The organism is Thioclava electrotropha, from assembly GCF_002085925.2.
GTDB lineage: Bacteria > Pseudomonadota > Alphaproteobacteria > Rhodobacterales > Rhodobacteraceae > Thioclava > Thioclava electrotropha.
In genome coordinates this window covers 3,685,834-3,798,863 of sequence record NZ_CP053562.1, presented here as the reverse complement: position 1 = coordinate 3,798,863, position 113,030 = coordinate 3,685,834, and the positions used below count along the sequence as shown (strand labels likewise).

Genomic DNA, 113,030 nt, shown 5'->3' with positions numbered 1-113,030 from the left:
GAGCTGGAGACGCGGCTGTTCGAGACCTACGATCTCAAGCTTTGCGAAGTCGCGCCGGATATCGGGGAAGAGGGCTTGCCGCTGCGCGCATTGGCACTGGCGGGCGCGGCCTATCTCAAGCGTCAGTTCGAAGCGGGCGAGCATTCGATTATCGGGCTGGGACATGGCCGGACTTTGGCCGAAGTGACCCGGCAATTGCCGCGCACCGATGCCAAGGGGCTGCATTTCGTCTCGCTGCTGGGCGGGCTGACCCGCAATTTCGCGGCCAACCCGCATGACGTGATGCATCGCATCGCGGAGAAAACCGGCGCGCGCGCCTATGTGATGCCGGTGCCGTTCTTCGCCAATACCGTCGAGGACCGCGAGGTGCTGCTATCGCAGCGCGGCGTCGATGAGGTCTTCCGCATGGCGCAATCCGCGACGCTCAAGATCGTCGGTATCGGTACTGCCACGGCGGATGCGCAGCTGGTCTCGTCGGGGATGATCGAACCGGGTGAGATCGAGGCGATTGCAGCGGCGGGCGCGCAGGGCGAGATGCTGGGCGATTTCTTCGACGCCTCCGGCAATGTTGTAGAAACCACGCTTTCGGCCCGAACGCTCGCAGTGGGCTACGATCCCGAGCGCGAAGAGGATATCGTCGCCATCGCGGGCGGGCCGGACAAGGTCGAAGCGATCCGGGCGGTTCTGCGGTCTGGCAGAGTGGCCGGGCTGATCACCGACGAGCGGACCGCGCGCGCGCTACTGAGCTGACGGCACGCAAAGGACGACCCTGATGAAACGAGACGACCGGAGGCAGAGCATCCTCGACGCACTGGTACGCGACGGGGCGGTGCAGCTCGACGAGTTGGCCGAACGGTTCGGCGTCTCGAAAATGACGATCCACCGCGATCTCGACGATCTCGAAACAGAGGGTCTGCTGCGCAAGATCCGGGGCGGCGCCACGATCGAGCCCGGTTCGCAATTCGAAAGCGATTTCCGGTTCCGTCAGTTGCAGGGGCACGACCTCAAGGAGCGGATGGCCCGCGCCGCGCTCGAATGGGTGGAGCCGGGAATGACCGTGATGGTCAACGATGGCTCGACCGCGTCCGTGTTGGGCAGCCTGTTGCCCGAGAAGCGCCCGCTGACGGTTATCACCAACAATGACGCGGTGATGGAGGCGCTGAAAGCCGAGCCGGGGATCACCGTCATCGCGCTGGGCGGACGCTATTCGGCGAAATACAACGCATGGATCGGTCGGGTCACGGAAGGCGCGCTGGCCACGCTGCGCGCCGATCTGGCCTTCATCTCGACGCCGGCGGCGGGGGATGGGCGCGTCTATCACATGGACGACGATATCACGCGCGCGAAACGCGGGATGATGGACGCCGCGGCGCAATCCGTGCTGCTGATCAACCATCTGCGTTTCGACCGGACGGCGCTGCACGTTCTGGCTGACTTCTCGGAATTCGCGGCGGTCATCACCGATGCCGAACCGTCGGAGGCAGCCCAAACGCAGATCGAGGCCACGGGGGCCGCGCTTAAAGTGGCGAAAAGCGGGTAGGGCACCGCTTTTTCCGACCTTTGTCACGACAGCAGGTCGGTTGCGCCATCGGCAAAGCGCAGTGAATTGAAGCAACGCTTCACAGGGTTTGCATCTGCTATTAAACATCATGGAAAGACTTGCCGCGATGCCGGGCTGCGTCCGTGACCGCTTTCGCCACACGACTTGCGCGCAATCGCATCCGGCACGGTCGTATTTCCAAGGCGCAGGACATGCTCAAAGACATCAATCTAAACGCGATGAACCACTTCGAGGCCGTCGCTCGGCTCGGCGGCATATCGAAGGCGGCCGAGGAGCTGGGCGTGTCGCCTTCCGCCGTCAGCCAGCAGATCCGGCAGTTCGAGCAGCAAATGGGTGTGCGCCTGTTCAAACGCGAGAAACGGCGGCTGTCGCTGACGCTGGATGGCGAGCGGCTGTTCCAGACGACGACGCAGGCATTCCGGATGATGCGCGACGTGCGCTCCGCGATCCAGCGCCAGCGCGAGACGCGCCATTTCATCCTGCGGGTGTCGCCCTCTTTCGCGGTGCGCTGGCTGTCTCCGCGGCTCAAGTCGTTTCTCGAGCTTGCGCCGAACTGGGACATGCGGATCGATGCCGCGCCCGATTTCTCCGACTTCGAGACGGAGGTCGTCGATCTGGACCTGCGCTATGGCGAAGGCGGCTGGACCGGCCTGCATGAAGAAGCCGTTGTCCATGACCTCGTGTTGCCGATGTGCTCGCCCGGCTATCTGGAAGAGTTGCACACCCTGTCAGACGATCCCATCGGACAGTTGCGACAAGCGCGGCTGATCGATTCGGTGAAGACGCATTACCGCTGGGATTTCTGGCTGGCGCGGCATGGCATCATGGGAGAGCGGATGATCTACCCGATGCGGTTCGACCGCTCGTCGATGGCGATTCAGCTGGCGACCGACGGGGCAGGGGTCGTTCTGGAAAGTACGACGCTCGCCCTGAACGAGCTGGAGCGCGGGGCCCTCGTCCCGCTGTCGACCGCGTTCGAGGCGATCCGTTTTCCTGCCTACTGGCTCGTCTCTCCGGCGCGCCATACCAGCCGTCGGATCGTGCGGATCTTCTCGGACTGGATGCGAGAGGAGGGCGCCGCCCATGATGCGCGCGCCTCGGCGCTGATCACTGGCTTGGGCTGTCGCATCCGCGAGCAGCGCGGGCGACAGCTACCGGGGGAAGAGTACCTGCCCGAATGAAATTCGCGCGCCCTGTCGCCAAGGCGCGCGCAATGGATGCGGAAGCTGGATCCGGGTCAGTAGATCGTCAGCGCCGGTACGTAGGAGATCAGCGCCAGCACGAGGATTGCCACGAGGTAGAAGGGCGCCAGCGAGCGCACCACCTCCATCACGCCAACCCGTGCGATCGCGGCTGAGATGAACAACGTCGTTCCTACCGGTGGCGTATAAAGACCGATCGACAGGTTCACGACCATCATCAGGCCAAGCTGCACCGGATCGAGACCGATCGTATGCCCGATCGTCACGAAGAGCGGGCCAAGCAGCAGCACCGCTGCGGGCAGATCGAGGAACGCGCCCACGATCAACATCACCACGTTAAGTGCAAGGATCACCAGCCAGCGCTCCTGAATGGTCGCAGCCACCCATGCGGCGAGCTCTTGCGGCACGCGCTCTGCGGTCAGCAGCCACTGGATCGTGGAGGATGCCATGATGATGAACATGACCGCGCCGGTCATCATCGCCGTGTCGACCACCGCCTCCCACAGGGATTTGGGATTGAGATCACGGTAGATGACGCCGCTGACCAGAAGGGCATAGGCGACGGCCATTACGCTGACCTCGGTCGGGGTCGCCACGCCGAAGCGCAGGGTGCCGATCACGAAGACGGGCATCAGCAGGGCGGGGATCGCGCTGAAGATCTGGCTGCGGAAGGCGGTGAAGCCTCCTTCCAGCGGCGAGCGCGGCAGATTGCGGCGGCGCGCCACGATCGCGACGGCAATGAACATGCCCACGCCCAGCATCACCCCCGGCAGGATGCCCGCGACGAAGAGGTTGATGATCGAGGTTCCCGAGACCAGCCCATACAGAATGAGCGGGATCGACGGCGGGATCAGGACCGAGACGGTCGAGGAGGCAGAGTTGATCGCCCCCGAGAAACCGCCCGGATAGCCTTCGGCTTTCTGCACCGGGATCAGCGCGTTGCCCATCGCGGTCGCATCGGCCACGGCAGACCCCGAAACACCGCCGAACATCACCGATCCGAGGATCGAGACCTGTCCCAGGCCGCCCTTGAAGTTCCCCACGACGAGGCGCGCGATATTCACCAGATAGGTGCCGAACCGCCCCGCCATCATCAGGTTGCCGGCAAGGATGAAGAACGGCACCGCCAGCATCGGAAAGCTCTGCGTCGGCGTGTAGAGACGCTGCACGATCACCGCCAGCGGCTTGTGGTCGAGCCACAGCGCGGCGGCGACGCCGCCCAGCATCGCATGTGCCACCGGTACGGCAAGCGCGAGCAGCACGAAGAAGACGAAGATCATGACACCGGCCATTGCGGGTCTCCTCAGCTCAGGCTTGCATGGGCGGGATCGTCATCCATCACGGACTTGCCCCCCAGCAGCAACACGATGTCGAGCGCGGCGATGATGGCCATCGCTCCGAATGAATAGACCATGCTGGAATAGCCCCAGATCGCCTTGACCCCGAGCGTGGACAGCGTCTGGAAGGTCGAGGCGCGCAGGATCGGCTGGCTTGACCAGAGGACCGAGATGGAAATCACGATGATCGCGGCTTCGACAAACAGCATGAAGGCGCGCCGAACCCGGGCTCCGGCCAACTCCGGCAGCAGGGTGATCGCGATGTTGCGCGAGCGCGCGGTGGCGATGACGATGCCGCCAGCCACGAGCCACGGCAGCAGGATCGCATGGATTTCATAGGCCCACGGGATGCCCTTGCCGGCCCCGTAGCGCAGGATCACGTTTGTCAAAAGCGCCACGAACAGCACCGAAAGCGTGCCCGCAGCGATCAGCTTTCCCGACCATTCCAGCAGGTCGATCACGCCTTGCGCGAGGCGCAGGAAGGGGCGCATACGCCCCCTCCCTTCGCCTGATCCCGCGGCGTCGCTGCGGTCAGAGTCGATCATTCCAGCCCCGCAGCCTTTTTGAGTTCGGCGACCGTATCGGGGTAATCCTTGGCGTATTTGTCATAGACCGACTTGGTTGCCTCGATATAGGCCGCGCGGTCCGCCTCAGCGAACTTGGCGCCGTCTGCCTCCATCTTCGGCATCAACTCCTTGTCTGCCTTGAGCGACATGTCACGCTCCATCGCGCCCGCTTCCGAGGTCGCCTTGAGCGCGCAATCCTGCGTCGCCTTATCAAGGCCTTCCCACCACGACAGGCTGGCCACGACCGGGGTGCTTTCATACTTGTGCCCGGTCATCGTGATGTAGGGCGTGATCTCCTGCAGCTTGGCCGAGTTGATGTTGGTCAGCGGGTTTTCCTGGCCGTCGAACACGCCCGATTGCAGCGCCGAGGGCAGTTCGGACCACGCCAGCGGCGCGGGCGATGCGCCGAGCGCGTCGAAGATGTCGATCGTCATCTGATCCGGCGGGGTGCGGATTTTCAGGCCCTTGAGGTCGGCAGGCTCTTTGACGAACTTGTTGACCGTGGTGATGTTGCGAATGCCGTTATCCCAGAAGCCGAGGATCTTGAGCCCGGCTTTCTGTGCGTCGGCATCAAGCGAGTCGCCCACCGGCCCATCGAGCACTTTCCATGCCGTCGGCAGATCCTTGAACAGGAAGGGCAGGCCCAGTAGACCGATCTGCGGCACGATCTGCGCCATCGGCCCCTGGCTGTTGGCCGTGACCTGAATCACGCCTGCCGCGGTCGAGGTCAGCATCTCAGAGTCGTCGCCCATCGTGGCGGAGGCCGCGACGTTCACCGTATCCTTGCCGTCGGTGCATTGGCTAAAGATTTCAGCCCATTTTTCCGCCGCGATGTAGCGCGGATTTCCAGGGTTCGCGCCATGCGCGAAGATCACCTCGTCAGCCTGCGCCGAAGAGGCCCCTGCAAGGGCCGTCGCGCCGAGAAGTGCGATGGTCAACATAGATTTCATTGGTCTCTCTCCCGATTGGTTCGGACGGTCTCCTCACCGTCCCGCCGGATTGGCTCCGGCTTCATCCGGCCCACCTCACTGCGGGCCGGAGATTAGTTGCCTTGCGGTCAGGCACAACCGCGAACAGGCGTTATTCGGTCGGCCTAGTGAATGAGCGAGCCGCCATTCACGTCGACTTCGGTGCCGGTGCAGTAGGCCGAAAGGTCAGAGGCAAGGAACAGCGCGCAACCAGCCACATCCTCGGCCGTGCCCGCGCGTCCCATCGGAATTCCGGCGAGGACTTGCGTGCGCATCTCTTCGGTCAGCTTGCCTGCGGTGATGTCGGTGGCGATGAAGCCCGGGCAAAGCGCGTTCACGCGCACGCCGTCGGGGGCAAGCTCGCGCGCCGAGGCCTTGGTCAGCCCCAGCACGCCCGCCTTCGCGGCCGAATAGTGCGGGCCACCGAAGATGCCACCGCCGCGCTGCGCGGAAACCGAGGACAGGTTCACGATCGAACCGGTCTTGCGCTCGCGGAAATGCGGCGTCAGCGCCTGCGTCATGTAGAGCGTGCCACGCAGGCTCACATCGGTCACCGCGTCGTAATTCTCCGGCATGATGTCCATGAGCTTGAGCGGCTGGGTGATGCCCGCGTTGTTCACGAGGATATCCACCGCGCCCCATTTCGCGATCAGCTCGTCCGCGGCGGCCTGACAGGCAGCCTTGTCGACGACGTTACACGCGAGGCCAACATGTCCCTCGCCGGGCAGATCGGCGGCAGCGGCAGCGGCCTGATCCGCGTCGAGGTCGAGGATCGCCACGGTCGCGCCATGCTGCGCGAAAAGCGTCGCCGTCGCCTTGCCGAGCCCGCGGGGGCTGGCCGCCCCGGTCACGATGGCAAATTTACCGTCCAGAAGTCCCATTGTATTCCTTTCTTCGTGTCGTTGGCGCGGCGCTCAAAGCCAGCCGCGGATCTGTTGGGCGACCTTCGCGGTGCTCAGGCCATAGAGGTCATGAAGCGTGGGCAGCGCGCCCGCTTCGAGAAATTGGTCGGGCAGCGCGATCTGGCGGAAAGACGGCGTCACACCTGCGCGCAGGAGCGAGCGGGCAACCGCTTCGCCCAGCCCGCCGACTTCGGAGTGGTTCTCGGCGGTGACGAGGAGCCGGCCCTTGCCAGCCTCGGCAAGGATGGTCTCGGTATCGAGCGGTTTGATCGTCGGGCAGTGCAGAACGGCGACGTCGATCCCGTCCTTGGCCAGCAACTCCGCCGCGTCGAGCGCGCGCATGGTCATGATCCCCGAGGAGACCACCAAAACGTCGCGCCCCTCGCGGATCATCTGCGCGCGGCCCAGCTTGAACTGGTAGTCGGGCCGATAGCGGGTGAGCACCTCCGGCACCTTGCCCCGCAGAAGCCGGGCATAAACCGGTCCGTCATGAGCGATCATCGCAGGCACCATCTGCGCGACGTCGGTCGCGTCACAGGGATCGAGAATGGTCAGGTTGGGCAAACCGCGGAAGATCGCGAGATCCTCGGTCGCCTGATGGCTGGGCCCGTAGCCCGTGGTCAGGCCCGGCAAGCCGCAGACGATCTTGACCGGCAGGTTCTCCTCCGCGATCGCCATGCAGATGAAGTCATAGGCCCGGCGCGAGGCGAAGACCGAGTAGGTCGTCGCAAAGGGAATGAACCCCTCATGCGCCATCCCTGCCGCCGCCGACATCAGAAGCTGCTCGGCCATACCCATTTGATAGAACCGGTCGGGATAGGCCTGCGCGAAGACATGCAGATCGGTATATTTCGCCAGATCCGCAGTCAGCCCCACGATGCGGGCGTTATCCTTCGCGGCCTCGACCAAGGCATGACCGAAGGGGGCCGCGACGGTGTCATAGCCTTCCGCCGCCAGCGAAGCGATCATCGCGCTTGTCGCGACCTTCGTCTCGGGCACGCGGCGGGGTTCGTATTTGCGGGCGCGGGCTGCGGCGGTCATGCGGGCACCTCTGCGTCTAGAATATCCAGTGCGCGCGTCCACTCATCGGGCTCGACGCGGACGAAATGGGTGATCTCGCGCTCTTCAAGAAACGGAACGCCCTTGCACATCTTGGTATTGCAGATGATCACGCGGGGCTTTTGCTCGGGGCAGGTGCGGGCAGCGTCAAAGGCCGCGACCAGCGCATCGAGGTCATTGCCGTCGACTTCCTGCGCGTGCCAGCCAAAGGCCTCCCATTTCGGTGCCTCGGCCCCGACGGCGAGCGCGTCACGGGTCGGGCCATCGGCCTGCTGATTGTTGAAATCGACGATGCAGATCAGGTTGCTCAGACGGTGCTGGGTGGCCGACATCACAGCCTCCCAGGACGAACCTTCGCCCAGTTCGCCATCGGACATCAGGTTGTAGACGAACTGACCGCCGCCCTTCGCCTTCAGCCCGAGCGCCATGCCGACCGCGATGCCCAGCCCATGGCCGAGGCTGCCGCCGGTGATCTCCATCCCCGGCGTGTAAGAGGCCATGCCCGACATCGGCATCCGCGAGTCGTCCATCCCGTAAGTGCCGATCTCGTCCTCGGGCAGGATGCCCGCCTCGATCAGCGCGGCATAAAGCGCGATCGCATAGTGGCCGATCGACAGCAGGAAGCGGTCGCGCCCTTCCCATTCGGGATCGTCGGCGCGCAGATTCAATGCGTGGAAATAAGAGGTCGCCAGAACGTCAGCCACACCAAGCGCCTGACCGACATAGCCCTGTCCCTGGACTTCGCCCATCTGGAGCGCTTTGCGACGGATGCCCCAGGCGCGGCGCGCCAACGAGACGTTCGACCGCAGATTTGCGGTAAGTTCTGGCATGGTTCCTCCCCTGCGGCGATCCTCCATCAGCCGCATCCTGCTCAGAACACTGCCGCGAGGAGCGCTCCAAAAAAAGAAAGGAAACTTAAACTCGTTGTTAGTATTTCTTCACAACTTCCCGGCTGGTTTTGATGTCCGAGCGGTGGTTTCCCCGCTACTCCTGTTGGGGAAGCTCTGCGCGCTACACTGAGGAGGTCGTGTGCAGAGCATGACTACGGGAGGACATCATGAAACTGGGTTTGGGCAGTTACGCCTATCGCTGGTCCATCGGGATCAAGGATCAGATCCCCTCTAAGCCACTGACTGCATTCGACCTTCTGGATCGTGCGGAAGCGCTCGGACTTGAAGTCGTGCAATATGCGGACAATATGCCGCTGGATCGTTACACTGCGGACGATCATCACAAGCTCTACGAGATCGCCCAACAAAAGGGCCTTCAACTCGAGCTGGGGACGCAATGTTTCGATGCCGATGAAGTCGACCGCTATATCGAGATCGGCCAGCGCCTTCACTCAAAGATCATGCGTGTCGCGCTCGATGCCGAGGACAGCCACATGCCGGTGGCCGCGCTGGCCGAGCAGTTGCGCCCGCGGGTCGATCGTGCGCGTGCCGCGGGCATGAAGATCGCGATCGAGAACCACTTCAACTATCCCAGCCCGCGCATGGTCGAGCTGCTGGAGGCGGTCGGCGACGATCACCTCGGGGTCTGTCTGGACGTGGCGAATTCGATCTGTGCAAACGAGTGGCCCGAAGAGACGATCAGTCTCTTGGCGCCGTGGACGATCAACCTGCACCTGAAGGATTACGAGATCACGCCCGATCCCTATGGCGTCGGCTTCCGCATTCATGGCGTGCCCTTGGGCACGGGCCGCGCGCCGATCGCGTGGACCCTTGACCAGTTGGCGCATTGCCCCGCCGACATGAGCGTGATCCTCGAACATTGGCTGATGCTGGAGAGCGACGGCCTCGAGGCGGCGATTGCCAAGGAACAGCCGTGGATCGAACAGACCACCGCAGCCGCGAAAACTTTTACGAAGGGGCGTTGAGATGACCGACGACATTCGCACCAAGAAACTGATGAACGCGCCCGAGGACATTATCCCCGAGGCGATCGAAGGAATGCTTTCCGCCCATCCCGACCTGCTGACCGTCGAAGGCGCCACGCGCCGCGCTATCGTGGCCAAGGACGGCCCGCGCGACGGCAAGGTCGGGATTATCATCGGCGGCGGCTCCGGGCACGAACCGGCCTTTGCGGGCTACGTTGGGCGCGGCCTGGCGGATGCGGCGGCGGTCGGCAACGTCTTTGCCTCGCCCTCGCCCGAGCACATCATGGATGCTGCGCGCGCGGTCGAGGGGGGCGCGGGGGTGATGTTCCTCTATGGGAATTACACCGGCGACGTGATGAATTTCGACATGGCCGCCGAGGAATGCGAAGGGATGGGTATTCCCGCCCGCTCGGTTCAGGTGACCGATGACGTGGCCTCGGCCCCCAAGGGCCGCGAAAAAGAAAGACGCGGCATCGCCGGGGATTTCTTCGTCTTCAAAATCGCGGGCGCTGCCGCCGAGGCCGGTCGCGATCTCGAAGCCTGCTACGCAGCCGCACAGCACGCCAATGACAATTGCCGCTCGATGGGCGTCGCGCTGAGCGCATGCTCCTTGCCCCAGACCGGCAAGCTGAATTTCGACCTTGGCCCGCGCGAGATGGAAATCGGCATGGGTATCCATGGTGAACCGGGCATGCGTCGCGGTCATCTCGAAAGCGCCGATGCGGTCAGCGACGAGCTGATGCAGGCCATCCTGACCGACATGGAACTGGGCAAGGGGGACGAGGTCGCGGTGCTGGTCAACGGGCTGGGCGCAACCGGGCCGCTGGAGCTTTACATCCTGCACCGCCGGATCGCGCAGATTCTCGGCGAGCGCGACGTGAAAATCCACCATAGCTGGGTCGGGGAATACTGCACCTCTCTGGAAATGGCCGGGGCTTCGGTCACGCTCCTCAAGCTCGACGACGACCTCAAGACGCTGCTCGATATGCCCTGCCGGACACCTGCGCTCACGGTCGCCGGAAGTCTTGAGCCGGTGGGCAAGCGCACCCGCCGCACTCATGCCGCCGCCTCCAGCACGAGCGGGATCGAGCGGTCTGACCTTGCTATCGACGGCCCCGTCACGCCTGTGCGTTTCCGCCAGATGATGTTGGCGATTGCAGATGCGATCCACGCGAACCGCGACTGGCTGTCGGAGCTCGACGGGGTCATCGGGGATGGCGATCACGGCGTCACGATGGATATCGGCTGGACCGCTGTGCGCAAGGAGCTGAAAGACCCGACGGATGAAACCGTGTCCGAGACCTGCGCGCGCATGGCCAAGGCGTTTCTCGACGCGGTCGGGGCGTCTTCTGGGCCGCTTTATGCGACGGCTTTCCGCAAGGCAGGCGAGGCAGTGTCCGATCGGCTCAACCTCGATGCCGGCGCGATGGTCGCGTGGATCGAAGGAATCTGCGCCGGCATCCAGTCGCGCGGCGGTGCACAGGTCGGCGACAAGACGATGATCGACGCATGGGTTCCGGCGGTGGCGAAAGCGCGCGAGACCCTGCAATCGGGCGGTGACGTGATCGCCTGCCTCGACGCGGCTTGCGCCGGCGCAAAAAACGGCCGCGACTACACCGCGGAAATCGAAAGCCGCCGGGGCCGGTCGGCCAAACTGGGAGAGCGCTCTGTCGGGCACATGGACCCGGGCGCGGCCTCGGCCCATGTCATGCTGGTCGCGATGACCGAGGCCCTGCGCGAGTGATCATGATCGGGGCGCCCTTAAGGGCGCCCCGCCCGTCATCGCGTTGAATGTCCGAGCGTCTGGCTTCAGTTGGTCCCGTTTGTGAGGATCACATCATCTCCTATGATCTCGTCGGCGAGGTTGTCGCAACCAGCGGCGCGGAGCGCGCTTTCCCGTAAAGACCGTCTGCGATCATGGCGAAGCAATCCGCTATGATCGCGGCGTTTTCCGCCTCATTCCAGTCCGCTGCTGCTACGGCGCTAGGCTACGATTGGGTATCTGAAATGTCAGCCGGAAAACCCGGAAACCGGGGTTGGTTCTGGAAACCAACCTGCAATGCAGTGTTCCGAATTTCGGCTGAATTGTGGAGGCGAGTACCGGACCCGCTACCATTTTTCTAAGCCACTGGAAGGCTTGAACAATCGAGTGCGAGGTTGAGGTCTGTGTCGCACTTCGTGTCACACCTATGCGGGAGGGCAGCCTGTGTTGTCAATCTCGTCGGACCGGTCAGTCCCATTTTCAGCGGCTGGACTTAAGTTGGCGCGTCGTTCTTTCTCCCTCTATGAACGAGGCATTAAGACTTGGCGGCCTGACACGGTAGCAAAGGCTGGTGGAGGGGTATGGGGGGAGAACGGATGACGGGGTATGTAGATAGGGCCACGAAAAAATGTGCCGTGATTTTACGATGACCGACAAACCCGAGTTGCTAGAAGCATTCCTGACCGAGGCTCAGATTGCAGAGTTGCCAGATCAGCGGGGTATGCGGTCATGGGCCTTTGAACCGTACCTTGAGTTGCACGACAGAGAAGCGAATGCCGCGCTTGATACCGTGCTGGAGTACTTGCTCGCCCACTGGATGAACGGCCTGCAACGGAAGCCCAATCGGGAGCGGCAGAGCAACTTCGCAGGTTGCCTGCGTGTGATCCTGCTGAACCTCATGCGGGTCCGAACGGTGGATGCCAAGCTGACGGTGGGCATTCCCAGTGGGAAGGGACGGCTGGACAAGGAGAAGCGATACTGCCCCGGCTTCATGACGGTGCACTACCACCTCAACGCCCTCAAGCTGCTGCAAGCGGGCGGTCTGGTGTCAATGGTGAAGGCCGGGCATCAACAGGAAGACTATGCCGAAACGGCCCGCTACGCGCTGACGGAAGCTGCGCGCACGGTGTTGCCCTTGTCGCGCCTTACGGTCCGAGATTTCACCATCGGCAGGCGGGATGAAGTCATCAGGCTGAAAGATGCCGAAGGTCACCTAACCCGATACCTGGACACGCCGGAAACCGAGGCAATGCGTGCCAATCTGCGCCGCCTGAACGATCTCTTGGAAGGCACTGACATAGCCTTGGCGCGACCGGCCAATCCGTTAGCCGACTTCGATGATGAATACAGTGGGCAGAAAATCGACCTCTACCGTGTCTTCAACAAAGGCAGTTTCGCACAAGGAGGGCGTTTCTATGGTGGCTGGTGGCAGCACGCCAAGAAGTACCTGCGGCCCTTCATCACCATCGACGGGCAGTCCACCATCGAAGCTGACTTCAAGGGGCTGCATCCGGCGATCCTGTTCGCCAAGGCAGGACTGGATATTCCGCCCGACCCCTACAGCCTTGTGCCCGGCATCACGGATAACGAGACGCTGCGCGATTATGCCAAAACTACCTTCCTTGCCCTGCTGAATGCAGACAACACCACCAAGGAGCCGCGCAACTTCGACAGCGTTGTCCATGGTATGACAGCGGAGGCGTTTCGTCGGCGCGTCAAGGATGCCTTCCCGATGTTGCCGGGCGTCTTCGGCACCGGCATCGGGCGTTACCTGCAACGCGAAGATAGCGACATGGCAGAACAGATCATGCTGCACTTTGCGGACAAGGGCGTGCCGGTCCTGCCCGTGCACGACAGCTTCATCATTGCAGCCGATCACAAGGATGAACTGGTCCGGGTCATGCAGGCGGTGTTCCATGACCGATACGATCAGATGCCCAACATAACGCTGAAAACATCGGCCTGACGGTGATGCAGTGGAGCATCCCGATCCATGATCCGGGTATCCCCGTACCTTGGCTTCCCCACTACCGGGTAAAATAAGGACCGGGGTGGATTGTCGTCACACGATCAGGCACATATCGGGCAACAAGACCAATCAACGGGGGGCGAGGCCATGCAGAACCTGCTGGACGATCTGACGGAACTCTTGCAGGCCGATCAAGCCTTTATCTCCGATGGTGCGATCCTCAAGAACGCGGTGATCGAGGCTGCGTTGAACATGGAGCCGCGCCTGTTGGAGCTGTTGATGCAGTCCGACGCGATCAAGGCGCACTTCTTCACCGAGGTGGCTGGGGTGCTGGTCTTCGACAAGGTACGGTTTCAGGACTTCGTGTCGAACAAGGCGTTCCTGCCCGACAGCTATACCGCCTTCAAGAACCGCATCGGCCTGACGGACGGACGCGGCAACTACCTGAGCCAGTCGCACGACGTGGTGCTGGCGTGGCCCTACAAGGATTGCGTGCTGGAAGGCGGCATGACGAAGGAGGACCGGGGGGAGGACGAAGTGTTCTGGAACACGACGCTGGCGCCGGACGACATCACGCGGCTTTTTGAACCCAAGGTACTGACCGGCTGGGAGCGCTGGGATGCGGAGACTGTAGCGGCAGGCAAGGCCAAGCCAGTGGGTAAGGTGTCGGAGGACGACAACCTGCTCATCAAAGGCAACAACCTGCTGGCGCTGCACTCGCTGAAAGCGCGCTATGCGGGCAAGGTGAAGCTGATCTATATCGACCCGCCGTATAACACTGGCAATGACGGCTTTTCTTACAACGACAGTTTCAACCATTCTGCTTGGCTGTCATTCATGCGAAGCCGACTTGAAGCTGCGCGGGAGATGCTCACTAGAGACGGTGCGATCTTTATTACCTTGGATGACACAGAAATCAGCTACTGCAAGGTGATGGCAGACGAGGTATTCGGCAGGACCAACTTCGTGGCGCATATAGCTTGGCAGAAACGTACATCACCCGATGATCGAGTGGTGCTTGGGAATGGCTTTGACAACATACTCGTTTACGGGCGCGAATTAGGCACGACGAAGCGTGCAAATGGCACAGTCAAAACGCTGTTTGAGGAAGTCGCCAATCGGCTTCCCCTAACCGAAAAACAAAAGGCCGAGTATAAGAACCATGACGGAGATGATCGTGGCCCGTGGGTACATCGAGACTTTACTGCGCCGAACAAGAAAAAGGGCGGCAAAGTAGGTAGGCAGAACCAACTCTATTGGATCGTTACGCCGTCAGGTGCGAAGTACTACCCCGACGACGGTTATTGCTGGAAAAAGACCTACCCTGAGTATCGCGCACTCAGAAAAGACAATCGCTTCTGGTACGGTGAAGACAAGTCCAACAAGCCCCGGCGCAAGATGTTCCTGCGCGAGAAAGAGGGCATACAGTCGTGGACATGGTGGCCGCACTCTGACGCTGGAACGAACGAGGAAGCGACAAAGGAGCTGATCGCTTTGGTGGGCGCAGAGTTGGCCAATGACTTTACGCCTAAACCAGAGAGGCTAATCGAGCGCATTATTCATCTGGCGACAAATAAGAACGAACTCGTTCTGGATTTCTTCGCAGGGTCGGGGACTACAGCGGCTGTGGCGCACAAGATGGGGCGCAGGTGGATAGCTGTCGAACAGATGGACTACATTGAAGACTTGACGGCGAAGCGCCTGAAAAAAGTCATCGAAGGCGAACAGGGCGGCATTTCCAAAGCCGTCGAGTGGCAGGGCGGCGGATCGTTTGTCTATGCCGAACTCGCGGCCTCCAACTCGGCCTTCGCCGACCGGATAGATGCGGCCCCGGACGTGACCACGCTGGAAACTATCCATGCGGACATGCAAGCCACCGGCTATCTGCGCCATGACGTGGATCTGCGCGCCTTTGCCTCCGAGGACTTCTCAGCACTTCCGCTGGACGACGCCAAGCGAGTGTTAATGGTCTGCCTTGATGCCAACCACCTCTATGTCAATCTCGGCTCCCTTGGTGATGCGGACTTTGACATCTCCGACGAAGATGCCAGTGCGACCCGCTCTTTCTATGAGCTGGACCAATGAGCCAGACGCTAAACGACAAGCTGAACGGGGCGGTTGAACTCGGGCTGCTCAAGAAGGACATCCCGGACCACATAACAGGCAACATAGCGGGCAAAATCAGGTTGCGGCCCTATCAGGTCACGGCGCTGGAGCGCTGGCTTTACTACATCGAAGACTTCCCGCAGCGCCCGACCAATCCGCACCTGCTGTTCCATATGGCTACGGGCAGCGGCAAGACGGTGCTGATGGCCGCGTTGATACTTGACCTCTACCGGCGCGGCTACCGCAACTTCCTATTCTTCGTGAACTCCGCTCAGATTATCGAGAAGACCAAGGACAACTTCCTGAACCCGGCATCCGCCAAGCATCTGTTTGCGCCTACGGTGCGGATTGACGACAAGACGGTGGACATCCGTGCAGTCGATACGTTCGACGCGGTGAGCGGAGATGCGATCAACATCCACTTCACCACCATTCAGAGGCTTCACACCCGCATGCAAGCCCCGAAAGAGAACGCCGTCACCATCGAGGACTTCCGCGAATACAAGGTGGTGATGATCTCGGACGAAGCGCACCACCTGAACGCCGAGACCAAGAAGACGCTGACTAAGAGCGAGGCGGAGGAGAAGGCTAGTTGGGAAGGCACGGTGAGTGAGATTTTCGGCCAGCACCCTGAGAACATGCTGTTGGAGTTTACTGCAACCGTGGACCTCAGCCACGAGGCGATCCGCTCGAAGTATCACGACAAAATTCTGTACGATTATTCCCTCCGGCAATTCCGAGAAGACGGCTATTCCAAGGACATCGAGTTGCGACAGGCCGACTTGCCGCCCGACGATCGGATGATGCAGGCGATGGTGCTGAGCCAATATCGCCGCAAAGTGGCTGAAGCGCACGGGCTGCACTGCAAGCCCGTTATCCTGATGAAGTCGAAGACGATCAAGGAAAGCGCTGACAACGAAGCGGCCTTCGGCGCGATGGTGGCGGGATTGTCCGGTGATGCACTGGACGCGCTCAGGGCGGCCTGTGGCGGCGATGAGACGCTTTCACGGGCCTTTGCCTATATCATGGATGAAAGGGGCCTCAGCGGCCCGGATTTCGCCCGTGAGCTACAGGGCGACTTTGGTCGTGAGAAGGCGGTGAACGTCAACAATCCGACTGATCTCGAAAGAAGACAGATACAGTTGAACGCGCTTGAAGACCGGGACAACGAGATACGGGTGATTTTTGCCGTCGATAAGCTGAATGAGGGCTGGGATGTTCTGAACCTATTCGACATCGTGCGGCTTTACGACACCCGTGACGGCAAGGCGAACAAGGTCGGCAAGACCACCATGGCTGAGGCACAGTTGATCGGGCGCGGGGCGCGATATTTCCCCTTCATGGCACCGGATCAGCCCGAGGCGGAGCGAGAGAAGCGCAAGTACGACAACGCGATGGACAACCCCTGCGCATATTGGAGGAACTGCACTATCACTGTTCCCACAACCCCAAGTACATCCAAGACATCCGCAACGCTCTGCGCGAAACCGGCATGCTGGACGAAACCGCCCGCACGGTGCGGCTACGGTTGAAGGACAGTTTCAAGCAGACTTCCCTGTATGCCGGGGAATATGTCTGGATGAACGACCGGAAGAAGAACACGCGCGATGGGGTGGCCGGACTGGATGCCTACAAAATCGAAGGTAGCTTCACCTATCCCAGCTTGATGACGGGTCGGGTAACGGAAGCCTCAGCCTTCGGCGGTGGCCAGTTGACGTTGAAGCCGTCGAACAAGGAGCCTGTGGCGCGCGACTTCAAGCTGGGGACTTCGGCAGGGCGATACTGAGCTTTGCAATGGACGCGAACGACTTCTTTCATTTCACCAGTCTGAAAACATACTTCCCACAACTTGCCAGCGCATCGCAGTTTGTGACCTCTGACGCCTATTTGGGCGGCGTGACGGTAAACGTGCGCGGCTTGCTGGATGACTTGGCCCACCTTACCGCAAGACAAAAGCTAGATATCACGCAGTACGTGCTGCACGAGATCGAAAGCGGTGTGAAACGCGAAAGCGTCGAATACATCGGCACCAAAGACTTCAAGCCGTACCCCATTAAGGACCGTTTCACCGACAAGATACTGAAACTGCGGATCGAAGGCGAAACCGGTCTAAGCTGGACCGAAAGCAACGTGCCCGGACTGGATCAGATCGACTTGAGCGGCAAGGACTGGCACGCCTATGAAGACAGCTACGGCACCGATCAGGAAAAGCACTTCATCAAGTATATGCACGATCAGGAAGCCCGGTTGCGCGGTATCTATGACGACTTCTACCTGTTGAGGAACGAGAAAGCGGTGAAGCTGTACGACTTCGAGAAAGGGCGTGCTTTCGAGCCGGACTTCGTTCTATTTCTGAGGAAGAAGGAGCAAGACGCCGGCACGATATTGCAGCTGTTCATCGAGCCAAAAGGTGAGAAGTGGCACAAGGACGACAAGTGGAAACAGGACTTCCTTGCACAAGTGAAAAACAAGGCCAGGCTTGAGACGGTGTTCCAAGGCCGAGACTATACCGTTCTTGGACTGCCCTTCTTCAATGAAGCAGGGCAAACTAATACCGACTTCAAAGCGGCGTTCGAGACTGAGGCGCTGGGCGCATAGCCCGGTTCCATCTGTCACCTGTCTAAATGTGTGGGATGGGTGGTCTAAAGAAAGGCCCGCCCGCCCCCACTACCGGGGCAAATAAGCGGGTTCAGTTTGGCTCTCAGTCCGACATCTTGGTCAACCTGTCCACGATCTCTGTCGGATCGAAACCCAGTACTTCACCCAGCTTGACCAGTTCCACGACATCCACGCGACGCTGACCGCTTTCTAGCCGTGCGATGAAGGACTGATAGACCTTCATCCGCTCCGCAAGTTCCACCTGCTTCAAGCCTGCCTCGCTCCGCTTCTCGATGAGATAGCGGATAAGAGCATCATGCCTTTGATCTCCGAGAGTTTTAGGCATGAACGCCCCATGCAGTTGCACTGGGCGCGTTGACTATATCCAAAATCCGGGTATCTAAAAATCAGATATGTGGTGCGTACTCCTGCGCACCTTCGGGGCGGTGCGTGGCGTCTCGGTAGGAATGGGACGTGCCAATGCGACCTAACGAGAAGTCACCCGATCATCATGTTGCCTGCGGTGCCGCGACGGAGGGCTTTGCCGCTGCAAGCGCCAGCCTTGCAGTTGTGGGGCGCTACTGGTGGAACATGCAGATGCGCCTGCTGATTGCTACGGGCATGATGCGGCTTTTCAGGGCGCAGTGGTGGCTCTTCATCGTGGTCGGTTTCGCCCTGTTGGCCTTCGTGTTTCCGCTCGGGGTCGCCTTCGTCGTGAGCGCCTTCTGTGCAGGGCCGATGAACCCAAAGGCCGAGAGCGACTATCTTGTGCCGCTAAAGCGTGATGATATTGCTGCATCGGTTGATGCCACGGTAGAACAATCTGCGGGTTTGGGCGATCCTGATCTGTCGGATGTCCTTGAGGCTGTGACAAGCGCCGCCAGCCTGCATCATATAGGCTTCTTGCGCGCCCTTGGTCGGGACGTGGACGATGCCGAGTTTGCAGCCGCTGCGCTTGGGGCGCTTGACGGGACCTTGCAGGCTCACAAGGCCAAGGTGCCAAATCCCGACATGCAGGCCATGGGGGTCGCATTCATAGCAAGCCAACTCAAAGACCTTGGTCGAATGGAGAAATTCGACCCGGAGCGTACCGCCGACCTTGCTTTGACGGCAATGTCATCCGAAGCATTGGAAGGTATCCGCATTGAGGCGGGTCGCTTCTCCTATGGAATGGAGGGGCTGTGGAGCGGCGCCATGCGGACCGGCCCCGCCGCTGTCTGAGGATCGGGCCAGTTACCTCAGTCGATGGCGAAGCGGTCAATGGCGTCCTTGAGTTGAGGCAGGGTATACCCCTCGCGGAAATAGACCTCTTGAGTGACGCCAGACCGGGCATGGCCCACGATGCACTGGATGATCGGTTCCGGCACGTTTGCTTGGCCCAGTCGCGTCACAACCGTGTGCCGCAGGCTGTGAAAGACCAGCCCCGATTGCTTGATGCCCAGCTTCGGCAAGAAGCTCTCATTGCACCATCGGCCCAAGTTGCGGCCATAGCCGCCGTTGGCATGGTAGCTGTAATCTGGGAACAGGCGCGCGCTGCCCCGGCGGCTGTCCACGAAGTCGAGAAAGCCAAGACGGATCAATTCAGCGTGCAGTGGCACCTTCCGCCTACCAGCCTGTGATTTCACGCTCTTGGTATCGTTGCCTTCGTCCGTGATATTCAGAAACCACAGCCCGCCGTCCTGCTGAACATCGCCAATGTCGAGTTGGCAAATCTCGTTCAAGCGCGCCCCGCTGAACATACCCAGAAGCATGCCCCACTTGTGGCTGTCATTGCGCACCAGCCCGGACGGGTTGTCCGTCAACTCGGTGTAGAGGTGGCGTGTCTGTTCGTGTGAGAAGGGCTTGCGCTCGGTGTCGCTGTTCTTGGCTTTGGCCACCTTCATCTTGTCGAACAGGACGTGCGGTGCATACCCGTGCCGTTCCGCCCAGTCGAAGAACATCTTGAACATCTGGATATGGCTGTTGATCGTCTTGGGGGAGATTTTCGGGTGTCCCGGTTCCTTGGTGACCTGCATCAGCGGCATGGCCTTCAACTTGGGCTTGGTGTTCCGGCTTGCCGGAAGGGCCTGCAACACCTTTTTCACCTCGTTCGCATCCTGTTTCGTGATCGTGGCAAGCAGCCGGTCTCGTCCAAAGTATTCGATGAGGATGTTCAGGTAAGCCCGGTTTTGACCGGTGGTCTTGTCAGCCCACTGGCGGGAATGCTCGGTGATGAAGTCATCCACCGCCGTGCCCAGCGATGATGAAGCCAACAAGGCGGCTGGAGGGGCCGCAGGAGGGGCTGGAGCATCGTCGTAGGAGTAGCGCTCAAGGCGCTCAGCGGCTTCCAGAACGCGCCTGAGCATATCCCGGCGGCCCTTCCTTAGCTCCGTCGCAATCCGGGGCAGGCTGGCGTCCCAATCGGCATCAGATACGTCCATCTTCGTCTTGAAGCGCGCGACCGGAAGCCAGATGGGGTGTGCGCTGTCTATGTCCATGAAACTCTCATGGTCCAGCACTTCTTCTCGGGCGGCTGCCAAGGCGTTCTGCGACAGGCCGCGCCGGTCCAGCCAGTCAAGGTACTGATCTAGTTGCGCCTTGAAGTAGGCTTGCACCTTTTCGCGTATCTCGCTTTGCCTTAGTCCCGCCAATGCCGTGCTCTCGCTTAGAATGCGTCCGCAGGATGCAAGGTGACGTGCTATGTCGCCAGCTCGATCCGGGCATCTCGTTCTAAGGGAGATGCGAACGGTAGTTCTTTTTCCTTCTATGAATGAAGGAATAGGCCAGCGGAAGTAGTAAATCCCGTGTCTTGAACGGCTTAGATAGGATGACAGCATCATAGGGTGTGTGTCCCACTTTGTGTCACACTCGACTGCTAAGCCGATAACCCTATGATTTAGAAAGAAATGGAGGCGAGTACCGGAATCGAACCGGTGTACACGGATTTGCAATCCGGGAAGAAAACGTTGCTTTTCAATGGGTAAGTGTTTCAAAAAGTCACGGACAGATCGTGAACCATTCGTGAAAGTTTCAAACGCAAAATTGGCGCCACTGACGCCTTCAGAGCGGAAGAAGACGCACCCGTGCCTTGTTCGGAGTAGCCGCATCCAGACACTTTCTATTGCGTGTCTTTAGGCACGACGTGGTCTTTTGCTTAGCTTCGCTTGGTTTTCTAGAACTTAAATGCTCGAGCTGCGCACAGCGGTTACGAAGACGTTGCGCTTCGCCGTCCTCGCCTCAACGACCCTGACGGCCGATTACACGTTAAGTGGCGGATAGACGCATTCCGCAAGCGAACTGCGGTTGCGATCGGCAATGAAGGCGGTCTCGGCAGCGGCCCGGCGCGCCTTGAGGCGGCAGTGCGGCGCCAATGTGCAGGCGGCGCTCCCGGACAGGAAACACTCGACCAGAGCCTGGTCTGCCTCGAGATAGGCGACGACGTCGCCCAGAAGGATCTCTTCAGGCCGCCGCGCGAGCACCGCACCGCCGCCGCCGCCGCGTCGCGTTTCCAGATAGCCAGCAGCCGACAGTGACGAGATCACCTTTGCCAGATGATTGCGTGAAATACGGAACTCTTCCGCCAGCTCCGCGGTGGTGAACGGTCGATCAGGGGTGCTGGCCATCCCCATGAGGACGCGTAGTCCGAAGTCGGTGAAGGAGGTGAGACGCAAATGCAGCTTCGCGATTTGGTATTTGCAATGCGCATTAAGTGAGTGTAATGCGTAATCCAAATACTAATTACCTAGAGAATCCGCAATCTAGAAAGCCTAGCCATGATTTCCGCTCGCGGAAAATCTCGACGAAAGCAGCAGCCTCGAGAACGAGGGGCTCTTTTCACGGATCGAGGCGGCCATGCACTCGCTGGGACAAAAAACGGCAAGACGATGATCCACTCACTCCCTTCCATCATTTTCGCCCGGCCTTCCCGGCTCGGATCGCCTGCGCGCGCCACTAGAAAGCTCCAGTCATGAGCGCGGGCGACGACACACTCCCGCGCGCTGCCGACCCAGGCACGTCCGTGCTCGCTCGCCTCTCATGCTTGATCGTGCAACCCGTCCTGACCCGCGTGGTCAGGCGCGTCGCCAAACAGCATCCGTCGCTTTTCTCGCGGCTCGGTCCACATCAGGGGACCGATTTCGTAATCGATCCGGTGGAACTGCCCTTTGCCCTGCACCTGCGACCAGATCCGCAAGCGCTGGTGTTCCGGGCCGTCGCGCGCAATGCGGCGCCCGAAGCGGGAGCCACAATTCGGGGGAAGTTCATGCTGCTTCTGGAGTTGGTCGATTCCGAAGAGGATGGAGATGCCGCTTTCTTCTCCCGCGACCTGGAAGTCACGGGCGACACCGAAGCTGTCGTGCGGCTTCGCAATGCACTCGACGATGTCGATGGATCCATCGCCGAGGAAACCGCTGGAATGTTCGGCCCTGCTGGCCGCGCCATTCTGGCAAGGCTACGCCGCGCCTATCCAACGTGAAGAAAGGACCCCTCTTCCCATGAGCCTCGCCGAACTGATCTGCCCGGCCGGCACGCCCGCCGCCCTGCGCACCGCCGTCGATGCCGGCGCCGATGCGGTTTACTGCGGCTTTCAGGATGCCACCAACGCACGCAACTTTCCCGGACTGAATTTCACCCCGGACGAACTGGCCGCTTCGGTCGCCTACGCGCATGACAAGGGCACCAAGGTGTTGCTCGCTTTGAACACCTACCCGCCTGCGGGCAAGGTCGATCTGTGGCGACAAGCCGCTGATACAGGCGCGCTGCTTGGGGTCGATGCTTTCATCGTCGCGGATATGGGCGTGGCAGACTATATCGCGCGCACCCATCCCGGTGTTCGTCTGCACCTGTCAGTTCAGGCCGCCGCCTCCAGTCCCGAGGCGATCCGGTATTATTGCGAGAATTTCGCGGTGAAACGCGTCGTGCTGCCGCGCATCCTGACGATCCCCGAGATCCGTGAAATCCGCAAGGAAATTCCCTGTGAGATCGAGACCTTCATCTTCGGTAATCACGGGCTGATGGTCGAAGGACGGTGCAGCCTGACCAACTACCTCACCGGGCAATCGACCAACATGGACGGGGTGTGCTCTCCGGCCTCGGACGTGGAATACAAGCGCCACACGGATGACTCTATGTCCTCGCAACTCGCGGGTTTCACTATCGACTGCTTCGGGGCAGACGAAAAGGCAGGCTACCCGACAATCTGCAAGGGGCGCTATACGGCGCCGCACCGCTCCGAGCCATATTATGCCTTCGAGGTGCCGATCAGCCTGAACCTTTCCCGGCTGCTTCCCGACCTGATCGACGCCGGTGTTCACGCCTTTAAGATCGAAGGTCGCCAGCGATCGAAGAGTTATGTCCGAGGTGTGGTGTCGGCCTTCCGGCAGGCCGTTGATGACATCCGCGCGGGTCGAGAGGCGAATATCGCCGATCTGGTCGCCCTGACCGAGGGCCAGAAACAGACCCAGGGCGCGTTCGAGACAAAGAAATGGCGGTAAACGACATGACGAATCTGACCCTGGGCCCCATCGCCTATCACTGGTCCACCCAGACGCGGCGCGACTTCTACGCTCGTGTCGCCGACGAGGCGCCGATTGACGAGGTCTATCTGGGCGAGGTCATCTGCTCGAAGCGCGCGCCGTTTCACGAGGCCGACCTGCCTGCCACGATCGAACGGCTGGAACGCGGTGGCAAGACGGTGATCCTGTCGTCGCTGGCCGAGGTGATGTTGAGACGCGAACGCAAGGCGACAGCCGATCTGGCCGCCATGGAAGCGCCAGAGATCGAGATCAATAACGCGGCGGGCCTGTTTGCACGAGGCAAGCGCCCGCACCGCATCGGTCCGTTCATGAACGCCTATAATGAGGCGACCATCGCCTGGATGGCGGGCCGGGGTGCGACGCATGTCTGCCTGCCGACCGAAATGCCTGCCCCGGCGATTGCTGCGGCCGCTGCGGCGGCGCGCGAGCTTGGGCTGGGGGTGGAAGTGCAGGTGTTTGGCCGTGCTTCGCTTGCGGTGTCTGCACGATGCTATCATGCGCGCGCCCATGGCCGGACCAAGGATAACTGCCAATTCGTGTGCGAAGAGGACGCGGACGGCATGCCCTTACGCACCACAGACGACCGCCCGATCCTTCGCGTGAACGGTATTCAGACCCAGTCGGAAAGCTACATCGGCCTGTTGCCCGAAGCTGGACAGATGATCGTAAACGACGTCACCCATTTTCGGCTGATGCCACAGGCGGTGGATATGGTTGCGGTGGCTACGACGTTCCGCAACGTTCTGGATGGCACCCACAGCTTGATCGACGGTGAACAAGCGTTGCGCAAACTTTGCGACGGGATTTCGTTCTCCAACGGGTTCTATCACGGTCAAGCGGGGTATCGGCGCATTGCTGCTGCCGCGGCAAACTAATCGCGACAAGGGCGCGATAGCTAATTTCGGACTTTCGAGATTCAGGGACCTGGCCGTAGACCTTTGCATTTCTAAACTCGCCGCGGCGACGAAGGGAACGCTTTCTTACGCCTTGCTTTACGGTAGTGAACCGGCATCGCCGAGATCAGTTGGTTCGAGTTCTCCCGGGTCCGGCGCAGCGCGCGACTTCACTGGTTTTGGTGGAGGCGCCTGCCATGCTTTTAGATTTGCTCCCACAAGATCGTAAAACTCTGGAACGATACGCTCAATGTCTTCGATAACAGTCCTTCGGCCTCCGAAACGCTTTCCGAGCCCTTCGATCATCAATATCTCAAATCCATGGGGAACGAGGTCCAAATTGTCGGTCTGAATTAGTTCCGGTTCTTCGCGTAGGAGCGAAATGGGCTTCATGGTTGGAGGGCAACGGCCCGGCCAAAGAGCGCGAACAAAAATCCGCTCGTCATTTTGGGGAAGCATCCTCAGCAGCCAATTGAGCCGCGCCTTTGTTGACTTTCGATCAGTCGGCGCTTTGACAGTCATCGAAACTGACACGGTTTTGCGCGCAATATCTGCACAGAGGTCGATATCTGATGCGCAATCTGGAACCCGGAGCTTCGAGGTCAGCATATGCGTTTCGACGATCGAGCTTATTTGCTCCTTCAATCTTGCTGCAGGATCTTCCCGGAGTTTGCGTTCAACGATGCTGTCAACGCGTGTCCCTACATGGCTCGACATGTGTAGGCATAGGTCGCGTTCTTCGGCGATCCAACTCGCGGCAGACGCTTCAACCTCAGAAGACGATTTCTTCAGCTTTTCGTCATTCGCGACCGATTGGACGATGTCTTTCCATTGAGCTGCCATTTGTGTGAAGCGTTCAACGCCAGTAGCTGGATGAGCCAAGAAGTCATTGAGCTGCGCCAAGAGATAGGACTGTTCAGTATCATCGACAGCGTTCTGATAACCGAGAATTTCGCAGATCGTGGCAAGCCAGGTCCAGGACCAGTGAAAAAGTGAAACCCTGCGCAGAAGTGTCTTCGGGAGATTCACAGGGGAATGATCCGCCCGAGATACAAACTGATTTGAGACGGTAATAACCGCGTCGATCCCTTGGGCCCGAGCAATCTCGACGTAACGTTGCACCTGCTCGACATCGAGATCGTTTTTGCCGATTTTCGCCTCGATCAAAGCAGACCATCGCGTGCGTCCGGTGTCGATTACAATCAATCCGTCGGGCCGGCAGTTCGCAAAATCTTTTTCCCGAAAAACTACCTCCGTGAAGGCTTGAACCTTGGTGCGTTTCCCAACGCGCACGCCGGTTGAAGCTAAGACTTCCTGCGCCAGCGCGGGGATTTGCGTCATCACAGCGAGGAATATCGAGGCCACACGTTTTTCCTTACTCGTTTCGGCAAGGACCGGGAATAAACGTGCCTCATCACCGCTTGAGAGGAAATCAGGTAATTCTTTCATCACTAGCTCTCCGAGAAATGTATTCAAAGGCTAGCAACTCGAAATCGAACCGTCTACTTTCCTGATTTTCAGGCAGTGGGCTGGCGATTGTGGGCTTTCCAAACTGTTCTAGATTAGAATTTCGGATCGAGGAGTGGCCATCCGCTGCACACGGCAGCGATGGCGACTATCTGCTGTGAGCAGCCTCTGGGGCAATAGGGGCGGATTCCGGTCGTTCGCTGCAGACGCAAACCGCTTTAGCCGCCAGATCGAAAGAGGATGTTCAACTCGAACCATTTCCCGAAATTGCGCCGCGCCGCGGCAAGGCGGCTTCGGGCCCGGAGCTCCATCCCAGCCATTTCAAGTCAGAGATTTGATGGGCAGCCCTGCTTGATCGCACAGGCCGGGAAAATTCAGCCGAGCCAGCCAAAATCTGTAAACACGCTGTCATAAAATAGACTTCGATGCGCGGAACACTCTTCGCGCATAGACCCGCGAGAGCAGATCAAAAGCTCAACACTCGCCTGGAACGCCACTGGTCAAGCCGAGCATCGTCGCATGCCACGCAGCCTCCGCCCGCGAGGAAATGCCGAGTTTCTTGTAAATGGACTTGATGTGGGTGGCGACCGTATTGCCGGACAAGCCCAACAGGGCCGAAACATCGGAATTGCGCATGCCACGCCCAATGAGGGCAAGAACCTCTCTTTCTCGTGCCGTCAAGACTTCCTCGTCGCCGACAGCTGGGCCCGTGCGTCGAAAATGCTCAATGATGCGACGTGCAACCGGCGGCGAAAGCGCCGGAATGCCCTGAGACAGTTGCGACAGCTGGAGGATGACCAGCTCGGCGGGTTGTTCCTTGAGAATGTAGCCATCCGCCCCCGCAGAGAGCGCTGCAACGATGTTTTCGTCACCTCCCAGAACGGTGGTGACCACATAGAGCCCCCGCGTGGACCGGGTCCGCAGGGCGCGCAACACGTCAATGCCGCTCCCGTCGGGCAGCTTCAGGTCGATCAGGGCCAAATCATAGTCATTCTGACCTGCCGCCGATAACCCCGCCTGGCAGGTTGCGGCCAGGTCGATCTGAAGCGGGCCGGGAAAGGAGGCCTGTGCGATGTCGTGCAGCCACGTCCGCGCTTCCGCCAAATCTTCAAGGATCAAGGCGCGCATCATTCAAATTTCCCCCAGAAGTTCGAGCTGCCCCGAGGCCTTGAGCCCCGGCGCCGCATCCTCGAAAGCAATATGCCCCCCCAGGGCCAGGATTCGAGCGTTGATATTGGCAAGCCCGTGGCCCTGATCTGGCGCCTCGGCCGGCAGGCCGACACCATCATCGCGCACCGTGAACCGAAGTGTGCCGTTCCGATACGTAAGCCGCACATCGAGGCTGCGGCCCTTCGAATGGCGTAGGGCATTGCTCACCAACTCCCGCAGAACAGACCGAAAGCCATGCGCCGCACCGGAGGCGACGAAGGCGGCCTCGTCGTCACAGGTCGTGTCCCATGTCAGCCGGATATTGGCAAATTCCAGACGCTCGGAGGTTTCCAGCCGCAGATCCGCGAGCAGATCCCCGATGCTCAGGCCGCCGCGCGCCGCGTTCTTCACGATGTCGCGCATGTCGGCAATCGTGTCTCGAATAAGCGTGTCCTTGCGCTGGTCCGTCTTGCTGTGTAGCGCCGAAAGCAATTGCGCCCCGAGATTGTCGTGCAAGTCGCGCGCGATGCGGATGCGTTCGTCCTGCATTCCGCTGCTATAGGCATTCCGGCTGCTGATCGCATGGGCCAGCATGGTGTGGATTTCGGTGGCGAAACGCTGGTCTTCCAGATTAAAAAGGGCGCGTCCAGTCCTTGCATAGGACAGGCGCAGCGGATCAAGCTCGGACACCCCAGGAATGATCAGCGAGACGCCTTCATTGACCAGCCGCGGATGCGATTGTTCGGAGCCGGTATCGATGGCGATTTCAAGCGGTTCAAAGCAGTCACGTAGCACCTGTTGCCATTTTCCCTGCCGCAACTCGTGGGGCGCGAGCGCCACGTCCACGATCCTGTTGAAGATTGCATCGCGCGGCATCCGGCTTTTTGGCGTAAGCCAGACTGCGAGCCTTTCGCGCAACGGTAGATAGATCCACGCAATCGCCGCCAGCGACAGCGCGAAGGCCGCCGGACGGCTAAGCGAGACAACGTAGATCAGCACCGCATCAATCATCACCAAAAGCGCCACGGCACCGAAATAGAACACCAACCGAAACGTCACGCGATCGAGATCGAAAAGCTGATACCGGGCCACGCCTGCCGCGACGCCCATAAATAGAAGCGCGAAGAGGGCAAAGGCATAACCTTGCGACAAGACCGGTTCGGCGGAGAACAGGGGCGGCACGAGAATAAACAGGACGAAGCCCCCCGCCCCCGCTCCGACCGACAGCGCGAACCAACGCACGGCAGCCCTCGCGGCCGGGTCTCCGGCGGTCTTTACGAATTGAGCGATGCCCGCCAGCACGATGGCCAGCATCAGCAGAACCGCCGGAAGATGAAAAAGTTCTGCTGGTCCAAGCGGGAGGGCGCGTGCCGTCTCCACCACCCAGACCCCGGCGAAGAAGACGGTAAGCCCCCACAACAGCCGCATGGACACCAGCCTGACCGGGTAGACGAGCAGCAAAGACAGCATCGCAACCCCGAACATCAGGGCCCCGGCGTGGTTGAGGGCGCCAAGCCACCGGAACAGGGCCCCCGGAAGGGCCAGTTCCCGTGTCGAATAAAGCGCCGCCGCAAAGGCGGACAGCATGACCCCGCCCCCCGCGATGGCAAGCAGCCGCGCGGGCAACTGGCCCCGGCGCAGGCTCAGCACCCAGACCCCGATCATCGCGCTGACCATGCCCGACAGGATCTGCACCCAGAACACGGGCGGAAGGCTGGTGATCGGGCGGCTTGACCGGGGCACGACGGTGAAACGCGCCGCATCGTCTCCGCCGGTTTCAAGAATGACCTGCGGTGCGCGGATAAGCGTGTTCAGCTTCTGCTGGCGGTCGAGGAACATCCGCATCGCGACGAAGTCCTCCGCCACGTCCGGCTCCTCGACCATGTCGAAGGCAACCAGTGGCATGCCCGAAAGCGCCACGAGGGGCGCCCCGACGAGACTTGGTGGAAGAACCTGTGACGCCGGTCCGTCCGGGGCGATGGCCCGGATCATCACCGCACGCGCCTCGGCTCCCGTTTCCGGCTCAGCTGAAAGGCGCAGGCCCATCCATGGCTGCGCCAGAGCCACGAAAACCGTGAGCGCCGCGATCAAAGCGCACAGAACCGCAGTGCCGATCAAAATCCTGACCGGCGTAAATCGTCGTGCCAAGTCGTTCTCCGCCGTCCGCGCCTCATGAAGTTGCACTTGAAAAAGACAAGCTCGCCAGAGGCTTCTCACCTGTTCAAGTGATACCCACACCAACCAAACAAACTTAGTGTCGCCTTAGCAAGGGATTTGAATACGGGACGAAATAAAATGACAACCATCGGTAAACGGCGCCGGTTCATGGGGACTTCGGCGCTTCTGTCCGTGTGTCTTCCTTTCTGCAATCCGGCGTTTGCAGACGTGAACACGCAACTCGAAACCATCACCCCGGCGGAGGATACGCGCGCCTACTACGGGGACACGCCTGATCCACGGGACGAGAACTACAGCTACAGGTTGACCCACGAGGCCGTCGTGGGCGGGATGACAGCGGACGGCAACGCGTTCGTGGGAACCGTTTACCGCAACTACTCGAACGCCATCTACGCCGGGTTCGAATGGACCGAGACGGGCGGCGTCGGGCCTGCGGGAAATGCCGCCGCCACGACCCCCTCCGAGGCCTATTACTACTTCACGGCGAACGACATTTCGGCAGACGGATCCGTTATCGTCGGCAAGGCCGCAGGCGGCATTTCAAATCATCCAGGGGTTCAGCGCGCCTATCGATGGACGGCTGCGGAAGGGTATCAGGATCTTGGCACCGTGGATCGGACGGCCACGTTCGGCCAGTCCGATGCCCGCGCCGTTTCCGGCGACGGCCGCACCGTCGTCGGCTATGACCGCGCGCTAAATGGCAGCGAAACGGCGTTTCGATGGACGCAAGAAACCGGCATGGTCAGCCTTGGTTTTCTACCCGGACGCACCTCTTCCGGAAATGACTGGGCGCGTGGCGCGTCTTGGGATGGCAGCGTGATTGTCGGACAGGCAACCGGCGCCCCCGAGGGCTCCTTTGGCGCCAGCGCCCTGAAACCGTTCCGCTGGACCGAGGCAACGGGGATGGAACAGTTGTCGATCCCGGCAGGCAACAACCCCTACGCGCTCGATACAGGTTACGCCAGCGACGTGTCGTGGGACGGGCGCGTGATCGTCGGCGCGATGCAGCCGGGCGGCGTCTATGGTCATCGCGCCGTGCGCTGGACCGACGGCACCATGGCCTTGCTGGGCACGCTGCCCGAGGTAGAGGCGGCCCAGGCGGCGGACATCTCCGAAGCGCTCGGTGTGTCCGGCAATGGCGACGTCATCGTCGGCTTGGTGAATGGCTTCGACAGCCGCACCCATGGCTTCCGCTGGACCGAAGACGGCGGGATGCAGACTGTCGAGGACTGGCTACGCGACAGTGGCGCGACGATTGACGCATCAGTTCCCGGCAGCTCCGAAATCACGCTGACGGCAGTCTCGACCAATGCGGACGGATCGGTCGTCGTCGGGATCACCCGCGACAGCGAGACCTATATCGCCCGTGGTAACGGAACAGGCTCTGCCGCCCTGCCCGGCTCTGGCGACACCGGCGGAGGTGACACCGGCGGAGGCGATACCGGCGGAGGCGACACCGGCGGAGGTGGCACCGGCGGCGGCGACACCGGCGGCGGCGACACCGGCGGAGGTGACACCGGCGGAGGCAATACCGGCGGAGGCGACACCGGCGGAGGTGGCACCGGCGGCGGCGACACCGGGGGCGGCGACACTGGCGGAGGCGATACCGGCGGAGGCAATACCGGCGGCGGCGTGGGCATCATTACGGTTTCCAGCCTGGGTTCCAGCCTCGCGACGACCGGTGCCGCAAATACGACGACGACCCGCAGCCTCGGTGTCATCGTCAATGGCGCAGGCTCGCGTCCGCTTGACCGACGTGTCGAACAGGGGCGCTCCATCTTCTGGACGGGCGGCGATTGGGGAACGGACCAGATCGACGGCAAGGACGGTCGCTTTGGTCTTGGTGAGGTCGGCTTTGGCCATAACTTCGGCGCGTTTCAGCTGAACGGCGTGGTCGGCACGATTGCCAATCATCAAGACGCGATCCTTGGCGGGAAAACCGAAACCCGCGCCACCTATGTCAAGCTCGAAGCTCTGCGCCAGTTGAGCGGCACGGACGACCGCGGGCTTTGGGCCGCGTTCACGGCCTCGGGTCTGTGGGGCACGGCCGAGCTTACGCGCGGCTATCTCGTGGGCGGCGGCGCGCTCGACACGTCTCGAGGCAAAACGGATGTCGAAGCCTACGGGATCCGCGCTCGCCTCCAATACGAGAACATCGTGCCGATGATCTCTCCCTATGGCGAGCTTTCGCACTCCAAGTCATGTCTTGACGCATATAGCGAAAGCGGGGGCGCATTCCCGGCCGCCTTCGACCGGCTCTGCGACGAGGCAACGGAACTTCGGCTCGGTTTCGATGCGGAAGTGCCTTTGTCCAGCAGGATCAACCTGCTCGGCACGCTTGAAGGGGTTCACCGTTTTCAGGACAGCGGCTCTAGCGTGACGGGCGAAGTGATCGGCATCGGCGCCTTCGACCTGGGTGCGCCGGATTACCAACAGGACTGGCTGCGCGCCGGCCTGGGTATTTCTGCGGATCTTGGTGGATCGAAACTCAGCATCATTGCTAACGGCACCACCAAAGGTGAAGCGGCAGATGCGTGGATCGCCGCGAACTGGAGCATCAAGTTCTGAGACACGATAGCACAGTCGGCCAGACACCTTTGCGCCGACTGTGCGTCCCTCTAATGGCATGTGTGAATGCGTTTTCATCGGCTATGAGCCGTCGAACGGCTCTGTGCGCACAGCATCGTTACGCCGAACCTGATGTCGTGCGAGCTGCGAATTGCAGGAAGGTCCGACTTGTGGCGCTATCCAACCCAAAAATGCGGCAAGACGCACGAACGACGTCTTCTGGCCGTCCTCGCCAGATGATCGCCTCGCCCAGGTGGGCTGATCCCCGCAGCGCTCTATGACCGGTTCGAGCCCCTTTTGACCGTGATCCAATACGCGGATAAAGGGAGGTAACGAAAATGCATTCGACTGGCTGCGGGGCGTGCCTGTCGGGAGGTGTGTGAATGGACGACAATCCAGCCATCGGACAATGCCTGTGCGGCGCCGTGAAATTCCGCATATCGGGAAAGTTCGAGAGCTTTTTCCTGTGCCACTGCGCCCGTTGCCGCAAGGACAGCGGGTCGGCCCACTCGGCAAACCTGTTTTCGTCCACGGCCAAAATTACATGGATATCAGGTGAGGAAAACATCAAGACGTTCCGGCTCCCCGGTTCACGCCACGTGAAGAGCTTTTGCTCCGACTGCGGGGCCGCGCTGCCTGTTTCCCAACCGGAGGTTGATTTGCTTGTGGTGCCAGCAGGATCGCTTGACAGCCGGATCGACATGCGACCCAATGCGCATATCTACTGTTCCAGTCGCGCGATTTGGGACAACGACCTGGCCTCCATTGAGAGTATCGACGGGCTTCCCGGCTGAACGGTCGCGCCGATAATGCATCTCGGACAACAACCAGACGACAAGGGCGCGACCGTCGGCTTCGTCTCGCACACCGACGTTTTAATCGAAAAGTGCTGCTCGGCACGTGAACGGCTGCCTCGAGGGGCCGCACCGCAGCATTCGGACCGCGATGCCAGGGTCGGCTCAGGGCCGAGAGCGTCGATACGGTCGGGCGAGTCTCACGACAGGTTTGCCGCGACGCCGCATGGCCGCTTCGAGCCCAAAGTTGCTGCAATTTTCATGGCGGGTTAGCCTACGAGCGGACCAATATCCGCCTTTGGGAGACACAACCAGTGAATTGGAAACCTGTAGATTACCCTTCAATGAGCCCCTATTTGATTTGCGCTGATGGGGATGAAATGATTACTTTCGTGGAGCAAGTCTTCGGAGGAAAGCTTCAGCGACGCTTCAATCGACCGGATGGATCATTGATGCATGCGGAAGTCCGGATTGACGACAGCATTTTGATGATCGGCGGAGGAGCAACCTCAGCCCAGCAAGTCGCGCCGCACATCCATGTTTATGTTCCAGATGCCTGCGAAGTTTTTGACCGAGCCGTTGCCGCGGGAGCAACTATCGTTCAGGAACCTCAGAGAAAGCGGGACGATGATGACCTACGGGGAGGCGTCCAGGACGCCTCCGGGACGACGTGGTGGATCGCGTCTCAATAGCCACGTCGGTAGAAATTTGTCTTAGCGCAACAATCGCTTCTCTGCGAGGCGGCCGAACTTTCAGCAATTTTGCGTGAGCCTGAACGGCAGCTTCGTCCGCATTGCCGACCTTGGCACGCCAAACCATGCCGCATGAGGCACCGATGGCCGGTTTGGGGAAGCTGCGCCGCGGCAAAGCCGAACCTAGCGAAGGTCGGGATTGGGCCGAATGCAATTGACTAGCCGTTGGAGCTCATTTCGATTAATTTGAGACCCTGTCAAAGTCACCCACGAAGAAAGCGTTCGCCGGACTGTCAACCGGAGTAAAGCTAGAGGAATACGCAGGGTCAATCCTCAAGCAAGTTTTGGCGATGGGCGAAGGGGTTCACACCACAAAACTAGGCCAAGAACGTTTGCATATCGGCGTTGAGCCGATGCTCTTGGCCTTGGCTATGGAGTTTGCGCTCAAGGCCTGGTTTGTATGGGATCATGGCCGGGTAAAGACGCCCATGAGGAGCAGCAAACCGCCCGCTAGTTCGATAAGCCTGCGACCCTTCGGGACTGAAGCGAGCTCAAGGGCATTCATAGGGCCTGAAGGGAAATCGACGTATTTCGCAGTGCCATGTTGGAGAAGGGAGGGCGCCGACATGACGCGCAGGGTGGACAGGAGCTACGGTTGCCAAGGTTGAAGAAACTTCATGGGGTCCTCGTAGCCTATTTAAGTTTGCGCATGCGGTCTTCGATCATAGCGAGCCATGCGCGCCGCTTTTCCAGCGATCTCGATTTGACGTTGCTCAGCGAAATCCACCGCCTGTTCTTGACGCCGATCTTCCAGAAGGTTCCGCGCAGCAGGGCCTTTGGAACCGCGTTGCCGAAGATCAGCCGGTAGGCCCAGGAGGGGGTGTTCATCGTGGTGATGACCGTGACGCCGCGCAACTTCTCCATGTAGCTGACCATGCCGGTGCGGCCTTTCTCGGTGTAGCCATAGGTCAGCCCCGGGAAGATCACCTTGTCCACGAAGCCCTTCATCCGGGCTGGCATGAGCTCCCACCAGATGGGGAAGACAAAGACGATGTGCTCGGCCGCCAGCAGGCGGTCGCGATAGGCCAGCACCTCCGGATCAACCAGGGCCGCGGCCGCATCGGGATCATTGCGCCCGAGAGCAAAGGCCCGGAGGTCCTTGTCGCGCATGACGGGGTCGAAGTCATCCCGATCGAGGTGAATGAGGTCGAGCTCGTGTCCGCCCGCGGCGAGGCCGGTGCGGATTTGTTCGAGAATGGCGGCGCAATAGCTGCCTTCGTAGGGATGGTTGAAGATAACCAGAATTTTCATGGTCTTGTATCCTTTGGAGGAGGTCTCGGGCGAAGGTCAATTGGCCGCGGGTGCCACGCGGGACGTGAAACGTTCGATCGCAGCGGCGCGGCCACAGGTCGCGATCTCGCCGATGTAGCCGTCCGGCCGGATAAGGATAAGCGTGTCCCTCTCAATGCCGTAGTTGGCGCGGAAGGAGCCCTGCGGATCGGTCAATGCGAGCGCGTCCCCGGCCGTTCCGTCGATGGCCACGCGGGTCAGCGCTGCTCCGGTATCCGGCCAGTTGATGGCCGCGAGGTCCGCCCGGGCCTCCTGTCCGACGGCGATCAGCGTGAAGGCCGGGCCGCAGGTCACCTGGAAGAGGCGCCGCGCTGTGCCGTCCGGGCCCGCGAGCGTCGCGTCGGGCGCACGGTCCCCAGCCTTCAGCTTCGCGGCTTCCCCGGTATCGGAGCCGGCCAGCGGGCCGCCCGCGTAGGATATGCCGAGCTGTTTTTCATCCGCGCCCCGCTTTATGCTGGCTGGATCGAGCCGGTTAAGCGCCTCGTATTTAGCGGTCGACAGGCCCAGCACTCTCGCGGCGATGGGCTGCCGCTCTGCCTCGTAGCTTTCGAGCAGCGCATCGGGCGCACCGGCCAAGACTTGGCCGAGCTTCCAACCCAGATTGTAGGCATCCTGCACGCCGGTGTTCAGCCCCTGGGCCCCCATGGGCGTGTGAACATGCGCCGCGTCGCCCGCCAGGAACACCCGGCCCTCGCGATAACGCGCGGCCAGCCGGATATTGGGGCGGAAAACAGTCTTCCACTGGATGTCGCTCAGCTGAAGCTTGCCGGAGCGGGTCTGTTTCCGGAATCTCTCGTTCAGCGCCGCGTCGGACATGTCGGGCGCCTCGCCGGGCTGCAGGCGGATCATGACTTGGAAAAGGTCGCCATGCGGCAGCGGACAGGCCCCGGCGAACCGGCCCTTGAGGCCGGGCCATACGTGCCAGTGGTCGCGTCCCAGCCCGTCGATCCGGCAGTCGAGGATGATCATCCGGTCGGCCTCGTCGGTTTGGCCCTCGAAGGCAATACCCACGCTCTTTCGCACGAGGCTGGCGCCGCCATCTGCACCCACGAGGTAGCGGGCGCGCACTTCTTCGGGTCCGGAAGGCCCGTCGATCCGCGCGGTCACCCCGTCGTCATCCTGCGCGAGCCCAAGAAGCTCCGTGCCATACTCGACCCGGACACCGAACGGCGCGAGTTGTTTCTGGATGATGGCGTCTGTGCTGAACTGCGGGATCAGCCAAGTTTCGCGAAAAGGCGTGCCGTCGCTCCCGGGCGCCGGTTTGAACATCCGCTTGGGAATTCTGACCGGGCCGAGGTGAATGCCCAGCGGGGGGTAGAGCGACCCGGCGGCGAGGATGTCGTCCAGCGCGCCGATATCTTCAAAGAGCTCGAGCGAGCGGGGCTGAATGCCCTTGGCGCGAGAGCCGGGGAAACCATGCGGGCTCTTGTCGATGATGCGTGTGGTCACACCTCGCCGTGCGAGGTCGACGGCAAGGGTCGACCCCGCCGGGCCTGCGCCCACGATGAGAACGTCGAGATCCTTGGTCATTTGCGTGTCTCCACGATATGTGCAAAATGCACATACATTAATGCCTGACAGTGATCAAGGAGAAATATGCAAAATACACACATTCCGGCACTCACGCGCCAGCTGCACATCGCGCTGCTCGACATCATGGCCGTGATGAACAACCCGAAGGTGGACGAGGCGATGGTCCGCGCGGCCGGGCTGTCCCTCGACCGCGCCCTCTTCGCGTTGCTTGTCAGCGTCGAACGGTTCGGCCCCCTGGGGATCGTGGAACTGGCAGACCGCGTGGGGCGCGACTACACGACCGTTAGCCGCCAGGTGGCCAAACTGGACGAGCTCGGCCTGGTCGAGCGGCGCGGCAGCGCGCGCGACCGCCGCGTCCGCGAGGCCAGCATCACTCTGGCTGGCAAGGAGATGACCGACTTTGTCGATGCGGCCCGCGCCAGAATGGCGAGCGAAATATTCGAGTCCTGGGAGGAGGAAGATGTTGGGGACCTGGTTCGGCTCGTCCAGAAGTTGGCCAAGGGCATGCGGGAAGCTACCGCCTCCTCACCGCATGACACGTCTCAAGGCAGCTGATCGGGATGATGAAGTGGACCTCCACTGCAGCTGAACCGAACGGCCAGTGTGGGCCGATCAGGTCTATACGGCGGCTCTTGCCTAACGAAAGGCTCACCGCGCTGCCGCAAGTCCGCTCCGAGCCCTTCCGCGACATGCGGTATTCTCTACCCTAAGCGGTATCTCCTGCGACCGCCGCGAGCTCGCGCATGATCTGTGCCGTCTCGCCCAAGCGCGTGGCGGTCAGGCGGCTGCTCGGCCCGGCGAGGCCGAAGCCCGCGCGGATCTCGCCGTCGTCGCGCCAGGGGACGGCGACGCAGCTCAGGCCGGGGAGCCAGTTCTCGCGGTCGAGGGCGAGGCCGCGTGCGGCGATGACTTCGATCTCGGCTTCGATGCCGGGACCGATGCGATGCGCGTGGACCTCGAACATCCGGCGGCGCAGGGCCGGGAGGAATGCGAGGAAGAGAAGACCGATGGCCGAGCCCGCCATCGGCAGGCGTTCGCCGCGTTGGCTCGAGGCCCGCAGCGTGCGCGGGCTCTCGATCGCGTCGAGGAAGTAGACTTCGTCGCCAGAGGGCACGGCGAGGAAGACCGTCTCAAAGGTGCGGGCCGCCATTTCCTCGAGCACGGGGCGCAAGCGGCGGCGCAGGGCATCGTCATCGCCCACCACGCGGGCAAGGTTCAGGATGCGATCCCCGAGGTGGTAGCGCATGTCGCCAGGTCGACGGCGGATATAACCGGTGTCTTGGAGAGTTCTGAGGATGTTGTGAGCGGTCGTCGTCTTCAGGCCCGTCCTGGCGGCGATCTCTCCAAGAGAGGCGGCGCCGCCTGCATGGGCTATGGTGTCGAGCACCTCGAGGGCGCGGGTGACAGATTGAATCATGGGCGGCCAGTATTTCCATATCGCTGAAGTTCTGAAAAAATGTAGATGAAACATCCATCTATTCCAGATTTTGGCGGAACGGATCTCGTCAGGCTCCTGTTGGCCCCGTGACTGCCGCAGCGCGGCATTTCAAGACGGAGACAACCATGACACGCACAATGATTGCGAGGGCCACCCCGAAGGCGGGGCAAGCCGAGAGGCTCGAAGCGCTGGTAGAGACGCTCGCGCGGCAGGTGCGCCGCGAGGCGGGCAACATTCGCTTCGAGGCCTTCACCGAGGAAGGCGGTGCGGTGGTGATGCTCGAGGAATACCGCGACGAAGCGGCCTTCAAGGCACACCTCGCCCAACCCCATACCCAAGAGTTCAACGCGGCGCTCGAGGAGGCTGCGACGGGAGGCGGATCGACCGTGACCGATCTCGCCACCTTCGCCGACGCGAAGCCAGCGGCCCCGGGGGTCCGTGGGGTTGATCACGCGGGCCTCACGGTTCCCGACATCGACGCCGCGACCCGTTTCTTTTCCGAAGCCTTCGGAGCAGTCACGCTTTACGACGTGCTGCCGGAGGATGGGCCTGACATGGAAGGGGAGGGTCCGCAGGCCGAACTCGGCCTCTCGCCGGGCACGCGGATCACCCATATGCGCCTTGTGCGGATCGGGAACGGACCGTGCCTCGAACTCTTCCGCATCGAGGGCGGGGAGCAGTCCGAACCCGCGCGCCTTCAGGACCTGGGGCTTACGCATCTTGGATTATACGTCGACGACGTCGAAGCGGCCTGCGCCGCCTTCGCCGCCGCCGGAGGCACGTTGCTGAAGGGCCCGCATCCGCTCGCCAACAACGAGGACAACGACGGCAATGCAGGCATCTACGGCCGCGCCCCTTGGGGCACGCTGATCGAGCTCCTGACCTATCCCGGCGGCATCGACCTGCCCGAGGGCGCCCCGGCGCCGCGCTGGACCCCCAATCCCTAAAGGAACGATCCGATGATCAAGATGACGATGCTGCTCAAGCGCAATCCAGATATCGACCACGCCGCCTTCGTGCGCCACCACCGCGAGACGCACGGGCCGCTGTTCCGCTCGATCCCCGAAGCCGAGACCCATGTGCTGCGCTATATCCAGACCCACCCGACTGATGGAGATTTCCCCGTCCCGCTGGCCGACTTCGACGGCACCGCCGAGATCTGGTTCGACAGCCCAGAAGGCATGCGTGCCGTGCTCGGCTCCGAGACCTACGAGCAGAAGGTCTTTCCGGACGAAAAGACTTTCCTCGACCATGAGAACACGCTGATCCTCGTGGGCGCGCAGACCGAGATTATTGAGGAAAGGGGATAAGCAGGATCGCGGGAGGCTCAATGCGCGGAGCGGCGTAGAAGAATGCCTGCTCCGTCCGCTCTTCCGACCGTGGCGTGCCAGATCGTGCTGCGCGACGCCACGGATGGCCGGTTTGGGGGAGCTGCAACGCAGCGATGGCCGTCCTTGCGAATGTCCGGATAGGGCCGGAAACCGACGAGTCAGGTTGTTCGGGCAGGGAGTTGCCGTTAGCTGCTCCTGCAAGAGTTCCGCCTTGGGTCACCCATGTGCGCACTCAACAGCGCCGTTCGATTTTATGCCAATGCGCGGGCCAAGACGTCTCGCATCAGGCGTGGCGCGCGGCCGAGAATGCGTGCGAGCGTTGGATCTACGACGGCAAACTCCCCTGCTTTTGCGGCGCGATAATAGCCCTGAATGACGCTTCTAACGGGGGCAGGCACGCCCACGTTCTCCAAGTTCTGGAGCAGTGTCTCTTCACTGATCGTCTCGCGAGTTACCTTCTTTTCGGTCAATGTGCTCGCCATCTGCGCAAGGTCAGCAAGATTAAGGGCTTCACTGCCTGTGAGAGGTGGTGTTGCGCCTTCAAATATTTCCTGCCCGGCCAGGAGACGCGCATCAACTTCTGCCAGGTCGTCGTGGGTCGTCCAAGCCACTTTGCCGTCCGCAGGGCCTACCAAACGACCGCTCGCAAAGCCATGCACGTTCATGCCCACAGCACTCTCTGCGTAAAAGCCATGGCGCAGCGCGGTCCAAGCCAGCCCAGAGGCTGCCAGAATCTCTTCGGTTGCGGCGTGGTCGCGTGCCGGTAGGAACTGGGATTGCGCGCTGCTGGCGGTTTGGCTGGTGTAAAATATCCGTTCAACGCCAAGCTCTTTTGCAACCTTTATGGCTGTTTCATGGTGCTGGAGCGGATCTTCTCCATAGGTTCGCGCATTCGATGACACAAGCAAAACCCGGCGTGCCCCTTCCCATGCATAACGTAGGCTATCCGCATCTGCGTAATCACCTTGGCGCACACGCACGCCGCGCGCGGCCAGCCACGCCAGCTTTTTCGGGTCGCGGACACTGACCCCGATTTGTGCCACAGGAACGATGCGCAAGAGGGCCTCCACCGCAAGACCACCCAATTTTCCCGATGCACCCGTGACGATCAGCATTCTTCAGTCTCCCGACAAATATTGCGCGCCACAGGCGCAGTGGATGTTGATGCTCAATGGAATAACTGTTCTTTTGAGGACGCATAATCCGCTTAATTGAGAATAGGTTGTTCTGTGTGAAGAACAGTGTTTCCCCCGACGATCTCTCTGTCTTGCTGACGGTGCTGCGCGAAGGGGGCTTTCGTGCCGCGTCTCGCAGGCTCGGGATCGCCCCCTCGAATGTCAGCGCCACCGTCACGCGGATTGAAGCGCAACTTGGCACACCTGTTTTGCGTCGCACGACGCGAAGCCTGCATCTGACCGATGCGGGGCAGCTCTTGGTGGATCGCGTGCGCCCTTTGTTGTCCGCGTTGGAGGCTGCGTGTCACGAGGTGGCAACGCTTGGGGCGCAGGTGCAAGGTCGGCTGAAGCTAAACGTGCCGGGCGCGGTGATGCCCGACATCTTGCCATCGCTGCTCGCGCACTATCGGGCACGCTACCCGAATGTTGAGGTGGAAATCGTCGTTGAGAGCGGTTTGATCGACATCGTGGCCATGGGCTATGATGCGGGCATTCGCTATGGCAGCGTGCTTGAGCAAGATATGATTTCAATTCCGATTGGACCACGTCGACAGCAGATGGTGTGTGCCGCGTCCCCCGAATACCTAGAGGCGCGCGGGGTGCCTCAAACCCCAGAAGATCTTACCGCACATGATGCGATCCGATATCGGTTGGACGATGGCGCGATGCTGCCTTGGGTTCTGCAAAACAAAGGACGCTCCGTGCGTGTTGAACCAAAAAACGCGCTCATTCTCAGCGTCGGCGCCCTCAACACCGGCTTAAAATATGCGCAATCAGGGTTGGGGGTCATACACACCTTCCATAATTGGATTGGCGATGATTTTGACGCAGGACGCCTTCTGCCTGTTCTGCCAGACTGGCGATCTGAGCTGGATGGGCCACGCCTTTACTACCCCAATCGCTTCACCCCCGCTCCGTTGCGGGCGTTTATCGAGATATGTCAGGGTGAAAGCTAAGCGCGACGCCAACCTCTGGTGCGGCGTCGTGACGTTATTGTGTTTGACACTGCTGCGCAGGTCGGCGTTCCTCGCCTATTGGGTTGAATATAACATCTTGCCTTTAAGCTGCCGTAAATGCTCTTTCCGCCCAATCGATAAAGGCCCGAACCCGCGGAGACTGGTGGCGCGCCCGCGGATATAGGATCGACACGGGCGACGATGGTGGCGGAGTGTTGCTAAGCACTTCTATGAGCCGTCCAGATGCCAAATCATCTGCGCTGGAATAGCGGGGCTTCTGGATGAGCCCCAACCCAAGGCGTGCGCATTCGACAAGTGTATCCGCAGACGTCACCGTCACCGGCGTTGGCAATGTGACGGTCTTTCGCTCGCCTCGCTGAATAAACTCCAGTGGCAGGACCGTTCCTGCTGCGGTGGATCTGAACCCGACCATCTGGTGACCGTCCAGCGCAGTAAGCGTTTGCGGAGTGCCGAACCGGTCCAGATAGGCGGGCGATGCACATGTCACCTCTTCCAGGCTCGTGAGTTTGCGGATGATCAGGTCACTATCGGCAGGCGCGCCCACGCGCAGCACGCAATCCACACCTTCACGGACGAGTTCGACAAGGCGATCCCCTTCGCCGATCTGGATCTCTATATCCGGGAACCGCGCCAGAAAATCGGGTAGTGTCGGCAATAAAAAATGTCGTGCAAGAATGCCGTGAACATGGACACGCAGCTTGCCTTTCGGCTTAGCGCCCGAGAAGGCAGATTCCGCATCCTCCATTTCTGACAAAATTGACAGGCAGCGACGGTAAAAATCTTCCCCGTCCAACGTCGGGCGCACAACCCGTGTGGTGCGATGGAGCAGGCTGACCCCCAAACGATCCTCCAGCCGCTTGATCGCATCTGTGAGCGTCGAGCGTGGTAGCCCTAGATCGCTGGCGACCTGCGTGAAGCTACGCGCCTCTACAATGCGGGTGAAGACGTTCATCGCGTCGAGGCGGTCCATCATATTGTCCGATCAAATCGAATAGTGATGTCAAACTATGCCTGATTTTCGAAAGAATGTTCAAGGCTATATTCCGGGCATGACAGGCAATGTGCCTTTCTCAGACAAGGACGTGAATATGACCGATCCGACACACAAAACGGCCCTCGTAACCGGCGCATCTCGTGGCATTGGGGCTGCAATCGCGGCACGCCTCGCGCGCGAAGGGTTCGACGTCGTCGTCAATTACGCTGGCAGCGAGGACGCCGCAGCCGGTGTCGTGCGTAAGATCGAGGCACAAGGAGGCCGCGCCATGTCTGCAAAAGCCGACGTATCAGACGCCTCTGACGTAAAGCGTCTGTTCGATTGTGCCGAGACGAAATTCGGGGGGGTCGATGTCCTGGTAAACAACGCAGGCATCATGAAACTGGCCAAGATCGGAGACAGCGACGACGACCTGTTCGACACACAGGTTGCGGTGAATTTGAAAGGCACATTCAACACCTTACGCGAAGCTTCAGCCCGCCTGCCGGACGGTGGCCGCATTATCAACCTGTCCACATCTGTTGTTGGCCTCAAGCTGGAAACATATGGTGTCTATGCGGGGCTCAAAGCGGCGGTCGAGACGATGACCAGCATCATGGCCAAAGAAATGCGCGGTCGTAACATCACCGTGAACGCAGTTGCTCCGGGACCAACTGCCACCGCCCTGTTTCTGGATGGAAAGCCTGAAGACCTCGTTCAGAAAATGTCAAAGATGCCGCCATTGGAACGTCTTGGCACGCCAGAAGACATCGCCAATGTAGTGGCGTTTCTTGCGGGGCCCGATGGCGGTTGGATAAACGGCCAAATACTGCGTGCCAACGGTGGGTTGCTTTGAGCAGGGTTCCCCAAACTTGAAACAGAATAGCGCCTTTTTCGCATCTGCCTAACTATAGGTTTGGTTGAGCGGCTCTCAAAAACCGACGTTGCGTAGTTTCAGCGAAAGCAATGAAACGGGTCAATGTCTGCTTCGGGGAAGCTACGATGCAGCACTTGGACATCTGGTCAATGGCAGCTAAGGGCCGGGAGCTACCCACTCGTTGGTCTGGGCGGGAAGCTCCGTCCTCTTCGTGAAGATCTGCTTCCATCTCAGCATCCGTCTCGTCTTTGCCCTTCAGGACACCAGTGCTCGTGAGATGTAAAGTGACGATCCGCCTCGAAGATCGGGAAGCGGGCGCCGCCAAAGGCAGGCATTTCGAGTGCACCAAAGATTGCTCTCGGCGGCGCTGACGAACTATAGCGCCTCCTGTTCACCGGTATATTGCTCGTAGGGTGGGTCGGTATGAAGTGACCAGACACCGCAACGGGCTTTGGAAGGCTGTCGTGTCTTCCTCACCTTCACCAAATAGGACGGCTTTGGCGCAGGCGACCTGTGCCGAGTTTTCATCGACCGTCTGACACTGCATATGGCGTCCGCTAAGATGCCAGACTAAAGAATGTGAGAAAGCCAGCGCTCAATAGCATCGTTACCTTACGTTCCATCAAATGCTTGCAGGCACCTCAACTATCGCTTAGGTGCCCACTCACACTAAGTTGGACCCGGCACGCCGGGTGGCTCGGCCCGGCGCCTATCCCCGGGATAATCTTCAGCATCACGTCCAAATAGTGCCGTAACAACGCTGCACGCTCGGGCCTCGCCCTGTTAGATGCTATCTTAGAAATTGAGTGACACATGCCAAGTCTCGCCTCTATTCGAAGCGACTGGTTCGCGACACCCCGTGCGGACATCCTCGCTGGGATGGTCGTCGCCCTTGCGCTAATTCCTGAAGCGATCGGCTTCTCGGTGATTGCTGGGGTTGATCCGAGGGTCGGCCTTTATGCTTCCTTTTCGATCGCTGTAATCATCGCATTCACGGGCGGTCGCCCCGCGATGATCTCCGCTGCCACAGCCTCAGTTGCCGTGGTGATCATCCCTCTCGTGCACGATCACGGGGTCGAATATCTATTCGCCGCCACAATTTTGATGGGTATCTTCCAGGGCATCGCGGGGCTCCTGCGCCTGGATCTGCTGATGCAATATGTCTCTCGATCAGTGATCACCGGCTTCGTGAACGCACTGGCGATCATGATTTTTCTGGCCCAGATGCCACAGCTTATGCATGTGACAAACGTCACCTATCTGATCGTCGCAGCCGGGCTCGCGATCATCTACCTGTTCCCGTATCTGACGAAATCAGTGCCTTCGCCCCTGGTTGCGATCATCGTCCTGACCACCGTCACCATCTATGGCGGGATCGATGTGAACACCGTCGGCGATATGGGCAAACTTCCGCAATCGCTGCCGTTTTTTGCGCTGCCGCAGGTGCCCTTCAACTTGCAGACGCTTGAGATCATCGCGCCCTATTCGCTGACCATGGCGGCGGTGGCGCTTCTGGAATCGATGCTCACCGCCCAAATCGTGGATGATTTCACAGACACCACGTCGAACAAGGCGCGCGAGATGCGCGGTCAGGGGATCGCGAACTTCTTCACCGGCTTTCTGGGCGGCATGGGCGGTTGCGCCATGATCGGTCAATCGGTCATCAACGTGAAATCCGGGGGCCGGACGCGCCTATCCACCTTGATCGCTGGCGTATTCCTTCTCTTTCTGCTGGTCGTTCTCAATCCGCTTGTGGCTCAGATCCCGATGCCAAGCCTCGTCGCCGTGATGATCATGGTCTCGATCGGCACGTTTTCCTGGCGCTCCATTGGTGAGCTGCGCAGCAACCCGTGGCAGTCGTCGATCGTCATGGTTGCGACGGTGATCATCGTGATCTGGAGCGATAACCTCGCCGCTGGTGTGGTGGTGGGCGTCGTCCTGTCGGGTCTGTTCTTCGCCGGCAAGGTGCGCCGGTTGTTCACCGTCTCGACATCGCTGTCCGAGGACGGGCGCACCCGGACTTATCGCATTTCAGGCGAGGTCTTCTTCGCATCCTCGGAACGTTTCGTGGATGCCTTTGATTTCAGAGAAGTTCTGGACCACGTCATCATCGACTTGAGCGAGGCGCATTTCTGGGACATCACCGGAATTGGCACTCTGGACAAGGCGGTCATCCGGTTCCGGCGGGAAGGGACGACCGTCGATATCGTCGGGCTCAATGCCGAAAGCGCGCGGATGATCGATCGCTTTGCCGTGCATGACAAGCCGGATGCCGAGCAGCATCTGTCGGGCCATTGAGGAGGAAACACCATGCAGAACATTCTTGCCTGCGTTGATGCGTCAAGCTACGCGCCCAGCGTCTGCACCCTTGCGGCCTGGGTCTCGCGGAAACTCGCGCTGCCGGTCGAACTCCTGCACGTCGTTCAACGCAAGGACACAAGCGGCGCGCGACACGATCTGTCGGGTGCTATTGGCCTTGGCGTGAAATCGCGTCTGCTGGAAGAACTGACCCAGCTTGACGCGATGGAGGCCCGCCTGCAAATCGAGCGTGGTCGGCTGTTGCTGAATGGGTGCGCCGAGTCGCTCGAAGAAATGAACGCCCACGGTGTGACGCAGTTGCACCGACACGGCGACATTGTCGAGACGATCCTCGAGCGCGAGCAAGAGGCCCGACTCGTCATCATGGGCAAACGTGGGACCAGCCAGGAATTCGCCACCGACCATATCGGGTCAACGCTGGAACGGGTCGTGCGGGCGAGCGACCGGCCTGTCCTGATCGCGCCCAACAGCACCTCAACCCCTGAGGAAGATATGATGCGCGCGGCCGTGCTGGCCTATGATGGCAGCCCGGCGGCCGCTCGGGCGTTGGAGCGCTGTGCGAACTCGCCCCTGTTGAAGGACCTCCCTGTGACAATCGTTATCGCGACCTCTGGGCGCAAATTGACGCAGGACAAGGCAGAACAGATGATGCGCGAAGCGCGCGTGGCCCTGAAGGGGCGCGATGTCACAGCCTTGATCGAAGAAGGTAGCGCGGAAGAGGTCATTGCAAATGCAGTAAAGGCGACCCCAGGAGCCATCCTCTTGATGGGCGCGTTCGGGCACTCGCCCCTGCGCTCTTTGATCGTTGGCAGCACGACCACTGCGATGGTCCGCTCCAATTCCGTGCCGACGTTGCTGGTGCGATAACAGATGGATCGAAGCGCCATCGGCACCCCGCGCGGTTACGACGCTGGGTGTAACATCGTAGAAGGGCGACGCTGAGACGGTTCTATTGCGGAGCGATGCATAGATGTCCGCTTCGGAGAAGCTGCGCCGCAGAAAAGCAATTGGCTCTCAAGGTCCGATTAGGGCCGTTCACTGCGCCGAAGCAGGAAGGGCGCGAACCGGACATTCGCTGCGCCTGTCGCGGACGTCCGCTTAGGGAGAGCCTTCGAATGGCGGACCAAATAATCGGTTCTCTAAAGTCCCGGAAATCGCGAGCGCCTCTTAGAGCTGCTCACTCGCCCCACTTTGCGAGGGAGGAGGAGAGTTCAGGGTGTTCTTTTGCCATCTGTTTCAGGCTCAGACCCGCTTCCGCCGCCTGCCAGGCCTGACGGATTGCGCGCACGCCGGCGGCCGCGCCCATCGGGTGGCCGTGGATTCCGCCGCCGCCCAGATACATCAGATCCAGCGTTTGCCCGGTGCGCTCGTAGGTGTCGACCGCCTGACCGCCCCATTGCCCCGAACAGACCACCGGAAGGGGGCGATCCGCATCGGAGAACATGGGCGTCATCACGTCGCCGAAGCTGCGCACGAAGCTTTCGTCGGGCTCCCAGTATTTGGCGCGGATCCCGTTGATCTGGAACTGGTCGACGCCCAGCAGGCGCCAGATCTTCTGGTAGGCGCGAAACTCCATGCCGAGCCCCGGGTGACGCGTGAGGATGTCCCAGCCGTTGCGATGCGCATGCAGACAGAGCCGCGAGCGCTTGCGCAGGAAGCTCATGCCGCCATGCCCGATCGAGTTGATGTTCACCACCGCGGCAAGCCCGCCGCGATCGGCCACGTAATCATGCGCCTGCATCATGCGGTCGGGATCCGCGGACGAGATGCCGAAGGCGTAGACCACGCGTTTGCCGGTGCGCTGGTAATGCTCTTCGATCACCGGAAGAATGGCATCGACCCGCGCCTTGAGCGGCGCGTAGGTCGGGTTCATCATCTTCTCGTCGTCCTTGATGAAATCCACGCCGGCCTCGCACAGCGTCCGGACGACGGCGGCGGTCTCGTCGGGCGGAAGGCCCAGAGACGGTTTGATGATCGAGGCGATCATCGGGCCTGTCTCGACGCCCATGAGACGCCGCGACCCCGCGATGCCGAATTGCGGGCCGGGGAGTGTCGCAAACTCGGGCGGCAACTCGAAATCCATCACCCGGATACCCGTCAGGCCGCGCACCGCGTAGACTCCCCCGACCGTCACCGTCATCAGCGCCGCAATGTCCACGCCAATCGCATCGAGCGGATAGGCGATGGTCACGTCCGCGCGTCGGAAGGGTCCTGCCTCGTCGGAGGGAAAACTGGATTGCGAAACGCTCTCGAGCGGCGTGACGCTTTCCACCCGAGCCGCGAAGCGCGCCTTGAGGGCCTCGGTCTCTCCCGGGAGCTCGGTGAAGGTGCCGGTGGACTGATCCGCCGCGATCTTGGCCGCCATCGCTTCGGGATCGCCGGGGGTTTCCAGACGGTAGGTGACTCGGATGGCATCGGACATCACGCATTCTCCATTTCGCATCTTATGTCACCGCCAGCTGTAATGCTCATCATACCTGTTGACAACATGATTTTACTGTCGCAGTCTTCCCCCCATCAGCGAGGAGCCATCCATCGGGTGGGCTGACCACAGAGGAGGAAAACCATGAAATTCACTCGCCGCACCTTTCTGGCTGGCGCAACGGTCACGGCCTTTCTGCCGAGTCTCAAGGCCGCGCAGGCACAGGGAAAAGGTCTAATAGCCATCATCACACCGAGTCATGACAACCCGTTCTTCAAAGCCGAAGCCGTCGGCGCCGAGTCACGGGCGAAGGATCTCGGATACGAGACGATCGTGCTTGTCCACGATGATGATCCCAACAAGCAATCGGAAATGTTCGACACGGCAATCGCGCGCGGCGCGTCTGCGATCATTTGCGACAATGCCGGGGCAGACGCCACTGTCGCGCCGGTGCAGCGTGCGCTGGATGCGGGCATCCCGACCTTCCTGATCGACCGAGAAATCAAAGAAAGCGGCATCGCCATCAGCCAGATCGTGTCCAACAACTATCAGGGCGCGCAGCTTGGTGCGGAAGAATTCGTGCGCCAAATGTCCGAGGCTGGTCCCTACGTTGAGCTGCTTGGCCGCGAGGCCGATACCAATGCCGGCATCCGCTCGGCCGGGTATCACGATGTGATCGATCAGTATCCCGATCTCGAAATGGTGGCGCAGCAATCCGCCAACTGGTCGCAGACCGAAGCCTACGAGAAGATGGAAACGATCCTGCAGGCGCAGCCCGATATCAAGGGCGTCATCTGCGGCAACGACACGATGGCGATGGGCGCCTGGGCGGCCCTCGAAGCGGCGGGGCGCACCGACGTGATCGTCGTGGGCTTCGACGGGTCGAACGACGTGCGCGACTCGATCCTCAAGGGCGGCATCAAGGCGACGGTTCTGCAGCCCGCCTATCGTCAGGCGCAGCTCGCGGTGGAGCAGGCAGACGCCTACATCAAGAACGGCGAGACTGGCGAGCAGGAAAAGCAGCTTATGGATTGCGTGCTGATCACCAAGGAAAATGCCGGCAACCTCGAGACCTTCGCGCTCGCGGAAGCCTGAGCCAAAGGCAACAAGAAAGACCGCAGCCGGCGTTTGCCCAGGCTGCGGTCATTGCCGAACCGGATACCGAAAAAGAAAGACTCTGCCATGAACGCAGCACCCCTGTCCGCGGCGCTTCTGTGTGCCGTATTAGCTCTTCCCGGCTGCAAGATCGTTCCCAATCCCGATCCGGAAGCCGTCGCCGAAGCCAATCTCACCGACGCGGAGCGGATGGCGAACTGGGTCGAGACGAACTGGGAGCCCAAGGTCCTGCCGGCGGTCGACGAGCACACTGTCGCTTGGGCGGATTACGCCTCCGCGCTCCAGGGAGGGCTCGAAGCGGTGGGGCAGGCCTATGGGATGCGCCCGGATGAAAAAGCCTCGCAGTATTTCTTCTTCGTTTCCGGAGCCGGCACTGTCGTCACGACTAAACTCGAAAGTCGCGCGGCACAGATCGGTCTGGACATGGACGCAGACGGCAAGGAAGACATCGTTCTGCAGCTTGGTCCGATCGTGCGCGGAACCGCGCTGCGCGACGCGCTGCCCTTCGTGAACTTCACCGATTTCCGCGACCAGATCGAATTCGCCAAGCTGGGCCGGGCGCTCAATGACCGCGCGACCGCAAACTTGCCGAAACTCTCGGACGATATCATGGGCCGGAAGGTCACGTTCACGGCCGTTTTTGGGCAGAAATCCGCGACGGAGAAGCCGCTCGGCGTGCCGCTGTCGATCAAAGCGGAGGGGCAATAATGTCACGCCATCCGATCGGATTGAGTATCCGGGAAGGCACCAAGGTCTATCCCGGCACGATCGCACTTAAAGAGGTCTCCTTCGATCTTCGCATGGGCGCGGTGAACGTGCTCGTCGGCGAGAACGGCGCGGGCAAATCGACGATGATGAAGGTCATTTCCGGGGTCGAACAGCTTACCTCCGGAAGGGTCGAGATGGACGGCATCGAAGTGCGCTTCTCCTCCACAGATGAGGCAGAGCGGCACGGCATCGGCATTGTGTTTCAGGAGCTGAACCTGTTTCCGAACATGACCGTCGCAGAGAACATCTTCATCGCGCATGAAAAGACGCGCTTCGGCGTCGATATCGACGCGGCGGAACAGCGGCGCCAGACGCGCGAGTTGATGCGGCGGCTCGAGCATGACATCGACCCGGACACGCCCGTGGGCGAGCTGAAGGTCGGGCAGCAGCAGATCGTCGAGATCGCCAAGAGCCTTGCCCGCAACGCCCGCATCCTGATCCTGGACGAACCGACCTCGGCGCTCTCGGCCACCGAAGTCGAGATCCTGTTTCGCGTGATCGAGGAGCTGAAGGCGGACGGTGTCGGGATCGTCTACATCTCGCACCGGCTGGAAGAGCTGATCCGCGTCGGCGACTACATCACCGTGCTGCGCGACGGGGCGATCACCGGGGCGCGCTCCATGGACGGGGTCGATATCCCGTGGATCGTGCGCAACATGATCGGCGAGAACAGCAAGGATTTTCCGAAAGACATCGATCATCCCTTCGGCGGGGTCGTGCTTGAGGTCAAGAACATGCGGCTTGCCGACGGCGCGGGCGGGTTCGTCGTCGACGACGTCTCATTCGCGCTGCGCAAGGGCGAGATCCTCGGCATCTACGGGCTGATGGGGGCGGGCCGCACGGAACTCGTGGAAGCGATCATCGGGCGCTACCCCTATGCGGCGGGCGCGGTCGAGATCGACGGCGAAAAGCTGGGGCATCCGGACGTTTCCGAACGCATCTCGAAAGGGCTGGCCCTGATCCCCGAGGACCGGAAGCAGGACGGACTCGTGCAGGATCTGTCGATCCGCGAGAACATGACGCTCAGCTCGCTTAGCGAAATGACGAAGGCGCGGATCCATATGGATCTCGGCGCGGAAAAGTTGCGCGTCGCGGATTTCGTGAAGCGCATGGTAATCAAGATCGCCTCTCCCGAACATACGGTGGCCTCGCTCTCGGGCGGGAACCAGCAGAAGGTCGTGATCTCGAAGGCGCTCATGACCTCGCCCAAGGTTCTGCTGATGGACGAACCGTCGCGCGGGATCGATATCGGAGCCAAGGCAGAGGTGTTCCGCGTCATGCGTTCGCTCGCGGCCGAGGGCCTCGGCATCGTCTTCGTGACCTCGGATCTCGAGGAGGTGCTTGGCCTCTCCGATCGCATCCTCGTCATGTCGAACGGACAGATCACCGGAGAATTCACCAGGGAGGAGGCGACGGAAACGGCGCTCGTCACGGCTTCGGCCAAGGGACACGCACCCGACCACGCCCCCCAAGACGACAGGGACATGCATCCATGACAAATCTCACCGCGACGGCCCCCGCAGGGCAACAGGCGTCTCCCAACATGCTGCTCTTGCTGCTCAAGGCACGCACGTTCATCGCGCTCATTCTGGTCTTCGTGTTCTTCGCGATCTTCGCGCCGAACTTCCTGTCGGCGGCGAACATGGTCATCATGTCGAAACACGTGGCGCTCAATGCCTTTCTCGCGATCGGCATGACCTTCGTGATCGTGTCGGGGGGGATCGACCTGTCCGTCGGCTCCATCGTCGGCTTGTGCGGCATGGTGGCGGGCTACCTGCTGCTCAACGGGATCGATATCGGTCTGGGCTGGTCGATCCAGTTCAACACTCTCGAGATCTGCCTGATCGTCAGCCTCGTGGGGATCGCCATCGGCGCGCTGAACGCGACGCTCGTGACCAAGCTCAACGTGGCACCGTTCATCGCGACGCTCGGCACCCTCTATATCGCGCGCGGCGCCGCCATGCTCTCGAGCGGCGGGGAGACGTTTCCCAACCTCAGCGGTAATGCGGAATACGGCTCTGCCAGCTTTCGAATGATCGGCTCGGGCAACGTTCTCGGGATTCCGATCTCGATCCTGATGCTGATCGTCGTGGGGCTGCTCGCCGCCTATATCGCCAAGCGCACGCCGCTGGGCCGGTTCATCTACGCCGTGGGCGGCAATGAGCGCGCGGCCGGCCTTTCCGGGGTGAAGGTCATCCAGGTCAAGTTCTTCGTCTATATGTTCTCGGGCTTCTGCGCGGCGCTCGTGGGGATCATAATCTCTTCCCAGCTCGTCGCGGCGCACCCGGCCACGGGCAACACGTTCGAGCTCAACGCGATCGCCGCGGCGGTTCTCGGCGGCACCTCGATGTCCGGGGGGCGCGGCCGGATCGGGGGCACGATCATCGGCGCCTTCGTCATCGGCGTGCTGTCCGACGGACTGGTGATGATGGGGGTCTCGGAATTCTGGCAGACCGTCATCAAGGGCCTCGTCATCATTGCCGCCGTGGTCATCGATCAGGCACAACAGAAGGTGCAGGCCCGCGTCGCGCTTCAGGCGCAGGCGGCGCTCGGCAAGTGAAGGAGGACGTGATGAAAGGCGCTTTGGTCGGCTGCGGGTTCTTCGCCCAGAACCAGCTTCACGCCTGGTCGGAGATCGAGGGGGTCGAGATCGTCGCGCTCTGCGACCGCGACGAAGACCGGCTGACGCAAACGGGCGAGGCGTTCGGGATCGCGCGGCGCTACACGGATGCGGCGCAGATGCTGGCCGAGGGCGGGTTCGATTTCGTCGATATCGCAACGACGGTCGGCACCCATCGCCCCTTGGTGGAGCTTGCCGCGCAGCACGATCTGCACGTGATCTGCCAGAAACCCTTCGCGCCCACCCTCCGGGATGCCCGTGCGATGGCGCAAGCGGTCGAGGCAACGGGCAAGACCTTCGCGATCCACGAGAATTTCCGCTGGCAATCGGCCCTGCGGCACGTGATCGAGGAGGTGCGCAGCGGGGTCATCGGCACGCCGTTCTTCGGGCGCGTGTCCTTCCGCTCCGGCTATGACGTGTTCTCGGGGCAGCCCTACCTTGCCGAGGGGGAGCGCTTCATCATCGAGGATCTCGGGATCCATATTCTCGACGTCGCGCGCGCGCTTTTCGGTGATGTCGACAGGATCACGGCGACGACCAGACGGATCAACCCCGCGATCCGCGGAGAGGATGTCGCGACGATGCTGCTGGCCCATTCCGGCGGGGCGAGTTCGGTCGTCGATTGTTCTTACGCGACGCAGCGGGTGCTCGAGACCTTCCCCGAAACGCTGCTCGAGATCGACGGCACCGGTGGCACGCTGACGCTCGACGCAGGATATCGTCTGCGCGTTCACACCGCCGAAGGCACGACGCAGACCGAGCTCGACCCGCCGCTTCTGTCATGGGCCGAGCGGCCCTGGCATAACATTCAGGAAAGCGTGCTTATCTTCCAGCGTGACTTCATCGCGGCACTGCGCGAGGGCCGCGCCCCCGAGACCGCCGCGGCGGATAATCTCAAGACGTTCGCACTGGTCGAGGCGGCTTATCTTTCCGCCAGGGAGGGTCGGACCATCGCGCCCGACACCCTATGAGCGGCGCGGCCTATCAGTTCGGGACGCTCTCCTTCACGCTGGAGGATGGCGCGCTGCGGCACCTTCGCTGCGACGGGCGCGAGGTCGTGCGGCAGATCGCCTTCCTCGTCCGCGATCGCGACTGGGGGACGATCGCGCCGTCGCTCGGGCCTGTCGCCGAAGACCGCCAGCCGGACCGCCTGCGTTTCACCATCCCGATGCGTTTCGAGACCGGCGACGGCGCGCTTGCGGTCACCGTGACGCTGGACGTATCCGCCGGGCGGCTCGCGATGCGGGCGGAGGGCGAGGTGACCGGCAGGTTCGAGACCAACAGGGCGGGCTTCACCGTGCTGCATCCGATCGACCATGTGGCGGGGGCGGCGGCGCGGGTCACGCATTCAGACGGCGCGCTCGAGCAGGGGGCGTTCCCAAAGCTGATCGACCCGTGGCGGCCCTTCATGGACATCGCGGGGATCGCTTATCGCGCGGATAGGCTCGATGTGTCCTTTGCCTTCTCCGGCGACACGTTCGAGATGGAAGACCAGCGGCAGTGGGGGGATGCCTCCTTCAAGACCTATAACCGGTCGCTCGATCTCGAATGGCCCTACCGTCTTGCCCAAGGGGCATACCCCGCGCAAGAGGTCGTCGTCGCTTGGGAAGAGGCCACGGAGGCGCCCGCGGACACCCCGGCGCGGGATGACGCGCTGCCGGAGGATGCTCGTTTCCCCGAAACCGCGCTTGTCCTGACCACAGCGGAGGCAGTGGCGCTGACGCGCCATCCTCAGGACCTTGCCCTGGTAGCGCCGCAGCGGATCCTGTGTCATGCCGATGCGACGGCGGGACCGGTCGAAGAGGCCTTTGCCGCCTTCGCGGCGCTTCAGCGCGTCTGCCCTGAACCGTCTTATGACCTCGAACTGATCTGCGCCTTCGTCGAGGAGGATCCTGAGCCGGAGCTGCGTGCACATGCGGCTGCCTACGAGACGAGCGGTCTGGCCGCGGCGTCGCTCTTCATCTGCCCGTCGGTCGATCGGCAATCGACGCCGCCCGGCTCGGACTGGCCCGCCTGTCCGCCGCTCGCTCGCATTCACGACGCCGCGGCGCGCGCCTTTACCGATCTGCCACGCGGCGGAGGGATGGCTACGCTCTTCACCGAACTCAACCGCAAGCGGCCGCCGGAGAATGGGCTGGCTTTCGTCACGCATGGTCTGTGCCCGATCGTGCACGCGGCCGACGATTGCTCGGTGATGGAGACGCTCGAGGCAATCCCGCACATCACCCGTTCCGCAAGTGCGATCTGCGCCGGGCGGGCCTACCGCATCGGTCCCGCGACCCTCGCGATGCGGCACAACCCTTACGGCTCGCGCACGATCCCGAATCCGGAGGGTGGGCGGGTCTGCATGACAGACGACGATCCGCGCCACCGCGCGGCCTTCGGCGCAGCCTATGTGGTGGGCCTTGCCACCCAGCTTGCCCGGGGTGGGGTAAGTGTTTGGACCCCGGCGGAGCTTTATGGCCCGCGCGGAATCCTGCCGGATCCCGGCGCTACGGCGGAGGCTTATCCGCTGGTCAGCGTCCTGCGGGCGCTCGCGGATGTCGCGGGCGCACCGGTGCATCGCGCAGAAATCCGGGGCGGTATCGCGGAGCTCGAAGTCGGGACGACCCGCCTCCGCGCCAATCTGCAGACCACGGCGCAGGATGGTCTTGCTTCACACGAGGTCACACTATCGCAGATTGTTCCGACGGATCAGAGGCGGTAATGATCTTGAGGTAAGATCAGTGCACCAGGAGTCCAACCATGTATCGTCAGGAAAGCACGTCCGAAGAGAAGATCGTGCGCAAGAAGCTCTCCGAACAGGTTGTCGAGCGTCTCCACGAGATGATTCGGACGCGCGAGTTGAAACCTGGCGATGCCATGCCTTCGGAGCGTGTCCTGATGGAGCGTTTCGGGGTCGGTCGTCCCGCCGTGCGCGAAGCGCTGCAATCGCTGCACAATAGCGGCGTCATCACGATCAGCCATGGCGAACGTTCGCGCGTCAACGAGATCACAGCGAGCACGATCCTGCATCAGACGGACGACCTCGCGCGGCTGGTGCTCGATTCCGTGCCTGCGACGCTGGATCACCTCAAGCAGGCGCGGCAGATGTTCGAAGTCGGCATGGTGCGCCGGGCCGCCGAGATCGCGACGCCCGAGGACATCGCAACGCTGCGCGCCCTGATCGAGAAGCAGCGGTCCGAGATCAACGATCCGCGCGCTTTCATTGGCACCGACATGGAGTTTCACCGCAAGCTCGCCACTATGTCGGAAAACCCGATCGTCACTGCTGTCTCCGATACGATGCTCGGCTGGCTGTTTGAGCATCATATCAGCCTGCTGCATCGCTCCGGCGCCGAAGAGATCACTCTCGCGGAACATGCGAAGATCGTGGACCTGATCGAGGCGCATGACGTCGAAGGGGCGGTAGACGAGATGCGGCGCCATCTCGAACGCTCCCGCAAGTCGTTCGAGATCAGCTGAGCATCGACGTTTCTTAGGGTCAGCGGGGGCCGCCGCCGGCCCTGATCCAGCCAAAGAAGTCTTCGCTCCCCATCTGGCCGCCCTTCAGGGCGATCTCCAATCCGTCATGATGCGTTTCCGAATGGGCGCGGCACAGCGCGGCGCCGGGGATCGTCGGGGCAACGGCCTCGAGCGCGGAAATACCGAGTGCGCGCATCCCGTGCCCCGACGTATCACCGCCCGAGATCACGGCGCGGCGCAGCCCACCTTCCGTCAGCACACGGTCCAGCACTGCGCCAAGCGACCGCCCGATCCGCTCATTGGCGGTGTCCGCGTCGATGTCGCTGCGGGTAAGCGCCTCGCGGAAGCGGGCGACATCGGGATCGTCGGGACCGGTGGCCGACGTTATCAGCGGGCTCGCGCCGCGACTTTGGGCATCGAGTGCGGCGCGTGCCGTTCGGTCGATCTCGGCTTGCCGGCCAGCCCCCCCTGTCAGGACAGAGGTGGGATCGAAGCGGATGACTTCGAACCCGTGCGCCTGTGACCAAGCGATCTGCTGCGCGGTGCTTGGCGATACGGACCCCGAGATCACCGCGATCTGATCGACCGTGCCTGCCGATGCGGGGCTCGCGGCGGGCGCGAGCTCTCCGGTAGCGCGCCAGTGTCGGACAAGCGCATATTCCACGCCCTGCGACCCGACGACGAGCCCTGAGTCTCGCCGGTGCGACCAGAGTAGTTTCCCGACGGCCTCCTCGCTCGCGGGCTCCATGCTGTCGATCGAAACGATTCGCGCCCCGGCTGCGCTGGCGGCATTTAGGGCGTTCTCTCCGCCGTCTTCGGCAAGCTGCTCGAAATCGATCAGGGCGCTTTTCAAATCGGTCTGAAGGGCGAGGTGGCGCAGAAGGTCGGACTCCTGCATCGGTGTGACCGGATGGCGCGCCATGACCGGGTGCCGGTCCAGCCGGAACACTCCGTCGAAACTACCCGCGTAAAGATGCCCGAAGGCCTGGTAGCGACGCATCTGCGGGGCCGCGGTTACCAGCGGCACGACGCGCGAGGGCCGCACCTTGAGGGCGGTCTCTATCGCACAGCCGATGCTGCCGCTTTGCGGCGACGAGTCGAACGTCGAGCAGACCTTGTAATGCAGCAGATCAGCACCCGTATCGTGGAGCCATTTCAGCGGCTTGGACAGCGTGCGGCGCATCCGCTCGGGCGTGTCGGTCCGGGCCGTGGAGGCCAATCCGATCGCGTCCACCTCCCCGAACCGGGCACGCAGTTCCAGCGTGGGGATGTCCGAGAACAGAACGGCACGGAGCCCGGCAAAGGCCAAGACCTCCATCACCGCTGCCGACCCGGTGAAATCATCGCCGAACCACGCAAGTCTTGGCTTCATTTTGGTCGATCCTCTCCGGCTTGGCATTGAACAAAAGTCAGTTGACATCATGACGATGATATTATCTGATCATACCAGTTAAACAAGAGACTTCCGAGGAGAATAGGTATGACGGCAGTTGCGCTGTTCGGAGCGGGCGGGAAAATGGGCGTTCGCCTTGCCCAGAACCTGAAGAAATCCGACTACGAGGTGCGCCATGTCGAGGTGAGCGATGCGGGCAAGGCACGTCTGGCCGATGAAGTTGGCGTCGAGGCGGTCGCGCCCGAAGCCGCGCTCCACGGGGCGGAGATCGTGATCCTCGCTGTTCCTGACACGGTGATCGGACAGGTTGCGCGCAAGATCGTGCCGGATCTCGCACCAGGGACGATGGTCGTCGTGCTTGACGCAGCGGCGCCGTTCGCCGGGCATCTGCCCGAGCGCGAGGACATCACCTATTTCGTGACGCATCCCTGCCACCCGCCGATCTTCAACGACGAAAGCACCGAAGCCGGACGCAAAGACCACTTCGGCGGGATCGCGGCACAGCAGGGTATCGTCAACGCGCTGATGCAGGGCCCCGAGGAGCACTACGCGATGGGCGAGGCGGTCGCGAAGGTGATCTACGCACCGGTCGCGCGCAGCTACCGCGTGACGGTCGACCAGATGGCGCTGTTGGAGCCGGGTCTGTCGGAGACGGTCTGCGCCTCGCTGCTCGTCGTAATGCGCGAAGCGATGGACGAAGTCGTCGCGCGCGGCGTGAGCTATGACTGCGCGCGGGATTTCCTGCTGGGGCACATGAACATTCTCGGTGCGGTAATCTTCGACGAGATTGAGGGGCAATTCTCCGACGCCTGTAACAAGGCGATCGAGTTCGGGAAACCGGCGCTGATGCGCGAAGACTGGAAATCCGTTCTCGAGCCTGCGGAAATTTCCGCCTCGATCCAGCGGATCACCTGACTTCTTCAACACCTGCGAATGGTCTGAACGCGCGCCATCGCGCGCGTTCGGATATCAACGTTCGGGCTGTGCCTGCGATATGCACGAGCTGTCCGGATGGCTTGGGCGCGGAACAATCAAGACCTCAACACAACCTGAATTCAGCTCGTAATTCACTGTCAGCTAACTTCAGTCCTTGAGAACGTAGCCATTTGTCACGAGCACCCGACGAAACAATTTCCATGGCCTCCTTTGCCGCCGCTGGCTCGCCCCCTTTTTTAACGCGCCCATGCCAGCGCGAAGAATGGCTATCAGCTCGGCGCGTTCCAGAGTTCGCGTCCCGCTTTCCATGCCTGTGGACCTTCGAAGTGCCTTGCCTGAACGGCGGCTATGGGCCGTTCACTGCTCCTAAACAGGAAGGGCGGAACGCGGTCGTTCGCTGCGCTTTACACCAATGTCTGCTACGCGAAGCAACGACGAAACGGGCTATCGAGGCGAAGATGCGGCGCACCAGCCAACTGAACGACGATATGAGGGCGCATGGCGGTGGTCCTGCAACGAGGGCACCGCCAGTATTTCTAAACGCAGCGCGGCAGCCTGTTTTCAAGCGCGCGCTGCCCTCGTTCGGCGCTGTGCAAAAGTAAAGGCCATTGAGGCTGCGACACACCCAACGGCCTTTTCAACCCAACTCTCGATGAAAGGTTATATAATCAATTTAGAACAAAAACAGTCGGGAATCAATACGTCTCTGCGCTTACCTGTGCGCGGGGGCCAGCTGACCTGCCATGGGGTTTTTCCTCCACCATCGATTAGAGTCCGACCCAACTTTGATCCGCTCTCCAGTGCGCTCCCCGCGCTCGAACACATCGGACGCGCCTTCGAGCAGGGCCCGTTTCAATTGATGGATCATCGTCAGATGCACCCCGAACCGGCTCGCCAGCTCGGCCGCTGTCTCTTCACCCTTCAGGCTTCCAGCGCGACCTTTGCATTGAACTCGGTCGCGTGCTGCGTGCGATTCGACATCTCTGCCCCCCTTCTCGGCGAAGATCAGCAGACCGCAAATCGTAGCTTAGTTCAGTGTCCGAATTTCGGGGCGGCTCCGACTTGTATCAGCATGTCCGAGTTACGCGTTCCGAGAACCACGATTGTCGGCCCACGTTGGGAGTGTTTTCTGAAAGAGCTGACGAGGAGGCCAAGCTCAGAAAAAGTCGAAAGACAGACTGCCGGATCAAGGCCCTTTGGCGGGATGCCGACCGGTCCGCGTCTGAACGTGCGGCCTTCCTATTCTTTTCCTGTAACCGGCACACTAAGTCATGGCGATGCGTCTTCTTAGGCGAGCGCAACTCGGGACAGAAAAAGAAATGTTGCATGACCTCCTCTTCGTGGCTGCCGGCCTTGGCCTCCTTTTTGTCGGCGGCGAAGGGCTCGTGCGTGGCTCGGTCGCAATTGCCGAGCGCCTCGGCATATCTAAGCTTCTAATCGGTCTGATCATCGTCGGTTTCGGCACGTCGACACCGGAACTGCTTGTCTCCGTGAACGCTGCCATAGACGGCGCGCCTGAGATTGCATTGGGTAACGTCGTAGGCTCGAACATCGCGAACATTCTGCTCATTGTCGGCGTGGCAGCAGTTATCACACCGATCCTCGGCTGGACGCGAACAGCTGTGCGAGAGGCGCTGGTCGCAACACTTGTTTCGCTGGCGACCTACGCTCTTGTTCAGGGAGAAATCATTACCCGCACCGAAGGCGTCGCAATGCTCCTGGTCCTCGCGGGTTACCTCTTTTCGAGCTACTGGTTGGAAAAGAGGAATCGCCAGACAAAGGCATTTCAACATGAAGCTGAGGAGTTCGAAGACATTTCGCTACCGCGACCTTGGCTTGCGCCGCTCTTGGTCATTGTTGGCATTTCCGCTCTGGTGTTCGGAGCGGACTTTCTGGTCGAAGGGGCAGTAAACATCGCCCGCGAGTTCGGGGTGCCGGACGCGGTAATCGGTCTATCGCTCGTGGCTATCGGAACGTCGCTACCAGAGCTAGCCACCAGTATAGTCGCAGCGATCCGGCGCCACCCCGACGTGGTGCTCGGCAACGTGATCGGATCGAACATCTTCAATATCCTCGCTATCCTCGGCGTCACGGTCGCGATCCAGCCGATCGAAGTCAGCACGCGCTTCCGTGAGATCGACACGCCAGTCATGCTGGCGTCGTCTCTCATACTGCTGGGCTTGCTGTTCGCTACTAAGAAGATTGGTCGCGTGTGGGGTGCGCTGATGTTGGCCGCCTACGCCGCATATATGGTGCTCTTGTTTTCCAACGGGATTGCCAGCTAGCTTTTCTAACAGCGGGGCGTTCGTTCATCCAAGACATTGGAACAGAGATCGCCCGGTCAACGGCCGCGCCTCAAGGCGACGACGACGGTGCTCGACGTGAGCGAGACATTGCGTCTCGTCGTCAGCTTCTAGACGGTCGAGGCGGAGGACGACGTCTGCGATCCAGACCTCGCCCGACTGGCGGCGCGGCTCGCCCTGCTGCATTTCGAGCGCGCCTGAATATGACTGACTTGACACGAAGATCATTGCGCGATCGTGGCTGAGTCTATAACAAGCATTTTTGATACTTGTTTGTTGGAGGCACCATATGCGCCTGACCAGTTTCACAGATTTCGGACTCCGAGCGCTGATGCGGATGGCCAGCGCGCCGGAGCGCGCCTTCTCGACAGCCGAGATCGCCGATGAGTTCGGTATCTCTCGCCACCACCTGAATAAAGTCATTCAGCGCCTGGCCCGGCACGGCTTCGTGACCACGCGGCGCGGGACCGGTGGCGGCGCAATGCTCGGCCGCCCCGCCCATGAGATCGTTCTTGGAGACCTCGTGCGGCTTCTCGAGCAGGACCAGGCCATTGTCGAATGCTTCTCTCCTGACGGCGCGTGCTGCATTACCCCCGTCTGCGGCCTGAAGGGTAGACTCCGCGCCGCAGAGATCGCTTTTTTGGCGGAACTCGATCGTTCGACGCTGGCAGACATCGCTTTGCCGGCCACTGTTCCAGCTGCGGTCTGAAAGGAGATAGCGATGCGTAACGTGTCTTTCACCACTGACGGTTTCACGGTCGACGCAGAACTCGTTGGACGCGCTTTCGGCTTCCCACCATCCGATGTTCTCGCGAAACTCCGCGAGGGCGAGGTCACAAGCAGATGCGAGGCCGGTGTCGATGACGATGCCGGGCGGTGGCGGCTGACCTTCTACTCTGGCGGTCGCGCTCTACGCCTCGTTGTCGATGAGAACGGCACGATCCTGTCACGCGGCACCTTTCCCTCACACGCACCCGTTGCGGCTCCGCGCGACCTCGAGACGACACATTCGACCTCCTGACCAGCAATTTCCCGCAGGAAAGAGGCACGACGATGTTCCCCTCCTTCCCCCGCAAGCGCCGCCTCCTGCTGCCGGCGGCGAATAGCCTAGCTCGACACCTTGCTGAAGGCGCGCTCGTCCATCAGACGCGCCTTATTCAGGACGCGCGCGAATAGCGCACCCCCTCGGGCACGTGCTGATCGAGAACCGAAGCGATCATCCGTGTTAACGGTCGACCTTCCGGTGCAATGCCGATGCGCTTCCCCGTCAGGCTTGCGAAGGGCGCGAAGCGCGTGGCCATTTCCGTCAGGCAAGGTAGCAGCTTCTGGGCATCGCTGCCGAACTCCTGGCTCAAATCGTCAAGATCAACTGCGAACCGACACATCAACTCCTCGATCGCCCGAGCGCGCAGCTGGTCTTCGGGGCTTAACTGGTAGCCACGAGCGCCCGGAAAGACACCGCTTGCGATCCGCTGCTGATAAGCTGCGGTCGCGGGCGCATTCTGGACATAACCTTCCGAAAAGTGCGAAATCGACGATGCCCCAAGCCCTATTAGGGTGCTGCATGTGTCGGTCGTGTATCCTTGGAAATTGCGGCGCAGTCGTCCGGCCTCGAGCGCCGCCGTCAGAGTGTCGGCGGGGCGCGCGAAATGGTCGATGCCGATAGCTGTGAGGCCAGCCGCGACAAACAATTCTCCGGCGCGCGTGGCGAGGTGGTAGCGCGCCAGATCGTCCGGCAGCGCCTCTTCGTCGATCAGCTTTTGTCGTTTTGAAACCCAAGGCACATGCGCGTAACCAAAGAGCGCAACCCGGTCCGGAATAAAGGTGAGAACCTTTTCGATCGTGTCTTCGATACGTGCGAGGCTCTGGTGCGGGAGGCCATAGACCAGATCGGTGTTGAGAGAGGCGATGCCGGCTGCACGCAAGTCTTCGACGCACGCGCGTGTGGTTTCGAACGGTTGCAGGCGGCCGATGGCTTTCTGGACTTCAGGATGGAAATCCTGAATGCCGATCGAGGCGCGGTTCATCCCTTCGGAAGCGAGAGCTTCGATTTTCGCGCGATCGACCATGGTCGGGTCGATCTCCACCGAGAACTCGAACTCCTGAGCTGGTGGAAACACGCGGCGTATCGACTCCGAGAGGCGATGTATCAATTCCGGCGGCAGGATGGTGGGCGTTCCGCCACCCCAGTGAAGGCGGCCCATTTTTAGGCCGTTCGGTATGATGCCGCGCACCATTTCGAGCTCTGCCTCGAGCGCCTCGATGTAGCTTTCCACAGGGCCAAGGGTTTTCGTGCCTTGTGTGTGACAGGCGCAGAACCAGCAAAGGCGCTCGCAAAACGGGATGTGCATGTAGACCGACACAGGCTCGCTCGGGTCCAACCGTTCAAGCGCATGGCGTTGAAAGGACGCGCCGGTGTCGGGCGCAAATGCCGCCGCAGTCGGGTAGGACGTGTAACGCGGCACGCGCGAGTCGAAGAGGCCAAGGGCCCGAAGTGTTTCTGTGTGTTCCATGCCCTCTTATCAGACAGATAGAAGCGGGCTTCTTTGCTGTGGCTCAAACTAAATGTGCGACGACGCAGCCGGTGGCCGCACAGGTCCCCTCGTTCCACCGTGAAAATGACAGAAGGAGAGCGAGTCGTCTTTCATCAAGGTCATAATAGGTATTTACAATGCGTATTTGAATGGTGCAGTGAGAGATCATGACGACGAAGCGTGAAGCCGATTGAGTCGTGACGAGCCGAAGGCTCTTGCAAAGGTCTTGCTGAATGACGGATCAAACACAAACTGCATTGGACGATTTGCCAGGCGATCTTTTGATGTGGGTTCTCATTATCAGCGAATTGCTGGTTTTCGGGGCGGGGTTGATCGTTTTCTTGTCGGTGCGGATCACTGATCCGACGGGCTTTGCCGAAGCGCAGAATGCGCTGAACCGGACTGCCGCTGCGACCAACACGATTATCTTGCTGACGAGCGGCTTTTTCGCTGCCCTGGCGTTGAATCTAAGGCAATCGCGCAAGCGTGGCGGCGCACGCGTTTCTCTTGTGTGTGCCGCTTTGCTCGGCGCGGCATTTCTCTGGATCAAGGGCGCCGAATTCGCGTCCAAGGCCGCGCAAGGCATTGTCTGGGACACGCATCCTTTCTTCAATTTCTACTTCCTGCTGACCGGATTTCACGCCGCGCATGTCGCAGCCGGCGTCATCCTGTTGCTGCTGGTGGCGTGGCGCGATCATGTGGGAAATATCGAGGATGCGACCGCGTTCTGGCACATGGTCGATCTGATCTGGGTGCTGCTCTTTCCAGTGGTCTATCTCCTGCAATGACGCGCCGGTCCCTCTATATCGCCCTTGGCACGCTTGTTCTCCTCACCCTTGGCTCGTCCTTGCTTTCATTCTCGGGGGTCTGGGCCAAGTGGCCAGTGGCGGCAGCGGTGGTCGTGATGGCACTTGCCTGGCAAAAGGCGCGGATCATCCTCGGAAAATATCTGGGATTGGTGCAGGCGCCCGCTTGGCAGCGCGGCTTCGATGTGGCGCTGACAGGCGTGTGCCTCCTGTTGCTGGTGCTCTATCTCGCGCCACTGGGGCTATAGGGAACCCGCTGGTCTGTTCGGTAACGACCATCGAGCCTGCATATGCAACGCTCGCTTGATGCGCTCTGCTCCTCGAACAACCTGATGTGAGCCGGTCCGAATGGACAACCCCCGTTGTGCGAATTTCGCGACGAGAGGTGCGGGGATCAGGCCGTCGCTGCCATGGCGATCCGACGATACCCAGCTTCGCCGTGATCGAAGCCGTAACTTAGTCCGACCTGCCCGCACAGGGTGGCAAGGCGCGCAAGTAATTCAAATGCCCATTATGATCCGCGACAATTCGCCCCACCTCTTCCGCCGGTGACGGCCTGCCCGTGTTGATGCGCCACGCAGGAAGCCCAGACCAAACCTTCGCCAGGGACGAGGTGCTGAAGGGTTTCGTGTCTTCTGGCTACGGTCCGAAAACGTAACCCCTGCACCCTCTTGAGCATCAAGGATTCAGCCGAAGGCGTGCGGTCGGGAAGACCAGATTCGCGGACGCTTGCCATCCGGATCGAAATGCTCCGCCCGTAATTTGCGAGAATGCGAAGTTCATGGGCATCCTACACTCGCCGCAATAGGTATTTACAATGCTTATTTTGCGGAGATAGCATGAGCCTCAAGTTCAAATTCTCGGGGGATCCCATGTCACCTGCTGATCGACAGATCATATCCGCGCGCCCCGAAAAGACCGATGCGATCATGGCGCAAACGGGTTTGGACGAGGATAAACTGACCCAGTTGGTGCATCGTTTCTACGACAAGGTGCGTGCTGACGCAGTTCTCGGGCCGATCTTCGCCTCCAGGATTCCCGATTGGGGGCCGCATTTGCAGCGGATGGTGGATTTCTGGTCTTCGGTAGCACTCATGACCGGTCGTTATCATGGCGCCCCGATGCAGGTTCATGCGTCCTTGCCAGTGGAATGGGATCATTTCGAACGCTGGCTGATGCTGTTCCGCGAGACCGCGATCGAGACCTGTCCCCCCGAGGGGGCCGCCCATGTCATCGAACGCGCCGAACGGATCGCGCGCTCGCTCCATATGGCGGTCGAGAGCGCCAAGCCCCGAACCGTCCCCTCTTTGCTCTAACCAAAGGATACCGACATGACGAGACCGCTACCCCCGCAAGATTCCGCCAGCCTCACCCGCTACATCGAGTCAGAGTATCACGCCAAGCATCGCGCTCACTTGCCTGAACTGGCGGCGCTCTCGGAAAAGGTGGAGACCGTCCATGCCGGGCAGGCAGATGTCCCTGCCGGGCTGTCCGCGCTACTGCACCGGATGATCGGCGGGCTCGAAGTCCACATGAAGAAGGAGGAGCTGGTTCTGTTTCCCGCCATCCGCAACGCGGCACCGAGGCTGGACGGGCCGATCGCTACAATGCGCGCGGATCACGACGACCATGAGGCGGAGGTCGGACAGATCCGGCAATTGACAAACGATCTGACATTGCCGGACGGTGCATGCACAAGCTGGACGCGGCTCTATGCCGGGGTCGGTGAATTTCTTGAAGACCTAGCAGCCCATATCCGGCTGGAAAACGACGTGTTATTCCCGAAATTCGAAACCCAAGGCGCAGGCCATGTCTGAGATGCATCTTCCCAATCCGACCAAAGATCTCGTCGAGCGGCGTCATGCCTTGGCCCCGAAGACCGAGAACGCCTTTCGCGCATTTTCGAAAGCGGTGTTCACTGAAGGGGCGCTCGATGCGCGCAGCAAGCAACTTATCGCCGTGGCGTCGCGCACGTAACGCAGTGTCCATGGTGCATCGAGAGCCATGTCAAAGCAGCCCGGCGCGCGGGCGCCTCGGACGAACAGGTCATGGAAGCGATTTGGGGCGCCGCGGAAATGCGCGCCGGCGCCTCTTGGACCCATGCTCTGAAAGCAGTTGAGATGATCGGCGACACGGACAAGCCGGACAGCTGATGCCGTCAGCAAGCCCCCCCACCTCCGAAGCTCCTGGCGAGCTTATCCGCGTCAAGCGGATCTATCGCGCGGCACGCGTGTCAGATGGCAAGCGGATATTGGTCGATCGTCTCTGGCCGCGCGGCATGGCGAAGGACCGCGCCAGACTGTTTCACTGGTGCAAGGAGATCGCGCCGAGCGACGAATTGCGGCGCTGGTTCCACGAGCACCCTGATAGGTGGCAGGAGTTCACCACGCGTTATGAGGCGGAACTTGCCGCTCATGACGATTTGGTCCGCGAGCTCGCCGAATATGCACGCGAGAACGTCGTTACGCTACTTTATGCTTCAAAGGACGAGGCACATAATAACGCCGTCGTGTTACGTGATTACCTGCGCCAATGGTTATAGAACGGGAGAAGCAAGCATGACGGACCAGCCAATAAACCCGCTGCACACACCGCTTTGCGACCTGCTGGGGTGCGCCCAGCCAGTTCTGCTGGCCGGGATGGGCGGCGTTTCCCGCTGGGAACTGGTCGCCGCCGTGGCCAATGCGGGCGGTTACGGGATTTTGGGCATGGTGCGCGAAGACCCAGCCCTGATCGCCGCAGAGGTTACTGCGCTGCGGGACGCGACTGACCGACCTTTTGCCGTCAACTTGATCCCCGCGGCGACCGAACCAGCGCTGCTCGATGCGCAGATCGCCTGCTGTCTCGATCTTGGCGTGCCGGCATTCAGCTTTTTCTGGGACGTGATGCCTGACGTGGTGGCCCGCGTGAAACGTGCCGGTTGCCTTGTTCTGCATCAGGTCGGCACGGTCGAGGCAGCGCGGATCGCCGAAGAGGCCGGAGCGGATGTGATCATCGCGCAGGGCGTCGAGGCGGGCGGTCACGTGCATGGACGACATCCGGCTTTCGGGCTGGCCGAGCAAATCCTTGCGCAGACCGACCTGCCGGTCGTCGTCTCCGGAGGGATCGCAACGGGTGAGGGTCTCGCCGCCGCGTTGACCATCGGCGCCGATGGCGTGCAATGCGGCACGGCCTTTCTGGCGACCGAGGAATCCTTCGCTCATCCCTATCACAAATCTCGAATCACGGAGGCCACCGGCGACGACACGGTTCTGACCGATGTTTTCGTTCTGAACTGGCCCAAGGGCGCTGCGGTGCGGGTGATCGCCAATAGCGTGACCGAGAGCGTGGACGGACATTATCTCGGCCACGACCCTGACAGTCTTCCGCGCGAGGCCATCGCCCGCGACGGCGATCAGCCGCGCCTCCGCTTCAGCACGGATTCGCCGCTGCGAACCACGACCGGCGACTTGGAGGCGATGGCACTCTATGCGGGCCAGGGTGTGGGTGCGCTAAACGATGTCCCCAAGGCCGCTGCACGTCTGGACGGCATGGTCGCGCAGGCCCGCCATCTCCTGGAACACCCGTTTTGACGTGCTTTCAAGTCGAAGCCATTAACGACGAATTCAAGAGCTGAGGGACTAAGGCTGTTTTTGCTCACCACTTCGCTTTGCGCGCCGGTCAAAGAGCTGGCGCGACTGCTTCCCTCGTGGATGATCGTCATAACGATCAGTCATGGACCCTCGGGCGCGGCTATGAAGCCTCTGATAGACATACTCGGTTCGATCGACCAAAAGGCGGACGCAGCCTTGCCGGAAGGAGTTTCTTCGATCCCGCGAAAGCACTACGCAGCGAGCCCGAACGCGAGGTGACCGATTGGAAATGCTCCAGCAGGATACCGAACGCGAGCGACAGGCCGCTGGGAAAGGACAAGAGCGGAAATTGATCGCAGATCAAGGCGCCACAAGGCCAGCCATCAAACTCTGGACCATCGGATCAACAAGCGCTTTGTTGCGATCCTCGCGGATCACGATCCACGCCGGCAATTCGAACACCGGCGCACCGGGCACCGGGAACAGGGCGCCGCTATCGATCTGGTGTTCGACCAGACGCCGGGGAAAATAGCCGCTGCCGCCATTGAACTTGAGATATTGAAGGCCGAGCCAGGCGATATTGGCCGAGAGTGCATGACCGGGAAACTCCGGAAAGCCAGCGCGGAACTGATTGTCGAATTCCGGGCCCCACTCGACATGGATATAGCCGTCAGGCTGCATGCTAGCGGTCGGTTCGGTGGAGACGAGCACCAGCTGTTCAGTAAGCAATGGTAGGAGCTCGAGCATCGGCCGGCGCTGCGGGGTGAACATAACTCCGATATCCATCCGCCCGTCGACCAGCGCCTGCATCAGTTCCGGCTCGAAGCCGATTTCGGAATGAAACGAAACCCGGGGATGGGTCCGCTGGATATTGGCGAACCATTTCATCATCAGCCCTTCCCACAGGCCGAAGCGCGCACCGATGACGACACGCGCGCGGAATCGTCCAGGAAGGCCGACGTCGTGCCGCGCGCGTTCGAGGGCTCGCACCATCTGCGCTGCATGCTTCAGGAACCGGCCACCGCCCGCAGTCAGCGCCGCGCCGGCCTTGTTGCGAGTGAAAAGCCTGGTGCCCAACTGATCTTCGAGTGCCCGGATACGGGCGCTCACGGTTGACTGGGTGACGTGAAGCCTTTCGGCGGCCGCGACGAAGCTGCCGGTATCGGCGACGGCAAGGAAAGTTCTGGCATGTTCGATGTTCATGGATCCCCCATGTATCGCACTTTCGAATATCATATCGCATTTATATTCGCTTTCCCAATGTGATGAATCGCGCAACACTTGAAGTCCGCGCTTCCCGCGGACGACCGGAAGACGACCGGCATATGGATTAAACAAGCTTACCGGACCGCAGGGTTTCCGGCAGCCAACAGCCTCTCGTGGATCGCGTCTGGCGGCGATGCGGGGCGCGGGAGAAGCTGCAGGGGTCCGAAGAGTCCGAAAACTGCGCCGGGCCTCGAACTCCGCCGCAGGCTCCGACACGCTCCGGACCGGTTGGCAACCCTCAAAGCCGCGCATTGGGCAGAATTCGGCGCCCGCCCGACTCGCGTTATAGATCTATGCGACTGACGTTGCGCTGGAAAAGTATCTCGAAAGAAGGCTCGTAAAGTCATGAGAAACAGCGATTTGAACGGAGCGAACAGCGTGACGGGGAGCAATCCCGCCGCGCCGAAGGAGGAGAGCAATGACGGGCGGAGGCCGTGCCCGACCCCGGGAGAGTGTCGGCTCATGGCTGGGCTTGGGCTTTCGTTGGCCGGTATCATCCTCTTCACCTTCAGCGACACGGGCATTGCGGGGCCATGGGCGCACAGCGTTGGGATCAGCGCGCTGACCACCGGCCTGCTGCTGTGGGGAGCGGGTGCCATTCGACGCACGCTCGAACTGTGAGGCCGACTCCCACTCGAGGCACCGCGCACATCGTCCGCTGTGCTGACCGCATCAGCAAACAGCCGTTCGAGAGATCCCAGCGTGATGGAAGACAACGACGGGCGCGGCATCGGGATGCTCTCGTCTCCGCACTCATTCGCGGTGGAGTTCGCAGTGGATTAGCTCGGCCCGCCGATGGTTAGTCGCGAATAGCCGCGTGCGTCGACCGAAGATCATGACAACGAAACAGTGGACCAGAGTGACATGGAAAATGGAATGAGTTTCGAAATGGTGATCGGTTGGCTTTTCGGCCTTCTTATTCTGGTGTTGGTGGTTTTGACCATAGCAGCGCTGATCAAGTGTCTACAGAAATAGCGAAAGAAGAGGCCAGTAGCCCCCAAAGCAGCATCGGCACGGTCTCGGCACAGGGCAGCATGGTCTAGGTCTTGATCCGGCGGCGGAATTCCTCGTTCAGGCGTTTGATGGAGTTTGCGGTCTTGGCCGATTTCCATTGCGACGGGTCGAGCCTGCTGAAGGTGAAGAGGCGCTCGCCAGCTTCCTCGAGGCTGTCCTCCGCTGGCCTGCACTTGAGATGCACAAGATCGGCGAGGGCCGCACCGAGAGGTTGGACATCGTGACCGCGCGACGTGCGCCCATGCTTGAAAAGCGGACGCACGGGTCCCACCATAAGGCTTCCCGGGGATGACCTCGCCCAATCACAAGCTCTGCACGCAGGATCGCCTGACCCACGATTGAACATTTTCCATGCGCAGCACCCCAGACCGTATCCGCCAAGCCGTGAGCTTTGAAATCATCGGCCTCCTCATCGTGACGCCGCTTTTCGCCTGGGCTTTCGATCATCCGATGGAGGAAATGGGCGTGCTGGTCGTGCTAGGCGCAACAGCGGCCACTGCCTGGAACTATCTTTTCAACCTGGCCTTCGATCATCTCCTGCTCTGGCGTCGTGGCGATGTCCGTAAGACGATGCCAATTCGGATCTCTCACGCGGTGCTTTTCGAGGTGACGCTGCTTACCCTGCTTCTGCCGGTTTTCGCATGGTGGCTCGACGCTTCCCTGCTGACCATTCTCGTGATGGAACTGTCCTTTGCAGGCTTCTACCTCGTCTACGCCTTCGTTTTCACTTGGGGATACGATACGATCTTTCCGCCTCAGAAACGTAAGCGGATGGCATAACTATGGATGACGATGCTACCGGAGGAGCCCCCGCCTGCTTTGCTCATCTTCTGGTCGACGGGCACCTGGTCGATCCCGAGACAGCACGCGATGTGGCGCGGTTCAGGCGGGCGGAGCGCGCTCGGCTTGTGGCCGCGCGGGCCTTGTCGGCAGAAGACCGAGAGCGGGCGACCGCCCGTCTGATTGATGGTCTCGAGAGGATCGTCCCCTTCGACGCCGCCACGACAGTGGCCACCTACTGGCCAATCCGGGGCGAACCGGACCTGCGTCTCTGGATGCGCAAGGCTCACGAAGCCGGGTCCGAAGTTCTGTTGCCCGTCGTCATCGAGCGAGATGCGCCGCTCGAATTCCATACGTGGTCCCCGGCGTGCCGGATGGTGCGCGGCGCTTGGAACATCCCCGTGCCGACCGCAGGCGAACTCCGCACGCCCGACCTCGTGATCGTCCCCCTTGTCGGTGTCGACACGACGCTTCACCGCCTCGGAAACGGGGGTGGCTATTACGACCGGACGCTCGCTCGTTTTGAGAACAAACCGCGGATCGTCGGCATAGGTTTTTCGGGCTGCGTCTTGCCGACCATCTACCCGATGCCTTGGGATGTGCCGATGGACGAGATCCTTCTGTCGGATGGCACCCATTTGACGAGATAGTGCAGATAGGAACTGTGTCGCTGCCTCGTCACGCCTCTATGCAAACGTATCCGCCCAAGTTCAGCGCCAATGGTTGCCGATGATTTGCTTCTTGAACCAGGCGAGGGTGACGAAGGCTCAAGCGATTGAAGCATTGAATGGAACCGTAGCCGTCTACGCGAATAGCAAAGCCAACGCCGTAGAGCGATTGAGGGGCCAACGAAGCGCGCTCAGCGCTGCTGGAGGGCAAGCTGTGCCAATCCTCGCAAAGATGATCGACGGGGATTTTACGGGCCTTTTTGAAGAGGAGGACGATCGCGCGATAGCCAGAGCCATTCAGGCGCTACCGGACGGGTTCGACAATTTTGAACCAGTGTATGACGTTCTTCTCAACCTGTTTGATAGCGCCGGAACGGATAGCGCGAAAAAGGACGGTGTCTTTAGAGCCTTAGCACGTCTAGACGAGTTGGCGTTCTTGCCGTTAATCGCAGATGAATGAGCCACCTCCCCCGACAAGGAAAGTTAGCAGGCAGCTGGACGGCTCCCAATAACCACAATCAGACCTGACCCATTCCCGCCGCTTTACGCCCGATCAGCTAAATCCGGCGGGCTTACTGGCAATAAACTGGCCGGCTGAACTGGCCGCTGTGGGCCTTCGCCTGCCGGACAATGCTGCACGTCGTCGCCAAATGCTGGTTCGGAGCCATTGCGCGGCAGCAATGGCTGTCGCGCGAATGTCCACAAAAGGCCGAAACCGACGAGTCAGGTTTTTCGGGCGGAATGCGGTCTTTTTCTGCGCTTTACACCAATGTCTGCTACGCGAAGCAACGTCTTCATATCGACAGCATTTGTGTCTCGGTCTTTCCTGGCTTCGCGCGCGCTCCTAATGACGAAACGGGTTATCGAGGCGAAGATGCGCAGAGGCGGCGCACCAGCCAACTGAACGACGATATGACGGCACATGGCGGTGGTCCTGCAACGAGGGCACCGCCAGCATTTCTAAACGCAGTGCGGCGGCCTGTTTTCGAGCGCGCGCTGCCCTCGTTCGGCGCTGTGCAAAAGTAAAGGCCATTGAGGCTGCGACACACCCAACGGCCTTTTCAACCCAACTCTCGATGAAAGGTTATGTGATCAATTTAGAACAAAAACAGTCGGGAATCAATACGCCTCTGCGCTCACCTGCGCGCGGGGGCCAGCTGGCCTATCATACTGAGAACCTTTCGATGAGATTTTCGAACTCCTCATCGGTGCCTTTGCTAAGTGGGCTGTCGTTGACCACCACCGTTAGGTTGCCATCGAGTATTTACTTGAGGGCATTGGCGACAAGCGGGTGCTGAGCGGGATTATCTTCGTCAACCGCAATGGCTTGCGCTGGTGCGATGCTCCTGCTGCTAATGGCCTTCACAAAACGCTCTACAGCCGATGGAAGCGTTGGAGCGAAAAGGGCATCTTCGCGCGTATGATGTCCGCGCTGGCGTCGGAACACGGCGGAGATAAAACCGTGATGATCGACGCGACAGACCTCAAGGCCTATCGAACGGCGACTAGCATGGCCGCCCAAAAAGGGTGCGTGGCCGTCTAATTAGTCGGACCAAAGGCGGCATTGACCTGCCTCCGAGGTCGCCCCGGGCTATTTCGATCCGCTGGCCGTCGATCCCGAACAGGCCCGCGACGTGGCCCGTTGGCGAAAGGCCGACCGCGCCCCCCCTGCGCACTGCGCGTCTGGTTCTGTGGGTTGCAGAGCGCAAGGAGATCGGCGAGGCGCTGGCCGGGCATCGGCGACAGGTGTGGAAAGACCGCTTCGGCGAGGCACCGGGCAAGGTCTTTTCCGCCTACTGGACGATCAAGAGTGAACCCGACCTTCGCCAACTGATGGCCGAACGTCACAAGGCCAGTATAACCGTCGCCCTGCTACTGGTCGAAACCAAGGCGGCCCCGCTCACCTTTCGCCGCTGGACGCCCGAAACCCGCATGGTGCGCGGCGACCGGAACATTCCCGTCCCGCCTCCGGACGCTCGGATCGTCACGTCCGATATCGCAATTGCGCCGCTCCTCGGCTGGACCACAGAAGGCTATCGCTTCGGATATGGCATGGGCTATTTCGACCGAACTCTAGCCGCGCTGGAACCGAAACCCTTTGTCGTCGGTATCGGGTTTTCAGAGGCGCGCCTTCAGACCATCTTCCCGCAACCTCATGACATCCCGCTCGATCTCATCGTGACCGAGAAAGGGATTCAGACCGTGAGAGACGTGTTCTGAGCCGCATCCAGATCCCAGGCACCCCGGTCAGACGCTCCCGGCGCGCGCCGCGCTCCGGGACAGCGCCGCCACGAGGTCAGTGCGGGTGACTATGCCGACGATCTTGCCGTATTCAAGGACCGGAACGGCATCTGTATCTCCCTCGGCCATCATCGGCAGCAAGGCCCCGATCGGGGTGTCGCCGGTGGCGCGGGGCTGGCGACACTCATGATATCAGCGGCGGTCATCGGTCTTTCCCGGTTCCGATCCAACAACCTGCGGAACGCTGCCCGAAAGCCGCGATCAAGGCGCAGGGCATCGTCGCGGGCTTGGCTGATGAGATGCATCTGGAAGATCACGCCCAGAAAGGTTTGATCCGCGCCAACAACCGGAAGCGATGTGAAGTGATGCTGCCGGAACAGATCCGCGATTTCGCCCAATGGGGCGTTCGACGTGACGGTGACGAGATTGCGCGACATGATGTCCTGCGCAGTTAACGGGCCCGACGAATGCGCCGCCGCCTGCAGTTCGGCGGCCCCGATCAGTCGGGCCAGGTCTTCGACGCCGAGGTTGAACGACTGACGATAGCGTTCGAGAATCCCCGTCAGCTCCTCTTCCGAAAGCCCAAGTCGCTCGATCGGATTGCGATCTGCGGTTCCATGAATATTGGGATCTTCGAATTGCCGGAACGGATAGTGGCGTCCCGTCAGCCGCGCATAGAGGGTTGCCAGCAGAACCAGTGCGATGGTTCCCAACGCAATTGGCGTCAGGGCGAACCAAAACCCCAGATGCGCGATGGCGTCCGGGGACATGGCCGCGGTCATGGCGACGGCACCAGCGGGCGGATGGACTGCGCGGCACAGGATGGTTGCGGTGATGGCAAGCCCGACGGCGAGCGCGATGCGCAAGGCGGGGTCCGTCACAAAAAGGCAAACCGCAACGCCGACAAAGGCCGCGACGGTATTGCCCACGATCGCCGACCAGGGCTGCGCCAAGGGGCTGTTCGGAACGGCGAAGAGCAGAACCGAGGACGCCCCAAAGGGCGCGACGAGATAAAGACCGAGGTCCAGATCGACGGTCGGCGACAACAGGAACAATCCGGTTAGCGCCAATCCGATCAGCGCGCCAAGCCCCGCGCGCAGCGCCTCCTTGGTTGGAACGCGGGCCACAGCCGGGCCAAGTGATTTCAAAATGTGCAACGCGACGCCTCAACATCAGCTATCGCCGAAAGTTTCACCGGTTTGACGAAAGATCAACCTGCGGGGCGCATGAAGAAGGCAACGGTCATGATCAAGCCGATTGCGATAATGAACAGACGCAGCACGGCCGTGTTCCGAACCCGCCGCGCCAGAACCGCGCCGATGTATCCGCCCATGGCGCAGGACAGGCCGACGATCAGCAAGTTGCCCCAGTCGATCAGGCCCGCAATGGCATATGTCGCGACCGAGACCACCGATAGGATCACGGACATCAAGTTCTTCAACCCATTCATCCGGTGCAGGTCGGTCATGCCGATGACGCCGAAAGCCGCGAGCAGCATGATGCCGAGGCCACCGTTGAAATAGCCGCCATAGACCGAGACCACGAACACAAGAGCAAGTGCGGTGGGGCTGGGCGTCTCGCGCCCGGACTTCGCGAGATACCGAACGAAGGACGGTCCGGTGGCAAAGGCCAAGGTCGCCATCAACAAGAGCCAGGGCACCACGCCCGAGAACAGCTCTTCCGGCGTGACCAGCAGCAGACTAGCGCCAGCGAGCCCCCCGACGATCGCCGTGCCGAAAAGATGGGCGAGAGGAGGCTTCCCGCCGCGCTCGATATCCGTGCGATAGGCCCAGGCGCTGCCCACATAGCCCGGAAGGGCTGCAAAGGTCGCGGTCGCATTCGCCATGATGGGCGGAACACCGGCCCAGACGAGTGCCGGAAACGTCAGAAAGGTGCCACCACCCGCGATTGCATTGAGCGCACCGGCGCCCAAGCCGGCCAGCACGAGTATTATACCTGTCAGCATGTTCGTTCTCCTTCAAACCGCGCCGCTGTTGCATGATGCCGGATTGGTCTGCAAATTGGTCTGTATGGGGGTGCGAATGACCACGAAGCGAACTCGAAAGGTTGTGGAAGCGCTGCGCGACTATTGCGCGGCGGCCGCCATCGCGCCGGGCGGACAGCTGCCGCCGGAGCGGGATCTGGCGCGTCGGTTGGGGTGCAGCCGTGAGACGCTGCGCAATGCCTTGGCCGAGCTGGAGCTCGCTGGCGATCTCTGGCGGCATGTCGGACAAGGCACGTTCCTTGGCCCCCGCCCGCGGGGCCACCCTGTGCGCGAGACCATTCTAGTGCAAGGCGCTTCACCGCTTCAGCTGATGCAGGCGCGCCTGACCCTCGAGCCCTCCGTCGCCGCCGAGGCCGCTGCGCTCGCGACCCCTGCCGAGATCACCTATCTTTCCGATCTGGTCAACCGGGGCCGCCGTGCCGCAACCCGGGCCGACTGCGAACGGCTCGATGCCGCCTTTCACCGTGGTATCGCAGAGGTAACAGGCAATCCCATCCTGCTTGGCCTTCTCGACTATCTCGCGGGCGCGCGCCGCCATGCGGCCTGGCAGCGCGAATGGGAAGTCACTTACCGAAAACTCGGTGTCGCCGAATTCACCGAACGTCACAGCCTACAGCATGAAGAGTTGGTCGCGTGCATTCAACGGGGCGCGGCCGGCGCCGCCGCGGATGCCATGCGCGCGCACCTGCAGACGATCTTCGCGGCCATGTGCGGGTCCGGTCTGCCGCCCTGACAGCGGTGCCGCTCCGCCTGAGCCCTGCGCCTTCAGAACACTGCCACCAACAAATCTCGAAACACCCACAGGCGGGAGAGAGCTGCCGGTTGCCAGGATAAAGGACGGAGACCGGCGAGAGTGACGGCGGAAAGTCGGTCAGAACCTCGACGAACTCGCGGGCGGTCAGAGCCGCCTCGGCATGGTAACGCGGCATCTGGACAAGACCAAAGCCAAGACGCGGCGGCTTTGTCCGCAATGTGGACCTCTGCCGGAACCGGTTTGCTGCGCAAGGGACGGAGGACCGGTTCGGTGACGCTGCGCCGCAGCGGTGCGCCTTGGGATCAAGGGCCGCAATGGGCCGAAGGCCAACGTTTTCTTCCCTGCCTGAACTTCTGATCTCTGTGGACCCGCAAAGCCGCACTGAGCTGAGCATTCCCGTTGCTGTGCGTCGCACCGAAATCGGCTATGCCCCTGCAGGCTTCTCAAGGTTAGGTATTGACCTAACCTTATTGCAGCCACATGCTTAGGCGCATGCCTAACTCAGAACGCCCCATAGAACGGGTCTTCATCGCATTGTCCGATCCGACGCGGCGGGCAGTAGTTCAGAAACTTAGCGAAAGGTCGGCCACCGTCTCACAATTGGCCCAGCCATTCGACATGGCGCTGCCGTCCTTCACACAGCATCTCGGTGTTCTGGAAGACGCTGGCCTTATCGTGTCGCAACGACAGGGGCGAAGCCGTGTCTGCACGTTGAACCCGATGGCTTTGAAAGCTGCGGAAGATTGGATGGCCTCCCACCGCAAGCAGTGGGAGAGCCGCCTGGATCGCTTTGAGAGTCACCTCGAGAAAATGAAGGAGGAGAAATCCGATGACTGATGGAGCCGCCGATATCGTCTCTGCATGGGCTGAGTGGCCTTTGGAAAAAGAAATTGTCATCTCGCGTGTCGTCGACGCTGACCGAGAAACCGCCTTCGCAGCATGGACCGATCCAGCGCAAATCGTGCAATGGTTTGGGCCTGACGGCTTCCAGATCGAGTCGCATGAAGCCGACATCCGGGCAGGCGGTGTATGGCGGTTCGACATGATTGCCCCGGACGGCACGCCGTTCTCGAACCGTATGGATTTTCTGCGGGTCGAGGCACCAAGCCTGATCGAGGCCGATCACGGTCGCGATGTCGATGATGATCCTGACCGGTTCCGGCTTCTGGTCACTTTCGACAAGCAGGATAATGGAAAGACGGTTGTCACCCTGCGCCAGATGCATCCGACGCCAGCACGCCGCGCAGTGGTTATCGGCTTTGGGGCTGTCGAATTTGGCGCTCAAACGCTTGGCAAACTGGCCGTTCATGTTGCGGGCAAGACCGGCGATGCCGCAGCGCGCGGCTGAATTTTCACAGGTTTGATCGAGGGGAAACACGATCATGAAGCGTTTCACGGGCGGTTGCATGTGCGGCGATGTTCGAATTGTGGCTTCGGGTCGCCCCTATCGGGTCGGCATATGTCACTGCCTCGACTGTCGCAAACATCATGGCGCCCTATTCTACGCGGCCGCCGTTTTCCCTGAAGACGCGGTGAAGATCGACGGCGACACGCGTGACTATGCCGGGAGGAATTTTTGTCCACGCTGCGGATCGTCCGTTTTCGCGCGAAGTGGCGATGAGGTCGAACTGCATCTCGGTTGCCTCGATGCGCCCGACCAATTGAAACCAACCTATGAGAATTGGGTCGTTCGTCGCGAAGCCTGGCTGCCGGAATTTCCGGACATGAAAAGATATGAACGTGATCGCGACGAGACCAACCACCGCAACGATTAAAGTGAGCACCATCTCTTGGCGAAGCATCATTCGTCTACAAGCCGTGAGCGACGGCTGCACGATGCGAAAATGGCGGGTTCGATCAAGCAGCATTTGCGCAGACCCGCCAACTTCAATGTCCAACTCAGGGCCGAGAGCGACGATCTTTGCTCACTGAGAGCGCCCAGCCGTGCCGCGACGCCGCAAGCCCGCTTCGAGCCCCTTTTGACCGTGATCCAACACGCGGATACAAGGAGGAAATGAAAATGCATTCGACTGGCGGCAGGGGCTTGTCTCTCGAGAGGAGTGTGAATGGACGACAATCCGGCCATAGGACAATGCCTGTGCGGCGCTGTGAAATTCCGCATATCGGGAGAGTTCGAGAGCTTTTTCCTGTGCCACTGCGCCCGCTGCCGCAAGGACAGCGGTTCGGCCCATTCGGCAAACCTGTTTTCGTCCACGGCCAAAATTAAATGGATGTCAGGTGAGGAAAACATCAAGACGTTCCGGCTCGCCGGTTCACGCCATGTTAAGGGCTTTTGCTCCGACTGCGGGGCCGCGCTGCCTGTTTCCCAACCGGAGATTGGTTTGCTTGTCGTGCCAGCAGGGTCGCTGGACAGCCGGATCGATATACGACCCAACGCGCATATCTGCTGTTCCAGTCGCGCGACCTGGGACAACGACCTGATCGCCATCGAAAGGATCGACGGGCTTCCCGGCTGAACGGTCGCGCCGATAATGCATCTCGGGCAACAACCAGACGAAGAGGGCGCGACCGTCGGCTTCGTCCGCACAGCAGACCGTCATCCTCCAAAAATGCTGAGCGATGAACCAATGGCCGCTCTCGAGACGCTGCACCGCAGCGCTCGGACGCGAAGCGGACGGCAGGTAAGGGTCGGAAGCGACGAGATGCTGCTCTGTTCCTTTTGAGACCTAACGATGCTTCGACAAAGCTTGGAATGCTACCAGTGGACCGGTAAGGCTTGGGTGCCTCCTCGCTTCAGGAATGGAAAATGGCAAGCAACCCCAGGTTCGGTGTCTTCCTCGCCCTCTTTGGGGCGCTGGTGATCTCACCTGACACTCTGCTCATGCGGTGGTCGGAGATGAGCGGCAGCCAGATGATGGCTTGGCGCGGGTTCCTGATGGGCTCTGCGATGTTGCTGGCTTGGCTGATTTTCCGGCGACGGCAACTTCGCAATGATTTGCGTGTCACTATCTGCTGGGCCGGTGTGCTCGTCCTGCTTTGTCAATCTTGCAACGCTTCGCTTTTCGCATTTGGCATCGCGGTTGCGCCGGTCTCGGATTTTTTATTCAGCGTTGCAACCGTGCCGATCTTTGCTGCGCTGTTGTCCTGGATGTTTCTGGGCGAACGGGCACATTGGATGACCTGGGTCACGACCGCAGTCGTGCTGTCCTGAATTGGCATTGCAGTTTTCGGGACGGATCCCGGGCAGACCACCGGTAGTCCACTGCTTGGTGCAGCAATAGGTCTGGGGGTCGCGATGTGTTTGGCGATCAGTTTCCTCACCATCCGAGCCAATGCGCAATTGCCGATCCTTCTCCTGGTAGGTGGTGGGGCCACACTGGCGGGGCTTGCAGGTCTTGCATTGACGGGACCGGGCGCATGACTGAGGGGCACGTTTGGGCAACTGCCCTCGCAGGCGGGCTGGTGCTCCCCGTGTCGTTCTTCTCGCTCTCGCTTTCATCTCGCTACACGCACCCATCGAACGTGAGCCTGCTGATGCTTCTCGAAACCGTTCTCGGCCCAATCTGGATCTGGGCCGGAACCGGCATTCAGCCAACGCCGTCCAGGCTGGTCGGCGGCGTGATCGTCATTGTCAGTCTCGCCCTTTATCTCGGGCATACTGGACGTCGTCAGGTCCTGGCGCGCCAAGCAGATCTGGTGAAGCTGCATGGTCGCATCGACTCTATCGATGGACTTTCCGCTTAGGCTCAGGATCCAATATCCGGAATATTGCTGTCGCGGCGAGAGCAACGATGGAGGGGAAGACTTTCGCGGCAACCCTACGACTGTCCCGGATGCAGCCGGGAACGGTCGAAATCGAACGCGAGCCCCGAGAACTGGTAGGGGGCTGCCGGGAGGTCGCGCGTATGCTCGTCTCGGGCGCGGAGGATGACCGCACGCCCATCTTGCGCACCGCACGGCCACTGGCTTTGATCCTATTGGCTTGAGGAGCACGACGGTCTCCACGCCGACCAGCGCTGCAGTCAAATACAGCGATGAGTCAGTTACATCCGATCGCCAGGTTGAGAATCCGTTCCAAGGTAATTGCTTTTTCCTGCCTACTCGCCGGTTTCTTTCGTCTAAAAATCGAAAAAGAAATCGTATCCGTAATAACAATTTCCTGTGCGAAAAAATATATGCTTTTGCACAATAGAAAGGTCGATATCGGCTAAAATTACGCAATTTCCTCCTGATTCGCTTTGAGCCTTCTTGTTCGAGTTCGGAGAATGCCTCGTAATCCACAAGTCTTTTGCTGTTTCGTGGCTTTTGGCCGTCTTTGGGCGTTCCCGTTTGGGGGTGTGACGTGAAAAAATGATGGCATGAGAAAAACTGCTATCACATATGCGAGCTATCACCCTATGACGATATCAGGGATCGCCGAGCACCTGAGCGTTACACGCAAGACCGCCACGAAAGTAGTGGGAGAGATCTCTTGCGAGATGATGCCAGGCGGGCGTGTGAATTTCGTCGACCTGCTCCGCCGTGTATGGCGACTCCATCAGATCCCATCTGCAGAACTTCCACAGCTCCAGCGGCCACTTCTTTCGGTGAAGCAGCTAGCGGAGATGGCGGGCGTCGAGGAACACACGATCCGCCGGGCTGGCAACGAAAGAGACCCGAAGTGGAGGTTGCCGCATCACGCGGATCTTGGCCCGCGAATTCGTCGCTACCTGCCCGCGCACGTCGATGCGTGGCGATTGAGCGAGCCATTCGAATGGTGGCTCGAGCCACGATTTGGGAAGGCTGTGCGTCTGGTTGACACCACGGGGGGCGACACGGCGAAGGCGAGCACGATGCTCTACCTGCGTAATAAGGAACAGAGTGGGTATTAGTGAATAAATAACCGAACACTCTCTCTTTTTCGGCGTCTCAAAGAAATGGAGTGTTCGGTTCTCCAGTCGGTTATATCGAAGAAAAGTGGAATTAGCGAACATGTCCGGAAAGAAAGAAGATGGCGCAGTTGGCACAATGGTAGATGTGCTTCGGTGGATTGAATGCGAGGCGGGATATACGGATGGAACGAAAAAGATCTACCGAGATGCGATCCGCCGTTGCTTGAAAGTTTATCAAGTCAACAGTCTCGCTAGTATCCCTGCGGATGTGGTGGCGTTTGAGGGGCGTTTCCATCGCAAAAACTATGATCCCGATCTTTTCAAAACATTCAAATCCTACAAAGGTTGGCGCCAGAGGGTCGTTTCCATACTGAAAAAGAGCAGCGGAGCCACGACAGCGACCACCGTCGTCCCCAATGATCTCTGGAGCAAATTACTTTTCGAATGCGAAAGGCTAGTCGATGGAACCTTTGGCCGCAGGCGCCAGGAACTTATACCGATCGTGCAGCTTGCAAAAGAAGCTAGACGTTCTGGACGCCAGCCTCATGAACTTGACGGCGCATGGCTCTCTACCCTCTCTGATGCACTCGATGCAAGACGTCGTCGAACCATTTCTCAGGCGGTGCGCAGGCTGAATGAGTATCGACACCTTTCATCCGAAATCGCGGGGAATCTGCCAACATGCGACCTGGAAGTTCCGGATAGGGTGCGGAGGTCGGCGCCCGATCACATTCCCTTTCATCTGCAACAGCAAGCCCATCAGTTGATCGAAAGCGCCTCGTCCGGCGAGATGGATGAAATTAGTGGGGAAGCGGTCTTTGGGCTTTCCAAAGCTGCGCAAAATGTGCGCCAGGCGGCTCTCAATAAGTATCTTCGGACCGGATTAATGATCGGTGTCATCAGACATGAGATCCTCGCGTTTGAGAAGATTTTCGATCGCCCTGTATTTCTCGAAATTGTTCGGGCTTGGATCCAAGACCAAGATGGAAACATCCGCATTTCGGAGCGCACGATGCGTTCCTATATAACTAACATCGCCATCCTCGCAGAGTGGTTGCACCTTGATACGAGCTTTATGAGAGCATCGCTCAAGATAAACCCTACCTTAAAAAAGGGGCAACGCGACGCGCAAGAGATGTCTGAACCGGCAAAAGCGTTTTGCCAGCATCTTCTTCGAAATCGTCGTGCCGAACTTACTTTTCAAAGTTTGCATCTGGCATTCATGAGGGACGCTCAGTCATTACGAGCGGAAGTCTTTAATTCTCCTTACAAGGAGCGAAGAATTATTCAGCTGGGAGTTCTTGCATGCTTTTCCGCGATCGCGTTATGGGGGGTGCCGCTGCGAGTGTCGAATATGCTTCAACTTCGACATAGGGGAGAGGATGCAAATCTCATCCTTCCCGTTGGGGCGCGGAGGCAAGCATACGTATTACTACCAGCGCATTCCGTGAAAAATAAGCGTGATATCAAGGCATCGCTCGTGGACGGTCCAACGCGAGCGCTGGAGGTATTGATCTGGTATCTTGATGAAATTCGGCCAGAGATTCATGGATCGGAAGAGTCGGATTTTCTCTTTCCTGGCTATGGGGGTCCCCAACTTTCTTCAACCGTTTTGCGGGGCTGGCTGCATCGCCACGCACGCAATCATCACCTTCAAATGTTCCCGCATAATTTTCGGCATGGGCTCGCTTCTCTTTACTTACGAGCTCAGCCTGGAGACTACGCTGGCGCCGCGCGGCTTTTGTGTAATACCCCGAACGTAGTTCGTAAATATTATGCTTGGATTGATGAAGAGCGAGAGCTTCTCGAAGTTCAGGATAAGATTATTAAGATGGCGGGGTTCTCCAAATGAAGAATGGAAACGCACCGACGTATCGCGTGAAAAGGGCAAGAGAAATTATCGAGCGCGGGCGATTAACACAAATGCTGGATATTGACCAAACTCTGACTCAGATCGTTAGGCGTGAAATTTCGGTTGCACAGATTTCGATTGTAGACGAGTTTTTTTCTGCATTGAAACTGGATGCTGAGGCACACATTGATGCGGGCCTTATATCGAAAGCTACCGAATATTGGACGTGGGGTAAACTGACCTCGCTGCGAGCGGCGCTCAGGAAAATCTTTGAGCGCTCTCCTTTTGAACGTGAATTGGACATCGCCATTGCGCGATGGCACGGCCCCCCAGAAGACAGGCATAGATCTCACAAGCCGCGCGAGAAAAGGTTCTCCCTGGATATTAGTGATCTTCCGCACAGCTGGTTGGAGGCCCTTGCAGCGATGGAAGATGGCTTGCCGGGCGTTGCGGCCAATCCCCCTGCGCCTTCCATGATTGCAACGACGAAAGTGAAGTTGCGGGAGTTTGCCAAAGTCGCACGTGATCGCGGTCTGGCGATGGACCTGACATTGGAGGCAACCCGGGAGTATGAGAAGTCCCTGTTCAACCGAGAGCGCCCACTCTCACCGGTCACTATTCATTCTGCGATGCGGCAAGTGCGCGACTTCGCACGATACATCGGCGCCAAGGAGGAAGTTCTCGATTATCTTCTTGAGCGTGTTCGTTTCCACGAGCGTCGTTCCGCCAAGATTCAGCCAAAGAAGGAGGCAAAGGTCCTCTCATTGCCGACATATTCGGAGATGTTTGCGATAGCTTTCGAGATGCTTGGAGAAGCCGACCGGCTGCCAAATCCACGACATGCTCAGTATCGACGGAATGCCGCGCTTGCGATCACTCTGTTTGCAGCACTACCGTTGCGCGTCGCGGATACACGCATCTCGTTCGGCAAGGAACTTGCCTGGGACGAAGCTGGCTACAAATTCGATTTGAAGGTATCGAAGACTGGTCGTCGGTTTCAGTCCCGCATCCATCCAGTCTTCGCCTTCTTCATTGATCAAGTCGTGCTGCAAGGGTGTGCGCCGATCTACTTGTCGGAAATGCGAGAATCTTGTTTCCAGAAACGACGATTGTTGTTTGTGAACTATGACGACACAGCACCTCACAAGAATTACGTGAGCTTCCTCTGGAGCCAAGTTCTGGGGACAGGATCGCACGCGGCGCGAACGAAGCTCCATGATGAATTCGCCCGTTTCGGTTCCCGCGGCGTCGAGTTAGCCATGAAGGCCTGTGGTCACCGAAGCGAAAGAACCGCTGAGGCATATCGCACAGCTGCGTTTGAACGTCTGGCCTTGGAAAAGGTTCACGACGATCTTTCCTGCAATTTCTCCGACGATGAGTGGCGGGAGTTTTTTCAATGACGACGCTCAAAAGCGCTCCTGACAAGAGAACCGCATGTATTGACCCCGTTCGTGGAATGTCGCCGGAATGCAGGCCCCATGAGTTCTCTCGGAGGACGGCTCGCCGCTTGTGCGAACCACGGGTGAGGTTTTCTATCGTGCATAGCCGTGAACCCTTGATTTTCTGTCGAACTGCAGGGTCGTTGGAATGACGAGACGTTCCGTCCCCACCAGGAGCGGCCCGCGTCGCTCGGTTCACTTTCGGATTGCCGATATTCGGTTCTTCCCGTCGGACACAGCAAATGACATTGAGACCCGGCTCTCTAAGACACTCTCGGAACTGCGCCGCAAGAATCTAGGGATCGATGAAGACTGGTTTTCGAACCTCGATCGAGGCGAGGAATGGTCTGATGTGACGGATCAGATCTCCCCAAGCCGCAAAGACAGGGACAAGATCCGCCGCCGCGCTCAAATGCTCGTAGAGCTTCGACAGCAGGCCTCCAGAATGAGCCATCTCAGCTATGACGAACGGAAGAAGCTCTCGGCACTCCAAAACGGCGTCCAGCTTATTCAGCTTGAGAGCGAGCATAGGGCGGACGAAATTGCCGCGGCGCTACACGAGGAGATGCCTTGGATGTCCAGTGCGACAGAAATCGCGTGGTATGCGATGCGTGAAAGCATGCGCAAAGGTGCTCCCGCCCTCCGTCTGCCTCCGCTCTTGCTTGATGGGCCTCCTGGCATCGGAAAGAGCCACTGGGCGCGTCGATTGGCGGAATTGATCGGCACGCCGACAGAACTGATCGACGCATCGAATGAACCGGCGGGCTTCGCGGTAGCCGGAAGCCAACGAGGCTGGTCGACGGCCCATCCGGGCCGGCCTGTGGAGCTCATCCTGCATCAGCGCGTGGGTAACCCGGTCATCGTGATCGACGAGGTGGATAAGTGCGGCGATGTGCGTTCAAGTCGAGGCTTTAGCTTTGCGCTGAGCAATGCGCTATTGCCGCTGCTGGACCCCCTCAGTGCGCGGACCTGGAGCTGCCCATTTTTCCGCGTGCGGTTCGACATGCGCTGGATCAGCTGGATCCTGACCTCGAACGACCGTCTTGCCGTTCCAGCGCCGCTGCAAAGCCGCTGTCGCGTGGTTTATATCCCGCCGCTCGCCGGCGCACATCTGGCGTATTTCGCACGGCGCGAAGGGGCGGCACGAGGCCTGCCAGCGGATACGGTCGATGCGCTAACGGACATGCTGCGAGGAGCCGAGCGCGGGTGGGATCTGCGCGCGGTGATCAAACTGATCGACGCCCTAGTCGCGCACGAAAACCGTCCTCCGTTGCAGTGAAACAGGGAGATTGAAATGGCGGATTGTGTGAACCCGAATTTGGATCTGGCGATCGTGGTGGCCGCAGTGTTTGGCGTCTTGGTGATCATCGCTCTATGGGCGACCATTTGGTTTGAGCGGCGCTCGTGGAAGCGATCCCATGCGCCGCTGACCGAGGAGGAGGCCCGTTGGTTCAATGCGCAGGTGGAGCAGCTCGAAGTGGGACACGATCTTGAAATGAGGGCTCGTGAAGCTTGGGAGGAGCTAAATGACGACGGCCACAAGCAAGAGGAGGAAAAAAGTAAGAGCTGATGTCGCATTAGTTTTGGCTTCGTGCGGCTCAGCGAAATCGACTCGAGCGCAAACTGCCGGTGAAACGCTGCGAGATCGATTGTCCGACAGCCTCGCCTTTTTTCGGAGTCGCGTTAAGGCAGCGGATAGCGGACCTCTCGGACGACTACTTTGGAGATCAACTCCGTAGCGCTTGTCAATTGTCAAGGATACGAGTGTCCGACGTCGGTCATGTTGTGACTGTGACAGCCCGAGACCGCGCTTTCGGTGGATCGCGACACATCGAGCAGGATCGAGACCGCGAGATCGCGCTTCAGGGGCCGGGACTGGCGCCAGAGACGCACAAGCGATTTCACGCGGTCCTCGGCCAGCCCGCTTTTCCGGCCTTCTTCATTGCATCCTAGCGAATTCGCGGCCGAGGACGGAGCCCCGAGAAAGGCAACCGTCCGACCTCGCTGCATAGGGGTCCAAAGCTCACTAACGGAAACGGCAATGATTGCTAACTTTCCATCTTGGCGCGTAGCGCCAAGATAGGCCCCCTAAGCGCGAAACGACGGACGCGTGAGCGGGTTCGGATGCAACGCTTACTGATCGACGAGGCCGACGGAAGGCGCTGACCTTCAGGAACAGGGATCGTCGATCAGGTCAGAAGGTTTGGCAAAAGCACGAAGATCTTTTGCATCGGTGATCGTAACGCAGCTTCCATCGATTTGCACGCCGTAGGGTTCCAACTGACGGATCGCTCGACTCAGGTTTTCTGGCGTCATGCCCAAGTAAGAAGCCAGACGCCGTTTTTCGATCCCAAGATCAAAGACATCTGCCTTATCCTCGCATGTGTGGCGATGAACAAGGTAGTTGGCCAGGCGCTCAAGGGAAGTTCGGAGCTTGAGGTTCTTTGTGTTCCGCACAACCCCACGATATCCCTGAGCGAGCTCTGTTACGACGTTGCGTGCGAATGTCTGGTCGGCATCGAAGATTGCACGAACATCCTCTGATGGCACCAAGATGATGCGCGACTTCTCAAGCGTGCGCGCAGACATCAGGTAGGGCGCTGCTTTGACGGTAGCCGCCACGATGAAGGTTGAGACGGGCTGCAGCGTCTCCATCGTCGTTTCGCGCCCATTCCATGTTGCGAACAATTCCACCGACCCACTGATGACGACGTGAAGGAAATCACTAGTCTCGCCCTCAGTGAACAACTCGATTTGCGGCGGAAAGTTTTGGACATAGGCACCTCGGATCAACGCAGAAAAATTCTCGTCGTCGATCCCGGAAAACAGTCGTAGCGCGCGAATCTCGGAAGATTCATCGTCGCGCAAGCGGATGGCCATGCTTCACCTCTAATCGTGCCTGACGGTGATGCTTGATAAATATCAAGCGGTCAATTGTCGCCGATTGGCGAGCGGGTTGATAGGTGTTTTCTGTCGGCGTGATCCTTGCCGAGCGGCGACTTGTTTCGATCCTACCAGCTAATCGGTTTGATTTCGATCAACCTCTTCCAGTCTCTCTGCCTGTTGATCTGTCCGCAACCAGACCGGCGGTTCACGTCCGCCCAACTGCGGAGAGAGAACATGCATACACTCGATGGAGTCACTCGTTCGGACCAATACCGGGCATTGGGGCTCAGCACTTTCGCCTTCACCGTCTGCTTCGCGGTCTGGACGATTTTTTCGATCATTGGCGTCCGGATCAAGCAGGAGCTTGGCTTGTCCGATACGCAGTTCGGACTGTTGGTTGCCACCCCGGTTCTGACGGGTTCGATCAGCCGTATCTTCCTTGGCGTCTGGACCGAGCAGTTCGGTGGCCGGATCATGTTTCCGCTGCAGATGCTCATTACGGCAGTTGCTGTCTGGCTGCTGGCAACGGTTCACACCTACGAGGTCTTCCTGATCGCAGCACTTGGCCTTGGCCTGGCGGGGGGATCCTTCATTGTCGGCGTCGCATACACGTCACGCTGGTTCGAGAAAGAGCGTCAGGGCACCGCCTTGGGTATCTTCGGCGCGGGCAACGTCGGCGCTGCGGTGACGAACTTCGCTGCTCCCTTCCTTGTCGTCGCGCTTGGCTGGGAAGGCACTGCGAAGGTCTATGCCGTCGTTCTCGCTGCAACGGCAGTGTTCTTCTACCTGACTGCGAAGACCGATCCGGTGCAAAAGGAACGCAAGAAGACTGGCGCCAAACCGGTATCTGCAGGGGACCAACTCGCACCGCTCAAGAATATCCAGGTTTGGCGTTTCGCTACCTATTACTTCTTCGTCTTCGGCGGTTTTGTTGCGCTCGCCTCGTTCTTGCCGCGCTACTATGTCGGGGCTTACGGGTTGCCGCTCACGACGGCCGGAGTCTTTGCTGGCTTCTACTCCCTGCCTGGTTCCGTTTTCCGCGCTCTTGGTGGGTGGATGTCCGACAAGTGGGGCGCGCGTTTCGTCATGTATTTGACCTTCATTGTCTCGCTCGTGCTCCTGTTCGTCATGAGCTACCCCGAGACCAGCTACACGGTTGAAGGCATCCACGGTCCGATCTCGTTCACCTTCGGCCTCAACGCGACGATGTTTATGGTGATGACCGTGATCTTGGGCTTCGTGATGAGCCTCGGAAAGGCTGCCGTCTACAAGCATATCCCGGTTTATTACCCGCATCACGTCGGGGCCGTTGGCGGACTCGTCGGCATGATCGGGGGACTGGGTGGTTTCTTCCTGCCCATCAGCTTCGGCTTCTTGCTCGACCAAAGTGGTGTCTGGACCGCTCCCTTCATGTTGCTCTTCGTGCTGGTCCTCGTCTCGACGGTCTGGATGCACATCGCCATCCGCCGCATGGAACATGCACGGCATCCTGGTCTCAAAGGAGAGAAGTATCTTTCCGATGTGCCCAATGAGCCGCTCGCGAAGTCCATGCCCTGATGAAAACCCAACGGGCTTCCCGCTGGGTGGCCTGCCCCCTCGCACATTTCTGAAGGAGCCACTCCAATGGCCACCACAACAGCAACCTCCGGTCAAAGCGGCCACGTGCTGACCGACTGGCGCCCCGAGGATCCGGAGTTCTGGAAAACCCGCGGGCATGCGATCGCCACCCGCAACCTCTGGATCTCGATCCCCGCGCTTCTCCTCGCCTTCTCGGTCTGGATGGTGTGGTCCGTCGTGGTCGCCAAGCTTCCCGCAATCGGCTTCGACTACTCGACCGGACAACTGTTCTGGCTGGCGGCACTGCCGGGCCTGTCGGGCGCGACACTGCGCATCTTCTACAGTTTCATGATCCCGATCTTCGGCGGACGCAAATGGACGGCCTTCTCGACCGCCACGCTGCTTTTGCCCGCGCTCGGTATCGGCTTTGCGGTGCAGAACCCCGAGACCCCCTACGCCATCTTCCTGCTGCTCGCGCTGCTCTGCGGCTTCGGTGGTGGAAACTTCGCCTCCTCGATGGCCAACATCGCTTATTTTTACCCCAAGAAGACCAAGGGGAACGCGCTGGCTCTCAATGCAGGCCTCGGCAACGCGGGCGTCTCGGTGATGCAGTTCGTCGTGCCGATCGTGATCACCACGGGCGTCTTCGGCTCCCTCGGCGGCGCGCCGCAGCAATTGTCGGCAGGGGGTGAGCTTTTCCTGCAGAACGCCGGCTTCGTCTGGGTGCCCTTCATCGTGCTTTCGGCGATCGCCGCATGGTTCGGAATGAATGACATCGCATCGGCCAGCGCTTCGTTCAAACAGCAATCGGTGATTTTCTCGCGCTTCCACAACTGGGTGATGTGCGTCCTCTACACCGGCACGTTCGGAAGTTTCATCGGCTATTCCGCGGGCTTCCCGCTGCTCATGAAGACGCAGTTTCCTGAGGTGGACGTGCTGCAATTCGCTTTCCTCGGGCCGCTGGTGGGCGCGCTGAGCCGGGCTGGCACAGGTTGGATTTCCGACAAGTTCGGTGGCGGTCGCGTGACCTTCTGGACCTTCGTCGGCATGATCGTCGCCGTCTGGGGGGTGCTGCAGTTTCTGCCCTCGGCCGGTGACGCCGGCAGCTTCTGGGGCTTCTTCGCCTGCTTCATGGCGCTGTTCTTCCTGACCGGCGTGGGTAATGCCTCGACCTTCCAGATGATCCCCTCGATCATGCGTCAGGAAGTGCCGCGTCTGAGCCCGCATCTCGACGCGGCCGCCACGCTCAAGCAATCGGAGCTGGAGAGCTCGGCGATCATCGCCTTCACCTCGGCGATCGCGGCCTATGGAGCCTTCTTCATCCCGAAATTCTACGGCACGTCGATCAGCCTGACCGGCGCTCCCAACGCAGCTCTGTGGGGCTTCATGATCTTCTACGCGCTCTGCGTGGTGGTGACGTGGTTCTTCTACAGCCGCAAGGGCGCCTCCGTTCCCTGCTGACGCGACCGGCGCGCGCTGTGGCGTCCCGCGGCGCGCGCTTCCAATCCATTACCGCAAGGAGACGCGACATGAGCCACTTGCTCGACAGACTCAATTTCCTGCAATCCAAGGAGTTGGAGCAGTTCTCCGACGGCCACGGGCAGGTGACCCGCGAGGACCGTAAATGGGAAGAGACCTATCGGTCCCGCTGGCGTCACGACAAGATCGTCCGCTCGACCCATGGTGTGAACTGCACCGGGTCTTGCAGCTGGAAGATTTACGTGAAGTCGGGGATCGTGACATGGGAGACCCAGCAAACCGATTACCCGCGCACGCGTCCCGGATTGCCCAACCACGAGCCGCGCGGCTGTGCCCGCGGCGCCTCCTATAGCTGGTATCTCTATTCCGCAGCGCGGATGAAGCATCCGATGGTGCGTGGCAAGCTGCTGAAAATGTGGCGCGAGATGCGCAAGACCAAGTCGCCAATCGAAGCATGGACTGCCATCCAGAGCGATCCTCTGCTGCGCGCCGAATACACCAAGGCCCGCGGGAAGGGCGGTTTTGTGCGCGCGAGCTGGGACGAAGCTACCGAGATCGCTGCGACCGCCAATGCCTATACTGCAAAGACCTACGGGCCCGATCGCGTCTTCGGCTTCTCGCCGATCCCGGCCATGTCGATGGTCAGCTACGCTGCAGGTGCGCGTTACCTGTCTCTGCTGGGCGGCACCTGTCTGTCCTTCTATGACTGGTATTGCGATCTTCCGCCTGCCTCGCCGCAGACCTGGGGCGAGCAGACCGACGTCCCGGAATCTGCCGATTGGTATAATGCGGGCTATCTGCTGATTTGGGGCTCGAACGTGCCGCAAACCCGCACGCCGGACGCGCATTTCTATACCGAGGCCCGCTACCGCGGCACCAAATCTGCCGTGATTTGCCCCGATTACTCGGAAGCCTCGAAATTCGGTGACATCTGGCTCAATCCCAAGCAGGGCACCGACTCGGCGCTGGCGATGGCGATGGGGCATGTGGTCCTGCGCGAATATCATCTCGATCGTCAGGCCGAGTATTTCGAGGATTATGCGCGTCGCTATTCGGACATGCCGATGCTCGTGCTGCTCGATGAGGAGGATGGCCGCCACATCCCCGGCAAGATGCTTCGGGCTTCGGACCTCGCAGACGGGTTGGGTGAGAGCAACAACCCCGAATGGAAGACCGTTGCCTATGATGAAGCCTCCGGGGCGATGGTCGTGCCGAACGGGTCCATCGGTTTCCGTTGGGGGGAAGAGGGCAAGTGGAACCTCGAGGACCGCGCCGGCACGGGAGAGGCGAAGCTTCGGCTCAGCCAGGTTTTGGAAGAGTGCCATGACGATGTCGTCGGTGTCGATTTCCCCTATTTCGGCGGCGCCGCTACGGAGAATTTCGTCAAGTGCCAACACCCCGACGTCCTGACCCGAAACGTGCCGGTTAGAAAGGTCACGCTCGCTGATGGCCGCGAGGCCATGGTAGCGACCGTGTTTGACCTCCTTTGTGCGAATTACGGTCTCGATCGTGGTCTGGGGGGCGACTGGGTCAGCCATGACTTCAATGAGGACCTGCCCTACACGCCGAAATGGGCCGAGAAGATCACCGGCGTCTCCGCCGACAAGATCATCGCGGTCGCACGCGAGTTCGCCAGCAATGCCGAAAAGACTCACGGCAAATCCATGGTGATCCTGGGGGCGGGTCTGAACCACTGGTATCATATGGACATGAACTACCGTGGCATCATCAACCTGCTGGTGATGTGCGGTTGTGTCGGTCAGGAAGGTGGTGGCTGGAGCCACTATGTCGGTCAGGAGAAACTGCGCCCGCAAACGGGTTGGCTTCCGCTCGCCTTCGCTCTGGATTGGGGGCGCCCGCCGCGTCAGATGAACGGCACCTCGGCCTTCTATGCCCATTCCGACCAATGGCGTTACGAAACGCTCGGGGTGGACGAGATCCTGTCTCCGACCGCGCCGAAGGGTGACTGGGACATCTCGCTGGTCGACTACAACATTCGCGCCGAGCGTATGGGGTGGTTGCCTTCGGCGCCGCAACTCAAGACGAACCCGCTCGAGGTCACCAAGGCTGCCAAGGCAGCGGGCATGGATCCCAAAGACTACGTGGCCGAAAAGCTGAAGTCCGGTGAGCTGCAGATGTCCTGCGAGGACCCTGACGCTCCGGAAAACTGGATGCGCAATCTCTATGTGTGGCGCTCGAACCTCTTGGGTTCGTCGGGCAAGGGGCACGAATATTTCATTCGTCACCTACTCGGCACCGACAGCGGGATTCTCGGAAAGGATCTCGGCGAGGAAGGTCGGGCGAAGCCGAAGGAGGCCGTTTGGCATGACGAGGCGCCGGAAGGCAAACTCGACCTGCTCGTTTGCATCGACTTCCGTATGTCGACGACCGCAGTCTATTCCGACGTCGTTCTGCCGACCGCTTCGTGGTATGAGAAGAACGACCTCAACACCTCCGATATGCACCCGTTCATTCACCCGCTTCAAGCGGCTGTAGACCCTGCTTACGAGTCGAAGTCCGACTGGGAGATCTTCAAGGCGATCGCCAAGAAATTCCAAGAGGTTTCGCCGGAGGTTCTTGGTCAGGAAACCGACATTGTCCAGGCGCCGATCCTGCACGACACGGCAGGCGAATTGGCTCAGCCCGAGGTGCGCGATTGGAAGAAGGGTGAATGCGACCTGATCCCGGGTAAAACCGCGCCTAACTACGTCACTGTCGAGCGCGACTACGGTGCAATCTACGATCGGTATGTGGCGCTCGGTCCGCTGATGGACAAGCTGGGCAATGGCGGCAAGGGCATTGGCTGGGATACCAAGCACGAGGTCGAAGCGCTTCGCAAACTCAATGGCGAATGGGAGGATGGTCCCACCAAAGGTTGTCCGAAAATCGATACCGACATCGACGCAACCGAGGTGATCCTAATGCTCGCGCCCGAAACCAACGGCGAGGTTGCGGTCAAGGCTTGGGGGGCGCTCGAGAAGCCCACCGGCCGCGGGCATAAGCACCTTGCCGAAGGGCAGGAGCACACGAAGATCCGCTTCCGTGATATCGCTGCGCAACCGCGCAAGATCATCTCGTCCCCGACCTGGTCGGGTATCGAGAGCGAGGAAGTCTGCTACAACGCCGGCTACACCAACGTGCATGAGCTGATCCCATGGCGCACCCTTTCAGGTCGTCAGCAGCTCTATCAGGACCACCTCTGGATGCGCGCTTTCGGCGAGGGCTTTGTGTCCTATCGTCCGCCGGTCGACCTGAAGACCGTGACGCAAGATGTGCTCGCCGGCGACGACAAGCATGTTGTGCTGAACTTCATCACTCCGCACCAGAAGTGGGGCATCCACTCCACCTATACCGACAACCTGCTGATGCTCACGCTGAACCGGGGCGGGCCGGTGGTCTGGATTTCGGAGACCGACGCGAAGAAAGCGGGAATCGAAGATAACGACTGGGTTGAAGCCTACAACGTTAACGGCGCGCTGACCGCGCGGGCGGTCGTCTCGCAGCGGATGAAGGAAGGCACGATCTTCATGTATCACGCCCAGGAGAAGATCGTGAACACGCCCGGCTCTCAGAAGACCGGCCTGCGCGGAGGTATCCACAATTCGGTGACCCGCGCGACGCTCAAGCCCACGCATATGATCGGTGGCTACGCCCAGCTTTCCTACGGGTTCAACTACTACGGCACCGTGGGTGCGAACCGCGACGAATTCGTCGTGGTCCGCAAGATGAAGAAGATCGACTGGCTCGATGAGCCCGCTACCCAGGAGGCAGCAGAATGAGAGTCCGCGCACAAATCGGCATGGTGCTGAACCTCGACAAATGTATCGGGTGTCACACCTGCTCCGTGACTTGCAAGAACGTCTGGACCAGCCGCGACGGTGTCGAATACGCTTGGTTCAACAACGTCGAGACTAAGCCCGGCACCGGCTACCCGACCGACTGGGAAAATCAGAAACGCTGGAACGGTGGCTGGAAACGCACCCGTTCCGGTAAGCTGATCCCGCGGCAGGGTTCGAAATGGCGGATCGTGGCGAATATCTTCGCCAACCCCGACCTGCCTGCGATCGACGACTATTACGAGCCGTTCGATTTCGACTACGAGCATCTCGCCAACGCGCCCGAGATGAAAGCTTTTCCGACCGCCCGCCCGCGCTCCAAGATCACTGGCGAACGGATCGAGAAAATCGAAAAGGGGCCGAACTGGGAAGAAATCCTTGGCGGCGAATTCTCGAAACGCTCGAAGGACTACAACTTCGAGGGGGTGCAGAAGGAGATCTACGGGGAATACGAGAACACCTTCATGATGTATCTGCCGCGACTGTGCGAGCATTGCCTTAATCCGGCCTGTGCAGCGTCGTGTCCTTCGGGTGCGATCTACAAACGTGAGGAAGACGGCATCGTCCTGATCGACCAGGAAAAATGCCGCGGCTGGCGGATGTGCGTCTCGGGCTGCCCCTACAAGAAGGTCTATTACAACTGGTCGACCGGAAAATCCGAGAAATGCACCCTGTGCTACCCGCGGATCGAGAGCGGCAACCCAACCGTTTGTTCGGAAACCTGCGTGGGCCGGATTCGGTATCTCGGCGTCATGCTCTATGATGCCGACAAGATCGAGCAAGCGGCGAATGCGCCCTCCGAGCAGCAGCTCTATGACGCGCAGCTCGACGTGTTCCTCGATCCCAACGATCCGGTCGTAATCGAGGCCGCACGAGCCGATGGCGTTCCGGAGGAATGGATCAAGTCGGCGCAGCAAAGCCCGATCTGGAAGATGGCGATGGAGTGGAAGGTCGCCTTCCCGCTGCATCCCGAATACCGGACGCTGCCGATGGTCTGGTATATTCCGCCGCTCTCACCGATCCAGAACGCCGCCGAGGCGGGCGCGATCGGCATGGATGGCGCGATGCCGGACGTGAAGAGCCTGCGTATTCCGCTGCGCTACCTCGCCAACATGCTGACAGCCGGTGACGAGGCGCCGATCGCTACCGCGCTTGAGCGGATGCTTGCGATGCGTTCCTACATGCGGGCCAAGACCGTCGACGGGGTTCGCGACGAAGGGATCGCCGCACGTGTCGGTCTCTCGGGTCGTGTGATCGAGGATATGTATAAGATCATGGCGCTCGCCGATTACGAGGACCGCTTCGTGATCCCGACGACCCATCGTGAACAGGTCGAGGATGCCTATGACCTGCGCGCGGGCACCGGGTTCACCGATTGCAACGGCTGCTCGACCGGGATCTCGAAGGGCTCGCTCTTCGGGGGCTCCAAAAGACCGCTCAAGATGCCGCAGGAGGTGCAGTGATGGACCATCAACTCAACGATCGCACGCTCAAGGCCTTCTCGGTCCTGCTGAGCTATCCGACGCAGGAACTGCAACAAGCGATGCCGGAGATCGGGGGCGTTCTCGCCTCCGAGACGCGGCTCACGGCGGCGGCACGGCGGGACTTGCGCCCGCTGATCGAAGAACTCGGTGCCCGTGACATCTACGCGCTCGAAGAGGACTATGTGATGCTCTTCGACCGCTCGCGCAGCCTGTCGCTCAACCTCTTCGAACATGTCCATGGAGAAAGCCGTGATCGTGGCGGTGCCATGGTCGACCTGCTCGAGACCTATCGTGCGGCAGGTTTTGAGCCAGCAACGACCGAACTGCCCGACCATCTTCCCGTGCTGCTCGAGTTCCTTGCGGCTCGTCCGCCCGAGGAAGCGCGCGATATGCTGGCGGATGCAGCCCATATCCTCGCTGCGGTCGGGGAACGGTTGGGCAAGCGCGAGAGCGCCTATGCGGCGATCTTCACGGCGCTCGTGCAAATGTCGGGTGAGATGGCTGACGAGGAGGCTGTGGCCGAGATTCTCGCGCGACCTGATCCGTCCCCCGACGATCTCGAGGAGATCGACAAGATCTGGGAAGAAACCGAGGTTACCTTCGGTCCCGACCCGAATACAGGCTGTCCGCAGGTGCGCGACATGCTCGCGCAGATGGATCCGCCCAAACTGCGCCACGCGAAAACCGCGGCGGAATGACGGAGGCTCAGATGAATACGTTTCTCTTTGGCATCTACCCCTACATCGCACTTTCCGTGCTCTTCCTGGGATCGATCGCGCGTTACGATCGTGATCCCTTCACTTGGAAAACCTCGTCGAGCCAGTTGCTGCGACAGCGTCATTTCGCGATCGCATCGATCCTGTTCCATGTCGGGGTTCTTGTGATCTTCGTGGGCCATGTCGTCGGCCTTCTGACGCCGATCTGGGTATTCGACATGCTCCATGTCAGCCACGGCGCCAAACAAATCCTCGCAATCGTGGCAGGCGGGATCGCGGGCGTGATGGCGACGATCGGCGGCGGGATGCTGCTCTATCGCCGCTGGACCGACCAACGTATCCGGTTGACGTCGAGCTTTGCCGATATCGCGATCCTCGTGCTCCTGCTGGCTCAGCTTCTGCTCGGTCTCGGGACGGTTCCGGTGAGCTGGCAACACTCCGACGGTCACGAGATGGTCAAGTTCATGACATGGGCGCAGATGATCTGGACGTTCCAGCCGGGTGCTGCGGACTATGTCGCGGGCGCGGCGCTTGTGTTCAAGCTGCACATCCTGCTCGGACTGACCATTTTCCTGTTGGTCCCCTTCACCCGCCTCGTTCACATAGCTTCGGGGATCTTCGCGCCGCTACGTTATTTGCTGCTGCGCCCCGGTTATCAGATCGTGCGGTCTCGCCGGAGCTCCAAGTTGCCTGAGCGCAGTGCTGCCGACATCAATAAGGGGCGTATCGCTGCGGCGAAGCGACCTTCGGCTGCGGAGTGAGAGCAATGACCAGACCGCTCTTTCCCGATGTCGTCGTGAATGGCCAGACTATCCCTTCCGCGGCGATTGCTGCGGAAGCCCAGCATCATAACGGCCCGAGTGACAAACCCGGCATTGCCTGGCGCAAGGCGGCCAATGCGCTCGCGGTTCGCGCGCTTCTTCTGCAAGAAGCGGAGCACCGTGCGATTGACGCCGACCCTCAGGATGTCGCTCCGGGACAGATCGAGACCGAGGACGAGGCTCTGATCCGTGCGCTTCTCGAGGATGCCGTCGAGGTGACGCCTCCCTCCGAGGAGGATATCCAAGTCGAATGGAGCCGTGATCCCACGCGGTTCCGCGCCCCGCCGCTTTGGGAAGCCGCGCATATACTGATCGCCTGCGATCCGCGCAACGAGGCGCAACGCGAGACAGCTGAGGCCCGCGCGCGCGCCTTGGCGACAGAGGCGATCGAAAAACCCAAAAGCTTTGCGCGTCTAGCCAAGGAGAATAGCGACTGCTCGTCGCGCGGCGAGGGTGGCTTCCTCGGCCAACTCGGCCCGGGCGACACCGTTCCTGAGTTCGAGAAAGCCCTGCGTGCGCTTGGCCAAGGAGAGCTCACCGCGGAGCCCGTGCTCAGTCGTTTCGGCTGGCATGTGATCCGGCTCGATGCGGTCGCCGAAGGCGCTCCACTGCCATACGAGACCGTGCGTCCGCGTATTGCCGAAGCGATGGAGAAGGCAGCCTGGATACGCGCAGTGCGCGCCTTCGTGGCGGAGCTCGCCGCACGAGCAGATATCTCTGGGGTCGATCTGACGGCATAGGGACAAAAGCGATGCTGAGCGATCTTTTCACCCGCAACCGCACTTGGTCGGAACGCCGCAAGGCGGAGGAGCCTGGCTATTTCTCACGTCTTGCGACGCGGCAAAACCCGGAGTTCTTCTGGGTTGGTTGCGCCGATAGCCGCGTGCCTGCGAATGTTGTTGCGGGGCTCGATCCCGGCGAGGTCTTCGTCCACCGGAACGTCGCCAACGTCGTGCATTCTTCAGACATGAACTTGCTGAGTGCGCTTGAATTTGCCGTCGAAAGCCTTGGTATTCGCGAGATTATCGTCTGTGGTCATTACGGCTGCGGCGGGGTCAAGGCGGCGACCGAGGATATGCTGGGCGGTCTGACGGATCACTGGCTCGAGCCCATTCGTCGCCTGGCGCGCGCTTACGCGATCGATCTTGGCCAACTGGCCGAGATCGAGTCCCGACGCGACAGGCTGGCGGAGCTCAATGTGATCGAGGGCGTGCGGCGTATTGCTGAGACACCAATTCTTCAGCGCGCTTGGGCCGCCGGCGAGCCAGTCAAGGTTCACGGACTAATCTATGGCCTCAAGGACGGCGTGCTTGCCGATCTTGACTGCACGATCACCCGCGCCAGTGTTTTCGGTGAGGATGTTCCGCATCTGAGCACTGCAGCGGATTGAACGGAAAGGACAAAAGATGTTTCCCATTGCCGCTATCGAAAGCCCCGGTCGGGGCGACGCGGACTTCCTGATGGCGCGATTTGCGCGACAGACGATTTCGCGAGGACTTCGCGTGTGTGGCGTTGTGCAGGTCAATATCGATCGACCCCAAAGCCACGCTTGCGACATGGACATCCAGGTCCTGCCCAATGGACCCGTTCTATCGATCTCTCAGGCACTCGGCGCGGGATCTCGCGGATGCCGTCTTGATCCCGCCGCGCTCGAGACCTCCGTCGCGGCGGTGTCACGCAGTCTCGCCGACGGGCCCGATCTGCTCGTGGTGAACAAGTTCGGCAAAATGGAAGCTGAAGGGCGCGGGTTTCGCCCGGTTATCGCGGAGGCGGTCACGCGGGGCATTCCCGTCCTCGTGGGCATCAACGGCCTGAACGAACATGCTTATGACGAGTTTACGGGCGGATATGGTTGTCGCCTTCCTTTCTCACTCAAGGCGCTCAACGACTGGTTCGACGAAGCGCGAGGTCTTGTGGGCACCTGAGGGGCCACCGAGGGCGCTTTCGATTTCGTAAATTCCGAGAGCAATGGTCGCTGGCAATGCGGGATTGGTTTCAGTTCAAAGAGCCAGTTGACGTTTCGATAGCTGTCCCATAGTAAGTAATCAATAACTAACTAAGGGCATGTGATGCGAAAATCCGCAGATCTACGAAAAGCAGAAATCGTCTCGACCGTCCTCGAGATGGCCGACCAGATCGGCCCTGATCGCGTGACTACGAATGCGGTCGCGAAACAGATCGGGCTGACACAGGCGGCTCTGTTCCGGCACTTCCCGTCCAAGGCGGAGCTTTGGGGTGCGGTCGCCGAACATGTCACCGGCACCCTGGCGGCAGCCTGGGAGGCAGCGCTCGAGGGTGTGTCAGATCCGCTGGAGCGGGTGCGCGCATTGGTGGCGGCACAGCTTGGGGTGATCGCGCACACTCCGGCGATCCCAATGCTCCTGTTCTCGCGAGAATTGACGACCGAGAACGAAGTTCTGCGCGGGGCTTTTCGGGAGCGCCTAAGCGTATTTCATGAAACGCTTGAGGCGGACATCGCCGCCGCACAGGCACAGGGGCGGATAACGGTCGATCTCACGCCGCGTGATGCTGCTTATCTGCTGAGCTCGCTTGTCCAGGGCGCCGCGATCCGATGGGCGCTCGGGCCGCGCACGACTTCAATGGAAGAGACCGGGCTGGCGCTGCTGGATGTGCAACTGCGCTTGCTCGAATGCAGGAAGGATGGCTGAGAGATGCGTAAGAGCTGGTTTGTCGTCGGTGTAGCCGCAGTCGCGCTGGCGGGTGGGATCTGGGTGCTGCGCCACCGTCCGCTGCCGGTAACGGTGCTTTCGCCAGAGACGGATGTCACGCTCCGGATTTATGGTTTGGGAACAGTTGAGGCACGTGTGCTGAGCGCCGTTGGCTTCGAACTGGGGGGCGCCGTGCAGAGCCTGTCAACAGATGCTGGTGATCGTGTTATGGCCGGGCAGGAATTGGCGCGTTTGCATCCCGAAGAACAACAGGCGCGCGTTGCCCAAGCTGATGCGGGGGTGGAAGCGGCACGTGCAGCGCTCGCCAAGGCGGAAGCTGCCCTGCCACGCGCTCAGGCGGTTTTGTCACAGCGCGAGGCGGCCAATACGCGCCAGCAGGAACTTGCACGAACGGATCGCACCTCAAAGCAGAGCGCGGAGGAAACCCAGCGCGATCTCGATGTGGCGCGCGCAGATCTCGCGGTGGCCGAAACCGAGCTGATGGTGCTGCGGGCTCAGGCGGCGGAGGCGGACGCTAATCTGCAATCGGCCCGCACGCTTCTGGATAAACACGTTCTGGCGGCTCCCTATGATGCCTTGATCATTGCACGCAAGGCCGAGGCCGGCACGGTGGTCAAGGCGGGTGACACGATCTTCAGCCTGATTGATCCGCAGACGATCTGGATTCAGGCCTATATCGACGAGGAGCGCGCGGGTCAGCTTGCGCTGGGGCAGGTGGGCGCCATCCGTCTTCGTTCGCGCCCACAACATGAGTTTCATGGCGAAATCGTGCGGATCGGGCTGGAAAGCGACCGCGTCAACGAGGAGCGCAAGGTCTGGCTCGCCTGCGCGGATTGCCCCGCCGAAATGTATCTGGGCGAACAGGCTGAGACTCTGGTCACGACGGGTCATCGCGATCGGGCGTTGATGGTGCCCGAGGTCGATATCACGGGCTTCGACGGTGCTTCGGGAACGGTCTGGATAGCGCAGGATGGTGCGCTCGCGCAGGCGACCCTGGAATTCGGTGCGCGCGACGATCTCGGCCGCGCAGAGGTGACGGACGGTCTGCCGGAAGGCGCAGAGGTTGTTTCGCCGGTTCCCAAAGGCGCTGTCGAAGGCCGAAAGGTGAGAGTCGAGGTAGACGAATGAATCTTGCGCTCAAGGATATCCGGCATAGCCTGTTTCGCTTTGTCCTGACCTGCTTCGGGTTGGGGTTGCTGATGACTGTCGTGCTGGCGATGATCGGGATTTATAACGGTCTTGTTTCGGATGCACTTGCGGCAGTCAAAGCACCGCGCGCAGATCTCTGGGTCGTTGAGGCGAATACTCAGGGGCCCTTTGCCGAGGCGTCTTCGCTACCTTCCGCGACGCGCGATGCGGTGGCGCGTCTTCCGGGGATCTCTGACGCGGGCGCGATCACTTACCAGACGATCGAGGCACAGCACGGGACGCAGACGCTTCGGCTATATGTTATAGGTTACGAGCGCGGTCGTCCCGGAGGTCCCTCCACCATCACTGATGGGCGTGGGCTTGGGCGCAGCCACTACGAACTGGTGGCCGACCGAAAGTCGGCGCTTCAGGTCGGCGACACGATCCGTATCGGACGTAACCGGTTTACCGTCGTCGGGCTGACAGAAAATGCGATGAACTCCGGCGGTGACCCCGCGGTCTTCATGACGCTTTCCGACGCGATGGCCCTTCAAAGCGAACTCGATCCCGCAGCCGAGAGGGTCCGCGCGGCGCGTGGCGCAACATCGCCAGACGCCAGCAATGTCGCCGCAGTAATTGCACGGATCGAGCCCGATGCCGATGTTGAGCGGGTGGCTGCGACGATCAGGCAATGGAAACATCTGGGCGCCCTGACCCAGGCACAGCAAGAAGAACTGTTGCTCGCATCGGTCGTCGATCGCGCACGCCGCCAGATCGGTCTATTCTTGGGCATCCTGCTCACCGTCTCGGCAGTGGTGATCGCGCTGATCATCTACACGATGACGATGGAGAAGCTGAAACAGATCGCGACGCTCAAGCTGATCGGGGCACCAGATCGCACGATCCTCGGTCTCATAGTTCAGCAGGCTCTGATCCTGGGAATTTCCGGCTGGGCGATCGGGCTGTCTTTGATTTTGCTGGTGAAAGACAGTTTTCCTCGCCGTGTTGTGCTGGAGCCCACCAACGCATTGGTGCTTGCCGGGATCATCGTTGGTGTCTGCATCGTGGCCTCCGGGCTCGGTATCCGTGCCGCGCTCAAGGTTGACCCTGCGACGGCGATTGGAGGCTGATATGGCAATTGGTGACCTTCTCGTCGATGTGTCAGGCGTAGCCAAGCATTATGGCGAGGGTGAAACACGCGTCGATGCATTGCGCGTGGTCGATTTGCAGATCCATGCGGGCGAGGTGGTGGCGATGCTCGGCCCTTCGGGTTCGGGAAAGACCACACTGCTCAACATTATCGGATGCATTGTTGACCCCTCGGCAGGCCGTCTCTTGCTCGATGGCGAGACGGTGTTTGACGGCCGATGGCTGCGTGGCAACCTGCGTCAACTTCGTCTCGACAAGATCGGCTTCATCTTTCAGGCGCATAACTTGCTTCCGTTCCTCACAGCCGAAGAGAATGTCTCGGTGGTGCTGAATCTCGCGGGCTGGAAGCCTGCGGCGGCGAAAGCACGGGCACGCGAATTGCTGGATTATCTCGAGGTCGGACATCGCGCCGAGGTCAAGCCCGCGCATCTGTCAGGTGGGGAAGCGCAGCGCGTTGCCATCGCGCGCGCATTAGCGAACCGACCCCGGATCATTCTTGCCGACGAGCCAACGGCTGCTCTCGATTCCGTGCGGGCTCAGCTTGTGATGGATTTGCTGCGAAAGCTCGCCGTCGAGCAGGAAGCCTGTATTCTCACCGTGACGCACGACGAGAAAATCTTCGACCGCTTCGATCGGCTGATCCATCTCCGCGACGGGGCGCTGATCGAAGCGTGAGGTGTTTCCGCGAAGAAGGCGTTGCTTCGCTTGTCTTCCGAATATTGGAGCCGCGCGGCAAAGGTTCATCTTCTTCACAAACAGTAGGTGCTATTCGCTTTCGTGAAAGACGCCTCGGGGGCAGTGTCATGAAGGTGCGCTTTCTCCCGAGAATTTAGCGTTGGTCGCGCGTTTCAGCTTGTTTGCAGACGCAGAGTGATTGCGTGGCACACCAGGCGGAGTGGGGAGCGTTTCTGATGCAGCCCGACAAAGGCCGCTCGTGGCGTGATCAAGGTCGTGAAATCTTCTTTAGCAGGGGCGTTCGAATTGGATGCCGTCTGACGTCTCCATCGAGTTCCGAACACGTGATTGAAGAACGCTTCATGTGCTCGATCCGCGAAGTTTATTCAGACGAGAATGGCTGCCGATCTAGGTCGAGAGCAAAGAAAATCGAAGCTCCAGATCAATCAGGCTAATCCTCACGCCGAAGCAGAAGAGCCGCGCCCGGGCCCATGTGGCGTAGGCAACGGCTACATCCTGGCCACGATTTCCTGTGGATTGAGGAACGAAACCTCTTCGGTATTTCACCCCAAAGCACCACAATAGGGAATGCGGGGCCAAAACCTCGGAAATTCAGGCCCCAAGAGGGAATATCGCTAGGAAAGAAGATGGCCACAAGCCCCCAGGCACACTCGAAAAGACTTGTCGCCACACTTGTGCGCGAATTGTCCGACGCTGGATTGGCCGGCGCGCGGATCGAGGTTAAGCCAGATGGCTGTGTCATCCTCCACATGACGAAGATTGAACAAGAACACCCTGATGACTTCCTCAGCGGTGATCTGAGGATGGGGAAGAAATGACGAGGAGAGCGCTCCCTAAATATGTCTACGAAGATCGTGAGTATGTTCGGTTTATTCGCCGGGCTCGCGGCCAGTCAGAGATGATGCACGAGGAGCCGGGGTCGCCAGAATTTTGGGATCATTATAATCGGCTTCTTAAGGCAGAAAAGTCAGCTCCTTCCAATAGGAACTTTGAGGCCCTTATTCTAAGCTATTATGAAAGCGAGGCTTTTCAGAAACTCGCTCCCCGCACGAAAAGCGACTACCACAAGTATATTAGCCATATTCGAGATATTTGGGGCGACTATGAGCCGGCTAAGATCGAAACAACGCACATCTACGAGTTACAGCAAGCGAACAGGCATCATTGGCGCCAAGCGAACTATCTCGTTCAGGTTATGGTGGTGCTCCTCAACCATGCAAGACTGAAAGGCTTTATTAAAGGAACCGGTGACAAAACCGCGGCGCATGGCGTTCCTCTCCTGAAGCAAAAAAGTGACGGCTGGGAGCCGTGGCCGCAGGATGTGCGCGAAGAGTTCGAAGAAGTTGCAACAGCTAGAGCAAGGCTTGTTTACGAACTTTGTATCGGGACCGGCCAGCGCATTGGCGATGTGGTGAAGATCCGTTGGGGCGACCTTTCGGAGGGCGTCTATCGGGTTAAGCAAGGCAAAACTGACAAGGAGTTGTGGATCCCGCTCACCGAACGCTTGGCGGAGTATCTATCTGCGGTTCCCAAGAAGGGACTTCACGTGATCACAGATGCAAAGGGGCGGCCAGTAAGCTACCGCATGATCGCCGAGGAGATGCGTAAGGTGAAGGCAAGCATGAAGCATCCGCAAGCTAAGAAATATGTCACGCACGGTCTGCGCAAGAATGCGACGATCGAGCTCTACTTAGCTGGATGCGACGACGAAATGGTGAAGGCCGTCACAGGTCACTCGGGCGTAGAAATGCTGAAAAAATATGGTGGTGAGGTCCGACAGCGACTTTTTGCACAGCAGGCCCAAGAAGCCCGGAATCGAATGGAACAGAACAAGAAGGGAACGTGAAAGTTTCAACGCTTGTTTCAAAATCCGATTTCTGAACGAGAAAGCGCGACGTAAGTCATTGAAAAATTTGGAGGCGAGTACCGGAATCGAACCGGTGTACACGGATTTGCAATCCGCTGCGTCACCACTCCGCCAACTCGCCGCCGTGGTGTTGGCGTCAGATACGGTATCGCAAGCGCCCGCGCAAGAGGCGAGTTGTGCCTTTGGCGCATTGTGCGCAGGCGACGTCGGCTCTGAGCGTAAGGGCAGGTCCGAAGGCCCTCTCGCATAACTTGCTCAGACCCTGCTTCTGTGGCAAAACCGGCCACAAGGGTTTGCTACCGAAGAGTTCTCGACATGCAAGATTTCGCTACGCGCCGCACCATGATGGTCGACACGCAGGTCCGTCCCAGCGATGTGACCAAATTTCCGATCATCGCGGCGATGCTGCATGTGCCGCGCGAGCAATTCGTGCCCGCGGCCAAGCGCGAAGCCGCCTATATCGGGGAAAACCTCGAACTCGCGCCGGGCCGCGTGCTGCTGGAACCGCGCAATTTCGCGAAGATGCTCGATGCGCTCGACATCCAGCCCGATGATCTGGTCCTCGATGTGGGCGCGGGGCTCGGCTATTCCTCCGCCGTGATCGCGCGGATGGCCGAGGCGGTCGTCGCGCTCGAAGACGAGGAGATGGCATCGCAGGCAGAGGCCGCGCTGGCAGAGGCGGGGGCCGACAATGTCGCCGTCGTCACCGGCGCGCTGACCGAGGGCGCGGCGCAGCACGGCCCCTATGACGCGATCCTCATCGAAGGGGCGGTCGAAACCGTTCCCGCCGCGCTGATCGAGCAACTCAAGGAAGGCGGCCGGATCACCGCAATTTTCATGGAAGACGCCCTCGGGGTCGCCCGGATCGGTTACAAGATCGACGGTGCGATGAGCTGGCGCGATCTTTTCAATGGCACCGCACCTGTCCTCCAGGGGTTCGTGAAGCCGCGTGAATTCGTGCTCTGAGGAGCACATCGAATAGGCTAGCTGTTTTGCAGGATATGCAATCGGGCGCTGAGCCGATAGAATTTGAAGTAATCGCGCCCGGCGGCAGAGGGACAACACCTGCATCTGCGGCGATACAGGAAACGAGGGACATTCGATGCTGCGCAAGACTCTGACTATGACCGCTTTGGTCGCGGCTACCGCATTTGGGCCGGTCGCGGCAGGGGCGGAGACGCTCGCCGATGCGCTGGTCTCTGCATATCGCAATTCGAACCTGCTGGAGCAGAACCGGGCCGCTTTGCGGGCCGCCGATGAAGACGTCGCTCAGGCGGTCGCGAATCTGCGCCCGGTCCTGCAATGGACCGCGAGCTACGATTACCTGAATTCCGACGCAACTGGGGCGATCTCGCAGAGCGCCTCGACCTCGCTCGGTGCGTCGATGACGCTGTTCGATTTCGGTCGCAACAAGATCAATGTCTCGATGAAGAAAGAGACCGTGCTGGCCACCCGTGAGGGTCTGCGCTCGGTCGAGCAAAACGTGTTGCTCTCGGCGATTCAGGCCTATTCGGACGTGAAATCGGCCTCCGAGCAGGTCGCGATCAACCAGAATTCGGCACGCGTCCTGAACGAAGAACTCAAGGCCTCGAACGACCGTTTCGAAGTTGGTGAAGTCACCAAGACCGACGTGTCGCTCGCTCAGGCACAGCTCGCGTCCGCCCGTGCCTCGCTCGCTGCGGCACAGGGCAACCTGCGCTCCGCACGCGAGGCCTACAAGGCGGCCACTGGCCACTATCCGAGCAACCTCGCGGCCTTCCCGAAGCGTCCGTCTCTGCCGGGTTCGCTGGATGCTGCACGTGACATCGCGCTGCGCACCCATCCGAGCATCAAGCAGCTGCAGCACACCGTCGCGGTCTATGACCTCGGTGTGGATTACGCCCGCGCCAATCGCCTGCCGAAAATCACCGGTTCGCTTGGCCTGCGCCAGCAAGAGCAGGGCGTGCAGACGCAATCCGCCGGGATCGAGCTGAACCAGACGCTTTATTCGGGTGGCGCGCTTCTTTCGGCGCAGCGTCAGGCCGTGGCGAACGATCAATCGGCCCGCGCGCAGCTGAGCCAGGCGGGTGTGACGGTCTCGCAAAACGTGGCCAACGCCTGGGCGGCGATCGACATCGCGAAGGCGCAGATTTCGGCTTACGACCAGCAGATCACCGCAGCCCGCACCGCCTATCAGGGCGTCAAGGAAGAGGCGCTTCTGGGCGCGCGCACCACGCTCGACGTGCTCTCGGCCGAGCAGGACCTGCTGGATGCGCAGGCGGGCCGGATCGACGCGGCGGCCACTCTGCAGGTAGCTTATTATCAACTTTTGTCCGCTATGGGTCTGTTGACGGTAGAAAACCTGAAGCTTGGAATTCCGACCTATGATCCCGCGGCCTATTACAACTCGGTCCGCACCGCGCCCCTCACGCTCAGCCCGCAGGGCAAGCGTCTGGATCGTGTGCTCAAGGCCATCGGCCAGTAACGACCGAACGGTGTTTCGGCGGGCTTTCGGGCCCGCCTGCCGCGCCGCTGTGGCGCAGGCATCGCAGCCTCCGGGTGTCCCTTTCAGTTTCGGATCCGTCACGGCTGGACAGGCGCGCGTGCGCGCTGCAGGATGGAGTGATCATGGCTGATACCCGACCCAGACCCGAAATCGAAGATGTGCTGGCATCGATCCGGCGACTGGTGTCGCAGGACAGTCCACGTGTGGCCGAGAGCTATCCGACCTCGAGAGGGGAGGGCTCGACGCCCGATCCTCTGGTTTTGACACCCGCGCATCTCGTGTCGGACACTCAGGCGGAGTCGAAAGGCGATATCCACGATCTCGAATGGTCCGCGCCGGGTGTTTCTCCGGAAGAGGAAGCCGCAGAGGCGCAGGATGACGCCGTCGAACTGTCGGAGGCGCCCACCGAGTCGGTGGAGCCCGCAACGCTTTCCGAGGCGCGTCGCAAGCCGCAGAATTTCGAACCCGAATTCGACGATGCCGAGGCCGAGCCCTGGCCGTCGGAGGCGGAATTGCCGCAGGGCAGCTTTGACGACGAGCTCAAGCGGCTGGAGGGCTCGCTCGCCCAGCTTGAGGCAGAGGTGGCGCGCGATGGTGCCGATTACGAATCCGAAACGGGCGACGCGTTCGAACCGGCAGGCACCGCGCCGCTGACCGAACTGCCCGAAAGTTTTACGCCGGTTTGGGATCAGGGCTCCGATCCGGAGCAGACCTTCACCAGCGCCGAGTGGGAGGACGTGGCCGGCTTCGTCGCGCCGCATGCGCCGGAAGCCAACGAGGCGGAAGACGACACGGATATCGCCAGCGAGACGCTTGAAAGCGTCGGGGATGATCCTCTGGCGGGCCTCGATTTCGATGACGCCGCTCCCGCAGAGGTCGAGCCGGAAGACATCAGCGCGGAGGAAGAGACCTTCGGGACCGAGGCCGTGATCGGCTTCGACGTGCCGCCGGGAGCCGAGGCAGAGCCTGAGCCTGCGTCGCTGCAGGACGCCACCGCAGCGCAGGATTGGGAAGATCTCACGCCGGAGATGGACGGCGCTGATAGTGCTTCCGAGTTCGTGCAGGCGAGCGAGCATGCGGCTGACACACCGCCGCGTCGCCTGCATCTCAGCGATGCCGGGGCGCGTGCCCCGGAGCCGGAGCCGCGGACGTCCAGCTATGCGGAGCTGCGTGCGTCGCTCGAGGAGGATTTCGAGGCGGATGAGATCGCCGCGCTCGAGGCCGAGCTTGCGTCCACGTCGGACCAGCCCGATGCCGCCTTGCATCCGCTGGCGCAATCGATGACCGAGACCCAGCTCCGGCACCTCGTGTCTTCGCTGCTGCGCGAAGAGCTTCAAGGCGCGCTCGGTGCGAAGATCACGCGCAACCTGCGCAAGATGGTGCGTCGCGAAGTGCAGCGCGCTCTGATGAGCCGCGATCTGGACTGAAGCTTTTCGGGTTGGGGAAAAGCCGGGGCAGGGTACGCGATGCGACTCAGCCCTACGCGGTGCGGTCATGGCTTACATTGACTGAGAAGCTCTCGCACGGAAGGGAGCGCAAACCGCCCTTCTTGATCGCTGAGAAGAACACGCCCAAGAAATTCAAAACGGCGCGCCCTGTGGGACGCGCCGTTTTGTGTATCCAACTGTCGCCGTGGCGCCTGAAAGGATCAGGCGGCTTCGGCCTCGTGTTCGTCCGAAATCGCGGCGAGACGGCGTTCGCTTTCTTCGCGCGACAGGGCGACCGACGTGCGGACACCTTTGCCGACGAATTCCATCAAACCCCGGACGACGCGCTCGTTCGGATCGATGCCGGCGCAGGACAGAACTTCACGACCATCGCGCGAGCGTGCCCAGCGGGCGATCTGCTCGGGACCGTTGCCGTATTTCTTGTCGTCTGCAATCGCATCATCCAGCGCCGCGAGAACCACAGCGGCGAACAGTTTGCGGGCTCGTTGGCCCTGCTCGTAATTGAAGGCCGAGCCGTCAACGAAATCGCGCATTCTTCCGTCCTTTGTTATTGCTCTTGCGTTTCCTGGCGTGAGGGCCATCTAGGCCGTTCGGCCCCCGATTCGATATGCCTTGGGTCACATGGCAGGTATGCGGCTAGCGCATATCACCTTTGCCGCCCATCAAAAGCTAGCCCCCTCACAAGGGATCGCAATGCACGCGAAGTAAGCGTGTGCCGCTGGAATTCAAGGCCGGCTATTTGCGAAGCGCGAACGCACGAAGGCCTAGATGGTCTTCTAAGTGATTGAAATTGCGCTCTATTGATGGTCTTCAGATCGCGCGAATTCGTTCGTATTACGAAGGATTTCTTGCGGTCGTTTCCTCTGCGTCACGATGTTCCGTAAAACGCATGGATGGGGCTTGCGCTTTCTGAAACATTTGATCCTCGCCGGTCATAAATAAGTGACCACCGCGTCACCCGCCGACATCTCGCCCGATGCGCGCCCGAGGCGCAGATAGGCGATCGCGCGATCGCCGGAACGGGTGAAAAGACGCCCGACGCTGCGCCCGTCCGAGGTGATCTCGGTTCCCGGCTCGGCGGGGCCTTTGACATCGACTGTGACGAAGCCTTTGCGCAGCTCGGTCTTGTGCTTCATCCGCGCGGTGACTTCCTGACCGACATAGCAGCCTTTGCGGAAATCGACGCCGTCCAGCCGATCGAACCCGGCCTCGAGGATGAACGTGTCGGGGGTCAGCTCGATACCGGTCTCAGGGATGCAATGCGCAACGCGGATCGCGTCCCAATCGGTGCCGTCATCGTCCGCTTTGTCCCCGTAGAGCCGCCAGCCCATGTCGGGATGGCGCGGATCGGCCAGCGCGCCCTCGGGCGCAGGCCCGGTGCCGCGATAGACCTTCAGATCGGAGGGGGCGATCGCGACATCCGCACGCAGCTTGTACATGCCCAGCCGCTTGATCGTCGCCTCGGCGATGCTCTCGTCGATATCGAGCACGATCGCCTCGCCCCGCGCCAGCAGGAAGAAATCGGCAAGGTATTTGCCCTGCGGCGTCAGCAGGGCGGTATAGACCAGCCCGTCTTTCACGTGGCTCACGTCGTTCGTCACCAGCCCTTGCAGGAAGTGCTCGCGATCCGCACCGGTGATCTCGTAGAGAATGCGCTCGGCCATAGAGGTCTCCTTTCCCCGCCCATGTAGGCAGCCGGGACGGGAATGCCAACTCAATCGAGAAGCTGCATCCGGCAGAGCCCGGCATAGGGCCCGTTCTTGGCCAGCAGCTCGTCATGCGTGCCCTGCTCCACGACCTGACCTTCGACCACCACGATGATCTTGTCGGCATTGCGCACCGTCGACAGGCGGTGGGCGATGACCAGCGTCGTGCGGCCCTGGCTCAGGTCCGCCAGTGCCTGCGCGACCTTGGCCTCGGAGACGGTGTCGAGGGCGGAGGTCGCCTCGTCGAGCAGCAGGATCGGCGCGTCGCGCAGCACGGCGCGCGCGATGGCGACCCGCTGGCGTTGCCCGCCCGACAGCGCCGAGCCGCGCGGGCCTGCGCCGGTATTGATGCCGTTTTGCAGAAGGTCGGTGAATTCGGTCACATGAGCCGCTTCGAGCGCGGTCTGGATATGATCGGTGTCGACTTCCTGCCGCCCGAGCAGAACATTCTCGCGGATCGTCTCGTCGAACAGCGCGGAATCCTGCGACACCGTCGAGAAATGCTGGCGCAGTTCGGCAAGGCCGAGAGCGTTCAGTGGCGTGCCGCCCAGCGTGATGCGCCCGCTATCGGGATCGACGAGTCGGGTCAGCAGGTTGAACACGGTGGTCTTGCCCGCACCCGAGGGGCCGACAAGCGCGGTGGTCTGGCCGGGCTCCGCCACGAAGCTGAGGCCGCGCAGGACGTGCTTGTCGCCGTAATGCAGATGCACGTCGTCGAACTCGATCCGGGTGGTCTCGGGCAGGGCGGCAGGCTGCGCGGGCGAGGTGATCGCGGGTTGGGTGTCGAACAGGCGATAGATCCGCTCGAGGCTCGCCGCCGCCGTTTGCCATGCGCCTGCCGAATTCGCGAGGCGGCGCAGCGGCTGGAAGGCCAGCGCCATCGCGGTGAAGAAGGACATGAAATCGCCCACCGAGCGCTCGCCCTCCAGAATTTGCTGGCCGCCGAGAATCAGCACCACGAAGAAGCCGAGACCGGTGATGATGTCGATCATCGCGGGCACGAGGCCGGAGATGAAGGTGGTCTTGATCTGGGCGATGCGGACCTCGTTCACCAGACGGGCGAAGCGCCCCGCCTGATACTCCTCGATCCCGTTGAGCTTCACGGCGGCGATGCCGTGGAAGACCTCGTCGAGCCGGGTCGCGCGTTCGGAAGAGCTTTCGCGCATCTGGCGTGTCTTGCGGCGAATATAGCGTTGCGCCATGGCGACCGGGAGGATCAGGAGCGGCGCGCCGATCACAGCCCCAAGCGTCCAGCCGGGATCGATGGCGACAGCCACGCCGAACAGCGAAATCAGAGAGACCGCGTCGCGCCCGGTGCTGGAGATGAAGATCTTCCACACGTTCTGCACGGCCGAGGTGTCGCCCTGCACGCGTTCGATCAGCGCGCCGGGCGGGTTGGCCTGATAGAAATGCTGGTCGAGCCGCAGCATGTGCCGGAACAGGTCGATCTGCATATCGCTCGAGGTGCGCAGCGAGACGCTCGTCATCACCGTGCGCGAGGCCACCGAGGTCACGGCGCGGATCAGGAATAGCCCGAAGATCGCGCCGCCGACCCACCAGATCAGATCGCTTTCGCCCTGCACGAAGACCTTGTCGAAGAGCGGCTTGAGCATCCAGCTCAGTGCGCCCAGCGTCGAGCCTTCGATCATAAGAAGCACCATCGACACGCCAATCATCGGCCAGTGCTTGAGCAGATAATCGCGCCACATCCGGCCCGCGAGGTGTTTCGACGTGTAAGGATTTGCAGTCTTGGCCACGAGGCACCATGCGATAGGCGCGCCATTCGGCACGCGGTTAAGCCCGTGAATTACCGCGAGACAGGGGGCGCGTGCAAGCCGGGCGCGAGATTGACGCGGCGGGCGGGCGGCATTACCGATTATCCGTTCTGCCAGACGGAGATACCCGATGAGCCTTGCCCAAGGTCGCCCCTACCTCGCCATTCCCGGACCCTCGACGATGCCTGACCGTGTTCTGGCCGCGATGCATCGTCCCGCGCCCAATATCTACGAAGGCGAGATCGAGGAGATCGCGGCCCGGGTCGCGGCGAACCTGCGCCGGGTGGCGATGTCCTCGTCCCATGTCGCGATCTATATCGCCAACGGGCACGGGGCCTGGGAGGCGTCGATCTCAAACGTGTTCTCGCGCGGGGACAAGGCGCTGAGCCTCGTGACCGGGCGCTTCGGCAATATCTGGGCGCGCAACGCCGCCACGATGGGCGTGGACGTTCAGCGTCTGGAATTCGGGATCAAGGCCCCCGCCGATCCTGCAAAGGTCGAAGAGGCGCTGCGGGCCGACAAAGACCACGAGATCAAGGCCGTGCTGCTCACCCATGTCGATACCGCGACCTCGGTGGTCAATGACGTGGCGGCGATCCGTGCGGCGATCGACGCGGCGGGGCATCCGGCGCTCTTGATGGTCGATTGCATCGCCTCTCTGGGATGCGACGAGTTCCGGATGGATGATTGGGGCGTCGACGTGATGGTCGCCGCCAGCCAGAAGGGCCTGATGGTGCCGCCGGGTCTGGGCTTCGTCTGGTTCTCCGACAAGGCGCTGGCGGCAAGCCGCGAGGCCGATCTGGTCACCCCTTATTGGGACTGGCAGCCGCGCGCTTTCCCCGAAATGGTCTATCAGTATTTCGGGGGCACTTCGCCGACGCATCACCTCTTCGGCCTGGATGAATCGCTCAAGATGATCCTCGAGGAGGAGGGTCTGACCCATATCTGGGCGCGTCACGCGACGCTCGCCTCCGCTGTCTGGGCGGCTTTCGAGACGTGGGGACAGGAGGGAGACATCGCGCTCAACATCGCGAACCCGACCCATCGCGCCCATTCGGTGACTGCGGCGCGGATCGGGGCGGGCAATGCCCAGCGGCTGCGCAGTTGGCTCGAACGCGAGGCGGGGGTGACGCTGGGGATCGGGCTCGGGATGGCCGAACCCGGCACGCCCGAGGCCAACGATTTCCTGCGGGTCGCCCACATGGGCCACGTGAACGCCCATATGACGCTGGGTGCGCTGGCGACCATGGAGGCCGGGATGCAGGCGCTGAAAATCCCGCACAACCCCGGCGGCATCGCCGCGGCGGCAGGGGCTATCGCGAAAGGCGCCGGTCAGGCCTGACCGTGACGCTCCAGCCAGTCGGTGAGCTGTTCGACCTCTTCCGTGG

108 protein-coding genes, 1 tRNA gene, 3 pseudogenes and 1 other annotated feature (2 of these 113 only partly in view) are annotated in these 113,030 nt (G+C 60.7%); of the genes and pseudogenes, 81 read left to right on the top strand and 31 right to left on the bottom strand.

What is annotated here, in order from left to right:
* The 3 genes from AKL02_RS18055 to AKL02_RS18045 all read left to right on the top strand — a co-directional run.
* On the top strand, positions 1-750 hold the 3' portion of the coding sequence (locus AKL02_RS18055) for a sugar-binding transcriptional regulator (protein WP_078521221.1). Its footprint begins 186 nt before the window's first position; the window shows 750 of its 936 coding nt (coding positions 187-936); its start codon lies beyond the left edge, outside the window; it ends in the stop codon at positions 748-750.
* Between the two features lie 22 nt (positions 751-772).
* The gene (locus tag AKL02_RS18050) at positions 773-1,540 is read left to right on the top strand and encodes a DeoR/GlpR family DNA-binding transcription regulator (protein ID WP_083078241.1); all 768 of its coding nucleotides are present in this window, start codon (positions 773-775) and stop codon (positions 1,538-1,540) included.
* A gap of 143 nt (positions 1,541-1,683) precedes the next feature.
* Positions 1,684-2,742, top strand: coding sequence for a LysR family transcriptional regulator (locus tag AKL02_RS18045; RefSeq protein WP_232621667.1), 1,059 nt, complete (start codon positions 1,684-1,686; stop codon positions 2,740-2,742).
* A 56-nt stretch (positions 2,743-2,798) separates the two neighbouring features.
* Here the strand turns inward: AKL02_RS18045 and AKL02_RS18040 are convergent, their stop codons facing one another.
* The 6 genes from AKL02_RS18040 to AKL02_RS18015 form a co-directional block, all read right to left on the bottom strand.
* Positions 2,799-4,055, bottom strand: coding sequence for a TRAP transporter large permease (locus AKL02_RS18040; RefSeq protein WP_078542353.1), 1,257 nt, complete (start codon positions 4,053-4,055; stop codon positions 2,799-2,801).
* 11 nt (positions 4,056-4,066) lie between these two features.
* Complete coding sequence (locus AKL02_RS18035; protein ID WP_232621666.1) at positions 4,067-4,591, bottom strand: TRAP transporter small permease; 525 nt, start codon at positions 4,589-4,591, stop codon at positions 4,067-4,069.
* 50 nt (positions 4,592-4,641) lie between these two features.
* Positions 4,642-5,616 carry a TRAP transporter substrate-binding protein gene (locus AKL02_RS18030; protein WP_083078243.1) on the bottom strand — a complete coding sequence of 325 codons (975 nt, stop codon included), beginning with the start codon at positions 5,614-5,616 and terminating at the stop codon, positions 4,642-4,644.
* 143 nt (positions 5,617-5,759) lie between these two features.
* On the bottom strand, positions 5,760-6,515 hold the full coding sequence (locus tag AKL02_RS18025) for an SDR family NAD(P)-dependent oxidoreductase (protein ID WP_078571295.1): 756 nt from the start codon (positions 6,513-6,515) through the stop codon (positions 5,760-5,762).
* A gap of 33 nt (positions 6,516-6,548) precedes the next feature.
* A complete protein-coding gene (locus AKL02_RS18020) occupies positions 6,549-7,577 on the bottom strand; it encodes a transketolase family protein (RefSeq protein WP_083078244.1) in 1,029 nt (342 codons plus the stop codon).
* Positions 7,574-8,425: a transketolase gene (locus AKL02_RS18015; protein WP_083078245.1), complete on the bottom strand. Its 852-nt coding sequence runs from the start codon at positions 8,423-8,425 to the stop codon at positions 7,574-7,576. Before AKL02_RS18015 ends, AKL02_RS18020 begins: the two co-directional genes overlap by 4 nt.
* A gap of 227 nt (positions 8,426-8,652) precedes the next feature.
* Between AKL02_RS18015 and AKL02_RS18010 the strand changes: the two genes are divergently transcribed.
* The 7 genes from AKL02_RS18010 (at position 8,653) to AKL02_RS17980 (ending at position 17,906) form a co-directional block, all read left to right on the top strand.
* The gene (locus AKL02_RS18010) at positions 8,653-9,471 is read left to right on the top strand and encodes a sugar phosphate isomerase/epimerase family protein (protein ID WP_083078246.1); all 819 of its coding nucleotides are present in this window, start codon (positions 8,653-8,655) and stop codon (positions 9,469-9,471) included.
* A gap of 1 nt (position 9,472) precedes the next feature.
* Positions 9,473-11,215 carry a dihydroxyacetone kinase subunit DhaL gene (dhaL, locus tag AKL02_RS18005; protein ID WP_083078247.1) on the top strand — a complete coding sequence of 581 codons (1,743 nt, stop codon included), beginning with the start codon at positions 9,473-9,475 and terminating at the stop codon, positions 11,213-11,215.
* Positions 11,216-11,879: 664 nt separating this feature from the next.
* On the top strand, positions 11,880-13,199 hold the full coding sequence (locus tag AKL02_RS18000) for a hypothetical protein (RefSeq protein ID WP_133051965.1): 1,320 nt from the start codon (positions 11,880-11,882) through the stop codon (positions 13,197-13,199).
* A 150-nt stretch (positions 13,200-13,349) separates the two neighbouring features.
* Positions 13,350-15,287: a DNA methyltransferase gene (locus tag AKL02_RS17995; RefSeq protein ID WP_083078249.1), complete on the top strand. Its 1,938-nt coding sequence runs from the start codon at positions 13,350-13,352 to the stop codon at positions 15,285-15,287.
* The gene (locus AKL02_RS17990) at positions 15,284-16,840 is read left to right on the top strand and encodes a DEAD/DEAH box helicase family protein (RefSeq protein WP_198453214.1); all 1,557 of its coding nucleotides are present in this window, start codon (positions 15,284-15,286) and stop codon (positions 16,838-16,840) included. Before AKL02_RS17995 ends, AKL02_RS17990 begins: the two co-directional genes overlap by 4 nt.
* Complete coding sequence (locus AKL02_RS17985; protein WP_198453213.1) at positions 16,801-17,094, top strand: hypothetical protein; 294 nt, start codon at positions 16,801-16,803, stop codon at positions 17,092-17,094. Before AKL02_RS17990 ends, AKL02_RS17985 begins: the two co-directional genes overlap by 40 nt.
* A gap of 8 nt (positions 17,095-17,102) precedes the next feature.
* On the top strand, positions 17,103-17,906 hold the full coding sequence (locus AKL02_RS17980; protein WP_198453212.1) for an HI_1054 family type III restriction endonuclease: 804 nt from the start codon (positions 17,103-17,105) through the stop codon (positions 17,904-17,906).
* A gap of 103 nt (positions 17,907-18,009) precedes the next feature.
* Here the strand turns inward: AKL02_RS17980 and AKL02_RS17975 are convergent, their stop codons facing one another.
* Positions 18,010-18,168, bottom strand: coding sequence for a helix-turn-helix domain-containing protein (locus tag AKL02_RS17975; protein ID WP_232621798.1), 159 nt, complete (start codon positions 18,166-18,168; stop codon positions 18,010-18,012).
* 218 nt (positions 18,169-18,386) lie between these two features.
* On the opposite strand from AKL02_RS17975, the gene AKL02_RS17970 reads away from it, so the two are divergent.
* Positions 18,387-19,127, top strand: coding sequence for a hypothetical protein (locus AKL02_RS17970; RefSeq protein ID WP_083078251.1), 741 nt, complete (start codon positions 18,387-18,389; stop codon positions 19,125-19,127).
* 17 nt (positions 19,128-19,144) lie between these two features.
* Here the strand turns inward: AKL02_RS17970 and AKL02_RS17965 are convergent, their stop codons facing one another.
* Positions 19,145-20,500 carry a site-specific integrase gene (locus AKL02_RS17965; protein ID WP_232621665.1) on the bottom strand — a complete coding sequence of 452 codons (1,356 nt, stop codon included), beginning with the start codon at positions 20,498-20,500 and terminating at the stop codon, positions 19,145-19,147.
* Between the two features lie 642 nt (positions 20,501-21,142).
* Entirely contained in the window at positions 21,143-21,556 is a 414-nt protein-coding gene (locus AKL02_RS17960; protein WP_083078253.1) for an Rrf2 family transcriptional regulator, read from the bottom strand.
* Between the two features lie 296 nt (positions 21,557-21,852).
* On the opposite strand from AKL02_RS17960, the gene ubiT reads away from it, so the two are divergent.
* The 3 genes from ubiT to ubiV are packed head-to-tail and all read left to right on the top strand — an operon-like array spanning position 21,853 to position 24,294.
* The gene (gene ubiT, locus AKL02_RS17955; RefSeq protein WP_078549224.1) at positions 21,853-22,359 is read left to right on the top strand and encodes a ubiquinone anaerobic biosynthesis accessory factor UbiT; all 507 of its coding nucleotides are present in this window, start codon (positions 21,853-21,855) and stop codon (positions 22,357-22,359) included.
* Between the two features lie 19 nt (positions 22,360-22,378).
* Positions 22,379-23,377 carry a ubiquinone anaerobic biosynthesis protein UbiU gene (gene ubiU, locus AKL02_RS17950; RefSeq protein WP_083078254.1) on the top strand — a complete coding sequence of 333 codons (999 nt, stop codon included), beginning with the start codon at positions 22,379-22,381 and terminating at the stop codon, positions 23,375-23,377.
* Positions 23,368-24,294, top strand: a complete 927-nt coding sequence (ubiV, locus tag AKL02_RS17945) for a ubiquinone anaerobic biosynthesis protein UbiV (protein WP_083078255.1) — start codon at positions 23,368-23,370, stop codon at positions 24,292-24,294. The genes ubiU and ubiV overlap by 10 nt, the downstream gene beginning before the upstream one ends.
* 117 nt (positions 24,295-24,411) lie before the next feature.
* Here ubiV and AKL02_RS17940 read toward each other — a convergent pair whose 3' ends face one another.
* The 3 genes from AKL02_RS17940 to AKL02_RS17930 all read right to left on the bottom strand — a co-directional run bounded on the left by AKL02_RS17940 (position 24,412) and on the right by AKL02_RS17930 (position 29,076).
* Positions 24,412-25,761, bottom strand: coding sequence for a hypothetical protein (locus tag AKL02_RS17940; RefSeq protein WP_078549217.1), 1,350 nt, complete (start codon positions 25,759-25,761; stop codon positions 24,412-24,414).
* Positions 25,762-26,253: 492 nt separating this feature from the next.
* Positions 26,254-26,910, bottom strand: a complete 657-nt coding sequence (locus tag AKL02_RS17935; RefSeq protein ID WP_083078256.1) for a LuxR C-terminal-related transcriptional regulator — start codon at positions 26,908-26,910, stop codon at positions 26,254-26,256.
* The gene (locus tag AKL02_RS17930; protein ID WP_083078257.1) at positions 26,911-29,076 is read right to left on the bottom strand and encodes an ATP-binding protein; all 2,166 of its coding nucleotides are present in this window, start codon (positions 29,074-29,076) and stop codon (positions 26,911-26,913) included.
* Between the two features lie 147 nt (positions 29,077-29,223).
* Between AKL02_RS17930 and AKL02_RS17925 the strand changes: the two genes are divergently transcribed.
* The 3 genes from AKL02_RS17925 to AKL02_RS17915 all read left to right on the top strand — a co-directional run bounded on the left by AKL02_RS17925 (position 29,224) and on the right by AKL02_RS17915 (position 33,160).
* Positions 29,224-31,674 carry an autotransporter domain-containing protein gene (locus AKL02_RS17925; protein ID WP_083078258.1) on the top strand — a complete coding sequence of 817 codons (2,451 nt, stop codon included), beginning with the start codon at positions 29,224-29,226 and terminating at the stop codon, positions 31,672-31,674.
* Positions 31,675-32,057: 383 nt separating this feature from the next.
* Positions 32,058-32,468, top strand: a complete 411-nt coding sequence (locus AKL02_RS17920; protein WP_078523463.1) for a GFA family protein — start codon at positions 32,058-32,060, stop codon at positions 32,466-32,468.
* A gap of 344 nt (positions 32,469-32,812) precedes the next feature.
* The gene (locus tag AKL02_RS17915; protein ID WP_083078259.1) at positions 32,813-33,160 is read left to right on the top strand and encodes a VOC family protein; all 348 of its coding nucleotides are present in this window, start codon (positions 32,813-32,815) and stop codon (positions 33,158-33,160) included.
* Between the two features lie 693 nt (positions 33,161-33,853).
* Here the strand turns inward: AKL02_RS17915 and AKL02_RS17910 are convergent.
* Together AKL02_RS17910 and AKL02_RS17905 are read right to left on the bottom strand one after the other, a co-directional pair.
* Entirely contained in the window at positions 33,854-34,471 is a 618-nt protein-coding gene (locus AKL02_RS17910) for an NAD(P)H-dependent oxidoreductase (protein ID WP_083078260.1), read from the bottom strand.
* Between the two features lie 36 nt (positions 34,472-34,507).
* Entirely contained in the window at positions 34,508-36,040 is a 1,533-nt protein-coding gene (locus AKL02_RS17905) for an FAD-dependent oxidoreductase (protein ID WP_083078261.1), read from the bottom strand.
* A 66-nt stretch (positions 36,041-36,106) separates the two neighbouring features.
* Between AKL02_RS17905 and AKL02_RS17900 the strand changes: the two genes are divergently transcribed.
* The gene (locus tag AKL02_RS17900; protein ID WP_083078262.1) at positions 36,107-36,598 is read left to right on the top strand and encodes a MarR family winged helix-turn-helix transcriptional regulator; all 492 of its coding nucleotides are present in this window, start codon (positions 36,107-36,109) and stop codon (positions 36,596-36,598) included.
* 151 nt (positions 36,599-36,749) lie between these two features.
* Here AKL02_RS17900 and AKL02_RS17895 read toward each other — a convergent pair whose 3' ends face one another.
* On the bottom strand, positions 36,750-37,460 hold the full coding sequence (locus tag AKL02_RS17895; protein ID WP_083078263.1) for an IclR family transcriptional regulator: 711 nt from the start codon (positions 37,458-37,460) through the stop codon (positions 36,750-36,752).
* 146 nt (positions 37,461-37,606) lie between these two features.
* On the opposite strand from AKL02_RS17895, the gene AKL02_RS17890 reads away from it, so the two are divergent.
* Positions 37,607-38,428, top strand: coding sequence for an antibiotic biosynthesis monooxygenase (locus tag AKL02_RS17890; RefSeq protein ID WP_083078264.1), 822 nt, complete (start codon positions 37,607-37,609; stop codon positions 38,426-38,428).
* Positions 38,429-38,440: 12 nt separating this feature from the next.
* Positions 38,441-38,791: an EthD domain-containing protein gene (locus AKL02_RS17885; RefSeq protein WP_083078265.1), complete on the top strand. Its 351-nt coding sequence runs from the start codon at positions 38,441-38,443 to the stop codon at positions 38,789-38,791.
* 272 nt (positions 38,792-39,063) lie between these two features.
* Here AKL02_RS17885 and AKL02_RS17880 read toward each other — a convergent pair whose 3' ends face one another.
* Complete coding sequence (locus AKL02_RS17880) at positions 39,064-39,927, bottom strand: SDR family oxidoreductase (RefSeq protein ID WP_083078266.1); 864 nt, start codon at positions 39,925-39,927, stop codon at positions 39,064-39,066.
* 116 nt (positions 39,928-40,043) lie between these two features.
* Between AKL02_RS17880 and AKL02_RS17875 the strand changes: the two genes are divergently transcribed.
* Positions 40,044-40,943 carry a LysR family transcriptional regulator gene (locus tag AKL02_RS17875; RefSeq protein ID WP_083078560.1) on the top strand — a complete coding sequence of 300 codons (900 nt, stop codon included), beginning with the start codon at positions 40,044-40,046 and terminating at the stop codon, positions 40,941-40,943.
* Positions 40,944-41,046: 103 nt separating this feature from the next.
* On the opposite strand, the gene AKL02_RS17870 is transcribed toward AKL02_RS17875, so the two are convergent.
* A complete protein-coding gene (locus AKL02_RS17870; RefSeq protein WP_083078267.1) occupies positions 41,047-41,934 on the bottom strand; it encodes a LysR family transcriptional regulator in 888 nt (295 codons plus the stop codon).
* Between the two features lie 37 nt (positions 41,935-41,971).
* Between AKL02_RS17870 and AKL02_RS17865 the strand changes: the two genes are divergently transcribed.
* From AKL02_RS17865 to AKL02_RS17855, 3 genes are all read left to right on the top strand, one after another.
* The gene (locus AKL02_RS17865) at positions 41,972-42,793 is read left to right on the top strand and encodes an SDR family oxidoreductase (protein ID WP_232621664.1); all 822 of its coding nucleotides are present in this window, start codon (positions 41,972-41,974) and stop codon (positions 42,791-42,793) included.
* A gap of 694 nt (positions 42,794-43,487) precedes the next feature.
* Positions 43,488-43,540, top strand: a sequence feature (sul1 is cis-regulatory element that is thought to sense ions involved in sulfur or methionine metabolism; They are found in Alphaproteobacteria).
* Positions 43,541-43,627: 87 nt separating this feature from the next.
* Positions 43,628-45,112, top strand: a complete 1,485-nt coding sequence (locus AKL02_RS17860; protein ID WP_083078269.1) for a SulP family inorganic anion transporter — start codon at positions 43,628-43,630, stop codon at positions 45,110-45,112.
* 12 nt (positions 45,113-45,124) lie between these two features.
* Positions 45,125-46,000 (top strand): universal stress protein, encoded by an 876-nt coding sequence (locus tag AKL02_RS17855; protein WP_083078270.1) that lies wholly within the window; start codon positions 45,125-45,127, stop codon positions 45,998-46,000.
* A 310-nt stretch (positions 46,001-46,310) separates the two neighbouring features.
* On the opposite strand, the gene oiaX is transcribed toward AKL02_RS17855, so the two are convergent.
* Positions 46,311-47,555 (bottom strand): 3-oxo-isoapionate-4-phosphate decarboxylase OiaX, encoded by a 1,245-nt coding sequence (gene oiaX / locus AKL02_RS17850; RefSeq protein ID WP_083078271.1) that lies wholly within the window; start codon positions 47,553-47,555, stop codon positions 46,311-46,313.
* 144 nt (positions 47,556-47,699) lie between these two features.
* Between oiaX and AKL02_RS17845 the strand changes: the two genes are divergently transcribed.
* From AKL02_RS17845 to nanR, 7 genes are all read left to right on the top strand, one after another.
* Positions 47,700-48,650 (top strand): D-ribose ABC transporter substrate-binding protein, encoded by a 951-nt coding sequence (locus AKL02_RS17845; protein WP_083078272.1) that lies wholly within the window; start codon positions 47,700-47,702, stop codon positions 48,648-48,650.
* An 87-nt stretch (positions 48,651-48,737) separates the two neighbouring features.
* Positions 48,738-49,379 carry a DUF2291 family protein gene (locus AKL02_RS17840; protein ID WP_083078273.1) on the top strand — a complete coding sequence of 214 codons (642 nt, stop codon included), beginning with the start codon at positions 48,738-48,740 and terminating at the stop codon, positions 49,377-49,379.
* On the top strand, positions 49,379-50,935 hold the full coding sequence (locus tag AKL02_RS17835; protein WP_083078274.1) for a sugar ABC transporter ATP-binding protein: 1,557 nt from the start codon (positions 49,379-49,381) through the stop codon (positions 50,933-50,935). The genes AKL02_RS17840 and AKL02_RS17835 overlap by 1 nt, the downstream gene beginning before the upstream one ends.
* Complete coding sequence (locus AKL02_RS17830) at positions 50,932-51,999, top strand: ABC transporter permease (protein ID WP_083078275.1); 1,068 nt, start codon at positions 50,932-50,934, stop codon at positions 51,997-51,999. The genes AKL02_RS17835 and AKL02_RS17830 overlap by 4 nt, the downstream gene beginning before the upstream one ends.
* A gap of 11 nt (positions 52,000-52,010) precedes the next feature.
* Positions 52,011-53,030 carry a Gfo/Idh/MocA family protein gene (locus AKL02_RS17825; RefSeq protein WP_083078276.1) on the top strand — a complete coding sequence of 340 codons (1,020 nt, stop codon included), beginning with the start codon at positions 52,011-52,013 and terminating at the stop codon, positions 53,028-53,030.
* The gene (locus AKL02_RS17820; protein ID WP_083078277.1) at positions 53,027-54,766 is read left to right on the top strand and encodes a D-apionate lactonase family protein; all 1,740 of its coding nucleotides are present in this window, start codon (positions 53,027-53,029) and stop codon (positions 54,764-54,766) included. The genes AKL02_RS17825 and AKL02_RS17820 overlap by 4 nt, the downstream gene beginning before the upstream one ends.
* 38 nt (positions 54,767-54,804) lie before the next feature.
* On the top strand, positions 54,805-55,524 hold the full coding sequence (gene nanR / locus AKL02_RS17815) for a transcriptional regulator NanR (RefSeq protein ID WP_083078278.1): 720 nt from the start codon (positions 54,805-54,807) through the stop codon (positions 55,522-55,524).
* 19 nt (positions 55,525-55,543) lie between these two features.
* Here the strand turns inward: nanR and AKL02_RS17810 are convergent, their stop codons facing one another.
* Positions 55,544-56,896: a four-carbon acid sugar kinase family protein gene (locus AKL02_RS17810; RefSeq protein WP_083078279.1), complete on the bottom strand. Its 1,353-nt coding sequence runs from the start codon at positions 56,894-56,896 to the stop codon at positions 55,544-55,546.
* Between the two features lie 108 nt (positions 56,897-57,004).
* On the opposite strand from AKL02_RS17810, the gene AKL02_RS17805 reads away from it, so the two are divergent.
* From AKL02_RS17805 to AKL02_RS17790, 4 genes are all read left to right on the top strand, one after another.
* Entirely contained in the window at positions 57,005-57,832 is an 828-nt protein-coding gene (locus AKL02_RS17805; RefSeq protein ID WP_083078280.1) for a phosphogluconate dehydrogenase C-terminal domain-containing protein, read from the top strand.
* A gap of 1,292 nt (positions 57,833-59,124) precedes the next feature.
* Positions 59,125-60,138, top strand: coding sequence for a calcium/sodium antiporter (locus tag AKL02_RS17800; protein WP_332836453.1), 1,014 nt, complete (start codon positions 59,125-59,127; stop codon positions 60,136-60,138).
* A 307-nt stretch (positions 60,139-60,445) separates the two neighbouring features.
* Positions 60,446-60,865, top strand: a complete 420-nt coding sequence (locus AKL02_RS17795) for an Rrf2 family transcriptional regulator (RefSeq protein WP_083078283.1) — start codon at positions 60,446-60,448, stop codon at positions 60,863-60,865.
* A 12-nt stretch (positions 60,866-60,877) separates the two neighbouring features.
* Entirely contained in the window at positions 60,878-61,177 is a 300-nt protein-coding gene (locus AKL02_RS17790; RefSeq protein WP_083078284.1) for a DUF6522 family protein, read from the top strand.
* 136 nt (positions 61,178-61,313) lie between these two features.
* On the opposite strand, the gene hemN is transcribed toward AKL02_RS17790, so the two are convergent.
* Positions 61,314-62,669: an oxygen-independent coproporphyrinogen III oxidase gene (hemN, locus tag AKL02_RS17785; protein ID WP_083078285.1), complete on the bottom strand. Its 1,356-nt coding sequence runs from the start codon at positions 62,667-62,669 to the stop codon at positions 61,314-61,316.
* 254 nt (positions 62,670-62,923) lie between these two features.
* Here hemN and AKL02_RS17780 point away from each other — a divergent pair, with 254 nt between their 5' ends.
* The 8 genes from AKL02_RS17780 to AKL02_RS17750 all read left to right on the top strand — a co-directional run bounded on the left by AKL02_RS17780 (position 62,924) and on the right by AKL02_RS17750 (position 67,068).
* Positions 62,924-63,478, top strand: a complete 555-nt coding sequence (locus AKL02_RS17780; RefSeq protein WP_083078286.1) for a cytochrome c oxidase subunit 3 — start codon at positions 62,924-62,926, stop codon at positions 63,476-63,478.
* A 116-nt stretch (positions 63,479-63,594) separates the two neighbouring features.
* Positions 63,595-63,744: a hypothetical protein gene (locus AKL02_RS21170; RefSeq protein ID WP_166504583.1), complete on the top strand. Its 150-nt coding sequence runs from the start codon at positions 63,595-63,597 to the stop codon at positions 63,742-63,744.
* Between the two features lie 591 nt (positions 63,745-64,335).
* Positions 64,336-64,812, top strand: a complete 477-nt coding sequence (locus tag AKL02_RS17770; RefSeq protein ID WP_232621663.1) for a group III truncated hemoglobin — start codon at positions 64,336-64,338, stop codon at positions 64,810-64,812.
* Between the two features lie 15 nt (positions 64,813-64,827).
* Positions 64,828-65,313 carry a hemerythrin domain-containing protein gene (locus tag AKL02_RS17765; RefSeq protein WP_083078288.1) on the top strand — a complete coding sequence of 162 codons (486 nt, stop codon included), beginning with the start codon at positions 64,828-64,830 and terminating at the stop codon, positions 65,311-65,313.
* Complete coding sequence (locus AKL02_RS21165; RefSeq protein ID WP_232621662.1) at positions 65,306-65,473, top strand: carboxymuconolactone decarboxylase family protein; 168 nt, start codon at positions 65,306-65,308, stop codon at positions 65,471-65,473. Before AKL02_RS17765 ends, AKL02_RS21165 begins: the two co-directional genes overlap by 8 nt.
* Before the next feature lie 17 nt (positions 65,474-65,490).
* Positions 65,491-65,649: a carboxymuconolactone decarboxylase family protein gene (locus AKL02_RS21160; protein ID WP_232621796.1), complete on the top strand. Its 159-nt coding sequence runs from the start codon at positions 65,491-65,493 to the stop codon at positions 65,647-65,649.
* Positions 65,649-66,038 carry a DUF488 domain-containing protein gene (locus tag AKL02_RS17755; protein WP_083078289.1) on the top strand — a complete coding sequence of 130 codons (390 nt, stop codon included), beginning with the start codon at positions 65,649-65,651 and terminating at the stop codon, positions 66,036-66,038. The genes AKL02_RS21160 and AKL02_RS17755 overlap by 1 nt, the downstream gene beginning before the upstream one ends.
* Positions 66,039-66,054: 16 nt before the next feature.
* Positions 66,055-67,068, top strand: a complete 1,014-nt coding sequence (locus AKL02_RS17750) for an NAD(P)H-dependent flavin oxidoreductase (RefSeq protein ID WP_083078290.1) — start codon at positions 66,055-66,057, stop codon at positions 67,066-67,068.
* 360 nt (positions 67,069-67,428) lie between these two features.
* On the opposite strand, the gene AKL02_RS17745 is transcribed toward AKL02_RS17750, so the two are convergent.
* Complete coding sequence (locus tag AKL02_RS17745; RefSeq protein WP_083078291.1) at positions 67,429-68,271, bottom strand: LysR family transcriptional regulator; 843 nt, start codon at positions 68,269-68,271, stop codon at positions 67,429-67,431.
* Between the two features lie 525 nt (positions 68,272-68,796).
* Here AKL02_RS17745 and AKL02_RS17740 point away from each other — a divergent pair.
* Positions 68,797-68,955: a hypothetical protein gene (locus AKL02_RS17740; protein WP_165756991.1), complete on the top strand. Its 159-nt coding sequence runs from the start codon at positions 68,797-68,799 to the stop codon at positions 68,953-68,955.
* A gap of 421 nt (positions 68,956-69,376) precedes the next feature.
* On the opposite strand, the pseudogene AKL02_RS17735 reads toward AKL02_RS17740, so the two are convergent.
* Positions 69,377-69,526 (bottom strand): annotated as a pseudogene (locus tag AKL02_RS17735) (transposase); the annotation flags it as partial.
* A gap of 173 nt (positions 69,527-69,699) precedes the next feature.
* Here AKL02_RS17735 and AKL02_RS17730 point away from each other — a divergent pair.
* From AKL02_RS17730 to AKL02_RS17705, 6 genes and pseudogenes are all read left to right on the top strand, one after another.
* Complete coding sequence (locus tag AKL02_RS17730) at positions 69,700-70,128, top strand: PACE efflux transporter (protein WP_083078293.1); 429 nt, start codon at positions 69,700-69,702, stop codon at positions 70,126-70,128.
* Positions 70,129-70,130: 2 nt separating this feature from the next.
* Positions 70,131-70,778 carry a 5-formyltetrahydrofolate cyclo-ligase gene (locus tag AKL02_RS17725; protein WP_083078294.1) on the top strand — a complete coding sequence of 216 codons (648 nt, stop codon included), beginning with the start codon at positions 70,131-70,133 and terminating at the stop codon, positions 70,776-70,778.
* Positions 70,779-70,869: 91 nt separating this feature from the next.
* Complete coding sequence (locus AKL02_RS17720) at positions 70,870-71,256, top strand: hypothetical protein (protein WP_165756992.1); 387 nt, start codon at positions 70,870-70,872, stop codon at positions 71,254-71,256.
* A 170-nt stretch (positions 71,257-71,426) separates the two neighbouring features.
* Positions 71,427-71,822 (top strand): hypothetical protein, encoded by a 396-nt coding sequence (locus AKL02_RS17715; protein ID WP_133051967.1) that lies wholly within the window; start codon positions 71,427-71,429, stop codon positions 71,820-71,822.
* Positions 71,823-72,072: 250 nt separating this feature from the next.
* Positions 72,073-72,365: pseudogene (locus AKL02_RS17710) on the top strand (transposase); the annotation flags it as partial.
* 177 nt (positions 72,366-72,542) lie between these two features.
* Complete coding sequence (locus AKL02_RS17705; RefSeq protein ID WP_232621795.1) at positions 72,543-73,016, top strand: 5-formyltetrahydrofolate cyclo-ligase; 474 nt, start codon at positions 72,543-72,545, stop codon at positions 73,014-73,016.
* 27 nt (positions 73,017-73,043) lie between these two features.
* Here AKL02_RS17705 and AKL02_RS17700 read toward each other — a convergent pair.
* Together AKL02_RS17700 and AKL02_RS17695 are read right to left on the bottom strand one after the other, a co-directional pair.
* Positions 73,044-74,194, bottom strand: a pseudogene (locus tag AKL02_RS17700) (HPP family protein).
* A gap of 53 nt (positions 74,195-74,247) precedes the next feature.
* On the bottom strand, positions 74,248-75,003 hold the full coding sequence (locus AKL02_RS17695; protein ID WP_078523505.1) for a sulfite exporter TauE/SafE family protein: 756 nt from the start codon (positions 75,001-75,003) through the stop codon (positions 74,248-74,250).
* A gap of 76 nt (positions 75,004-75,079) precedes the next feature.
* Here AKL02_RS17695 and AKL02_RS17690 point away from each other — a divergent pair, with 76 nt between their 5' ends.
* From AKL02_RS17690 to AKL02_RS17640, 12 genes are all read left to right on the top strand, one after another.
* Positions 75,080-75,775, top strand: coding sequence for a FadR/GntR family transcriptional regulator (locus AKL02_RS17690; protein WP_108722394.1), 696 nt, complete (start codon positions 75,080-75,082; stop codon positions 75,773-75,775).
* Between the two features lie 555 nt (positions 75,776-76,330).
* Entirely contained in the window at positions 76,331-76,633 is a 303-nt protein-coding gene (locus tag AKL02_RS17685) for an ArsR/SmtB family transcription factor (protein WP_232621661.1), read from the top strand.
* Entirely contained in the window at positions 76,626-77,144 is a 519-nt protein-coding gene (locus tag AKL02_RS17680) for an SRPBCC family protein (RefSeq protein ID WP_078549158.1), read from the top strand. The genes AKL02_RS17685 and AKL02_RS17680 overlap by 8 nt, the downstream gene beginning before the upstream one ends.
* A gap of 34 nt (positions 77,145-77,178) precedes the next feature.
* The gene (locus tag AKL02_RS17675; protein ID WP_078572431.1) at positions 77,179-77,571 is read left to right on the top strand and encodes a GFA family protein; all 393 of its coding nucleotides are present in this window, start codon (positions 77,179-77,181) and stop codon (positions 77,569-77,571) included.
* Positions 77,572-77,862: 291 nt separating this feature from the next.
* Entirely contained in the window at positions 77,863-78,273 is a 411-nt protein-coding gene (locus AKL02_RS17670; RefSeq protein ID WP_083078297.1) for a GFA family protein, read from the top strand.
* A 290-nt stretch (positions 78,274-78,563) separates the two neighbouring features.
* Positions 78,564-78,968 (top strand): EamA family transporter, encoded by a 405-nt coding sequence (locus tag AKL02_RS21155; protein ID WP_232621660.1) that lies wholly within the window; start codon positions 78,564-78,566, stop codon positions 78,966-78,968.
* Between the two features lie 206 nt (positions 78,969-79,174).
* Positions 79,175-79,501: a hypothetical protein gene (locus AKL02_RS21150; RefSeq protein ID WP_232621659.1), complete on the top strand. Its 327-nt coding sequence runs from the start codon at positions 79,175-79,177 to the stop codon at positions 79,499-79,501.
* Positions 79,502-80,115: 614 nt separating this feature from the next.
* Positions 80,116-80,628 carry a hypothetical protein gene (locus AKL02_RS17660; RefSeq protein ID WP_133051968.1) on the top strand — a complete coding sequence of 171 codons (513 nt, stop codon included), beginning with the start codon at positions 80,116-80,118 and terminating at the stop codon, positions 80,626-80,628.
* A 100-nt stretch (positions 80,629-80,728) separates the two neighbouring features.
* Positions 80,729-82,480 carry a site-specific integrase gene (locus tag AKL02_RS17655; RefSeq protein WP_108722387.1) on the top strand — a complete coding sequence of 584 codons (1,752 nt, stop codon included), beginning with the start codon at positions 80,729-80,731 and terminating at the stop codon, positions 82,478-82,480.
* The gene (locus AKL02_RS17650; RefSeq protein WP_133051969.1) at positions 82,477-83,880 is read left to right on the top strand and encodes a hypothetical protein; all 1,404 of its coding nucleotides are present in this window, start codon (positions 82,477-82,479) and stop codon (positions 83,878-83,880) included. Before AKL02_RS17655 ends, AKL02_RS17650 begins: the two co-directional genes overlap by 4 nt.
* A 187-nt stretch (positions 83,881-84,067) precedes the next feature.
* Positions 84,068-85,198 carry an AAA family ATPase gene (locus AKL02_RS17645; protein ID WP_083078301.1) on the top strand — a complete coding sequence of 377 codons (1,131 nt, stop codon included), beginning with the start codon at positions 84,068-84,070 and terminating at the stop codon, positions 85,196-85,198.
* Positions 85,199-85,213: 15 nt separating this feature from the next.
* Positions 85,214-85,489, top strand: a complete 276-nt coding sequence (locus AKL02_RS17640) for a hypothetical protein (protein WP_083078302.1) — start codon at positions 85,214-85,216, stop codon at positions 85,487-85,489.
* Positions 85,490-85,671: 182 nt separating this feature from the next.
* On the opposite strand, the gene AKL02_RS17635 is transcribed toward AKL02_RS17640, so the two are convergent.
* Both AKL02_RS17635 and AKL02_RS17630 read right to left on the bottom strand, forming a co-directional pair.
* A complete protein-coding gene (locus tag AKL02_RS17635; RefSeq protein ID WP_165756990.1) occupies positions 85,672-85,824 on the bottom strand; it encodes a hypothetical protein in 153 nt (50 codons plus the stop codon).
* A gap of 264 nt (positions 85,825-86,088) precedes the next feature.
* Positions 86,089-86,799, bottom strand: a complete 711-nt coding sequence (locus tag AKL02_RS17630) for a cyclic nucleotide-binding domain-containing protein (RefSeq protein ID WP_108722388.1) — start codon at positions 86,797-86,799, stop codon at positions 86,089-86,091.
* 240 nt (positions 86,800-87,039) lie between these two features.
* Between AKL02_RS17630 and AKL02_RS17625 the strand changes: the two genes are divergently transcribed.
* The 15 genes from AKL02_RS17625 to AKL02_RS17560 all read left to right on the top strand — a co-directional run bounded on the left by AKL02_RS17625 (position 87,040) and on the right by AKL02_RS17560 (position 104,207).
* Positions 87,040-88,362, top strand: a complete 1,323-nt coding sequence (locus tag AKL02_RS17625; protein WP_083078304.1) for an MFS transporter — start codon at positions 87,040-87,042, stop codon at positions 88,360-88,362.
* Positions 88,363-88,428: 66 nt separating this feature from the next.
* Positions 88,429-89,823, top strand: a complete 1,395-nt coding sequence (locus AKL02_RS17620; RefSeq protein WP_083078305.1) for a NarK family nitrate/nitrite MFS transporter — start codon at positions 88,429-88,431, stop codon at positions 89,821-89,823.
* A gap of 68 nt (positions 89,824-89,891) precedes the next feature.
* The gene (locus tag AKL02_RS17615) at positions 89,892-93,620 is read left to right on the top strand and encodes a nitrate reductase subunit alpha (protein ID WP_083078306.1); all 3,729 of its coding nucleotides are present in this window, start codon (positions 89,892-89,894) and stop codon (positions 93,618-93,620) included.
* Positions 93,617-95,140, top strand: a complete 1,524-nt coding sequence (gene narH, locus AKL02_RS17610) for a nitrate reductase subunit beta (protein ID WP_078549144.1) — start codon at positions 93,617-93,619, stop codon at positions 95,138-95,140. The genes AKL02_RS17615 and narH overlap by 4 nt, the downstream gene beginning before the upstream one ends.
* Positions 95,140-95,859: a nitrate reductase molybdenum cofactor assembly chaperone gene (gene narJ, locus AKL02_RS17605; RefSeq protein ID WP_083078307.1), complete on the top strand. Its 720-nt coding sequence runs from the start codon at positions 95,140-95,142 to the stop codon at positions 95,857-95,859. The genes narH and narJ overlap by 1 nt, the downstream gene beginning before the upstream one ends.
* 11 nt (positions 95,860-95,870) lie before the next feature.
* Positions 95,871-96,638 (top strand): respiratory nitrate reductase subunit gamma, encoded by a 768-nt coding sequence (gene narI / locus AKL02_RS17600; RefSeq protein ID WP_083078308.1) that lies wholly within the window; start codon positions 95,871-95,873, stop codon positions 96,636-96,638.
* Positions 96,639-96,643: 5 nt separating this feature from the next.
* Positions 96,644-97,438, top strand: a complete 795-nt coding sequence (locus tag AKL02_RS17595; RefSeq protein ID WP_083078309.1) for a peptidylprolyl isomerase — start codon at positions 96,644-96,646, stop codon at positions 97,436-97,438.
* A gap of 11 nt (positions 97,439-97,449) precedes the next feature.
* On the top strand, positions 97,450-98,088 hold the full coding sequence (locus tag AKL02_RS17590) for a carbonic anhydrase (protein WP_078604894.1): 639 nt from the start codon (positions 97,450-97,452) through the stop codon (positions 98,086-98,088).
* Positions 98,089-98,158: 70 nt separating this feature from the next.
* Entirely contained in the window at positions 98,159-98,623 is a 465-nt protein-coding gene (locus AKL02_RS17585) for a DUF2478 domain-containing protein (protein WP_232621658.1), read from the top strand.
* Positions 98,624-98,767: 144 nt separating this feature from the next.
* Complete coding sequence (locus AKL02_RS17580; RefSeq protein WP_078604892.1) at positions 98,768-99,367, top strand: TetR/AcrR family transcriptional regulator; 600 nt, start codon at positions 98,768-98,770, stop codon at positions 99,365-99,367.
* A gap of 3 nt (positions 99,368-99,370) precedes the next feature.
* Complete coding sequence (locus AKL02_RS17575; protein ID WP_083078310.1) at positions 99,371-100,516, top strand: efflux RND transporter periplasmic adaptor subunit; 1,146 nt, start codon at positions 99,371-99,373, stop codon at positions 100,514-100,516.
* A complete protein-coding gene (locus AKL02_RS17570; protein ID WP_078549134.1) occupies positions 100,513-101,646 on the top strand; it encodes an ABC transporter permease in 1,134 nt (377 codons plus the stop codon). Before AKL02_RS17575 ends, AKL02_RS17570 begins: the two co-directional genes overlap by 4 nt.
* Position 101,647: 1 nt before the next feature.
* Positions 101,648-102,340 carry an ABC transporter ATP-binding protein gene (locus tag AKL02_RS17565; protein WP_078549132.1) on the top strand — a complete coding sequence of 231 codons (693 nt, stop codon included), beginning with the start codon at positions 101,648-101,650 and terminating at the stop codon, positions 102,338-102,340.
* A gap of 647 nt (positions 102,341-102,987) precedes the next feature.
* Positions 102,988-103,179: a hypothetical protein gene (locus tag AKL02_RS21145; RefSeq protein WP_083078311.1), complete on the top strand. Its 192-nt coding sequence runs from the start codon at positions 102,988-102,990 to the stop codon at positions 103,177-103,179.
* Complete coding sequence (locus AKL02_RS17560; RefSeq protein ID WP_083078312.1) at positions 103,176-104,207, top strand: site-specific integrase; 1,032 nt, start codon at positions 103,176-103,178, stop codon at positions 104,205-104,207. The genes AKL02_RS21145 and AKL02_RS17560 overlap by 4 nt, the downstream gene beginning before the upstream one ends.
* A 68-nt stretch (positions 104,208-104,275) precedes the next feature.
* On the opposite strand, the gene AKL02_RS17555 is transcribed toward AKL02_RS17560, so the two are convergent.
* Positions 104,276-104,349, bottom strand: a tRNA-Cys gene (locus AKL02_RS17555).
* A gap of 194 nt (positions 104,350-104,543) precedes the next feature.
* Between AKL02_RS17555 and AKL02_RS17550 the strand changes: the two genes are divergently transcribed.
* The 3 genes from AKL02_RS17550 to AKL02_RS17540 all read left to right on the top strand — a co-directional run bounded on the left by AKL02_RS17550 (position 104,544) and on the right by AKL02_RS17540 (position 108,140).
* Positions 104,544-105,194 carry a protein-L-isoaspartate O-methyltransferase family protein gene (locus AKL02_RS17550; RefSeq protein ID WP_083078313.1) on the top strand — a complete coding sequence of 217 codons (651 nt, stop codon included), beginning with the start codon at positions 104,544-104,546 and terminating at the stop codon, positions 105,192-105,194.
* A 136-nt stretch (positions 105,195-105,330) separates the two neighbouring features.
* Positions 105,331-106,692, top strand: a complete 1,362-nt coding sequence (locus AKL02_RS17545) for a TolC family outer membrane protein (protein WP_078542289.1) — start codon at positions 105,331-105,333, stop codon at positions 106,690-106,692.
* A gap of 143 nt (positions 106,693-106,835) precedes the next feature.
* Positions 106,836-108,140 carry a hypothetical protein gene (locus tag AKL02_RS17540; RefSeq protein WP_083078314.1) on the top strand — a complete coding sequence of 435 codons (1,305 nt, stop codon included), beginning with the start codon at positions 106,836-106,838 and terminating at the stop codon, positions 108,138-108,140.
* A gap of 221 nt (positions 108,141-108,361) precedes the next feature.
* Here the strand turns inward: AKL02_RS17540 and AKL02_RS17535 are convergent, their stop codons facing one another.
* The 3 genes from AKL02_RS17535 to AKL02_RS17525 form a co-directional block, all read right to left on the bottom strand.
* Positions 108,362-108,694: a DUF6280 family protein gene (locus tag AKL02_RS17535; RefSeq protein ID WP_075773874.1), complete on the bottom strand. Its 333-nt coding sequence runs from the start codon at positions 108,692-108,694 to the stop codon at positions 108,362-108,364.
* A 399-nt stretch (positions 108,695-109,093) separates the two neighbouring features.
* Entirely contained in the window at positions 109,094-109,825 is a 732-nt protein-coding gene (gene ygfZ / locus AKL02_RS17530) for a CAF17-like 4Fe-4S cluster assembly/insertion protein YgfZ (RefSeq protein ID WP_083078315.1), read from the bottom strand.
* 50 nt (positions 109,826-109,875) lie between these two features.
* A complete protein-coding gene (locus AKL02_RS17525) occupies positions 109,876-111,576 on the bottom strand; it encodes an ABC transporter ATP-binding protein (RefSeq protein WP_083078316.1) in 1,701 nt (566 codons plus the stop codon).
* A gap of 196 nt (positions 111,577-111,772) precedes the next feature.
* Here AKL02_RS17525 and AKL02_RS17520 point away from each other — a divergent pair, with 196 nt between their 5' ends.
* Positions 111,773-112,984: a pyridoxal-phosphate-dependent aminotransferase family protein gene (locus tag AKL02_RS17520; RefSeq protein WP_083078317.1), complete on the top strand. Its 1,212-nt coding sequence runs from the start codon at positions 111,773-111,775 to the stop codon at positions 112,982-112,984.
* Here the strand turns inward: AKL02_RS17520 and AKL02_RS17515 are convergent.
* Positions 112,975-113,030 carry the 3' portion of a hypothetical protein gene (locus AKL02_RS17515; RefSeq protein WP_083078318.1) on the bottom strand. 151 nt of this gene lie beyond the right edge of the window, so 56 of the gene's 207 nt are visible here — the last part of the coding sequence; its start codon lies off the right edge, out of view; the stop codon is at positions 112,975-112,977. The genes AKL02_RS17520 and AKL02_RS17515 overlap by 10 nt on opposite strands.

Bases quoted from the DNA above. Each gene is read 5' to 3' on its own strand.
- AKL02_RS18050 (WP_083078241.1), top strand. From the start codon at position 773: ATGAAACGAGACGACCGGAGGCAGAGCATCCTCGACGCACTGGTACGC.
- AKL02_RS18040 (WP_078542353.1), bottom strand. From the start codon at position 4,055: ATGGCCGGTGTCATGATCTTCGTCTTCTTCGTGCTGCTCGCGCTTGCC.
- AKL02_RS18035 (WP_232621666.1), bottom strand. From the start codon at position 4,591: ATGCGCCCCTTCCTGCGCCTCGCGCAAGGCGTGATCGACCTGCTGGAA.
- AKL02_RS18030 (WP_083078243.1), bottom strand. From the start codon at position 5,616: ATGAAATCTATGTTGACCATCGCACTTCTCGGCGCGACGGCCCTTGCA.
- AKL02_RS18025 (WP_078571295.1), bottom strand. From the start codon at position 6,515: ATGGGACTTCTGGACGGTAAATTTGCCATCGTGACCGGGGCGGCCAGC.
- AKL02_RS18020 (WP_083078244.1), bottom strand. From the start codon at position 7,577: ATGACCGCCGCAGCCCGCGCCCGCAAATACGAACCCCGCCGCGTGCCC.
- AKL02_RS18015 (WP_083078245.1), bottom strand. From the start codon at position 8,425: ATGCCAGAACTTACCGCAAATCTGCGGTCGAACGTCTCGTTGGCGCGC.
- AKL02_RS18010 (WP_083078246.1), top strand. From the start codon at position 8,653: ATGAAACTGGGTTTGGGCAGTTACGCCTATCGCTGGTCCATCGGGATC.
- dhaL (WP_083078247.1), top strand. From the start codon at position 9,473: ATGACCGACGACATTCGCACCAAGAAACTGATGAACGCGCCCGAGGAC.
- AKL02_RS18000 (WP_133051965.1), top strand. From the start codon at position 11,880: ATGACCGACAAACCCGAGTTGCTAGAAGCATTCCTGACCGAGGCTCAG.
- AKL02_RS17995 (WP_083078249.1), top strand. From the start codon at position 13,350: ATGCAGAACCTGCTGGACGATCTGACGGAACTCTTGCAGGCCGATCAA.
- AKL02_RS17990 (WP_198453214.1), top strand. From the start codon at position 15,284: ATGAGCCAGACGCTAAACGACAAGCTGAACGGGGCGGTTGAACTCGGG.
- AKL02_RS17985 (WP_198453213.1), top strand. From the start codon at position 16,801: ATGCTGGACGAAACCGCCCGCACGGTGCGGCTACGGTTGAAGGACAGT.
- AKL02_RS17980 (WP_198453212.1), top strand. From the start codon at position 17,103: ATGGACGCGAACGACTTCTTTCATTTCACCAGTCTGAAAACATACTTC.
- AKL02_RS17970 (WP_083078251.1), top strand. From the start codon at position 18,387: ATGCGACCTAACGAGAAGTCACCCGATCATCATGTTGCCTGCGGTGCC.
- ubiT (WP_078549224.1), top strand. From the start codon at position 21,853: ATGAGCGCGGGCGACGACACACTCCCGCGCGCTGCCGACCCAGGCACG.
- ubiU (WP_083078254.1), top strand. From the start codon at position 22,379: ATGAGCCTCGCCGAACTGATCTGCCCGGCCGGCACGCCCGCCGCCCTG.
- ubiV (WP_083078255.1), top strand. From the start codon at position 23,368: ATGGCGGTAAACGACATGACGAATCTGACCCTGGGCCCCATCGCCTAT.
- AKL02_RS17940 (WP_078549217.1), bottom strand. From the start codon at position 25,761: ATGAAAGAATTACCTGATTTCCTCTCAAGCGGTGATGAGGCACGTTTA.
- AKL02_RS17935 (WP_083078256.1), bottom strand. From the start codon at position 26,910: ATGATGCGCGCCTTGATCCTTGAAGATTTGGCGGAAGCGCGGACGTGG.
- AKL02_RS17925 (WP_083078258.1), top strand. From the start codon at position 29,224: ATGACAACCATCGGTAAACGGCGCCGGTTCATGGGGACTTCGGCGCTT.
- AKL02_RS17920 (WP_078523463.1), top strand. From the start codon at position 32,058: ATGGACGACAATCCAGCCATCGGACAATGCCTGTGCGGCGCCGTGAAA.
- AKL02_RS17915 (WP_083078259.1), top strand. From the start codon at position 32,813: ATGAGCCCCTATTTGATTTGCGCTGATGGGGATGAAATGATTACTTTC.
- AKL02_RS17910 (WP_083078260.1), bottom strand. From the start codon at position 34,471: ATGAAAATTCTGGTTATCTTCAACCATCCCTACGAAGGCAGCTATTGC.
- AKL02_RS17905 (WP_083078261.1), bottom strand. From the start codon at position 36,040: ATGACCAAGGATCTCGACGTTCTCATCGTGGGCGCAGGCCCGGCGGGG.
- AKL02_RS17900 (WP_083078262.1), top strand. From the start codon at position 36,107: ATGCAAAATACACACATTCCGGCACTCACGCGCCAGCTGCACATCGCG.
- AKL02_RS17895 (WP_083078263.1), bottom strand. From the start codon at position 37,460: ATGATTCAATCTGTCACCCGCGCCCTCGAGGTGCTCGACACCATAGCC.
- AKL02_RS17890 (WP_083078264.1), top strand. From the start codon at position 37,607: ATGACACGCACAATGATTGCGAGGGCCACCCCGAAGGCGGGGCAAGCC.
- AKL02_RS17885 (WP_083078265.1), top strand. From the start codon at position 38,441: ATGATCAAGATGACGATGCTGCTCAAGCGCAATCCAGATATCGACCAC.
- AKL02_RS17880 (WP_083078266.1), bottom strand. From the start codon at position 39,927: ATGCTGATCGTCACGGGTGCATCGGGAAAATTGGGTGGTCTTGCGGTG.
- AKL02_RS17870 (WP_083078267.1), bottom strand. From the start codon at position 41,934: ATGGACCGCCTCGACGCGATGAACGTCTTCACCCGCATTGTAGAGGCG.
- AKL02_RS17865 (WP_232621664.1), top strand. From the start codon at position 41,972: ATGCCTGATTTTCGAAAGAATGTTCAAGGCTATATTCCGGGCATGACA.
- AKL02_RS17860 (WP_083078269.1), top strand. From the start codon at position 43,628: ATGCCAAGTCTCGCCTCTATTCGAAGCGACTGGTTCGCGACACCCCGT.
- AKL02_RS17855 (WP_083078270.1), top strand. From the start codon at position 45,125: ATGCAGAACATTCTTGCCTGCGTTGATGCGTCAAGCTACGCGCCCAGC.
- oiaX (WP_083078271.1), bottom strand. From the start codon at position 47,555: ATGTCCGATGCCATCCGAGTCACCTACCGTCTGGAAACCCCCGGCGAT.
- AKL02_RS17845 (WP_083078272.1), top strand. From the start codon at position 47,700: ATGAAATTCACTCGCCGCACCTTTCTGGCTGGCGCAACGGTCACGGCC.
- AKL02_RS17840 (WP_083078273.1), top strand. From the start codon at position 48,738: ATGAACGCAGCACCCCTGTCCGCGGCGCTTCTGTGTGCCGTATTAGCT.
- AKL02_RS17835 (WP_083078274.1), top strand. From the start codon at position 49,379: ATGTCACGCCATCCGATCGGATTGAGTATCCGGGAAGGCACCAAGGTC.
- AKL02_RS17830 (WP_083078275.1), top strand. From the start codon at position 50,932: ATGACAAATCTCACCGCGACGGCCCCCGCAGGGCAACAGGCGTCTCCC.
- AKL02_RS17825 (WP_083078276.1), top strand. From the start codon at position 52,011: ATGAAAGGCGCTTTGGTCGGCTGCGGGTTCTTCGCCCAGAACCAGCTT.
- AKL02_RS17820 (WP_083078277.1), top strand. From the start codon at position 53,027: ATGAGCGGCGCGGCCTATCAGTTCGGGACGCTCTCCTTCACGCTGGAG.
- nanR (WP_083078278.1), top strand. From the start codon at position 54,805: ATGTATCGTCAGGAAAGCACGTCCGAAGAGAAGATCGTGCGCAAGAAG.
- AKL02_RS17810 (WP_083078279.1), bottom strand. From the start codon at position 56,896: ATGAAGCCAAGACTTGCGTGGTTCGGCGATGATTTCACCGGGTCGGCA.
- AKL02_RS17805 (WP_083078280.1), top strand. From the start codon at position 57,005: ATGACGGCAGTTGCGCTGTTCGGAGCGGGCGGGAAAATGGGCGTTCGC.
- AKL02_RS17800 (WP_332836453.1), top strand. From the start codon at position 59,125: ATGGCGATGCGTCTTCTTAGGCGAGCGCAACTCGGGACAGAAAAAGAA.
- AKL02_RS17795 (WP_083078283.1), top strand. From the start codon at position 60,446: ATGCGCCTGACCAGTTTCACAGATTTCGGACTCCGAGCGCTGATGCGG.
- AKL02_RS17790 (WP_083078284.1), top strand. From the start codon at position 60,878: ATGCGTAACGTGTCTTTCACCACTGACGGTTTCACGGTCGACGCAGAA.
- hemN (WP_083078285.1), bottom strand. From the start codon at position 62,669: ATGGAACACACAGAAACACTTCGGGCCCTTGGCCTCTTCGACTCGCGC.
- AKL02_RS17780 (WP_083078286.1), top strand. From the start codon at position 62,924: ATGACGGATCAAACACAAACTGCATTGGACGATTTGCCAGGCGATCTT.
- AKL02_RS21170 (WP_166504583.1), top strand. From the start codon at position 63,595: ATGGCACTTGCCTGGCAAAAGGCGCGGATCATCCTCGGAAAATATCTG.
- AKL02_RS17770 (WP_232621663.1), top strand. From the start codon at position 64,336: ATGAGCCTCAAGTTCAAATTCTCGGGGGATCCCATGTCACCTGCTGAT.
- AKL02_RS17765 (WP_083078288.1), top strand. From the start codon at position 64,828: ATGACGAGACCGCTACCCCCGCAAGATTCCGCCAGCCTCACCCGCTAC.
- AKL02_RS21165 (WP_232621662.1), top strand. From the start codon at position 65,306: ATGTCTGAGATGCATCTTCCCAATCCGACCAAAGATCTCGTCGAGCGG.
- AKL02_RS17755 (WP_083078289.1), top strand. From the start codon at position 65,649: ATGCCGTCAGCAAGCCCCCCCACCTCCGAAGCTCCTGGCGAGCTTATC.
- AKL02_RS17750 (WP_083078290.1), top strand. From the start codon at position 66,055: ATGACGGACCAGCCAATAAACCCGCTGCACACACCGCTTTGCGACCTG.
- AKL02_RS17745 (WP_083078291.1), bottom strand. From the start codon at position 68,271: ATGAACATCGAACATGCCAGAACTTTCCTTGCCGTCGCCGATACCGGC.
- AKL02_RS17740 (WP_165756991.1), top strand. From the start codon at position 68,797: ATGGCTGGGCTTGGGCTTTCGTTGGCCGGTATCATCCTCTTCACCTTC.
- AKL02_RS17730 (WP_083078293.1), top strand. From the start codon at position 69,700: ATGCGCAGCACCCCAGACCGTATCCGCCAAGCCGTGAGCTTTGAAATC.
- AKL02_RS17725 (WP_083078294.1), top strand. From the start codon at position 70,131: ATGGATGACGATGCTACCGGAGGAGCCCCCGCCTGCTTTGCTCATCTT.
- AKL02_RS17715 (WP_133051967.1), top strand. From the start codon at position 71,427: ATGCTGCACGTCGTCGCCAAATGCTGGTTCGGAGCCATTGCGCGGCAG.
- AKL02_RS17695 (WP_078523505.1), bottom strand. From the start codon at position 75,003: ATGCTGACAGGTATAATACTCGTGCTGGCCGGCTTGGGCGCCGGTGCG.
- AKL02_RS17690 (WP_108722394.1), top strand. From the start codon at position 75,080: ATGACCACGAAGCGAACTCGAAAGGTTGTGGAAGCGCTGCGCGACTAT.
- AKL02_RS17680 (WP_078549158.1), top strand. From the start codon at position 76,626: ATGACTGATGGAGCCGCCGATATCGTCTCTGCATGGGCTGAGTGGCCT.
- AKL02_RS17675 (WP_078572431.1), top strand. From the start codon at position 77,179: ATGAAGCGTTTCACGGGCGGTTGCATGTGCGGCGATGTTCGAATTGTG.
- AKL02_RS17670 (WP_083078297.1), top strand. From the start codon at position 77,863: ATGGACGACAATCCGGCCATAGGACAATGCCTGTGCGGCGCTGTGAAA.
- AKL02_RS21155 (WP_232621660.1), top strand. From the start codon at position 78,564: ATGGCAAGCAACCCCAGGTTCGGTGTCTTCCTCGCCCTCTTTGGGGCG.
- AKL02_RS21150 (WP_232621659.1), top strand. From the start codon at position 79,175: ATGACTGAGGGGCACGTTTGGGCAACTGCCCTCGCAGGCGGGCTGGTG.
- AKL02_RS17660 (WP_133051968.1), top strand. From the start codon at position 80,116: ATGAGAAAAACTGCTATCACATATGCGAGCTATCACCCTATGACGATA.
- AKL02_RS17655 (WP_108722387.1), top strand. From the start codon at position 80,729: ATGTCCGGAAAGAAAGAAGATGGCGCAGTTGGCACAATGGTAGATGTG.
- AKL02_RS17650 (WP_133051969.1), top strand. From the start codon at position 82,477: ATGAAGAATGGAAACGCACCGACGTATCGCGTGAAAAGGGCAAGAGAA.
- AKL02_RS17645 (WP_083078301.1), top strand. From the start codon at position 84,068: ATGACGAGACGTTCCGTCCCCACCAGGAGCGGCCCGCGTCGCTCGGTT.
- AKL02_RS17640 (WP_083078302.1), top strand. From the start codon at position 85,214: ATGGCGGATTGTGTGAACCCGAATTTGGATCTGGCGATCGTGGTGGCC.
- AKL02_RS17630 (WP_108722388.1), bottom strand. From the start codon at position 86,799: ATGGCCATCCGCTTGCGCGACGATGAATCTTCCGAGATTCGCGCGCTA.
- AKL02_RS17625 (WP_083078304.1), top strand. From the start codon at position 87,040: ATGCATACACTCGATGGAGTCACTCGTTCGGACCAATACCGGGCATTG.
- AKL02_RS17620 (WP_083078305.1), top strand. From the start codon at position 88,429: ATGGCCACCACAACAGCAACCTCCGGTCAAAGCGGCCACGTGCTGACC.
- AKL02_RS17615 (WP_083078306.1), top strand. From the start codon at position 89,892: ATGAGCCACTTGCTCGACAGACTCAATTTCCTGCAATCCAAGGAGTTG.
- narH (WP_078549144.1), top strand. From the start codon at position 93,617: ATGAGAGTCCGCGCACAAATCGGCATGGTGCTGAACCTCGACAAATGT.
- narJ (WP_083078307.1), top strand. From the start codon at position 95,140: ATGGACCATCAACTCAACGATCGCACGCTCAAGGCCTTCTCGGTCCTG.
- narI (WP_083078308.1), top strand. From the start codon at position 95,871: ATGAATACGTTTCTCTTTGGCATCTACCCCTACATCGCACTTTCCGTG.
- AKL02_RS17595 (WP_083078309.1), top strand. From the start codon at position 96,644: ATGACCAGACCGCTCTTTCCCGATGTCGTCGTGAATGGCCAGACTATC.
- AKL02_RS17590 (WP_078604894.1), top strand. From the start codon at position 97,450: ATGCTGAGCGATCTTTTCACCCGCAACCGCACTTGGTCGGAACGCCGC.
- AKL02_RS17585 (WP_232621658.1), top strand. From the start codon at position 98,159: ATGGCGCGATTTGCGCGACAGACGATTTCGCGAGGACTTCGCGTGTGT.
- AKL02_RS17580 (WP_078604892.1), top strand. From the start codon at position 98,768: ATGCGAAAATCCGCAGATCTACGAAAAGCAGAAATCGTCTCGACCGTC.
- AKL02_RS17575 (WP_083078310.1), top strand. From the start codon at position 99,371: ATGCGTAAGAGCTGGTTTGTCGTCGGTGTAGCCGCAGTCGCGCTGGCG.
- AKL02_RS17570 (WP_078549134.1), top strand. From the start codon at position 100,513: ATGAATCTTGCGCTCAAGGATATCCGGCATAGCCTGTTTCGCTTTGTC.
- AKL02_RS17565 (WP_078549132.1), top strand. From the start codon at position 101,648: ATGGCAATTGGTGACCTTCTCGTCGATGTGTCAGGCGTAGCCAAGCAT.
- AKL02_RS21145 (WP_083078311.1), top strand. From the start codon at position 102,988: ATGGCCACAAGCCCCCAGGCACACTCGAAAAGACTTGTCGCCACACTT.
- AKL02_RS17560 (WP_083078312.1), top strand. From the start codon at position 103,176: ATGACGAGGAGAGCGCTCCCTAAATATGTCTACGAAGATCGTGAGTAT.
- AKL02_RS17550 (WP_083078313.1), top strand. From the start codon at position 104,544: ATGCAAGATTTCGCTACGCGCCGCACCATGATGGTCGACACGCAGGTC.
- AKL02_RS17545 (WP_078542289.1), top strand. From the start codon at position 105,331: ATGCTGCGCAAGACTCTGACTATGACCGCTTTGGTCGCGGCTACCGCA.
- AKL02_RS17540 (WP_083078314.1), top strand. From the start codon at position 106,836: ATGGCTGATACCCGACCCAGACCCGAAATCGAAGATGTGCTGGCATCG.
- AKL02_RS17535 (WP_075773874.1), bottom strand. From the start codon at position 108,694: ATGCGCGATTTCGTTGACGGCTCGGCCTTCAATTACGAGCAGGGCCAA.
- ygfZ (WP_083078315.1), bottom strand. From the start codon at position 109,825: ATGGCCGAGCGCATTCTCTACGAGATCACCGGTGCGGATCGCGAGCAC.
- AKL02_RS17525 (WP_083078316.1), bottom strand. From the start codon at position 111,576: ATGTGGCGCGATTATCTGCTCAAGCACTGGCCGATGATTGGCGTGTCG.
- AKL02_RS17520 (WP_083078317.1), top strand. From the start codon at position 111,773: ATGAGCCTTGCCCAAGGTCGCCCCTACCTCGCCATTCCCGGACCCTCG.